106 protein-coding genes, 2 pseudogenes and 1 riboswitch (1 of these 109 only partly in view) are annotated in these 112,191 nt (G+C 64.2%); of the genes and pseudogenes, 61 read left to right on the forward strand and 47 right to left on the reverse strand.

Translation table 11 applies throughout. The features are described from left to right. Positions 1-287: 287 nt before the first annotated feature. Positions 288-953 carry a TIGR02117 family protein gene (locus tag FJ424_RS07265; protein WP_140656874.1) on the forward strand — a complete coding sequence of 222 codons (666 nt, stop codon included), beginning with the start codon at positions 288-290 and terminating at the stop codon, positions 951-953. Positions 954-1,111: 158 nt separating this feature from the next. Here the strand turns inward: FJ424_RS07265 and FJ424_RS07275 are convergent, their stop codons facing one another. Both FJ424_RS07275 and FJ424_RS07280 read right to left on the reverse strand, forming a co-directional pair. Continuing rightward, a complete protein-coding gene (locus FJ424_RS07275; RefSeq protein WP_140656876.1) occupies positions 1,112-2,344 on the reverse strand; it encodes an FAD-dependent monooxygenase in 1,233 nt (410 codons plus the stop codon). 29 nt (positions 2,345-2,373) lie between these two features. After that, positions 2,374-2,619, reverse strand: coding sequence for a zinc-finger domain-containing protein (locus tag FJ424_RS07280; RefSeq protein ID WP_140656878.1), 246 nt, complete (start codon positions 2,617-2,619; stop codon positions 2,374-2,376). 252 nt (positions 2,620-2,871) lie between these two features. Between FJ424_RS07280 and FJ424_RS07285 the strand changes: the two genes are divergently transcribed. After that, positions 2,872-5,067 carry an RNA degradosome polyphosphate kinase gene (locus FJ424_RS07285; RefSeq protein WP_140656880.1) on the forward strand — a complete coding sequence of 732 codons (2,196 nt, stop codon included), beginning with the start codon at positions 2,872-2,874 and terminating at the stop codon, positions 5,065-5,067. Then, positions 5,064-6,599: an exopolyphosphatase gene (ppx, locus tag FJ424_RS07290; protein WP_140656882.1), complete on the forward strand. Its 1,536-nt coding sequence runs from the start codon at positions 5,064-5,066 to the stop codon at positions 6,597-6,599. The genes FJ424_RS07285 and ppx overlap by 4 nt, the downstream gene beginning before the upstream one ends. Positions 6,600-6,603: 4 nt before the next feature. On the opposite strand, the gene FJ424_RS07295 is transcribed toward ppx, so the two are convergent. The 4 genes from FJ424_RS07295 to FJ424_RS07310 form a co-directional block, all read right to left on the reverse strand. Continuing rightward, positions 6,604-7,026, reverse strand: coding sequence for a DoxX family protein (locus FJ424_RS07295; protein WP_140656884.1), 423 nt, complete (start codon positions 7,024-7,026; stop codon positions 6,604-6,606). 173 nt (positions 7,027-7,199) lie between these two features. Next, positions 7,200-7,622: a DoxX family protein gene (locus FJ424_RS07300; RefSeq protein WP_140656886.1), complete on the reverse strand. Its 423-nt coding sequence runs from the start codon at positions 7,620-7,622 to the stop codon at positions 7,200-7,202. 385 nt (positions 7,623-8,007) lie between these two features. Beyond that, the gene (gene fumC, locus FJ424_RS07305; RefSeq protein WP_140656888.1) at positions 8,008-9,405 is read right to left on the reverse strand and encodes a class II fumarate hydratase; all 1,398 of its coding nucleotides are present in this window, start codon (positions 9,403-9,405) and stop codon (positions 8,008-8,010) included. 299 nt (positions 9,406-9,704) lie between these two features. Further along, positions 9,705-10,187, reverse strand: a complete 483-nt coding sequence (locus FJ424_RS07310) for a cupin domain-containing protein (RefSeq protein WP_140657019.1) — start codon at positions 10,185-10,187, stop codon at positions 9,705-9,707. 105 nt (positions 10,188-10,292) lie between these two features. Between FJ424_RS07310 and FJ424_RS07315 the strand changes: the two genes are divergently transcribed. After that, complete coding sequence (locus FJ424_RS07315) at positions 10,293-11,264, forward strand: LysR family transcriptional regulator (RefSeq protein WP_140656890.1); 972 nt, start codon at positions 10,293-10,295, stop codon at positions 11,262-11,264. 73 nt (positions 11,265-11,337) lie between these two features. Here the strand turns inward: FJ424_RS07315 and betI are convergent, their stop codons facing one another. Then, positions 11,338-11,988, reverse strand: a complete 651-nt coding sequence (gene betI / locus FJ424_RS07320; protein WP_140656892.1) for a transcriptional regulator BetI — start codon at positions 11,986-11,988, stop codon at positions 11,338-11,340. A gap of 84 nt (positions 11,989-12,072) precedes the next feature. On the opposite strand from betI, the gene choX reads away from it, so the two are divergent. After that, positions 12,073-13,011, forward strand: a complete 939-nt coding sequence (gene choX / locus FJ424_RS07325) for a choline ABC transporter substrate-binding protein (RefSeq protein WP_140656894.1) — start codon at positions 12,073-12,075, stop codon at positions 13,009-13,011. An 11-nt stretch (positions 13,012-13,022) separates the two neighbouring features. Then, positions 13,023-13,844, forward strand: a complete 822-nt coding sequence (locus tag FJ424_RS07330) for an alpha/beta hydrolase (RefSeq protein ID WP_246677170.1) — start codon at positions 13,023-13,025, stop codon at positions 13,842-13,844. Here FJ424_RS07330 and FJ424_RS07335 read toward each other — a convergent pair whose 3' ends face one another. After that, entirely contained in the window at positions 13,845-14,672 is an 828-nt protein-coding gene (locus FJ424_RS07335; RefSeq protein WP_348640107.1) for an NIPSNAP family protein, read from the reverse strand. Between the two features lie 177 nt (positions 14,673-14,849). Between FJ424_RS07335 and FJ424_RS07340 the strand changes: the two genes are divergently transcribed. Beyond that, positions 14,850-15,512, forward strand: a complete 663-nt coding sequence (locus FJ424_RS07340) for a TetR/AcrR family transcriptional regulator (RefSeq protein WP_140656898.1) — start codon at positions 14,850-14,852, stop codon at positions 15,510-15,512. A gap of 49 nt (positions 15,513-15,561) precedes the next feature. Here FJ424_RS07340 and FJ424_RS33950 read toward each other — a convergent pair whose 3' ends face one another. Together FJ424_RS33950 and FJ424_RS07345 are read right to left on the reverse strand one after the other, a co-directional pair. Then, positions 15,562-15,729: a hypothetical protein gene (locus FJ424_RS33950; protein ID WP_246677171.1), complete on the reverse strand. Its 168-nt coding sequence runs from the start codon at positions 15,727-15,729 to the stop codon at positions 15,562-15,564. Beyond that, the gene (locus FJ424_RS07345; protein WP_246677172.1) at positions 15,684-16,148 is read right to left on the reverse strand and encodes a hypothetical protein; all 465 of its coding nucleotides are present in this window, start codon (positions 16,146-16,148) and stop codon (positions 15,684-15,686) included. Before FJ424_RS07345 ends, FJ424_RS33950 begins: the two co-directional genes overlap by 46 nt. A gap of 154 nt (positions 16,149-16,302) precedes the next feature. On the opposite strand from FJ424_RS07345, the gene FJ424_RS07350 reads away from it, so the two are divergent. Next, positions 16,303-17,433 (forward strand): metallophosphoesterase, encoded by a 1,131-nt coding sequence (locus FJ424_RS07350; protein ID WP_140656900.1) that lies wholly within the window; start codon positions 16,303-16,305, stop codon positions 17,431-17,433. A gap of 57 nt (positions 17,434-17,490) precedes the next feature. Here the strand turns inward: FJ424_RS07350 and FJ424_RS07355 are convergent, their stop codons facing one another. Beyond that, positions 17,491-17,670, reverse strand: coding sequence for a CsbD family protein (locus FJ424_RS07355; RefSeq protein ID WP_140656902.1), 180 nt, complete (start codon positions 17,668-17,670; stop codon positions 17,491-17,493). A 161-nt stretch (positions 17,671-17,831) separates the two neighbouring features. Between FJ424_RS07355 and FJ424_RS07360 the strand changes: the two genes are divergently transcribed. The 6 genes from FJ424_RS07360 (at position 17,832) to FJ424_RS07380 (ending at position 21,580) form a co-directional block, all read left to right on the forward strand. Then, the gene (locus FJ424_RS07360; protein ID WP_181182112.1) at positions 17,832-18,491 is read left to right on the forward strand and encodes a glutathione S-transferase family protein; all 660 of its coding nucleotides are present in this window, start codon (positions 17,832-17,834) and stop codon (positions 18,489-18,491) included. A gap of 101 nt (positions 18,492-18,592) precedes the next feature. Further along, complete coding sequence (locus tag FJ424_RS07365; RefSeq protein ID WP_140656906.1) at positions 18,593-19,348, forward strand: SDR family NAD(P)-dependent oxidoreductase; 756 nt, start codon at positions 18,593-18,595, stop codon at positions 19,346-19,348. A 369-nt stretch (positions 19,349-19,717) separates the two neighbouring features. After that, on the forward strand, positions 19,718-20,125 hold the full coding sequence (locus FJ424_RS07370; RefSeq protein ID WP_095768506.1) for a hypothetical protein: 408 nt from the start codon (positions 19,718-19,720) through the stop codon (positions 20,123-20,125). Position 20,126: 1 nt separating this feature from the next. Then, a complete protein-coding gene (locus tag FJ424_RS33510) occupies positions 20,127-20,285 on the forward strand; it encodes a hypothetical protein (RefSeq protein WP_181166965.1) in 159 nt (52 codons plus the stop codon). A 62-nt stretch (positions 20,286-20,347) separates the two neighbouring features. Next, positions 20,348-20,704, forward strand: a complete 357-nt coding sequence (locus FJ424_RS07375; RefSeq protein ID WP_181166974.1) for a YkgJ family cysteine cluster protein — start codon at positions 20,348-20,350, stop codon at positions 20,702-20,704. Positions 20,705-20,968: 264 nt separating this feature from the next. After that, positions 20,969-21,580, forward strand: coding sequence for a LysE family translocator (locus FJ424_RS07380; protein ID WP_140656908.1), 612 nt, complete (start codon positions 20,969-20,971; stop codon positions 21,578-21,580). A 7-nt stretch (positions 21,581-21,587) separates the two neighbouring features. Here FJ424_RS07380 and FJ424_RS07385 read toward each other — a convergent pair whose 3' ends face one another. Then, positions 21,588-22,601 carry an AraC family transcriptional regulator gene (locus FJ424_RS07385; RefSeq protein ID WP_181166966.1) on the reverse strand — a complete coding sequence of 338 codons (1,014 nt, stop codon included), beginning with the start codon at positions 22,599-22,601 and terminating at the stop codon, positions 21,588-21,590. A gap of 195 nt (positions 22,602-22,796) precedes the next feature. On the opposite strand from FJ424_RS07385, the gene FJ424_RS07390 reads away from it, so the two are divergent. Further along, positions 22,797-23,222 (forward strand): GFA family protein, encoded by a 426-nt coding sequence (locus tag FJ424_RS07390; RefSeq protein WP_140656912.1) that lies wholly within the window; start codon positions 22,797-22,799, stop codon positions 23,220-23,222. 56 nt (positions 23,223-23,278) lie between these two features. Further along, positions 23,279-23,794 carry an OsmC family protein gene (locus tag FJ424_RS07395; RefSeq protein ID WP_140656914.1) on the forward strand — a complete coding sequence of 172 codons (516 nt, stop codon included), beginning with the start codon at positions 23,279-23,281 and terminating at the stop codon, positions 23,792-23,794. A gap of 80 nt (positions 23,795-23,874) precedes the next feature. Here FJ424_RS07395 and FJ424_RS07400 read toward each other — a convergent pair whose 3' ends face one another. From FJ424_RS07400 to FJ424_RS07410, 3 genes are read right to left on the reverse strand one after another with little or no spacing between them, the layout of a single operon-like run. Beyond that, on the reverse strand, positions 23,875-24,261 hold the full coding sequence (locus FJ424_RS07400) for a nuclear transport factor 2 family protein (protein WP_140656916.1): 387 nt from the start codon (positions 24,259-24,261) through the stop codon (positions 23,875-23,877). Between the two features lie 20 nt (positions 24,262-24,281). Continuing rightward, the gene (locus tag FJ424_RS07405; RefSeq protein ID WP_140656918.1) at positions 24,282-24,716 is read right to left on the reverse strand and encodes an OsmC family protein; all 435 of its coding nucleotides are present in this window, start codon (positions 24,714-24,716) and stop codon (positions 24,282-24,284) included. A gap of 37 nt (positions 24,717-24,753) precedes the next feature. Next, entirely contained in the window at positions 24,754-25,764 is a 1,011-nt protein-coding gene (locus tag FJ424_RS07410; protein WP_140656920.1) for an NAD(P)-dependent alcohol dehydrogenase, read from the reverse strand. 113 nt (positions 25,765-25,877) lie between these two features. Between FJ424_RS07410 and FJ424_RS07415 the strand changes: the two genes are divergently transcribed. Continuing rightward, entirely contained in the window at positions 25,878-26,492 is a 615-nt protein-coding gene (locus FJ424_RS07415) for a TetR/AcrR family transcriptional regulator (protein ID WP_140656922.1), read from the forward strand. A 697-nt stretch (positions 26,493-27,189) separates the two neighbouring features. On the opposite strand, the gene groL is transcribed toward FJ424_RS07415, so the two are convergent. The 3 genes from groL to FJ424_RS07430 form a co-directional block, all read right to left on the reverse strand. Then, positions 27,190-28,842, reverse strand: coding sequence for a chaperonin GroEL (gene groL / locus FJ424_RS07420; RefSeq protein WP_140641057.1), 1,653 nt, complete (start codon positions 28,840-28,842; stop codon positions 27,190-27,192). Positions 28,843-28,905: 63 nt separating this feature from the next. Further along, positions 28,906-29,202 carry a co-chaperone GroES gene (gene groES, locus FJ424_RS07425; protein ID WP_006203049.1) on the reverse strand — a complete coding sequence of 99 codons (297 nt, stop codon included), beginning with the start codon at positions 29,200-29,202 and terminating at the stop codon, positions 28,906-28,908. 226 nt (positions 29,203-29,428) lie between these two features. Next, entirely contained in the window at positions 29,429-30,229 is an 801-nt protein-coding gene (locus FJ424_RS07430) for a class I SAM-dependent methyltransferase (protein ID WP_140656924.1), read from the reverse strand. 76 nt (positions 30,230-30,305) lie between these two features. Between FJ424_RS07430 and FJ424_RS07435 the strand changes: the two genes are divergently transcribed. Further along, entirely contained in the window at positions 30,306-31,157 is an 852-nt protein-coding gene (locus FJ424_RS07435; protein ID WP_140656926.1) for a hypothetical protein, read from the forward strand. Here the strand turns inward: FJ424_RS07435 and FJ424_RS07440 are convergent. Next, complete coding sequence (locus FJ424_RS07440) at positions 31,154-31,915, reverse strand: SDR family oxidoreductase (protein ID WP_140656928.1); 762 nt, start codon at positions 31,913-31,915, stop codon at positions 31,154-31,156. The two genes, FJ424_RS07435 and FJ424_RS07440, sit on opposite strands and share 4 nt — an antisense overlap. Before the next feature lie 106 nt (positions 31,916-32,021). On the opposite strand from FJ424_RS07440, the gene FJ424_RS07445 reads away from it, so the two are divergent. Next, positions 32,022-32,921 (forward strand): LysR family transcriptional regulator, encoded by a 900-nt coding sequence (locus tag FJ424_RS07445; protein WP_140656930.1) that lies wholly within the window; start codon positions 32,022-32,024, stop codon positions 32,919-32,921. Positions 32,922-33,144: 223 nt separating this feature from the next. Here FJ424_RS07445 and FJ424_RS07455 read toward each other — a convergent pair whose 3' ends face one another. After that, complete coding sequence (locus tag FJ424_RS07455; RefSeq protein WP_140641069.1) at positions 33,145-33,771, reverse strand: TetR/AcrR family transcriptional regulator; 627 nt, start codon at positions 33,769-33,771, stop codon at positions 33,145-33,147. A 120-nt stretch (positions 33,772-33,891) separates the two neighbouring features. Between FJ424_RS07455 and FJ424_RS07460 the strand changes: the two genes are divergently transcribed. The 4 genes from FJ424_RS07460 (at position 33,892) to FJ424_RS07475 (ending at position 38,607) form a co-directional block, all read left to right on the forward strand. Further along, a complete protein-coding gene (locus tag FJ424_RS07460) occupies positions 33,892-35,076 on the forward strand; it encodes an MFS transporter (RefSeq protein ID WP_140656932.1) in 1,185 nt (394 codons plus the stop codon). 14 nt (positions 35,077-35,090) lie between these two features. Further along, positions 35,091-36,371 (forward strand): D-arabinono-1,4-lactone oxidase, encoded by a 1,281-nt coding sequence (locus FJ424_RS07465; RefSeq protein ID WP_140656934.1) that lies wholly within the window; start codon positions 35,091-35,093, stop codon positions 36,369-36,371. Further along, positions 36,368-37,504, forward strand: a complete 1,137-nt coding sequence (locus FJ424_RS07470) for an alanine racemase (RefSeq protein ID WP_140656936.1) — start codon at positions 36,368-36,370, stop codon at positions 37,502-37,504. The genes FJ424_RS07465 and FJ424_RS07470 overlap by 4 nt, the downstream gene beginning before the upstream one ends. 167 nt (positions 37,505-37,671) lie before the next feature. Next, positions 37,672-38,607, forward strand: coding sequence for a bifunctional helix-turn-helix transcriptional regulator/GNAT family N-acetyltransferase (locus tag FJ424_RS07475; protein ID WP_140656938.1), 936 nt, complete (start codon positions 37,672-37,674; stop codon positions 38,605-38,607). Positions 38,608-38,642: 35 nt separating this feature from the next. On the opposite strand, the gene FJ424_RS07480 is transcribed toward FJ424_RS07475, so the two are convergent. Beyond that, complete coding sequence (locus FJ424_RS07480) at positions 38,643-39,476, reverse strand: AraC family transcriptional regulator (RefSeq protein ID WP_140656940.1); 834 nt, start codon at positions 39,474-39,476, stop codon at positions 38,643-38,645. Positions 39,477-39,624: 148 nt separating this feature from the next. Here FJ424_RS07480 and FJ424_RS07485 point away from each other — a divergent pair, with 148 nt between their 5' ends. Further along, positions 39,625-41,118 carry a winged helix-turn-helix domain-containing protein gene (locus FJ424_RS07485; protein WP_140656942.1) on the forward strand — a complete coding sequence of 498 codons (1,494 nt, stop codon included), beginning with the start codon at positions 39,625-39,627 and terminating at the stop codon, positions 41,116-41,118. Between the two features lie 113 nt (positions 41,119-41,231). On the opposite strand, the gene FJ424_RS07490 is transcribed toward FJ424_RS07485, so the two are convergent. From FJ424_RS07490 to FJ424_RS07510, 5 genes are all read right to left on the reverse strand, one after another. Then, positions 41,232-41,564 (reverse strand): hypothetical protein, encoded by a 333-nt coding sequence (locus tag FJ424_RS07490; RefSeq protein WP_246672278.1) that lies wholly within the window; start codon positions 41,562-41,564, stop codon positions 41,232-41,234. A 28-nt stretch (positions 41,565-41,592) separates the two neighbouring features. Further along, positions 41,593-42,006: a hypothetical protein gene (locus FJ424_RS07495; RefSeq protein ID WP_140656944.1), complete on the reverse strand. Its 414-nt coding sequence runs from the start codon at positions 42,004-42,006 to the stop codon at positions 41,593-41,595. Between the two features lie 74 nt (positions 42,007-42,080). Next, a complete protein-coding gene (locus tag FJ424_RS07500; RefSeq protein ID WP_281405429.1) occupies positions 42,081-45,185 on the reverse strand; it encodes an efflux RND transporter permease subunit in 3,105 nt (1,034 codons plus the stop codon). A gap of 118 nt (positions 45,186-45,303) precedes the next feature. Then, entirely contained in the window at positions 45,304-46,878 is a 1,575-nt protein-coding gene (locus tag FJ424_RS07505; protein ID WP_140656946.1) for an FAD-dependent monooxygenase, read from the reverse strand. Continuing rightward, a complete protein-coding gene (locus tag FJ424_RS07510; RefSeq protein ID WP_140656948.1) occupies positions 46,875-48,032 on the reverse strand; it encodes an efflux RND transporter periplasmic adaptor subunit in 1,158 nt (385 codons plus the stop codon). The genes FJ424_RS07505 and FJ424_RS07510 overlap by 4 nt, the downstream gene beginning before the upstream one ends. A gap of 333 nt (positions 48,033-48,365) precedes the next feature. Beyond that, positions 48,366-48,572: riboswitch (cobalamin riboswitch) on the forward strand. Positions 48,573-48,766: 194 nt separating this feature from the next. Between FJ424_RS07510 and FJ424_RS07515 the strand changes: the two genes are divergently transcribed. The 4 genes from FJ424_RS07515 to FJ424_RS07530 all read left to right on the forward strand — a co-directional run bounded on the left by FJ424_RS07515 (position 48,767) and on the right by FJ424_RS07530 (position 52,251). Continuing rightward, the gene (locus FJ424_RS07515) at positions 48,767-49,150 is read left to right on the forward strand and encodes a DUF1636 family protein (RefSeq protein WP_246677173.1); all 384 of its coding nucleotides are present in this window, start codon (positions 48,767-48,769) and stop codon (positions 49,148-49,150) included. Further along, positions 49,147-49,935: an ABC transporter ATP-binding protein gene (locus tag FJ424_RS07520; RefSeq protein WP_140656952.1), complete on the forward strand. Its 789-nt coding sequence runs from the start codon at positions 49,147-49,149 to the stop codon at positions 49,933-49,935. The genes FJ424_RS07515 and FJ424_RS07520 overlap by 4 nt, the downstream gene beginning before the upstream one ends. Positions 49,936-49,967: 32 nt before the next feature. Further along, positions 49,968-50,912 carry an ABC transporter substrate-binding protein gene (locus FJ424_RS07525; RefSeq protein ID WP_140656954.1) on the forward strand — a complete coding sequence of 315 codons (945 nt, stop codon included), beginning with the start codon at positions 49,968-49,970 and terminating at the stop codon, positions 50,910-50,912. A 352-nt stretch (positions 50,913-51,264) separates the two neighbouring features. After that, positions 51,265-52,251, forward strand: coding sequence for an iron ABC transporter permease (locus FJ424_RS07530; protein WP_140657026.1), 987 nt, complete (start codon positions 51,265-51,267; stop codon positions 52,249-52,251). Positions 52,252-52,258: 7 nt separating this feature from the next. On the opposite strand, the pseudogene FJ424_RS07535 reads toward FJ424_RS07530, so the two are convergent. Beyond that, positions 52,259-52,436, reverse strand: a pseudogene (locus tag FJ424_RS07535) (phosphatidate cytidylyltransferase); the annotation flags it as partial. A 132-nt stretch (positions 52,437-52,568) separates the two neighbouring features. Here FJ424_RS07535 and FJ424_RS07540 point away from each other — a divergent pair. The 3 genes from FJ424_RS07540 to FJ424_RS07550 all read left to right on the forward strand — a co-directional run bounded on the left by FJ424_RS07540 (position 52,569) and on the right by FJ424_RS07550 (position 56,241). Then, positions 52,569-53,048, forward strand: a complete 480-nt coding sequence (locus FJ424_RS07540) for a MarR family transcriptional regulator (protein ID WP_140656956.1) — start codon at positions 52,569-52,571, stop codon at positions 53,046-53,048. Continuing rightward, positions 53,045-54,295: an HlyD family secretion protein gene (locus tag FJ424_RS07545; RefSeq protein ID WP_140656958.1), complete on the forward strand. Its 1,251-nt coding sequence runs from the start codon at positions 53,045-53,047 to the stop codon at positions 54,293-54,295. Before FJ424_RS07540 ends, FJ424_RS07545 begins: the two co-directional genes overlap by 4 nt. A 413-nt stretch (positions 54,296-54,708) precedes the next feature. Continuing rightward, positions 54,709-56,241: a DHA2 family efflux MFS transporter permease subunit gene (locus tag FJ424_RS07550; protein ID WP_140656960.1), complete on the forward strand. Its 1,533-nt coding sequence runs from the start codon at positions 54,709-54,711 to the stop codon at positions 56,239-56,241. A gap of 27 nt (positions 56,242-56,268) precedes the next feature. Here FJ424_RS07550 and FJ424_RS07555 read toward each other — a convergent pair whose 3' ends face one another. After that, on the reverse strand, positions 56,269-56,775 hold the full coding sequence (locus FJ424_RS07555; RefSeq protein ID WP_140656963.1) for a CAP domain-containing protein: 507 nt from the start codon (positions 56,773-56,775) through the stop codon (positions 56,269-56,271). Positions 56,776-56,998: 223 nt separating this feature from the next. Between FJ424_RS07555 and FJ424_RS07560 the strand changes: the two genes are divergently transcribed. Continuing rightward, entirely contained in the window at positions 56,999-57,823 is an 825-nt protein-coding gene (locus FJ424_RS07560) for a DUF2189 domain-containing protein (protein WP_140656965.1), read from the forward strand. 25 nt (positions 57,824-57,848) lie between these two features. Here FJ424_RS07560 and FJ424_RS07565 read toward each other — a convergent pair whose 3' ends face one another. The 3 genes from FJ424_RS07565 to FJ424_RS07575 form a co-directional block, all read right to left on the reverse strand. Continuing rightward, a complete protein-coding gene (locus FJ424_RS07565; protein WP_140656967.1) occupies positions 57,849-58,481 on the reverse strand; it encodes a LysE family translocator in 633 nt (210 codons plus the stop codon). Positions 58,482-58,569: 88 nt separating this feature from the next. Next, on the reverse strand, positions 58,570-60,543 hold the full coding sequence (locus FJ424_RS07570) for a pilus assembly protein (RefSeq protein ID WP_140656969.1): 1,974 nt from the start codon (positions 60,541-60,543) through the stop codon (positions 58,570-58,572). A gap of 201 nt (positions 60,544-60,744) precedes the next feature. After that, positions 60,745-62,715: a TadE/TadG family type IV pilus assembly protein gene (locus FJ424_RS07575; RefSeq protein WP_140657028.1), complete on the reverse strand. Its 1,971-nt coding sequence runs from the start codon at positions 62,713-62,715 to the stop codon at positions 60,745-60,747. 305 nt (positions 62,716-63,020) lie between these two features. On the opposite strand from FJ424_RS07575, the gene FJ424_RS07580 reads away from it, so the two are divergent. The 3 genes from FJ424_RS07580 to FJ424_RS07590 all read left to right on the forward strand — a co-directional run bounded on the left by FJ424_RS07580 (position 63,021) and on the right by FJ424_RS07590 (position 65,437). After that, positions 63,021-63,881 carry a TIGR01459 family HAD-type hydrolase gene (locus FJ424_RS07580; RefSeq protein WP_140656971.1) on the forward strand — a complete coding sequence of 287 codons (861 nt, stop codon included), beginning with the start codon at positions 63,021-63,023 and terminating at the stop codon, positions 63,879-63,881. Positions 63,882-63,913: 32 nt separating this feature from the next. Next, positions 63,914-64,897, forward strand: coding sequence for a bifunctional riboflavin kinase/FAD synthetase (locus FJ424_RS07585; protein ID WP_140656973.1), 984 nt, complete (start codon positions 63,914-63,916; stop codon positions 64,895-64,897). 213 nt (positions 64,898-65,110) lie between these two features. Beyond that, the gene (locus FJ424_RS07590; RefSeq protein WP_140641115.1) at positions 65,111-65,437 is read left to right on the forward strand and encodes a hypothetical protein; all 327 of its coding nucleotides are present in this window, start codon (positions 65,111-65,113) and stop codon (positions 65,435-65,437) included. A gap of 7 nt (positions 65,438-65,444) precedes the next feature. On the opposite strand, the gene FJ424_RS07595 is transcribed toward FJ424_RS07590, so the two are convergent. From FJ424_RS07595 to FJ424_RS07610, 4 genes are all read right to left on the reverse strand, one after another. Next, positions 65,445-65,999, reverse strand: coding sequence for an HdeD family acid-resistance protein (locus FJ424_RS07595; RefSeq protein ID WP_140641117.1), 555 nt, complete (start codon positions 65,997-65,999; stop codon positions 65,445-65,447). Between the two features lie 294 nt (positions 66,000-66,293). Further along, positions 66,294-67,724 (reverse strand): glycosyltransferase family 1 protein, encoded by a 1,431-nt coding sequence (locus FJ424_RS07600; RefSeq protein WP_140656975.1) that lies wholly within the window; start codon positions 67,722-67,724, stop codon positions 66,294-66,296. Positions 67,725-67,734: 10 nt separating this feature from the next. Further along, a complete protein-coding gene (locus FJ424_RS07605) occupies positions 67,735-68,691 on the reverse strand; it encodes a glycosyltransferase (protein WP_246677182.1) in 957 nt (318 codons plus the stop codon). A gap of 120 nt (positions 68,692-68,811) precedes the next feature. Further along, positions 68,812-69,303: a hypothetical protein gene (locus tag FJ424_RS07610; protein WP_140704289.1), complete on the reverse strand. Its 492-nt coding sequence runs from the start codon at positions 69,301-69,303 to the stop codon at positions 68,812-68,814. An 81-nt stretch (positions 69,304-69,384) separates the two neighbouring features. Here FJ424_RS07610 and FJ424_RS07615 point away from each other — a divergent pair, with 81 nt between their 5' ends. From FJ424_RS07615 to FJ424_RS07645, 7 genes are all read left to right on the forward strand, one after another. After that, positions 69,385-69,804 (forward strand): hypothetical protein, encoded by a 420-nt coding sequence (locus FJ424_RS07615; protein ID WP_140786349.1) that lies wholly within the window; start codon positions 69,385-69,387, stop codon positions 69,802-69,804. A gap of 177 nt (positions 69,805-69,981) precedes the next feature. Next, positions 69,982-71,097 carry a glycosyltransferase family 4 protein gene (locus FJ424_RS07620; RefSeq protein WP_140656981.1) on the forward strand — a complete coding sequence of 372 codons (1,116 nt, stop codon included), beginning with the start codon at positions 69,982-69,984 and terminating at the stop codon, positions 71,095-71,097. A gap of 262 nt (positions 71,098-71,359) precedes the next feature. Continuing rightward, a complete protein-coding gene (locus FJ424_RS07625) occupies positions 71,360-72,904 on the forward strand; it encodes an acid phosphatase (protein WP_140656983.1) in 1,545 nt (514 codons plus the stop codon). Positions 72,905-72,927: 23 nt separating this feature from the next. Then, positions 72,928-73,140, forward strand: coding sequence for a hypothetical protein (locus FJ424_RS07630; RefSeq protein WP_140656985.1), 213 nt, complete (start codon positions 72,928-72,930; stop codon positions 73,138-73,140). A gap of 129 nt (positions 73,141-73,269) precedes the next feature. Further along, positions 73,270-74,067 (forward strand): MipA/OmpV family protein, encoded by a 798-nt coding sequence (locus FJ424_RS07635; RefSeq protein WP_140656987.1) that lies wholly within the window; start codon positions 73,270-73,272, stop codon positions 74,065-74,067. 249 nt (positions 74,068-74,316) lie between these two features. Then, on the forward strand, positions 74,317-77,286 hold the full coding sequence (ileS, locus tag FJ424_RS07640; protein WP_140656989.1) for an isoleucine--tRNA ligase: 2,970 nt from the start codon (positions 74,317-74,319) through the stop codon (positions 77,284-77,286). A gap of 190 nt (positions 77,287-77,476) precedes the next feature. Then, complete coding sequence (locus FJ424_RS07645) at positions 77,477-78,151, forward strand: hypothetical protein (protein WP_140656991.1); 675 nt, start codon at positions 77,477-77,479, stop codon at positions 78,149-78,151. Positions 78,152-78,229: 78 nt separating this feature from the next. Here the strand turns inward: FJ424_RS07645 and FJ424_RS07650 are convergent, their stop codons facing one another. Further along, entirely contained in the window at positions 78,230-78,685 is a 456-nt protein-coding gene (locus tag FJ424_RS07650; protein ID WP_140656993.1) for a nucleoside deaminase, read from the reverse strand. 181 nt (positions 78,686-78,866) lie between these two features. Between FJ424_RS07650 and FJ424_RS07655 the strand changes: the two genes are divergently transcribed. The 8 genes from FJ424_RS07655 to FJ424_RS07690 all read left to right on the forward strand — a co-directional run bounded on the left by FJ424_RS07655 (position 78,867) and on the right by FJ424_RS07690 (position 87,378). Further along, positions 78,867-80,867, forward strand: a complete 2,001-nt coding sequence (locus FJ424_RS07655; RefSeq protein WP_140656995.1) for a pseudouridine synthase — start codon at positions 78,867-78,869, stop codon at positions 80,865-80,867. Continuing rightward, the gene (gene rsmD, locus FJ424_RS07660; protein ID WP_140656997.1) at positions 80,848-81,402 is read left to right on the forward strand and encodes a 16S rRNA (guanine(966)-N(2))-methyltransferase RsmD; all 555 of its coding nucleotides are present in this window, start codon (positions 80,848-80,850) and stop codon (positions 81,400-81,402) included. Before FJ424_RS07655 ends, rsmD begins: the two co-directional genes overlap by 20 nt. A gap of 83 nt (positions 81,403-81,485) precedes the next feature. Further along, positions 81,486-82,847 (forward strand): pitrilysin family protein, encoded by a 1,362-nt coding sequence (locus tag FJ424_RS07665; protein WP_140656999.1) that lies wholly within the window; start codon positions 81,486-81,488, stop codon positions 82,845-82,847. A 2-nt stretch (positions 82,848-82,849) separates the two neighbouring features. Beyond that, entirely contained in the window at positions 82,850-84,244 is a 1,395-nt protein-coding gene (locus tag FJ424_RS07670) for a pitrilysin family protein (RefSeq protein WP_246677175.1), read from the forward strand. After that, positions 84,241-85,098 (forward strand): patatin-like phospholipase family protein, encoded by an 858-nt coding sequence (locus FJ424_RS07675; RefSeq protein ID WP_140657001.1) that lies wholly within the window; start codon positions 84,241-84,243, stop codon positions 85,096-85,098. Before FJ424_RS07670 ends, FJ424_RS07675 begins: the two co-directional genes overlap by 4 nt. Before the next feature lie 142 nt (positions 85,099-85,240). After that, positions 85,241-85,672, forward strand: a complete 432-nt coding sequence (locus FJ424_RS07680) for a hypothetical protein (RefSeq protein ID WP_140657003.1) — start codon at positions 85,241-85,243, stop codon at positions 85,670-85,672. Further along, on the forward strand, positions 85,672-86,538 hold the full coding sequence (locus FJ424_RS07685) for an alpha/beta hydrolase (protein ID WP_140657005.1): 867 nt from the start codon (positions 85,672-85,674) through the stop codon (positions 86,536-86,538). The genes FJ424_RS07680 and FJ424_RS07685 overlap by 1 nt, the downstream gene beginning before the upstream one ends. A gap of 12 nt (positions 86,539-86,550) precedes the next feature. Beyond that, positions 86,551-87,378 carry a Stf0 family sulfotransferase gene (locus FJ424_RS07690; protein ID WP_140657007.1) on the forward strand — a complete coding sequence of 276 codons (828 nt, stop codon included), beginning with the start codon at positions 86,551-86,553 and terminating at the stop codon, positions 87,376-87,378. Here the strand turns inward: FJ424_RS07690 and FJ424_RS07695 are convergent. After that, positions 87,367-88,572 carry a cytochrome P450 gene (locus FJ424_RS07695; RefSeq protein WP_140657009.1) on the reverse strand — a complete coding sequence of 402 codons (1,206 nt, stop codon included), beginning with the start codon at positions 88,570-88,572 and terminating at the stop codon, positions 87,367-87,369. The two genes, FJ424_RS07690 and FJ424_RS07695, sit on opposite strands and share 12 nt — an antisense overlap. A 176-nt stretch (positions 88,573-88,748) precedes the next feature. On the opposite strand from FJ424_RS07695, the gene FJ424_RS07700 reads away from it, so the two are divergent. The 7 genes from FJ424_RS07700 to FJ424_RS07730 all read left to right on the forward strand — a co-directional run bounded on the left by FJ424_RS07700 (position 88,749) and on the right by FJ424_RS07730 (position 97,429). After that, complete coding sequence (locus FJ424_RS07700; RefSeq protein WP_140657011.1) at positions 88,749-89,672, forward strand: Lpg1974 family pore-forming outer membrane protein; 924 nt, start codon at positions 88,749-88,751, stop codon at positions 89,670-89,672. Between the two features lie 18 nt (positions 89,673-89,690). Continuing rightward, entirely contained in the window at positions 89,691-90,548 is an 858-nt protein-coding gene (locus tag FJ424_RS07705) for an alpha/beta hydrolase (protein WP_140657013.1), read from the forward strand. A 291-nt stretch (positions 90,549-90,839) separates the two neighbouring features. Beyond that, positions 90,840-91,883: a LacI family DNA-binding transcriptional regulator gene (locus tag FJ424_RS07710; protein ID WP_140657015.1), complete on the forward strand. Its 1,044-nt coding sequence runs from the start codon at positions 90,840-90,842 to the stop codon at positions 91,881-91,883. 75 nt (positions 91,884-91,958) lie between these two features. After that, entirely contained in the window at positions 91,959-93,206 is a 1,248-nt protein-coding gene (locus tag FJ424_RS07715) for a sugar ABC transporter substrate-binding protein (protein ID WP_140657017.1), read from the forward strand. A 462-nt stretch (positions 93,207-93,668) separates the two neighbouring features. Continuing rightward, on the forward strand, positions 93,669-94,589 hold the full coding sequence (locus FJ424_RS07720) for a sugar ABC transporter permease (RefSeq protein ID WP_140656515.1): 921 nt from the start codon (positions 93,669-93,671) through the stop codon (positions 94,587-94,589). Then, positions 94,589-95,446, forward strand: a complete 858-nt coding sequence (locus tag FJ424_RS07725) for a carbohydrate ABC transporter permease (RefSeq protein WP_140656513.1) — start codon at positions 94,589-94,591, stop codon at positions 95,444-95,446. Before FJ424_RS07720 ends, FJ424_RS07725 begins: the two co-directional genes overlap by 1 nt. 18 nt (positions 95,447-95,464) lie before the next feature. Beyond that, positions 95,465-97,429 (forward strand): glycoside hydrolase family 127 protein, encoded by a 1,965-nt coding sequence (locus FJ424_RS07730; RefSeq protein WP_140656510.1) that lies wholly within the window; start codon positions 95,465-95,467, stop codon positions 97,427-97,429. A gap of 66 nt (positions 97,430-97,495) precedes the next feature. Here FJ424_RS07730 and FJ424_RS07735 read toward each other — a convergent pair whose 3' ends face one another. Then, entirely contained in the window at positions 97,496-98,182 is a 687-nt protein-coding gene (locus FJ424_RS07735; protein WP_246677176.1) for a DUF1194 domain-containing protein, read from the reverse strand. 303 nt (positions 98,183-98,485) lie between these two features. Between FJ424_RS07735 and FJ424_RS07740 the strand changes: the two genes are divergently transcribed. Continuing rightward, entirely contained in the window at positions 98,486-100,456 is a 1,971-nt protein-coding gene (locus tag FJ424_RS07740) for a BTAD domain-containing putative transcriptional regulator (RefSeq protein ID WP_140656532.1), read from the forward strand. Positions 100,457-100,501: 45 nt separating this feature from the next. Here FJ424_RS07740 and FJ424_RS07745 read toward each other — a convergent pair whose 3' ends face one another. The 6 genes and pseudogenes from FJ424_RS07745 to FJ424_RS07770 all read right to left on the reverse strand — a co-directional run bounded on the left by FJ424_RS07745 (position 100,502) and on the right by FJ424_RS07770 (position 105,919). Next, positions 100,502-101,311, reverse strand: a complete 810-nt coding sequence (locus FJ424_RS07745; protein ID WP_181166970.1) for an endonuclease/exonuclease/phosphatase family protein — start codon at positions 101,309-101,311, stop codon at positions 100,502-100,504. Positions 101,312-101,335: 24 nt separating this feature from the next. Next, positions 101,336-102,796, reverse strand: a complete 1,461-nt coding sequence (locus FJ424_RS07750) for a phospholipase D-like domain-containing protein (RefSeq protein ID WP_140656504.1) — start codon at positions 102,794-102,796, stop codon at positions 101,336-101,338. A gap of 155 nt (positions 102,797-102,951) precedes the next feature. Beyond that, the gene (locus FJ424_RS07755; protein ID WP_140656502.1) at positions 102,952-103,599 is read right to left on the reverse strand and encodes a class I SAM-dependent methyltransferase; all 648 of its coding nucleotides are present in this window, start codon (positions 103,597-103,599) and stop codon (positions 102,952-102,954) included. A gap of 37 nt (positions 103,600-103,636) precedes the next feature. Next, positions 103,637-104,659 (reverse strand): aminopeptidase, encoded by a 1,023-nt coding sequence (locus FJ424_RS07760; protein ID WP_140656529.1) that lies wholly within the window; start codon positions 104,657-104,659, stop codon positions 103,637-103,639. Between the two features lie 171 nt (positions 104,660-104,830). Continuing rightward, a pseudogene (locus tag FJ424_RS07765) lies at positions 104,831-105,019 on the reverse strand (hypothetical protein); the annotation flags it as partial. Between the two features lie 150 nt (positions 105,020-105,169). Continuing rightward, positions 105,170-105,919: a DUF899 domain-containing protein gene (locus tag FJ424_RS07770; RefSeq protein WP_140656496.1), complete on the reverse strand. Its 750-nt coding sequence runs from the start codon at positions 105,917-105,919 to the stop codon at positions 105,170-105,172. Between the two features lie 112 nt (positions 105,920-106,031). Between FJ424_RS07770 and FJ424_RS07775 the strand changes: the two genes are divergently transcribed. From FJ424_RS07775 to FJ424_RS07785, 3 genes are all read left to right on the forward strand, one after another. After that, the gene (locus FJ424_RS07775; protein ID WP_140656493.1) at positions 106,032-107,252 is read left to right on the forward strand and encodes a helix-turn-helix domain-containing protein; all 1,221 of its coding nucleotides are present in this window, start codon (positions 106,032-106,034) and stop codon (positions 107,250-107,252) included. Between the two features lie 28 nt (positions 107,253-107,280). Next, positions 107,281-108,285: an NAD(P)-dependent alcohol dehydrogenase gene (locus FJ424_RS07780; protein WP_140656490.1), complete on the forward strand. Its 1,005-nt coding sequence runs from the start codon at positions 107,281-107,283 to the stop codon at positions 108,283-108,285. A 101-nt stretch (positions 108,286-108,386) separates the two neighbouring features. After that, on the forward strand, positions 108,387-109,028 hold the full coding sequence (locus FJ424_RS07785; protein ID WP_140656487.1) for a DUF5074 domain-containing protein: 642 nt from the start codon (positions 108,387-108,389) through the stop codon (positions 109,026-109,028). A 23-nt stretch (positions 109,029-109,051) separates the two neighbouring features. Here FJ424_RS07785 and FJ424_RS07790 read toward each other — a convergent pair whose 3' ends face one another. The 3 genes from FJ424_RS07790 to FJ424_RS07800 all read right to left on the reverse strand — a co-directional run. Then, the gene (locus FJ424_RS07790) at positions 109,052-110,140 is read right to left on the reverse strand and encodes an acyltransferase family protein (RefSeq protein ID WP_140656484.1); all 1,089 of its coding nucleotides are present in this window, start codon (positions 110,138-110,140) and stop codon (positions 109,052-109,054) included. A gap of 106 nt (positions 110,141-110,246) precedes the next feature. Continuing rightward, positions 110,247-111,509 (reverse strand): MFS transporter, encoded by a 1,263-nt coding sequence (locus FJ424_RS07795; RefSeq protein WP_246677177.1) that lies wholly within the window; start codon positions 111,507-111,509, stop codon positions 110,247-110,249. Further along, a protein-coding gene (locus tag FJ424_RS07800; protein ID WP_140656479.1) for an MBL fold metallo-hydrolase crosses the window boundary here: on the reverse strand, positions 111,506-112,191 show its 3' portion. 49 nt of this gene lie beyond the right edge of the window; the window shows 686 of its 735 coding nt (coding positions 50-735); the start codon falls outside the window, past its right edge; its stop codon occupies positions 111,506-111,508. Before FJ424_RS07800 ends, FJ424_RS07795 begins: the two co-directional genes overlap by 4 nt.

Raw genomic sequence — 112,191 nt, forward strand, 5'->3', positions numbered from 1 at the left:
TCAGCACGAATCGTTCCATCCGAAGCTTGAATCATGATCAAGCCCGATGTGGAATCCTGAATATCAACAGGTCTTAGGGCGAAGCAAGGAGCGAAGCGACGCGGCGCAGACCCTAGAATCCATGCTGTGACATCGAGGTGTTGCTGCGGTTCAGAATTCTGCACCGTCGCGCCCTACGGCAGAGGTCACGGCATGGACCCTCGGGTCAAGCCCGAGGATGACGAAGTCACGAACGGGTTCGGCCAATCTCGAGAGCTGCGACAAATGTGGCCGACTTACCGCGCCTGATGCGAAAATTCCTGCGATATCTGGCAATGTTCGTCGCAGCGGTGGTGCTTGCCGCCGCGCTCGGCACGCTGGTGCCGCGCCCGCTCTGGCCAGCCGCCGCCCGAGGCGAGGGGACGCGGCACATATTGGTGCTGAGGAACCCGATCCACACCGACATCGCCGTGCCCCTCGATGATGGCGTGCGCCGGCGCTTTGCCTTTCTCGCCGACGCCGGTCTGCCGATCGAGGCGCCAGGGGCGCGCTACATCGTCTTCGGCTGGGGCGGCCGCGCCTTCTATCTGGAAACCCCGACATCGTCGCAGCTGAAGGCCGCGCCGGTGTTGAAAGCGCTCACTATCGACGCTTCGGTGATGCATGTCGATGTCGCCGGCGCGATCAAGGAGCAGCATCCCGCCGTCGCCGGCTTCGACATCGACGAAGCGCATTTTGCGGCGCTGCTCGACCATATCGCGGCGAGTTTTCGGCAGGGGCCGGGTGGCCCGATGGCGATCGAGAATGCTGGGTATTCAACCTTCGACCGCTTCTACGAAGCCAACGGCCATTTCAACGCCCTGGTCGGCTGCAACACCTGGACGGCGGCTGCGCTGCGCACCGCCGGCCTGCGCACGGGATGGTGGAACCCGCTGCCGGTGACGCTGTGGTGGTCGTTGCGGTTGTATGATTAATGCATGTCGCGCAAAAGTGTGCAGCGGTTTTGCGATAGCGACATGCATGAAAACAAAGGCTAAAGCGCGTCGCCTGAATCCGCTTCAGCGCGACGCGCTTTAGTAGCAATTGGCGAGCGCCTCGTTCCTTCGCCCCGCCTATCCGGTCGTCTGCCGCTCTACCGCCTGACCACCTTCCGCTCCTCCCAGCCATAGAGCCAGTCCAAGTCCGCGACGAGCTTCTCCGCCGGCCGCGTCGCCAGCACCAAGTTGCGGACGATCGCCACCGGTCCCCTGGCATGCCAGGCCAAGCGATTGAGCGCGCCGCGTTTCAGCACTTTTTCGACGCGCGGCCGTCTGAGATTCTCCCAAACCGTCAGGCTCTGCCTTGGATCGCCCGGAAAATCGGCGACCAGATTGGCGAGCATCGAGGCGTCCTCGATCCCCATCGCCGCGCCTTGGGCCGCGAACGGCGTCATGGCATGCGCGGCGTCACCGATCAGCGCGATGCCGTCCGGCGTTGCCCAGCGGCGCTGCTCGACCGTGTGAATGGGGAACGCCGTCCAGGGGCCGGCGAGTGCCACCAGCCTCGACAGTGCCGCCGCCGTGCCTCGGATGGCGCCTGAGAGGATCGCAGGGTCCGCATGACCGGACCAGCCTTCGGCGATGCGCTCGCCCTTGGTGAAGGCCGCAAGGTTGAAGGCGCGGCCCTTGCTCACCGGATAGGCGACCATGTGGAAGCCGGGATGCAGGAAGGTGGTGACGCAGTTTGCGGCGCCGATTTGCGCAAAGGCCTGGCCGGCGGCACTTTCCGCAGGGACCGTCGCGCGCCAGGCGAGCTCACCCGAAAAGCGACTCGCCGCAAAGCCGGCCGTCCTGGCAAGCCCCGCGCGAAGCGAAGACCAGACACCGTCCGCTCCGATCAGCAGGCCGCCCGTGACACTCGTCGTTTTGCCGTCGATCTCGACCGTCGCGGTCACGCTTTGCGGGTCGAGGGCGATGCCGGTCACGCGCGCCCCGGTGACAAGCTCTATATCTGGCCGGTCCGCCGCCGTGGCCATCAGCGCTGCCTGCAGGTCGGCGCGGTGCGCCACCAGGTAGGGCGCGCCCCAGCGTTTTTCTCCGGCTTCCCCGAGCGGCACACGCGCCAGCTCGCGCAGGCTTCCCGCGTCCTTCAGCACCACCGCTTGCGGCCGGATCGCGTTGGGCAGCAGGCGGTCGAGCACGCCGAGCCGGCGCAGGATGCGGGTCGCGTTGGGGGAAAGCTGGAGGCCGGCGCCGGCCGCTTCGAGTTGCTTTGCCTGCTCGAACAATTTTACCGGGAAGCCGCGCTCGGCAAAGGCAAGCGCCGCCGTCAGCCCGGCGATGCCAGCCCCGGCGATGACGATTTGCCGGGACCGTGTTTCAGCCATGATCTAGCAGTCGTTCGTGATCTGCAGGGTCAGGCGGCCTGGTCGACATAGAGGCAGCCGGCCGGCTGCGTTTCCGTCGCCTTCAGCGACGCTGAATAGCGGTAGAGCGTCGAACAGTAGGGGCAGACCTTCTCATTGTCGTCGCCCATGTCGAGGAACACATGCGGATGGTCGAAAGGCGGATTGGCGCCGGTGCACATGAATTCCTTGACGCCGATCTCGATGACCGGGTGGCCCGCGTCGTTCTGGAAATGGGGGATGCTGCCGCCTGCCATCGTCGTCTCCAATTGGGTTCGGCCAGTGGGTGTGACCAGTCTGCATCTGGAGCATAACAGGTCCGTTTGCAAGATCGATGAAATCAAACTGTCGCAAAAGGCTGGCAGAGGATAAGTTGAGCCGGTTAAGCGCATGGGGCCGGTGTCGGAGCGATTCCGTGATGATCATGCGTCACAAAGACATGCTAGAGCGTCGTTGAACGGCAATATGCGGCGCCTCCTAGGGACGGCTGCGGGCAAGAGCGGGAAACCATGAACGAACTGAAGCCTGTGCAGAGCGAGTTCATCACCGTCGAGGCGGCAAGCCCGGACGGCGGCAATCCCGACCGTTTCGTCAACCGCGAATTTTCCTGGCTGCAATTCAACCGCCGCGTGCTGGAGGAATCGCTGAACGAGCATCATCCGCTGCTCGAACGCGTCCGCTTCCTGTCGATCTCGGCCGCCAATCTCGACGAGTTCTTCATGGTCCGCGTCGCCGGCCTTGCCGGCCAGGTGCGGGAGGGCATCGCGCTGAAAAGCCCGGACGGCCGCACGCCCGAGCAGCAGCTCGAGCAATTGCTGCGCGAAGTCGAGCGCCTGCAGGAGGACCAGCAGAAGAGCCTCTCGGCGCTGATGGTCCTGCTCAACAAGGAAGGCATCGAAAGCATCACCCGCGATGCGCTGACCAAGGACGAGAAGGCCTGGCTGGAGGAGCATTTCCAGGAACAGGTTTTCCCGGTGCTGACGCCGCTGTCGATCGACCCGGCGCATCCGTTTCCGTTCATTCCCAATCTCGGTTTTTCCATCGCCCTGCAGTTGCGCCATCGCAAGAATGGCGAGGAGATGAGTGCGCTGCTGCGCTTGCCGGTGGCGCTCAAGCGTTTCATCCGCCTGCCCGACCGCAAGAACCATGTCCGCTTCATTCCGCTGGAGGAAGTGGTCGGTATCTATATCGGCAAGCTTTTCCCCGGCTACGAGGTCAAGGGCTCCGGCACGTTCCGCATCATCCGCGACAGCGACATCGAGGTGGAGGAAGAGTCGGAAGACCTGGTGCGCCTGTTCGAAACGGCGCTGAAGCGCCGCCGCCGCGGCTCGGTGATCCGCATAGAGTTCGACACGCTGATGCCGGCCGCGTTGCGGGACTTCGTCGCCGGCGAGCTCGGCGTCTCGTCGAGCCGCATCAGCGTGCTCACCGGTCCGCTGGCGCTCAACCAGATCTCCGAGATCGTCGCCATTCCGCGCGACGACCTCAAATTCACGCCCTACAATCCGCGCTTTCCCGAGCGCATCCGCGAGCATGGCGGCGACTGCTTCGCCGCCATCCGCGAGAAGGACATCGTCGTCCATCACCCATACGAGTCCTTCGACGTGGTGGTGCAGTTCCTGCGCCAGGCCGCCGCCGACCCGGAAGTGGTGGCGATCAAGCAGACGCTCTACCGCACCTCCAACGACAGCCCGATCGTGCGCGCGCTGATCGACGCCGCCGAGGCCGGCAAGTCGGTCACGGCACTTGTCGAGCTCAAGGCGCGCTTCGACGAGGAAGCCAACATCCGCTGGGCGCGCGACCTCGAACGCGCCGGCGTGCAGGTCGTGTTCGGCTTCCTGGAGCTGAAGACCCACGCCAAGATGTCTTTGATCGTGCGCCGCGAGGATGGCCGGCTGCGCAACTACGTGCATCTCGGCACCGGCAACTACCACCCGGTTACCGCCCGCATCTACACCGACCTGTCCTTCTTCACCACCGACCCGACGATCGCGCGCGATGTCGCGCAGCTTTTCAATTTCATCACCGGCTATGCCGAGCCCGCCGAGAAGATGCGCCTTGCCGTATCGCCCTTCACGCTGCGCAACCGCATCCTGAAACACATCTCGGACGAGATCGTCCATGCCCGCGAAGGCCGACCGGCGCGCATTTGGATGAAGATGAACGCGCTGGTCGATCCGACCATCATCGACGCGCTTTACGACGCCAGCCGCGCCGGCGTCGAGGTCGACCTCGTCGTGCGCGGCATCTGTTGTCTGCGGCCGCAGGTGCCGGGTCTTTCCGAGAATATCAGGGTGAAATCGATCGTCGGCCGCTTCCTCGAGCACAGCCGCATCTTCTGCTTCGGCAACGGCCACGGCCTGCCGTCGGACGAGGCGGTCGTCTACATCTCGTCGGCCGACATGATGCCGCGCAATCTCGACCGCCGCGTCGAGACCCTGGTGCCCATCACCAATCCAACTGTGCATGAACAGGTGCTTGGCCAGATCATGCTGGGCAACATCATGGACAACCAGCAAAGTTTCGACGTATTGGCTGACGGCACCTCCCGGCGCGTTGTGCTGGAGGAAGGCGAAGAACCGTTCAACGCGCAGGAATATTTCATGACCAATCCGAGCCTCTCCGGACGGGGCGACGCGCTGAAATCGCATGCGCCCCAGCGCATCGCCCAGTTCAAGCGCCGCAAGAAGAACGGCGCCGCGTGATTGCAGTTTCCCAGGGCCGGCTTCAGGACCGGCGGCCGCTGTCGATCATCGACATCGGATCGAACTCGATCCGCCTCGTCGTCTATGAGGGGCTGGCACGCTCGCCCACGCTTCTGTTCAACGAAAAGATGCTGGCCGGCCTCGGCCGCGGCATCGTTTCGACGGGCAAGCTCGACCCCGAGGCGGTGACGCGGTCGATGGAGGAATTCCGCCGTTTTCGCGCGCTTTCCGATCAAGCCGGCGCCGAGCATATGTATGTGCTGGCCACCGCGGCGGCGCGCGAGGCAGGCAACGGCCCCGATTTCATCCATCGCGCCGAGGACGTTCTGAAAACCGAGATCCGCGTGCTCACCGGTCGTCAGGAAGCCTATTATTCGGCGCTCGGCGTCATTTCCGGCTTCCATCCGGCCAACGGCATCGCCGGCGACCTTGGCGGCGGCAGCCTCGAACTGATCGACATCAATCGCGAAACGATCGGCGAGGGCATCACGCTGCCGCTCGGCGGCCTGCGCCTGCAGGATATGGCGAAGAACTCGCTCGTCCAGGCGCAGAAGATCGCGCGCCAGGAACTGGCGCGGGCAAAGCTGCTCAAGGGCGGGCAGGGCAGGGTCTTCTACGCCGTCGGCGGCACCTGGCGAAACCTCGCCAGGCTGCACATGGAGATGACCAACTACCCGCTTGGCGTCATGCACAACTACGAGATTTCGGCCGACAGCGCGCAGGCTTTCCTGAAGCAAGTGGCCAAGGGCGAGGTCGAGAAGGTGAGGGGCATCGAGGGCGTCTCCAAGAACCGCCGCTCGCTGCTGCCCTACGGCGCGGTCGTGCTGCAGGAGATCATGACGGCGATGCAGCCCTCGAAGATCGTCGTCTCGGCGCAAGGCGTGCGCGAGGGGTTCCTCTATTCGCTGCTCGACGCCGAGGAGCAGAAATCCGATCCGCTGATCTCGGCCGCGGAGGAACTGGCACTCTTACGCTCGCGCTCGGTGCACCATGCGCATGACTTGGTCGAATGGACCGGCAAGGCGTTCAAGGCCTTCGGCATCGACGAGACGGAGGACGAGGCGCGCTACCGCCACGCCGCCTGCCTGCTCGCCGATATCGGCTGGCGCGCGCATCCCGAATATCGCGGCAGGCAGTCGCTCAACATCATCGCGCACGCTTCCTTCATCGGCGTCGACCATCCCGGCCGCGCCTATCTGGCCCTGGCCAACGCCTACCGCCATGACGGCATTTTCAACGACGGCATCGCGCCGGAGATCAAGGCGCTGGCGCCGCCCAGGCTGCTCGAGCGCGCCCGCGTCCTGGCGGCGATGATGCGCGTGGTCTATCTGCTCACCGCGGCGATGCCCGGCGTAATGCCGCGGCTGAAATGGGAAAGCCGCGGCAACGGCGCGCTGGCCCTGGTGCTGCCGGCCTCGCTTTCCGACCTCTATGGTGAGCGCCCAGCCGGCCGGCTGGCGCAACTGGCACGTATCACCAACCGCCGGCTCATGCTGGCGGTCGAGGGCGGGCCGAGCGTTTCGGTGAAGTAACGGATCAGGTGACGTCGGCGCCGATCCCGAACCCACGCCCGTCAGCCGACCATGCGCCGGCGCCGGCCATGGCGAGCGCCAGGAAGCCGCCGGAAATGGCGATGTCCTTCATCAGCATCTGCCGGTGAAGGAAGGCGAGGGTCGCATCTTCACCACCTTGGCCGTAATGGCCGATGAAACCTGCAACCACGCAGAAGGCCGCAAGCAAAAGCGCCACGATTCGCGTCTGGAAACCGACAAGGATCAAAAGCCCGGCAATCAGCTCGAACAGGCCTGTGCCCCAGGCGGCCAAGGTCGGAAGCGGCAGGCCGAGGCCCATGAAATAGTTGATCGTGCCGCCGATATTGGTGAGCGCCTGGAAGCCCGACGGCACAAAGAGCGCGGCCAACAGAAGCCGTGAGACCAGAAGCAACGCGTTGCGAAACATGGCCAACCTCCCTTGCCGGCGCATAACGCCGGCTGCCGCTGCAGTCTACGCCTGCAACGAAAAAGCGGCGCGTAAAATTCCGCGCCGCTCGCGTTTAAGGCTTGGGAGGGGGAGCAATTCCAGGAAAAGTGTGAAGCGGTTTTCCGTCTGGAATTGCGTCAAACAACAGTGCCTCAGGCGCGCTTGGCGTCGATCGAATAAGCGCCGGCGCCGGACGAGGCGAGCAGCAGGAAACCGCCGGTGATGGCGAGGTTCTTCATGAAATGGATCATCTGGTTCTGATCGGCCCAACCGGTGTGGGCGACAAGAGCGGTCGCAATGGTGAAGATCGCAAGCACCCAAGCGGCGATCCGGGTCTGGAAACCGAGCAGGACAGCGAGCCCGCCAAGCAATTCGATCAGGCCGACGACAACGGCCGTCGCGGTCGGAACCGGCAGACCCATCGCGCCGAAATAGCCGGCGGTGCCGGAAATGGCGGTGAGCTTGCCGAAGCCGGAAAGCAGGAAGATGGCCGCAAGCAGGATGCGGCCGAGCAGGATCGTCGTGGAACTGTTGGACTGGGCGCCGGTACCGGCGACGGAAGAGTTGATGGACATGGCGAGTTCTCCGAATGGGTTGAATGCCCAGTCAGATAGACGATGTGGACTGTTCACCAAAGCCGCCTATGCGACGACACATTGTTCACAGAAAGATGTTTCGATATCCGCCGGGCGGGCGCGAAAATCATGTCGGCGGATTGGTTTGAGGGAGTAAACTGTGCTGCCGCAAAATCCCTATCGCTTCGTCATCCACGGGCGAAGCAAGGAGCGAAGCGACGCGGCGCAGACCCGAGGATCCATTCCGTGACTTCAAGGCAGCCGCCGCGGTGGAGATTCTGCTCATGGATTCCAGGGTCTCCGCGACGGAGCCTTGCTTCTGCTTCGCCCTGGAATGACAACATCGGTTGCGGCAGCCTGCAACTGTCGAATGGGTGAGCTGTGCTTACCCCGGATGCGTCATGTCCTCTGGCCGCACCAGCCGATCGTAATCGGCTTCGCTGACCAAGCCGGTAGCCAAGGCCTCCTCACGCAAGGTCGTGCCGTTCTTGTGCGCGGTCTTGGCGATCTTGGCGGCGTTGTCGTAGCCAATGGTCGGCGCCAGCGCCGTCACCAGCATCAGCGAGCGCTCGAGCGCGGCCTTGATGTTGTCCTCGCGCGCCTCGATGCCGACCACGCAATTGTCGGTGAAGGAGACGGAAGCGTCGGCAAGCAGCTGCACCGACTGCAGGAAGTTGTAGGCCATCAGCGGATTGTAGACATTGAGCTCGAAATGGCCCTGGCTGCCGGCGAAGGTGAGCGCTGCATTGTTGCCGAACACCTGCACGCAGACCTGTGTCAGCGCCTCGCACTGGGTCGGGTTGACCTTGCCGGGCATGATCGAGGAACCCGGCTCGTTTTCCGGAAGCGACAGCTCGCCGAGGCCCGAGCGCGGGCCGGAGCCGAGCAGGCGGATGTCGTTGGCGATCTTGAACAGCGCCGCCGCCGCCGCGTTGATCGCGCCATGCGAGAATACCATGGAATCGTGTGCCGCGAGCGCCTCGAACTTGTTCGGTGCGGTCACGAAAGAAATGCCGGTGATCGAAGCGATGCGGTCCGCCACCTTTTCCGCGAAGCCGACCGGCGCGTTGAGGCCGGTGCCGACGGCGGTGCCGCCCTGCGCCAGTTCCTGCAGCCCGGGCAGCGTCTGCTCGATGCGCTTGATCGAGGAGGCAACCTGCGCGGCATAGCCGGAAAATTCCTGGCCAAGGGTCAGCGGCGTGGCATCCTGCGTGTGCGTGCGGCCGATCTTGATGATGTGGTTGAAGGCGCGGGCCTTGGCGTCGAGCGCCTTGTGCAGATGATGCAGCGCAGGGATCAGGTGATGCACGACCCGCTCGGCGCAGGCGATGTGCATGGCCGTCGGATAGGTGTCGTTCGACGACTGGCTCATGTTGACGTGGTCGTTCGGATGCACCGGCTTCTTCGAACCCATGATACCGCCGAGCATCTCGATCGCCCGGTTGGAGATCACCTCGTTGGCGTTCATGTTGGACTGCGTGCCCGAACCCGTCTGCCACACGACCAGCGGGAAATGCTCGTCGAGCTTGCCTTCGATGACTTCCTGCGCAGCGTCGACGATCGCCTTGCCGATGGCCGGATCGAGCCGCTTCATCTCCATGTTCACTTCCGCCGCGGCACGCTTGACGATGCCGAGCGCGCGCACGATCGAGGCCGGCTGCTTTTCCCAGCCGATCTTGAAATTGCCCAGCGAACGCTGCGCCTGCGCGCCCCAATAGCGGTCGGCCGCGACCTCAATGGGGCCGAACGTATCGGTTTCGGTTCTGGTCTTTTCAGCGCTCACGGCAAGTCTCCGTCTGTCGATTTGGGCAAGGGCGTATCGCGTTGCACAAACCGCATCAAGCGGAGATTGCGGGCGGGGAAGATGCAAATCGGTTGAAGGGCGCGCCTCTTCCTTCTCGCTCTGGGCGAGACGGCGGTGACGGCCAATCTCCCCCTCGTGGGAGATGCCCGGCAGGTCAGAGGGGGGCGCGAAGGATCACGGCGTTTGGAAATCCTTCGGGCTGTTTCGAACAGGAGCGAAGGGCTGGCGGGACAGCGCCCTCTCTGGCCTGCCGGCCATCTCCCCCACGAGGGGGGAGATCAGCACCCCAGCGGCGGCCCGACAATATCGATGCCGTTCTCGGCGCACAGGCTCGTCAACACCTCAATCATCTCCGGCGTCGGCGCTGCCGCCGGCGGCAGTTCGGCTCGCTCCGCAGGGCGGCTAGCCTTGCGCACCATCGTCTCGAAATCCGAACCGCGCGTGACGGTGAGCGTATGGGCGCCTTCGAGAGACTCGACCTTGTAAGTGTGCGGCAGGCCTTTCGGAGCGAGCACCGTTTCGCCGGCGCCGGCAAGCCGCTCGCGGCCGTCGACGACAAAACGTATCCGGCCTTCGAGGATATGAAACACCTCGTCCTCATTGCGGTGCACGTGCAGCGGCGCGGAATCGCCGTAGGGCTGGCGGTGCTCGATGATGCAGATGCCGTCCTCGCCGTCGGCCGACGAAACCTGGATGGCAACGAGCGTGTTGTTGAACCAGAGGAGTTCCTTGCCTGCGATCGTCGTGTTGATCATTGTCATCATTGCTCTCCCTTGTTGAGTGCCGACAAAGCGGCTTCGACGGCGACCTAAGCAAGGACGAGCCGGTGATGGAAATCGAATGATCGTATGGGGCGGATTGATGCGATGAATTTGAACGCGCTCGACCTCAATCTGGTGAGGGTGCTTGACGCGCTGCTGCGCGAGAAGAGCGTGACGCGCGCCGGCGAGCAGATCGGCCTCAGCCAGCCGGCTGTGAGCGCCGCGCTCAACCGCCTGCGCCATGCGCTCAACGACCAGCTCTTCGTGCGCCGCGGCAACGACATGGTGCCGACGCCTCGCGCCGAAAGCCTGGCGGAGCCGGTGCGCGCGGCGCTGCGCGAGATCGAGCGCGCCTTTCAGCCGGCGGCCGATTTCGATCCGGCAAGGCTGGAACGGACATTCACCTTCATGGGCGCGGATTTCTTCTCAATGCTGCTTATGCCGCCCTTCGCCGCGCGCATTGCGGCGGTGGCGCCCGGCGTATCGTTCCGTTTCCTCGACAGCGCCATCGGCGACGTCTCGAAGCTGTTGCAGGACGATCGGATCGACCTTGCGCTGGAGCGCCCGCTGGAGGTCGCGGAGTGGGTCTCAAGCGTGGCGCTGTTCGGCTCGCCCTTCGCCATTGTCGCGGCGAAGGACAATGCGGCGCTCGGCCAGGCCGGCATCGCCGAGGGCGAAGAGGTGCCACTCGACCTGTTCTGCGCGCTGCCGCATGCGCTGCGCTCCATCGATGGATCGATGTCGGGCTTCACCGATGATGCGCTGGGCAGGATGGGCCGGGCGCGTCGCGTCATGCTTGCTTTGCCGCACTTCCAGGCCGTCGCGCTGGCCGTGGCGAACGGGCCTTATCTGGCTGCGGTTCCCACGCAGTTCGCTGTAGCGGCGGCAAAATCCCTGCCGATCGGCATCTATCGGGCGCCGATCCCGATACCATCGCCGGCGGTCAGAATGTACTGGCACGCCCGCCGCGATGATGAGCCACCGCATCGCTGGATCCGCGAGCAGATACTCGATGAGGTGGGAACGCTCGGCTTCAAGGACTGGGACGGCACCGCAAGTGCTCTCCCGGCGGTATAGCTGCCGTTGGAGCGGGAGTGCAGCGCTGAGCAACGCGGACGGTCAAGCGCGGGAGCGATCGCTGGTATGAACCTTATCCGGCTGAGGCTAACCCGACCGGCGCGGGCTGGCGCACACTTAGCCGCCCCGCGACGAAATCCTTGACCTGGCGTACCGCCTGCTCGCGCGTGACGCTGCCCGGCTGCAGGCCGAGCCTGAGCCATAGCCCGTCGATCAAAGCGGTGACGCCAAGCACGATCTCCTCGGCCAGTTCCGGCGCAGCGAGGCCGCGCAGGCCGGATAAAAGGTTCGAACGCATGCGCGCGTGGATCACCTTCTGGATACGTGCCAATTTCTCGTCGCGCGGCACCTCGGCGCAGAGTGACAGCCAGGCATGGCAGAGCGGCGGCAGGAACAAATGCTCCTCGAAATTGCCTTCGATCACCGCATCCAGCCGTTCCATCGGCGTCCGCGCCCGCTGAAGCCTGGCGACCACCGCGTGACAGAGCACGGCGTTGGCCTCGCGCATGGCGTGCTCGAACAGCTCCTGCTTGTTGCGGAAATAATGCAGCACGATGCCCTTCGAGGCGCCGGCCTGGGCCGCGACCTTTTCCAGCGTCGCGCCGGCGATGCCTTCGCGCTCCAGCACCGCGAAGGCCGCCTGCCGCAGTTCCTTGCGGCGTATGTCGCTGAGGCGCGTGAGTTTCACCGGACCGATCCATGCATGGCGAATCCATGTTGACATTTTCGTCCGCTCAGATCAATGATTGACCAATGGGACAATAAAATGACCATTAGGTCAAAAATGATCGAAAAGAGGAGAACCGGAATGTTGCGCATGCTTGCGAGAGGCGTCTGTGTCGCGGCGCTAATGCTGGCTTCCCAAGCGGCCGGCGCCGCCGAGGCCGAAAGCTGCAAAGCGGTTCGCATGGCCGAACCCGGCTGGAACGATCTCGCCTTCACCACGGGTGTGGCCAAGGTGCTGCTCCAGGCGCTCGGCTACGAGCCGCAAAGCGAGGTGCTTGGCATCAACGTCATCTATGAAGGCATGAAGAACAAGGACCTCGACCTGTTCCTCGGCTACTGGGATCCGGCGATGGTCACCTATTATGAGCCCTACAAGAAAGACGGCTCGATCGAGAATGTGCGCGTCAACCTGGTCGGCGCCAAATACACCTTCGCCGTGCCGACCTATGTCTGGGACGCCGGCGTCAAGGACCTGTCCGACCTGCACAAATTCGCCGACAAGTTCGGCAAGAAGATGTATGGCATAGAGCCCGGATCCAATCAGCTCATGATGGACGCCATTGCCGATCCGCAATACGCTCTGGACGGCTGGCAGGTGGTGGAATCGAGCGAGGCCGGCATGCTCTCGGAGGTCGGCTACGAGATCAAGGAGAAGCAGTTCATCGTCTTCCAGGGCTGGGCGCCGCATCCGATGAACACGATGTACGACTTCAAGTATCTGACCGGCGGCGACAAGTTCTTCGGCCCAAATTTCGGCGCAGCAACCGTGACCACGCAAGTGCGCAAGGGTTTCCTGCAGGAATGCCCCAACGTCGCGCAGTTCCTGAAGAACCTTGCCTTCGACATCGACATGGAAAATGTCGGTATGGGCTATCTCATCAACGACGGCATGAAGCCGGAGGATGGGGCGCTGAAGTCGATCACCCTGCACAAGGATCGGCTCGATGCGTGGCTCGCCGGCGTCACCACCTTTGACGGCAAGCCCGGCCTTGCCGCGGTCAAGGAAAAGCTCGGACTGTGAGGCCGGCAGCCTTGGAACTGACGGATCAGGAGGCCGAGCAGGCGTCTTGGGCCGGGCGCAAGCGGACCGTCTATATCGGCGGTCTCGACCTTGCCTATGTCGAGATCCCCGGTTCGGAGCCGCCGCTTGTCCTCGTGCACGGCTTCACCGACACCAGTCGCAGCTTCTCGCTGCTGGCGCCGCATCTTCCCGGCCGCCGGCTGATCATGCCGGACTTGCGTGGCCACGGTGGCTCGCAGGCGGGTGAGGGTTTTGGCGTCGCTGGTTTCGCCGACGACATGGCGGGGCTGATCCGGCGCCTGCGGCTCGAGCGACCGGTCGTCGTCGGGCATTCGCTGGGTGGCATGGTGTCGATCGCGCTGGCCGCTCGGCATCCGGAACTGGTCGGTGGGCTGGTGATCGTGGCCAGCACGCTGAGGCCCGATTTCGGATCGCATCACCAACTGATCGATGGCGTGGCAGCGCTTCGTGATCCGATCTCGCCGTCCGATCCTTTCTATGACTGGTGGCATGCCTGCCGGCCAGATGTGCCGCGGGCCTTTCTCGCCGGCCTCGCGAAGGACGCATCCGCGATTCCCGCGGCGCGCTGGCGCGCCATTCTCGAAGAAGTCCGCCGCACCGATCTGACCGCCGCGGCGCGGGCCGTGCAGGTCCCGACACTGATCATCGCCGGCGGGCGCGACCCGCTCTTCGGCGCGGCGCACCAGCACACACTGACCGGGGCGCTGGCCGGATCGCGCCTGGTGTGGGCACAAGATTGCGGTCACAACCCGCATTGGGAAGACCCGGCCTTTGTCGCCGAGGCAATAGCGGGCATGCCGCCGGCCGCATGACTATCTCAGCAGCGAACGGGCCGTAGGCGTCAGACGCAACGTCTCTGCCGGCTTTGTGGAAGCGGCTTGCAAGGCTTCATGGATCGCCCAACATGCCGGCGAAGCGGCGAGGGCGGCCCGACGGCCGGCGTGGGCATCGCCATCGTCGAACCCTGCGACGATGACGAAGACGTTTTCAGCGGCACGCACGGGTAAACGCGGAAAGGTGTTTTCGGCATGCTCGCTGACGAAGGCGCCGAGCAGCCGGGTGCCATTTGCCGCGAGCAGCGGGACCGCCTCCGCCTCGAAACGCCCGGCAAAACCGGCCTCGGCGCCTCGCTGCAAATGATGAATCGAAATCTCAACAAAACCAGGCAAACGCCTTCCGCCGTTCATACTACTTTCAGCTTCGGCGGCTGTCGGCCGCTGTAAGTCTGAGAGGTCGAACTCCGCACCCCGCCATGCCGGTTTGAGCAACAACACGTTGTCGGAATCGATCATCGTCGCATTGGCGGCATCTCGATGCGCCGCCCAGACGGGGCCGCCATAGAAGGCGCTCAGCGCGTCCTTTCTCGTCTCCATATCCTCGAAACCGCGCAGCCAGACGAACATGTCGGGGCGGTCGAGATCGCGGAACTGGCCGATGACGGTCATGCCCGTCGCTTCCTGCGTTTCGACGAACTCCCAATCGAACAGCGCGATCAGCGTATCGCGCTGCCCTGGCTTCAGCGTGTATTGCCGAAGCTCGACGACGGGTGAGGCAAGGCGAGAAGGTCGGTTCATGGCCAGAAATCTCAAAACAGGGTGATCATCCTGTTTATAAACAGACCGGTTGTCCTGTTTTGTCAATCTGGTATCGTGGTTTTTCCCTTCTCCCGTTGCGGGAGAAGGTGGATCGGCGCGCAGCGCGAGACGGATGAAGGGTGTTCCAGTGGAGTGAGACGCTGGCTTTCCCCGGGAGCACCTCTTATCCGCCCTCACTTCGTTCAGGTACCTTCTCCAACAAGCGGAGATGGGGAGATCGCAATGGCGATACGCAAGAAACGCACAAACGACCCGGAAGGCATGCGCCGGCGCGTCCTCGACGTGGCGGAGGACTCCTTCCAGGCGCGCGGCTATCACGCCTCGAGCCTCGGTGATCTGATGGCCGCGGCCGGCGTCACCGGTGGCGCGCTGCATCACCATTTTCCGACCAAGAAGGCGCTGGCGCTGGCGGTGATCGAGGAACGGGTGGCAGCGGCGGTCCAGAAGACCTGGATCGACCCGGTGCTGGCGGCGTCCTCGGCCCGCGAAGGCGTGCGGGCCGTGTTCGAGGCGGTGGCTGCGGAGTTGGAGCAACAGGGCTATGTGCGCGGCTGCCCGCTCAACAACCTGGCGCACGAGCTGTCGCTGGCCGACGATGAATTCCGCCTGGCGCTCGCCAGGATCTTCGCCGGCTGGCGAAGGGCGATCGCCGATAAGATCCGGGCCGACCAGCTGGATAGCGGGCAGGGCAGGACCGATCCCGATCGCTTCGCCGCGCTTGCGGTGGCTGCTTATTCCGGCGCCATGTCGATGGCCAAGACGTCACAGGATGCAGGGGTGCTGCGGGAGTGTTTGAGGGCGCTGGAAGAAGGTTTCGAGCCATCGCAGAGCGGGTTGACGGCAAAGCGGCGGCGTCGCGTGTTGCCGCGGCGGATGATCGGTTGATGCCGGCGGGGCACAGGCGTGAAGGATCGCGTCGTTTGACAATTACACCTCACTCCCTCAACGGCTTGATCGTCTCGAATCCCACCTCGCTCTGCGCGCTCGTCCCCTCATCGTACCGCCGTGCCAGCACCGCCTGCAGGTCGGGCGAGTAGAGCGCCGTGAACGTGTCGATCACGTTGCCCGTATCGCCGGTGATCGTTTCGCCGACCACGAGCACGTTGTATTTGCAGTCGCCGAGCTTGTAGGTGTCCTTGCCCTTGACGGCCAAAGCCAGTGTCTCGGTGCCCTTCGGCGCCTTTTTTGAAGACAGTCGCAGAATTCGGTCTTGCTCTTGGCGCCCGCTTTCAGCGGGAACAGCTTCTTGAGGTCGCCGAGCGGGATCATCGACAGCCGTCCGGTGTCGCTGTCGCGGAACACTTCGATCAGCCCGGCATAGAGATACTGCGTCTGCGGCGAGTCCGATTCATACTTGTTGGCGACCGCGACCATGCCGCCGGACGCCGGCCGGAATTCGCTGCGGATGCCGGCCTTTTCGAGCGCGAAGCCGGCTTTGGCGGTTTTTGCGTCCACGCAGTCCGCGGCCTGCGCGGCGCCGGCGAGCATGGCGAACGCCATGCCGGTTGTCAGGGTTTTCATGCCTTCCTCCGCTGGATGCATGTGCCAAAGCAATGACAGACCCCCGCCGCGCTGTCGACCCAAGAGCCTGTCATGCCTTGGCATGAAAAGTCTCCAGGCGCTGGCCGGGCATTGAACTGGACGAGGCGGTTCAAGGGTGTTTAATCGGGTGACGATGAATCGCTCTTCGCCAACAACCGTTTCGCGCCGCATCTTCATGGCTCGGTTGGGCGGCCTCGCTGCCGCCGGGGTCTTTCCGCGCGTGGCCTTCGGCCAGACGGGCCGACGCATCCAGCCGGTCGACGCCACCTTCCTCTTCATCGCCGATATCCATGCCTGCCGCATGGCGAGCGGGCTCAGCCCCAACTGCCTGCAGGAAGGCAAGACCGATGCAGCGCTTCTGCGCAACGTCGCGGCCCTGAACGCCATTGCCGACAAGGAGTGGCCGGCCGAGATCAACGGCGTTTCCACCGGGCTGCATTCGGCCGGCACCCGCATCGGCACGCCGCTCGGCCTCGTCACCGGCGGCGACATCACCGATGATGGCGGCGGCCAGGTCACTGAGCCCAGCGAAGGCACGCAGCTTCTGCAGTTCTCCCAGCGCTATCAGGAAGGCGTCGGGCCGGACCGCGTTCACATCCCGGTCTATGTCGGGCTGGGCAACCACGATCTCGACCAGAACGGCTCGCCGCCGCATGTCGACTGGTATCGCCGCGAACTGCGCGACTATGTCGAGGTCAACCATCGCCCCGGCGTATTCTTCAAGCCGCCGGTGCCGGCGACCGAATATGACGTCGACACCGACTGCTATTCCTGGGACTGGGGCGGCCTGCATCTTATCCAGACGCACCGCTTCGCCGGCGACACCGGCCATGGCGCGCCGAGCAGCCTGCCTTGGCTGAAGCAGGACCTCGCCACCTATGCCGGCGACGGTCGTCCAGTGATCTTGTTCCAGCACTATGGCTGGGACACTTTCTCGATCGAGCGCTGGGATCCGGTGAAACGCACATACGATGACGACGGCTCCGGCCGCCCGCACTGGTGGGGCGAGGCGGACCGCCAGGCGCTGCTGGCCGCGATCAAGGGCTATAATGTGATTGCCGTCTTCCACGGCCACCAGCACGAAGTGCCGATGATCTACCAGCGCGACGGGCTCGATATCGTCAAGCCGAAGGCGGCCTATATGGGCGGCTTCGCGCTGGCGCGCGTGACGGCCGACAAGCTGGACGTGGTGCTGGGCGAAGCGGCCGGCGACCACGGCGAGATCGTCTTCACCAACGCCTTGGCCAAGCAATTCCAGACATGAAAAGGCCGCCTCGCGGCGACCTCCATAGTCCTGTCGTCAAGGCAAACTGCTGAGCGGTCAGAACGCCCTTTTGACCTTGTCCTTCACGTCGCCATAGGCCTTCTGCACCTTGCCGGCGAGCTTGTCGGCAGCGCCTTCGACCTGGGTCCGCCGGTTGCCGGTGGCCTTGCCGGCCGCCTGCTTGATCGAACCCTTCATTTGCTTGGCAAGACCGGCGACCTGATCCCTGTTCACCATGCGCGCATCTCCTGGGTGGAGCCTGGATGCGAGAACCGCATCTCGCGTCCAAACGGACGCGGAGTTTTTTGGTTCCGCAAACCGGCGGCGCGACAATGACTTTCGGCTCGAAGGTGAAGCGGTTAGGTTTGCGCCGCAACCAGCATCAAGAGAGGTCAATCTTGGCGGAATTCACGCTTTACATCGGCAACAAGTGCTTTTCCTCCTGGTCGCTCAGGCCATGGGTGGCGATGAAGCAGCTGGAGATACCTTTCGAGGAGGGCTTCGTGCGGCTGCGCACGCCGCAGACGGCAGCCAACCTCGCCAAGGTGTCGCCGACCGGCCTGGTGCCGGTTTTGAATCATAACGGCAGGATCGTCTGGGAAACGCTTGCCATCCTTGAATATCTTGCCGACCTCTACCCTGGGAAGAAGCTCTGGCCGGAAGACCTCGGCGCCCGTCAACTGGCGCGCTCGGTGGCGACCGAGATGCATTCCGGCTTCCGCGAGGTGCGCTACGGCTGGCCGATGAATCTGCGCCGGCCGAAATCCCATAAGCCGCTTGATGCCGAGGGCGAGGCGCAGCGGGCGAGGATCGAAGCGATCTGGCGTCGGTGCCGCGAACAATATGGTGACGGCGGCCCCTTCCTGTTTGGTCATTTCACCGCGGCCGATGCGATGTATGCGCCGGTGGTGACGCGCTTCGACACCTATGGCGGTGAGCTGGCGCCCGTCACCCGCGCCTATGTCGATGCGGTATTGGCGACGCCCGCGATGCGTCACTGGTATGCGGAAGCCGCCAGGGAGCCCTGGCCGGAGCCCGGGCCGCACGAACAGGATTGAGCGCGGCCGGGTCAGCAAATTGCGTCGACTGCGCTGATGGGGGACAAGCCCTGGCGGCGCGGCCTATGTGAAGAAGCGGGCCGGGCTCCTGGAGATTTCTCATGACCACCGCAAATTCAATACTCACGGGCAAGGTCGCCCTTGTCACCGGCGCTTCGTCCGGCATCGGCGAGGCCACCGCTGTGGCCCTTGCCGCGGCCGGCGCGAAAGTCGCGGTCGCCGCCCGTCGTGCCGATCGCCTCGAGGCACTGGTTGCGCGCATCGAACAGGCGGGCGGCAAGGCGCGCGCCATCGAAGCCGACATTGCCAAGGCCGGCGACATCACCGCGATGGTCGACAAGCTTATATCCGAATGGGGACGTCTCGACATCCTCGTCAACAATGCCGGCGTCATGCTGCTTGCCCCCGCGGCCGAAGCCGATCTCGACGATTGGCGGCAAATGATCGAGCTCAACCTGATCGGGCTGATGGCGACCACCAAGGCGGCGCTGCCGCACCTGAAGGCTTCGAAGGGCCATATCGTCAATGTCTCCTCGGTGGCCGGTCGTGTCGCCAACCCGGGCGCGGCCGGTTACGCGGCGACCAAGTTCGGGGTGGTGGCTTTTTCGGAATCGCTGCGCCGGGAGGTCTATGCCGACAAGGTGCGCGTCACCGTCATCGAGCCGGGGCTGGTGCGTACCGAACTCGGCGATCACATCACCAACGCGCAATCCAAGGCCGGCCTCGAACACCGTCTCGCCACGATGGAAGCGCTGACCGCCGAGGATATTGCGAACGCCATTTTCTATGCCGTCAGCCAGCCGCCAAGGGTCAACGTCAACGAGATACTTATCCGTCCGACCGACCAGGAACGGTGAGCAATAGAAAACGCCTCTCGCGCTTGTTATGGCGCGGGAGGCGCTTTTGCCGTCAACCGTTCTCGATTGCTCGTGAATTGCTGACGGCTTGAGTAGAAACGGCTTGCCATGACATTGGTTCCGCAGCCGACGAATTTTTTGTCCTTTTTGCGGATAGCCCCAAACGCCCGCCACGATGTGATAGGAATGCTGCAAGGCCAGGGATGCGGACGTCCGCAATTTAATCTGACGCCATGTTGCTTTGTGCGTGGTCATGGCCGAAAGACGCTCTGCCATTTCGGCATCAGCCTCCGGGCAGGAGAAGATTTTGACCGCTACCTCGAATGAATCATGTGGGCAGGCCTTGCCGAAACCGGCAGGCACACGCTGATGGCCGCCAAACGCGTGCCATCAACGCCGATCGCCGCCGATGCGACCATCGCCGACATGGTCGACACCCTTGACAAGCCGATCGAATATGTTCGCCGAGTGCTGGAAAGGCTCGAACGCTGCAAGCGCGCGCATGGCGATGCCCAGGTGCGCGTTGGCGTGCGCGGCCGCGCCGAAGCCCCGAACTATCTGATCGAGTATGTGCGGGAAGACGCCAAGACCCGTCAGCGCACCAGCTATCAGGATGCCGCCTACAGCGGCAGCACGCATCGTGAGCTGGCGCCGCACCACATCGAGGACGCCAGGAACTGGTCGCCCGAGGAAATGAACATCACGGCGGTCTCGGCGCTGATCGGCCGCTTGCGCAACCCCAATGCGCCATCATCGCGCTTTTCTGACGAGGACTGACATGGCCATAAAATTCTCCGCCAAGGACCAGCCGGCAGCTGCGCCCGCCACTGCCAAGCCAGCCAAGCCGGCGGCGAAGCCGGATGCGTCCGCAGAGGTTGCGACCGATCTGTTCAAGTCGTCTGCCGAAGCGCCGGCGCGCAAGACCAGGAAGAAGTAGCGCCCTTGCCGCAGGACGCCGGTCGCACAGCCAGGCCGCTCGGGCTGCCCGGTCAGTCCGTTGTGTCTGTCGACGAGGATGCCGGTGCGGTCGCCGTGTTCGATTGCCAGAGTTGCGGCGCCTGCTGCTCTTATTCGGCCGACTGGCCGCGTTTTTCGACCGAGGATGACGAACAGCTCGACCGCATTCCGGCCGAGCTGGTAGCCGCGGACCAGTCCGGCATGCGCTGCGAGGGCGGCCGATGTTCGGCGCTCACCGGCGAGGTGGGCAAGCACACGGCCTGCGGCATCTATGATCTCCGCCCCGATGTCTGCCGCGCTTGCATGCCGGGCGGTGACGACTGCCTGATGGCGAGGGCAGCGCATGGGCTCGAACTGCCAATCTCCCCGCTTGTGGGAGTTGAGGACTGGTCCGCCTAGCGGACGCGAAGCCAACTGCTTGGCTTTGCGAAGGACGAAAGCCCGGCAGGGCAGAGTGGGGCGCTGTCCCGCCGGCGTCTCAGCCGAGCTTCGATCGGACATCCGAATAGATTTCAAAGAAATGGGACTGAGAGGCCGCGTTCCTTCGCGCTCCCTCTGGCCTGCCGGCCATCTCCCCACAGGGGGGAGATCAAGCTCTCCGCCGCTTGCCGACACCCATTCCTCCCGGTACCTTCCCGTCGGGCAGGGCTGCGGAGGAAATCCATGAGCATCGAATTCCTGTTGACGTCGCTGATCATCGTGGCTTCGCCCGGCACCGGCGTCCTCTACACGCTGAGCGCCGGTCTTTCGCGCGGCGCGCGCGCTTCAATTATCGCCGCCTTCGCCTGCACGCTGGGCATCATCCCGCATATGGCGGCCGCGATCACCGGCCTCGCAGCGGTGCTGCACACAAGCGCCATCGCCTTCGAGACGCTGAAATATCTCGGCGTCGCCTATCTGCTCTACATGGCCTGGAACACGTTGAAGGAAAAAGGCGGGCTCAGCATCGACGAGGACGCCGCGCCGCGCTCGACCGCCAGGACCATCACCTCCGGCGTCCTGGTCAACATCCTCAACCCGAAACTGTCGATCTTCTTCTTCGCCTTCCTGCCGCAATTCGTCAGCACCAACGAGCCGCATGCGCTGCCCAAGATGCTCGAGCTCTCCGGCGTCTTCATGCTGATGACCTTCGTCGTCTTCGCCATCTACGGCGTGTTCGCGGCGTCGGTGCGCAGCCACATCGTGTCGCGGCCGAAAGTGCTGACCTGGATGCGCCGCAGTTTTGCCGCCGCCTTCGTCATGCTCGGCGCTAAGCTGGCGCTGGCCGATCGCTAACGGACGATCAGCCCTCGGTTTCGGAAGCCTCGTCGCTTCCGGAGCCGGCCGCAGCCCGAACCCCGAGCCGCCAGGCAGAAGGCGGGACGCCGATCATCTTCTTGAAGGCGCGGCTGAACGCCGCTTCGGATTCATAGCCGATGTCTGCAGCGATGCTGGCGACGTTGCTGTTGCCGGCGCTGAGCAGTTCCGAGGCGATCTGCATGCGCCATTTGGCGAGATAGTGCATCGGCGGCATGCCGACGATTCTGGTGAAGCGCTCCGCAAGCACGGTGCGCGACAATGCCGACTCCTTCGCCAGCGCATCCACCGTCCAATTGTGCGCCGGCCGGTCGTGGATCAGCGCCAGCGCCTTGCCCAGATGCGGATCGCGCAGGCCCGCCAGCCAACCGGTCTGTTGCGGCGGCAGCGATTCCACATAGCGGCGCAGCACGTCGACGAACATCAGCTCGCTGAGCTTGGTGAGCACTGTTTCGCTGCCGGCCCGCTTGTCAGCCACCTCCGAGACCGCCTGCCTGATGAACTGGCCGAGCCACCCGCCATCGCCCCTGGCATCGCCGGCCTTGATGGCGGGCGGCAGCGCTTCGAGCAGCGGATTGAAGGGCAGGGCATCGCAGGCGAGATAGCCGCAGATCAGCCTGACCGAGCGCGAGCCGCCGCCGGCGCAGTTGATGTAGAAAGGCATTCGGCCCGCAGTCGCTATGTCGAGCACGTCGGCCGTCGGCGGGTCGGTGCGCAAGTCGGGATGACTCGACATGATGTGCGGGTCGCTTCTGGTGAAGACCACGACTTCGCCGGCTTCCATCGGGATCGGCTCGTCGCCGATGATCCGCGCGAAGCAGTGGCCGGCCGTTACCACATGATAGGAAATCAGGTGATCCGCGCCGGGAAGTACCTTGGGCAATATCGACGACGGCGCGGGCGAATGGACGGCCCACGGGTCGTGGCCTTCGATGTCGAAAAACGTCGCGCCGGTGAGGCGCACCGTTTTCAAAAGGTCAGAAAGAGCATCCCCGGCCATTCCACCCATTTCCCGCAAGCCGCGCGGCAATCCGGCGCGACATCCCTTTCCAGTTCCGGACGAGCTGTCAAGTAAGGCGGACGCCGCGTCATTCCGTTCGTTGGCGGAAGCTTTAAACCCCGCCAGCACTGTGCGGTGCCGTCTCAACCGGCGCTGAGCACGGTCGAAACCAAACCTGGATAAGGATCGAAAGTCATGACGGTACATAAGGGCGGGTGCTTTTGCGGCGCCGTGGAAATCGAAGTCCACGGAACCGCCGAGGCAATGGGCTACTGCCATTGCGGTTCCTGCCGGTCGTGGTCGGCGTCTCCGGTGAATGCCTTCACGCTGTGGAAGCCACGGAACGTCAAGGTCACCAAGGGCGCGGAGTTTTTATCCGGCTTCAAGAAGTCCGAAATGAGCGACCGCCAGTTCTGCACCAAATGCGGCGGTCATCTGATGACGGATCATCCGCCGCTCGGGCTGGTCGACGTCTATGCCGCCACCATACCGATGGTGGAATTCAAGCCGGGGGTCCATGTCAATTACGCAGAGACGGTCCTGCCGATGAAGGACGGACTGCCGAAGCTGAAGGATTTTCCCGCCGAGCTCGGCGGCTCCGGCATCGCCGTCCCGGAATAGGTCCGGACGATGGCCGACGATTTCAGACAACCGCAATTCACGACAGGAGAACAGCAATGGATATCGCGACGTTTCGCGCCACGCAGGAGCCGATCAAGGATCTTTATCGCAAGGACGCGCGGGCGGCACTTCTTACCTTGAAGGCCAGGGGCAATCCCGACGACTCGAAGGTGACCTGCAAGGTCGAGACCGGACGCGGTCTTGCCTTGGCGGGCATCCATCCGAAGGCCGGCGGCAGCGGGCGGGAGCTTTGCTCCGGCGACATGCTGCTGGAGGCGCTGATCGCCTGCGCCGGCGTCTCGATGCGGGCGGCTGCGGCCGTGCTGGAGATTCCGATCAAGTCGGCGGAGATTTCCGCCGAGGGCGACGTCGATCTTCGCGGTACGCTCGGCGTCACCGAAGGTGTGCCGGTCGGCTTCAAGGAAATCCGCCTGCGCTTCGACATCGAGTCGGATGTCGAGCAAGGCCGGCTGACCCAGCTCATGGAACTCACCGATCGCTACTGCGTGGTCTTCCAGACCATCCAGCGCAGTCCCAAGACCTTCGTGAAACTCAATCGGGTCGTCTCGTAGGCCGCGGCTTGCCCGGGATCCAGATCCTGGCGGGGACGGATTCCGGACTGGGCCTGAGCGCGGCTCTTCCGCGCCAGGCCCTATCCTTTCACATAGCCCATCGCCTCGACGATTTGCCCATCCGCGACACGCATCAGGTTGACGCCGCGCAGCGACCTGCCATCGGCCATCCAGAAGCGCCAGCGGATCGTGGCGCGGTCGCCGGCGACGAACGTCTCTTCGACATCGAAGCGGGTGTCGGGTCCGGTGGCGATCGCCGACCACAATTCGACGCAGGCGGCCTTGCCGATGCGGCGGGCGCCGTCCGGCGCCGGCGTGGTGTTCTCGATCACGCAGTCCTGCGCCACCAGTTCGTCCAGGGCCGACGGATCGTGACGCTGGAAGACGTCGTTGTAGCGCCGCATGATTTCCGCCGTCTCGGCGGAGCGCTTGGCCGCGGCGATGTCGATGATCAATTCCTGGGTCATTGGATTTTCCTCCTTCCGTTTCAGTGGTCTGCAAGGTTCGCCTTGAGCGTGATTGAGGCGACGCCGGCCAGTGCCCGCGAGACGAGGCAGGCTGCCTTGGCCTTTTGCGCCAGCCGCTCGAAGTCCTCGGCCGAGATGCCGGCGATGCCCGCCTCGGTCTCGAGCTCGATGCGGGTAATCGTCGGCCCAGCCGTGGTCGCGCCGAGATGCACCTTGGCAATGGTGTGGATGTTCTTGGCCGTGTGGCCTTCGCCGCCGAGTATGGCGGTAAGCGCCATCGAGAAGCAGCCGGCATGCGCCGCCGCTATCAGCTCTTCCGGATTGGTGCCCGGGCCGTTCTCGAAGCGCGACGGGAAGGAATAAGCGCCTTCGAACACGCCGCTGCCCAGCCGCAGCCGGCCGGATCCTTCCTTGAGCGTGCCCTGCCACTGGGCCGAGGCTTCACGGATTGTCATGGCTGGTCTCCTCTCTGTTTGCAGGAAAGTGTGGTGGTCACGCGCCATCGATGACGACCTTGCCGAAGACGTCGCCCCGCTGGAAATGACGGTAGGCCTCGCGCGCCTCGGCGAAGGGGAAGACCTTGTCGAGGACGGGTTTCAGCCGGTGCGCGGCGACAGCGGCAAGCATCGCCTCCAGCCCGTTGCGGCTGCCGACGAACAGCCGGCCGATGGTGACGAGGCTGCGCTGGTAGACGGCGCCCGGGATCTCGACCGATTTGCCGTTGTGGTCCTGCACGGTGAGCAGCACGATGCGCCCGTAAAGCGCGCTGGCGATCAGCGATTGCGTAAAAGTCGCCGGGCCGCCGGTCTCGACGACGAGATCGATCCCGCCGGTCGCCTCGCGCAATTTCACGCCCCATTCCGGTGTTTCGGCCGCCGCAATGACGAGGTCGGCGCCGAGTGCCCGCAGCCTGTCGGCCTTCTCCGGGCGCGAGGTGACGGCGGCCACGCGGCAGCCCATGAGCTTGGCGAACTGCAGCGCAAACAGCGCGACGCCACCTGAGCCAATGGTGAGAACCCATTGTCCGGGCTTTGGAATCTCGGCGCCCGTCAGCGCGCTCCAGGCGGTCAGCCCGGCGCAGGTGAAGGTCGCCGCCTCTTGCCAGGAGAGGTGGTCGGGCAGCCGCACGGCCCATTGCTCGTCGAGCAGCGCGTATTCGCAGAGCATGCCGTCCAGCGTGCAGCCGAGTTGATCGACGATGCCCGGATGCATGCGGCCGTCGATCCAGCGCGCGAAATAGCTGCCGGTGACGCGGTCGCCGATGGCAAAGCGGGTCGCACCGTCGCCGACTGCGACGACTTCGCCGGCGCCGTCGCTCAGCGGCACGATGCCGGCGCGGGGTGCCAGAGGATAGGTGCCGTTGAGGATCATCGTGTCGCGGCGATTGAGCGAGGTGGCGCGCACCCGCACGACGATCTGACGCGGACCTGGCTGCGGCATCGCCTCCTCGCGCAACGCCAGTTTGTCGATGCTGCCTTGCCCCTCGAGCCGATAGGTTTGCATTGTTGTCTCTCAAATATGTAGACCGATTTACATATTATGTAGACCGATTGTCATATTAGGGGCAAGTCCTATAATGCAAGCTCCTGACAGAGGTTGACAGTCGAGAGGTCGACGTGGCGACGGACACACGCACCCGCATGATCGAGGCGACCGGGCTGCTCATTCGGCAGCGTGGCTATCACGGCACGTCGCTCAACGACATTTTGAGCGCCAGCGGCGCGCCCCGCGGGTCGCTCTATTTCCATTTCCCGGGCGGAAAGGACCAACTGGTCATCGAAGTGACGCGCGCCAGTGTCGCCGATGTGACCGAGCGGCTTGGCGCCGCGCTGTTGGAGGAAAGCGACCCAGCCGTTGCCGTGCACCACATCTACCAGTCGGTGGCCCGCATGCTGGAAGAGAACGAATTCTCGCTCGGCTGCCCGGTCGCGCCGTTGGTGCTCGATGCTCCGAACGATGTGCCGGACCTGGCTGAAATCTGCCGGTCGGCCTTCGAGCAGTGGATCGGACTGCTGCGCCAGGCTTTCGTCAGGGCAGGGGTGCCGGAGCGGCGCGCGCAGGCGCTGGCCCTGCTGGTCGAATCTTCGCTGGAGGGCCTTATGGTGATCGCCCGCGCCACCCGCGACCGCACGCCGGTCTTGACTGTCGCCGACGAAGTGGCCGCGCTGGTCGAGCAAGCGGTGCTTGCCGGCAAGGTAGCCCGGGAGGCGGACGCTACCGCCTTAGGATAAAGGGCTTTGCCGGCTCCGGAAATATCGGCTTAACTCCCCAGGTCTTGCCGCAACGGGGCGGCGGCGAAGCGGTTTCGGGCGCGGGCGTTGGGGCGCAGACAGTCGGATCAGGCGGTTCGCGGACCGCAATTTGCCAGGAATCTCGACTGAAACCGCGCATTTCAAGTACAACGCCTCCGCCGAGGTGGCGCTTTCCGGCTCGGGGGAGGTGCCTGCCGGCGGCGTTGACTGGACGCCGCTGCTTTCGCGCCGGCCGCTGCAACCGGACACGCGCCATGTTTCTCGCGTGGCAGAAACGAGCGGGCCGGTTTCCTGCTGGCCGAGCAAGGTATTTCGGTCGACCTCGCGGAAAGGCTGGTCGCTGCGCGGCCTCTAGCGGATGGGCCGTCGCTTCCTTCGTTGGTGTCGATCTGGAAGGCGTGAAGGCCATGCTGGACGGACCGGGCAATGAAGGCTGAGGGAAAGCTCGCGGCCGGCCTGAAGGCGTTGCGGCGACTTATCTTCACGGCGAAGCGATTTCGTTTCGGAATGCCGATCAAACGTTGATCGCCCCGATAATCCTCGCAAAACAAGAAAGGGCGCCTCTGGGCGCCCTTTCCGTATCAGCTTGGTAGCCTGGATTAGAAGTCCATGCCGCCACTCAAGCCCGTTTGCGGGCTTGAGCAATGTTAGTTGATGGGCGTGCTTTATGGACTTCTTAGAAGTCCATGCCGCCCATGCCACCCATGCCGCCGCCAGGCATACCGCCGGGCATGCCGCCAGCCGACTCCTTCTTCGGAGCCTCGGCGATCATGGCTTCGGTGGTGACCAGCAGGCCGGCGACCGAGGCCGCGTCCTGGAGAGCGGTGCGCACGACCTTGACCGGATCGACGATGCCCATGGCGATCATGTCGCCATATTCGCCGGTCTGGGCGTTGTAGCCGAAGGTCGCGCCCTTGTTCTCAAGGATCTTGCCGGCAACGATCGATGCTTCCGCACCGGCGTTGGACGCGATCTGACGGGCCGGAGCCTGCAGGGCGCGACGAACGATGTTGATGCCAGCGGTCTGGTCGGAGTTGGCGCCGGTTGCCTTGATGTTCAGCGAAGCGCGCAGAAGCGCGACGCCGCCGCCGGGAACGATGCCTTCTTCGACGGCCGCGCGGGTCGCGTTGAGGGCGTCATCGACGCGGTCCTTCTTTTCCTTGACTTCGATCTCGGTCGCACCGCCGACACGGATGACGGCAACGCCGCCGGCCAGCTTGGCGAGACGTTCCTGCAGCTTCTCCTTGTCGTAGTCCGAGGTGGTCTCCTCGATCTGCTGCTTGATCTGGGCAACGCGGCCCTGGATCTCGGCCTTCTTGCCGGCGCCGTCGACGATGGTGGTGTTCTCCTTGGAGATCGACACCTTCTTGGCGCGGCCGAGCATGTTGAGGCCGACATTCTCGAGCTTGATGCCGAGGTCTTCGGAAATGACCTGGCCGCCGGTGAGGATGGCGATGTCTTCCAGCATGGCCTTACGGCGGTCACCGAAGCCCGGCGCCTTGACGGCGGCGATCTTCAGGCCGCCACGCAGCTTGTTGACGACCAGCGTGGCCAGAGCCTCGCCTTCGACGTCTTCCGAGATGATGACCAGCGGCTTCGAGGTCTGCACGACAGCCTCGAGGATCGGCAGCATGGCCTGCAGGTTGGAGAGCTTCTTCTCGTGGAGAAGGATGTAGGCGTCTTCCAGGTCCGCAACCATCTTGTCGGCGTTGGTGACGAAGTAGGGCGACAGGTAGCCGCGGTCGAACTGCATGCCTTCGACGACTTCGAGCTCGGTCTCGGCGGTCTTGGCCTCCTCGACGGTGATGACGCCCTCATTGCCGACCTTTTGCATCGCTTCGGCGATCATCGAGCCGACCGAGGCATCGCCATTGCCGGCGATGGTGCCGACCTGGGCAACTTCTTCCGAGGTCTTGATCTTCTTGGCGTTCTTGATCAGCGTCGTGACGACGTCGCCAACGGCGAGGTCGATGCCGCGCTTCAGGTCCATCGGGTTCATGCCGGCGGCAACCGCCTTGTGGCCTTCCTGGACGATCGACTGCGCCAGAACCGTTGCGGTCGTGGTGCCGTCGCCGGCGATGTCGTTGGTCTTCGAAGCGACTTCGCGGACCATCTGTGCGCCCATGTTCTCGAACTTGTCCTCGAGCTCGATTTCCTTGGCGACGGTGACGCCGTCCTTGGTGATGCGCGGGGCGCCGAACGACTTGTCGATGACGACGTTGCGGCCCTTGGGGCCGAGGGTGACCTTCACCGCGTCGGCGAGGATGTTGACACCGCGCAGCATGCGCTCACGGGCATCGCGGGAGAATTTTACGTCTTTGGCAGCCATGTTTTAGCTCCTGGCAGGGGCTCGGGAAGAGCCCGAAGATGAAGATTCAGGTGAGGCCGATGATCAGCCGATGATACCCATGATGTCGGATTCCTTCATGATCAGAAGGTCTTCGCCATTGAGCTTGACTTCGGTGCCCGACCACTTGCCGAACAGGATGCGATCGCCGGCCTTGACATCCAGCGGCACGAGCTTGCCTGCTTCGTCGCGGGCGCCGGAACCGACGGCGATGATCTCGCCTTCCTGCGGCTTCTCCTTCGCCGTATCCGGGATGATGATCCCGCCGGCGGTCTTGGATTCGGATTCGACCCGGCGAACGACCACGCGGTCATGAAGCGGGCGGAACTTGGACTTTGCCATGTTTTCTTCCTCGAATGAGAACGGTGAGAACTGTTCCTCCATCCGGCGAGGCCGGATATGGGTTAGCACTCACCAAAGACGAGTGCTAACGTGGCGCTGAAATAGGCCGGCGCCTTGCCGGAGTCAAGGCGCGCGCAAGGGGGAGGCGACGCGAAATTTTTCTCACGCGGAACGCCAGCCCGAAAAGCACCGGGTGTCGCGAGGCGCCGACGAGCAATCTCGTCCGTCAGTCCCGGCGCTTCGGCGACCGCAGCACCAGCAGCGGGCAGCGTTCAGCGAGCCCGTATGTGCCGGTCGAGGCCAGCCGGACATCATCGAAGAAGGTCTGGGCTTCATCGATGAGTGCTGCCGCGGGGGCGAAACTGTAGATGACCGACGAGTTGCGGTAGACGTCGATGGTTCCGATGACCGGCAGCTCCCATCCTGTGCGAGCCGCCAACTCTTCGCGATCCGGAAACAGCGCTTCGAATTGTTCGAGGATGCCCCTAACCGGTATGGTGTAGTCCGGCGCGCCGCCTGTCGCGGTCATGGCCACGCGCCATTTGAGCTCGTGGAAGGTTGCGACGCCACCGCTCAGCGCCAGGGCGCGGACTTCCTGACGTTCGTCGCGGGTTTCGGGGGAAGCATAAAGCCTGATGCCGGCGCGCCCGTCTGCCTTCAGCGCGCGCGCGATCGAAGCAAACAGTGTGCGCCTGAGGTCCGCGGCGCCGATAACCGAGAGACATCCATCGCCGATCAGCGCATCGACGCTTGCGCCTGGAAACGGTAGGTCGAACCAGTCGCCTTGCACCGCCTTGCGCGTTTCTGTGTCGCCTGGCCAGATGCCGGCAATCATGTCGGCGGATTCGTCGACCGCCGTCATACTGGCACCCAGCCCGGCGAGCTCCGGCGTCACGCCGAACATCACGACGTGCGACCGGGCAAGGTCGAGCTCGCGGTCGTAAGTTTCGACCACCTCCGCCGGCGGCCGCAGAGGTGAGCCGAGCAACTGCCAGTGCTTGCGAATTGCATTCCAATGTTGCGTCATGCAAACCCCAGCCCAGCAGCGCGTTGTATTCGATCGAATAATCGACGACGCTCGATAAGCCAAGTGGGGGGCGGGCATGGCGCGCATCGCGGTGATCACGCACGAGTTCGACCGCTTCCAGAGCCGGCGCGGACTGCTGATGCGCCGCGATAGCCCATATATGCTCTTCGACCTGCTGGAAGAGCTGAAGCGCCGCGGCCATTCGGTCCAGATATTGAGAGGCACCTCGGCGAAGCCGGCCGCCGACATCGCGGTGTTGCATCTCGACGTGACCGTGACGCCGCCCGACTATGTCGATTATGCGCGGCGCTTTGCCTTCTGCCTCAACCTTGGGACGGCCGATATTTCGAAACGCCGCATCAGCGGCGCCGTGATTGGCCAAGGCGACGACTGGCAGGGACAGGTCATCGTCAAGAGCAGCCTCAACCATTGGGGAACGCCGGAACAGCAACTGAACCAGCGCGCGCGGCGCGCCGGCAGGCCGGAGCCGTTTCCCGGCGTCGAACCTTTCGACAAATATGAGATACATGCCTCGCTCGCCGACGTTCCGGCCGAGGCCTTCGAGCGCCAGGATCTGGTCGTCGAGAAATTCATTCCCGAACCGGAGCCGGACGGTTTTGCCGCCCGCTTCTGGCTGTTCTGCGGCGAGCGCGAGCGCTGCACCCGCCATGTCTCGCCGCAGAGCCTCGTCAAGGGCGACGACACCATCCGCCGCGAGGCGGTTCCGGTTCCGGACGAACTGCGCGCGCTAAGGCGCCGGCTCGGCTTTGACTACGGAAAATTCGACTTCGTCATGCACGAGGGCAGGGCGGTGCTGCTCGACGCCAACAAGACGCCCGGGCGAGCCAGGAACCTGTCGAGCTTCATCGCCGCCGGCAATGCCAACCTTGCCGACGGCTTCGAGGGACTGATCCGCCAGGTCACCTAGATGTTCATGCCGCCTGACACTTCGATGCGCTGGGCGTTGACCCAGCGATTGTCGTCCGACAGCAGCGAGGCGATCATCGGGCCGATGTCGTCGGCAACGCCCGCGCGGCCGAGCGCGGTGACGCCGGCCACCATGCGGTTGATCTCGGCGTTGTCGCGCACATGGCCGCCATTGAAGTCGGTCGCGATGGCGCCTGGCGCCACGGTGTTGGCGGTGATGCCGCGCGCGCCAAGCTCCTTGGCGAGGTAGCGCGTGAACACCTCGATGCCGCCCTTCATCATCGCGTAAGCCGACGATCCGGGCGCGGCGAAACGGGCCAGCCCGCTCGAGATGTTGATGATGCGGCCGCCATCGTCGATCAGCGGCAGCAGCGCCTGGGTGAGGAAGAATACGCCCTTGAGATGGGTGTTCATCAGTGTGTCGAATTCCTCTTCCGTCGTCTCGGCGATCATCTTGCGCAGGCCGGTGCCGGCATTGTTGACGAGATAGTCGAAGCGGTCGCGCTGCCAGGTTTCGTGAAGCGTCTTCTTCAACGCCGCGACGAAAGCCGGGAAGCTGGCGATGGCGCCGGTATCGAGCCCAAGCGCGGCGGCCCGGCCCCCGGCGGCCTCGATCTCGGCGATTGCCGTCTTCGCCTCATCGGCGCGAGAGCGATAGGTGACGATGACGTCGACACCCCGGCGGGCGAGGTTGAGCGCGGTGTTGCGGCCGAGGCCGCGGCTGCCGCCGGTGATGAGGGCAATGGGACGAGTGGTCATGGCGAAATCTCCTTCTTCTTGGATGGAGATGGATATACTCGCCTGATCGCTCGATATAATCGGGCATGGATTGCCAACACTATTCAGTTTATGCGAACAATCGGCGATGGATCGGTTTGACAGCATGCGGCTCTTCGCCCGCGTCGTGGAACGCCACAGCTTTACCGCGGCTGCCGCCGATCTCGGCCTGCCGCGCTCCAGCGCCACCGCCGCGATCAAGCAGCTTGAGGAGCGGCTCGGCGTGCAACTGCTCCGCCGCACCACGCGCCACGTCACCACGACGCTCGACGGCGAGGCCTATTACCAGCGCTGCCTCGGCATTCTCGCCGACATCGAGGACGCCGAGGGCACCTTTGGCGCGCATGAAGTGCGCGGGCGGCTCAGCATCGACATCAACGGCCATTTGGCCCGCACCCTGGTCATCCCGGAACTGCCGGCGCTGCTCGCGCGCCATCCCGGGCTCAGCGTGCATATCGGCGAAGGCGATCGCTTCGTCGACCTGGTGCGCGAGGGCGTCGACTGCGTGGTGCGTGCCGGAACGCTTCCCGACAGCGACATGATCGCGCGCCGCATCGGCATGGCGCGCGAAGCGACACTCGCCAGCGCCGCCTATATCGAGCGTCACGGCCTGCCGAGCACCCTGGACGAGCTCGCCGGGCATATGATGATCGGCTTCGTCTCGTCGCGCACCGGCCAGGTGATGCCGCTGGAGTTCACCGTCGACGGCAAGATCCGCGAGGTCGTGCTGCCATCGCGCGTCACGGTCTCCAATTCCGACACCGCCGCCACGCTGGTGCGCCAGGATTTTGGCCTCTACCAGGCGCCGCGCCGCCGCTTCGCCGCCGACATCGAGGCCGGCCGGTTGGTCGAGGTGCTGCCCGGCAACCCGCCGACGCCGACGCCGATCTCGGTGCTCTATCCGCGCAGCCGACAATTGTCGCCACGGGTGCGGGTGTTCGTGGACTGGCTGGTGGAGATCCTGGGGCCGAAGCTGGATGTGTCTTAGGAGATCTTCGCAATGCTGGCGGGACAGCGCCCCCCTCTGGCCTGCCGGCCATCTCCCCCACGAGGGGGGAGATCAGCTGGCGCCGGCTTTCGCCACTCTCCGACGTTGAAGAAAGGGCGCCGCCGGCGAAGCTGCCAATCCCCCCACCTGTGGGGGAGATGTCCGGCAGGACAGAGGGGGGCGCGAAGGAACTCCACGGTTCCATTCTTCAGCAAGCCGAGACCTATAGAAACAACCGCAACTGCGTGTGAATGATCGACCGATAGTCGTCGATCGTGCGCCGGCCTTCTTCCTTGTCCTGCGTCAGCGCCAGCCGCACGACGCCGCCGGCAAGCTGGAAGATCAGGAACACGACGCGCCCGAACGCCTCGCGCCGCTCCGGCTCGATCATCGGACCGACATGGTCGCAGAACATCTTCGCCTGATGCCTGGTCTCGGCGATGTCGAGATGCTGCAGCGCCTTGTCGGCCTGGATGGCGTTCTGCAGGTCCTGGATGGCCGGGTCGGCGGCGACGCGGGCATAATAATCGTCGAGCAGGCGGTCGGCCGCCGCGGTCACGTCGCCCAGCCCGCCTATCCCGGCGATGATGGCGCCGAATCGCGCCCGGCTTTCCTCGGAAAACCGCTCATAGAGCATCGCCAGGATCGCCGACTTCGACGGAAAATAGTGGTAGACGGTGGCGATCGGCCCGCCGGCCAGCGCGCCGACTTCCTTCATCGTCACCGCGTCGATGCCCTTTTCGCCGATCAGCCGCATGGTGGTGGCGAGGATCGCGTCGATGCGCTCGCGGCTGCGCTCCTGCTTCGGCCTGCGCCGCGGTTCCGTCGCCGTTCGCCTTGTCTGCGTCATGCGCCAAATCCCGTGGGAGCTCGCGAATTCTTGGTTGACAAGAAACATGATCAAGTATCAGTTTCGTGAAATACTGACAACTTGTCAGTTTTTCGATCGAGCTGCAAGGGAGGGGCACTCGTGACCGCATCGCAAGCCGCGCAGGCGGAAAATGACGAATGGCTTGTCGGCAATCCGACCGGACTGCAGCTCGCCTCGGCGCTGTGGATCGGCTCGGTCGGCCTGCTCATCCTTGGCCTGCAGCCGGTGCTGCTCGGTGCGCTCTACACTGAGGGCCATGTCACCGGCGACGAACTCGCGCTGGTGGCCACCGCCGAGATGATCGCCATCGCCATCGGCTCGGGCGTAGTGGCGATGCTGCTCCCTGCCAGGAACATGTGCCGGAAGAGCGCGGTGCTGCTCGTGCTGCTCGCGCTCGCCAATTTCTGGACGGCTTATGCCGGTACTCCCAATGCGCTGATCGGCGCGCGCACGCTGGCCGGCTTGGCGGAGGGCGGGCTGGTCGCGGTCGCCACCGAATTGATCGCCCGCTCGCGTCGCGCCGAGCGCATCGGCGGCTATTTCGTCACGCTGCAGACCTTGGCGCAATGCGCGCTGGCGCTGATCCTCGCGCTCTATGCCGTGCCGCGAGCCGGCTCGGCCGGCGGCTTCATCGCGCTCGGCATCGTCTGCCTGCTGTCGCTTGTCGTCGCCTGGACCGTGCCGGACGACTATGCCGACCTGCCAAAGGAAGAGCAGTTCGCCAATGTGGCGACCGTCCCGGCGCTCACCGCGCTCCTGTCGATCTTCTGCTATTTCATGTTCTTCGGCGCCGTCTGGGCTTTCCTCGAGCCCATCGGCGCGCAGTTCGGCATTGATGGCCGCACCGTCGGTCTGATGGTGTCGGCGAGCCTTGCCGCGCAGGTGCTCGGCGCCATGACCGCGACGATCTTCGAGGCGCGCATCGACTATCGTTTTGCCATCACCGCCATCGGGGTCATCGCGGCGATCAGCTCGGTGCTGCTTGCCGCCGGCCCGGGGCTTTCGACGTTCTGGGCCGTGGCGCTGGTGATGGGCTTCATCCTGCTCTTCATCGTGCCCTACCAGATCCGCCTCGCCATCACAGCCGACGAGACGCGCACCGCAGCACTCCTGGTGCCGGCCGCGCAACTCTTCGGCCTCGCCATCGGCCCGATCGCCGCCTCGCTTCTGATCGACGGCGAGAATTTCCGGCCCGTGCCCGAATTCGCCGCCGCCACCGCTCTGGCCAGCGTGCTTTTGCTCGGCGTCTTCGTGCTGGTCGCGCGCCGGCGCGGCCGGGCCTGAGCGGGAGGATTGGGATGGCAGCCGCCTGGAGAAACTGGTCGGGCTTCGTCACGGCTTCCCCGCAATTGATCGCGACCCCGGCCGATGCCGGGGAACTGGCCGAGCTGGTGCGCTCGGCGCCCGGACCGCTGCGCGTCGCAGGCGCCGGCCATTCCTTCACGCCGCTGGTGCAATCCGACGGCACCATCGTTTCGCTGGAGAAGATCGAGGGGCTGGTCTCGCATGACGCTGTCGCCAACCGGGCGCGGGTGAGGGCGGGAACCAGGCTCGGCGCCCTGATGCGCATCCTGCAGGACATCGGCCAGGGCCTGCCCAACATGGGCGACATCGACCGTCAGGCGATCGGCGGCGCGCTGGGCACGGCAACGCACGGCTCGGGCTCCGCGCTCGGCGCCTATCACACACAGCTCGAGGCGCTGCAGCTGGTGGATGGGCAAGGCAAGCTGCGCGACTACAGCCGGGCAGACGACCTGGACATGATCCACGCCACCGGCGTTGCGATGGGCAGCTTCGGCGTGGCGACCGAAGTGACGATGAACAACATGGCGACCTATCGGCTGCGCCGCCGCAAATGGGTTCTGCCGGTCGGCGACATGCTCAAAAACTTCGAGACGATGATGGCCGCGCATCGCTCGGCCGAATTCTACTACATTCCCTTCGCCGACTACGTGCAGTTCATTGCCAGCGATCTCAGTGGCGCAGCGCCGACGCCGCGGCCGACCGAGGACGACGAGGAAGGATTGGCGACGCTACGCAAGCTGCGCACCGCTTTGCGCTGGCTGCCGTCGCTGCGCCGCGCGCTGATCAGGGGCGCGGTGAAGAAAGTGCCCTCCGAGGACTATGTGCAGGACTGGCTCAACGTCTACGCCAGCGACCGTCGCACCAAATTCAACGAGATGGAGTACCACCTGCCTTACGAGGAAGGTCCCAAGGCGTTGGCCGAGATCATCGCGCTGACGGAGAAGCACTTCCCGGAAGTCTATTTCCCGATGGAGGTGCGTTCGGTGGCGCCCGACGAATTCTGGCTTTCGCCTTTCTACAAAAGGCTGACCTGCTCGATCGCCATCCACCAGGATGCGGCCAACGACCCGCTGCCCTTCATGCGCGCCGCCGAGCCGATCTTCCGCAAGTATGGCGGCAGGCCGCATTGGGGCAAGATGCACGGCCTGAAGGCAACGGATTTCAAGAAGCTTTATCCGCGCTGGGACGACGCGATGGCGGTGCGGCGCGACATCGATCCGCAAAACCGTTTCGTCTCGCCTTACATGGCCGGCCTGTTCGGGATCCAACAATGAGCGCCTATTTCACCGCTCTGTCCGACGCATTGCGGGCCGCCGAGATTTTCCGGCCCTGCCTTGTTCTCGACCGCGGCCGGCTGGACGGCAACATCGCGCTGGTGAAGGAGAGGCTGGCGCCGGGCCTGGCGGTGCGACTGGTCGACAAGTCGCTGCCTTGCATGCCGCTGCTCTTGCACATCGCGCGAGCACTCGAAACCAACCGCTTCATGACCTTCCATCCGCCGGTGACGCAGGCCGTGCTCGACGCGTTTCCCGAGGGCGACCTGCTCTATGGCAAGCCGATGCCGGTCGGCGCCGCCAGGGCCGCGCTGACGAGAGGCGGCGCCGGCTGGTGGTCGCGCGTCTGCTGGCTGATCGATACGCCGGAGCGGCTGGCCGACTATGGCGCCTTGGCCGCCGCGCTCGACACCGAATTGCGCTTCGCTTTCGAGGTGGACGTCGGCCTGCATCGCGGCGGCTTTTCCAGCCCCGCCGAGATCAAGGCGCTGCCGATACCGGATCGTCTGCACTGCGAAGGCATCATGGCCTATGAGGCCCATGCGCCGGAAATCCCCGGTTTATTCGGCGGGGCGGAGAAGGCGCTGAAGCAGGCCTCGACCAAGGCTGCCGGCTTCATCGATGCGCTGGAGCCGGAGGCGCGCCGCATCCTCAACATCGGCGGCTCGAAGACGGCGCTGCTGCATGGCTCGGGCGTCGCTAACGAAGTGTCGATCGGCTCGGCCTTCGTGCTGCCCAAGGATTTCGACACGCCCGGCCTCGGCGGTTTCCAGCCGGCGGCTTTCATCGCCACGCCGATCCTCAAGGCGCTCGATGCGATGCTGCCGGGGCCGCCGGCGGTTTCCAGGGCGTTGCAGTCGCTCGGTCTCTTCGCGCGCAAGGGCTGCTATCTCTATGGCGGCAAGTGGATGGCCGAGCCGGTGTTTCCCGAAGGCATGAAGCCGAACGGACTGATCGGCTTATCGTCCAACCAGCAGTTCATGAGCCTGCCCGCCAGGGCGACCGTGAAACCCGGCGACTATGCCTTCCTGCGGCCGACACAGAGCGAGGCGGTCCTGCAGCATTTCGGGGCGATTGCGGTGTTTTCGGCCGGGCGCATCGTGGAGTTCTGGCCGGTGCTGCCGATGGGGTGAGGGACGCTTCAGCGCTCGCTATTCGCACTGGTGACCGTGAGGTCGTCATTCCAGGGTCTGCGCGCGTCGCTGCGCTCCTTGCTCCGCCCTGGAATGACGAAGGCGTGGCCTATTCATTGACTGAGTCAACTAAATGGTTGATCCTGTCCAGGACAGGAGGATCTCCCATGACGATCCACGACCACCCCGGCAAGGAGCGCATCGATACGATCCGGTCCTTCAACCGCTTCTACACCCGCCAGATCGGCCTGCTCGACGAGGGCCTGTTGAAGAGCCCGTTCTCGCTGACCGAGGCGCGGGTGCTCTATGAGCTTGCCAACCGCGAGGGGCTGGTCGCCAGCGACCTGGTGCGCGAGCTTGGCCTCGACCCCGGCTATGTCAGCCGTCTTCTCAAGAAATTCGAGGAGCGCGGCCTGGTCGAGCGCGAAGCCACCGAGGCGGACGCGCGCCGCGCCTCGATCGCGCTGAAGCCCGCGGGCAGGCAGGCCTTCGCGCCGCTCAACCAGGATTCGCACGACCAGGTGCGGGCGCTGCTCGATCGCCTGGCGCCTGTCGACCAGGAGCGGCTGGTCAAGGCCATGCGTACCGTACAGGAGCTGCTCGGCGACAAACCCGAACCGAAGGAAGCCTACATCCTGCGGCCGCTGCAGGTTGGCGACATCGGTTGGATCACGAGCCGCCAGGGCATGCTCTATACGCAGGAGTATGGTTGGGACGGGACCTTCGAGGTGCTGGTCGCCGAGATCCTCGGCGAATTCGTCAGGAAGTTCGATCCGAAGTGGGAGCGTGCCTGGATCGCCGAGCGCGCGGGCGAGATTGTCGGTTCCGTCTTCGTCGTGCGCAAGTCGCCGGAGGTGGCGAAGCTCAGGCTGCTCTATGTCGAGCCATCGGCGCGTGGCCTTGGCATCGGCGCGCGCCTGGTCGACGAATGCATCGCCTTCGCGCGCGCCAAGGGCTACAAGACGCTGACCTTATGGACCAACGACATACTGGGCGCGGCCCGCCGCATCTACCAGGCCGTGGGTTTCAAGCTGGTCGACGAGGAGCGCCACCATTCCTTCGGCAGGGACTTGGTCGGGCAGACGTGGGATCTGGAGCTTTAGCTCTTTCCCTTCTCCCGCAAGCTGAAGGAAGGCGCTCACCCCTTCACCGGCAACCGGATCTCCAACCCGCCATTGCCGGTGCGCGCGTCGAATTGGGGTCCGTAGCGCTCGAATTCCGGTGCGTCGGCGATCTCGTGGCCGGAGGCCGGCAGCCAGCTGTTCCAGATCGTGTTGATGGTCCGGCGGATGGTCGAGATGTGCTCGCGATGCGAGAACACCGCATATTTCTGCGCCGGCACCCGCACACGGTAGAAATCCGTCGGCAAGTCGCAGAAATCCGTCACCTCGACGCCGGCGACATAGTCGAAATTGTCGGCATCGTCGCCATTCGTGCACACGCCGTAGAAGACGCCGGGCACTTCGCCTGGAATGTTGTCGATATAGGGGGCGAAGCGCTGCCATTGCATGGGAATGCCGGCGCTGGTCTCGCAGCTGTAGCGCTCGCCGAGACCGGCGATGAGGAAGGGGCGGCTGGTCTCGAAGCGCGGCGACTCGAGTGTGGCGAGAAGCGAACTGTCCATCAGAATGGGCTCCACGAGGTTGAGGTTTCGGGTCGAGCCTTGCGCGCGCACCAGCTCCGGCGTGGTGCCGAATTCATCGCGAAAGGCCCGTGTGAACGCCTCATGCGAGCCGTAGCCGGCATCGAGCGCGACCGAGAGGATGTCGCGTGCGCCGCCGGCCAGCTTGCGCGCCGCTTCGCTCAAGCGGCGCGCCCGCATATAACCCATGACCGACCGTCCCGTGGCGGCGCCGAAGGCGCGCGTCACATGGAAGCGCGACACGCCGCTGCTTTGCGCTATTTCGTCGAGACTGATCGCGTCCGGCAGATGGCTTTCGACAAACCACAGCGCTTTCTCGGTCGGGTTCATGGTTCCTCGCATTTGGCGCGGCGACATTAGCCCTCGCGCCGCCGGCCAGTTTGATCGAAATTGCGCGCTGGGCAATAATGCGCTTAGACCATGCCGCGTCGAGTGGAAGCGATGCGGCGCAAAGCATTGTCCGGGGAGAGGTGTCCCGATGGCGCCGGCGACAGCCGATCAGGCCTTTTGTTTTGGCGGGTTCACGCTCGACCTTGCCATGGGCACGCTGCGCGGCGTCAACGAGCCGCTGTTCTTGCGCCCGAAGGCTTTCGCGCTGCTGTCCCATCTTGCCCGCAACATGGGCCGCGTGGTGCCGAAATCGGAACTGATGGATGTCGTGTGGCCGGGCGTCTACGTCACCGAGGATTCGCTGACGCAGTCGGTGCGCGAGATCCGCAAGGTGCTGGGCGACGACATGGTGCGCACCGTCTCCAAGCGTGGCTACATGCTGGCAGCGGAAGCCGAAGCGGCGCCCGAGATAAGCACGCAGCCGATCGTCGCCGTGGTGCGCTTCCGCAATGAGAGCGGCGATCCGGCCGACGAGGCCATGGTCGATGGATTCGCGGAAGACCTGATCAATGGCGTCGCGCGCTTCGGCACCGTCACTGTGCTGGCGCGGAACTCCAGCTTCTCCTTTGCCTCCTTCGGCCGAGACGAGTGGCCGCAGATCCGCGCCCGCATCGGCGCCGACTATCTGGTCGAGGGCTCGCTGCGCCGTCAGGGCGAGCATGTCGTGGTCGCTGTCAGTCTGGTGGACATCGCCACCGCGAGCCAACTCTGGGGCGACCGCTACCAGTCGCATGGCGAAGGCCTGTTCGCCATCGAGCGCGAGATCGTCGAGCAGATCGTCAGCCGCCTGGTCACGCGGGTCGCCAATGCCGGGCTGCAGCAGGCGTCACGCAAGCCGGTCACCAGCCTTGCCGCCTACGAGCTCCTGATACGTGGCTTTGCGCTGCTGCGCGATCCGGCCCAGACCGACCAGCGCGGCGCCGAGGCCTTGTTCGAGGCGGCGATCGCCAAGGATCCGAATTACGGGCTGGCCTACACCTATCTCGGCTTGGCGCGCTCGCTCGACGGCGAATTCGGGCGTGCCAGCGATGCCGTGCTGGAAAACGCGCGCGACCTTGCCGACAAGGGCCTGGCGCTGTCGCCGGACCAGCCGACCGGTCATCGCGTGCAGTCGCTGATCCGCCTCTACATGCGTGATCACGAGGCGGCCGAGCACCACATGCGCATTGCGCTACAGCTCAACCCTTACGATGCCGACAGCATCGAGCAGATGGGCATGCTGCTGACCATGCGCGGCCGGCCGCTGGAAGCGCTGACCTGGCTGGCACGCGGCATCCGCATCGATCCTTTGCACCCGCATTGGTACCAGTTCGATCGCGCGCTGGCGCTCTACATGATGGGCGAGTACCGGCAGGCGGCCGACGCACTGGAACTGGCAACGCGTCCAGCGCCGTGGATCCGCACGCGGCTCGCGGCCTGTTATGCCCAGATGGGCGACATGGAGAAGGCGCGGCGGCAGATCGCACTCATCGAGGAGGGCGCCCCGTTCTCGCCGATCGACTATGCGCTGCGCGGCGTGCCGTTCGAGAACAAGGCTGATGCCGAGCATCTCGCCGAGGGTGTCAGGCTTGCCCTCGGCTAATGCATGTCGCCCGGTGTGCAGCGGATAGCGACATGCATCAAAAACAGAGACTTAAAAGCGCGTCGACTGAATCCGTTTCAGGGCGACGCGCTTTAGCTGATGCCCGAGGCCGATCAATCGGCCACGACCACGATGTAGCGGCCCTGATAGAGCCGGTAGTAAGTGCCGCCGCAGCGCCAGACGTCAAAACCGTTGACCTTGGTGCGGACGCAACCGGTGGGCAGCGTCGCGACCCAGGCCGTGGTGTGCCGCAGCACGCGCCAGGTGGTGGTGCGGCGGGCGACTCCGGCGGCGCTGCGCGGCGTCCACGGCGCCCCGATGCGGGCCTCGGCGGTGCTGACCGGCGACAAAGCGGGCACGGCGCTGCCGACGATTTCGACAGCGGTGATCGCAAGGGCGAGCAGAGCTGCGGCCGAGCGGTATTTCTTCAAGGATTTCATGGGCATGTTGGTTTCTCCAGATGTTGGTTGAAGTCTAGTGGGAGGATTGAGCGGCAAGCCGGGTCGAGCCCGTCAGCGCCGCCAGGTGAGCAACCACGAGCACCCAGTGCGCCGTGGTTGTGACGTAGCCGACGACGAGCACGTCCGCGGCGACGAAGAACTGCCAGAACAGAAGGTTCGCCGTTCCAAGCAGAATGTGCACGGCAGCCAGGACGGCATGCCAGTTGCGGGAATAGGCGATGCGCCAGAGCGTCACGCCGATGATCAGGGCAAGCCCGTGCGCCTCGATGAAGCCGATGCCGGTACCGGGCGCATCGCCGAGCAGGATTGCTTCCGGGCCGCGCCCGAAGAAGGAGCCGGCAATGTCGGTGAAGAGCCCGCCGGCCGACGCCAGCAACAGGAAGCCGGCGTTCAGGCGAACGAAGAGGTTTCCGTAGAAGGAGGACATGATCTTGCCTTTCTGTTTGTTGTTGGGATGCGGCCACGGCGGCGTCGCCGCCGTGGCTTGCCGTGCCTCGCCGCTCAGGCGGCGATGGCCTGCGGTTCGGCGGTGGCGGTGACCGGCTCGGTCCCTGCCGCGGCGTGTTCCGGCACCTTGATGCGGAACCAGGCGACGTAGAGCGTCGGCAGGAAAACCAGCGTCAGCACGGTCGCCACCATCAGGCCGCCCATCACCGCATAGGCCATCGGTCCCCAGAACACGGTCGGCGCGATCGGGATCATGCCGAGGATGGCTGCTGCCGCCGTCAGCAGGATCGGCCGCAGCCGGTGCGTGGTGGCGCTGATCACCGCCGCCCACGGCTCCTCGCCGGCGGCGATATGCTGGTCGATCTGCGCGATCAGGATGACCGAGTTGCGGATCACCATGCCGATCAGCGACATCACGCCGAGGATGGCGACAAAGCCCATCGGAGCCCCTGACAGAAGCAGCGCGCCGGCGACGCCGACGATGGCCAGCGGAGCGGTGAGCAGCACCAGCACCAAGCGCTGGAAGCTCATCAGCTGGATCATCAGCACCGTAGCCATGATAAACAGCATCAGCGGAAAGACCACGAAGATGCTGGCCTGCGCCTTGGCGCTGTCCTCGATGACGCCACCCTGCTCGACGCCGTAGCGCGCCGGCAGCTCGGCCTTAAACGTGGCGATCGCCTTCTCCAGCCGCTTCGACACGATGGTGGCGTTCTCGCCCGTCGCGACGTCGGCCTGCACGGTCACGGTCGGCAGGCGGCCTCGACGCCAGATCAGCGGCGGCTCGGTCTGGTAGCTGAGATTCGCCACCTGTTCGAGCGGCACGCGCCGTCCGCCGGAGGCGCTGATCGTCAGGCCGCGCAGCGTGTCGATGCTGGCGCGTTCCGAATCCACGGCGCGGGCGACGATGTCGACGAGATAGGTGTCGTCGCGCATTTCGGTGATCTTCGAGCCGGACAGGATCGCGTTGATCGTCTCCGACAGCTGCTGCGAGGAGATGCCCAGCGCACGCGCCCGGTCCTGGTCGACCTCGACCTTGATGACCTTGGCCGGCTCGTTCCAGTCGTAGTTGATGTTGCGGACCGCTGCGTCGCTGCCGAGCACCTGCGCGAACTGCTGCGCGAGACCGCGCGTCTTGTCCGGGTCTGGACCGCTGACACGGAACTTCAGCGGCCAGCCGACCGGCGGGCCAAGTTCCAGCGGCGTGACGCGGGCCATGACGTCGTCGAAGCCGGTCGACAGCTCCTTCTCCAGACGGTCGATGACCGCTTGGCGCACGGCATGACCCTTGGTCACCACCACCGCCTGGGCGAAAAAGTCGTTGGCCAGCTGCGCGTCGAGCGGCAGGTAGAAGCGCACCGCGCCCTGGCCGACATAGAAGCTCCAATGGTCGATGTCAGGATCGGAAGCGAGCAGCTTCTCGACGCGCTCGACGACCGCGTCCGTCGCCTGGATCGAGGCGGTGCGCGGCAGTGTGAGATCGAGCATGACTTCCGGCCGGTCCGACTTCGGGAAGAACTCCTGGCCGACGAAGCCCATGGCAACGACCGAGAGCGCGAACAGCCCGGCGGTCGCCGACAGCACCAGCCACTTCGCCCGCATCGCGGTTTCGAGCAGCACCTGGAAGCCACGGGCAATGCGCGACGGCTGGTGGCTGCCGCCATGTCCCTTGATGCGGTCCGGCAGAATGAAGACGCCGGTTAGCGGCGTGAACAGCACCGCGACGACCCAGGAGACGACGAGCGCGATGGCGACGACCGCAAACAGCGAGAAGCAGTATTCGCCGGCGCCGCTCTTGGCGAAGCCGACCGGCACGAAGCCGGCGATCGTCACCACCGTGCCGGTCAGCATCGGGAAGGCAGTCGAGGTATAGGCATAGGTGGCGGCCGAGATCTTATCGTAGCCTTCCTCCATGCGGGCGATCATCATCTCGACCGCGATCATCGCATCGTCGACCAGCAGGCCGAGCGCGATGATCAGCGCGCCGAGCGAGATACGCTGCAGCGATATGCCGAAATACTGCATGGTGACGAAGGTGATCGCCAGCACCAGCGGGATGGCAACCGCCACGACGACGCCGGGGCGCCAGCCAAGCGCCAGCAGTGACACGGCAAGCACGATGGCGATCGCTTCGCCGAGGCTCTTGGTGAATTCGCCGACGGATTCTTCCACGACATGCGACTGGTCCGCGACCATGCCGAGCTCGGCGCCGAGCGGCAGCTCGGCCTCCATCTCATGCATCTTCTCCTTGACGTTTTCGCCCAATGCCAGCGCGTCGCCGCCTGCCGTCATCGAGACGGCGATGCCGACCGCTGGCTTGCCGTTGAAGCGGAACATCGGCTGCGGCGGGTCGGAATCGGCGCGCTTGACCTCGGCGACGTCGCCCAACCGGAAGTAATGGCCGTTGGCGTAGAAGTTGATCGCCTTCAGGCTCTCTTCCGACGTGAAGGAACCGGACACGCGGATGGCGATGCGCTCGGGACCGGCGTCGACCGTGCCGCTCGGCGTCAGCGCGTTCTGCGCCTGCAACGCCTGCGTCAGCGTGCCGACGTCGAGGCCGAGCGCCGCCACCTTCTGGGTCGAGAATTCGAGATAGATCTTCTCGTCCTGCTGGCCGATCAGGTCGACCTTGGCGACGTCCTTCACCGTGAGCAGCCCGGCGCGCAGGCTGGTCGCCATATCCTTCAGCTCGCGATGGCTGAGGCTGTCGGAGGTGAGCGCGTAGATCAGCGAATAGGTGTCGCCGAACTCGTCGTTGAAGAACGGGCCTTGCACCCCTGACGGCAGCGTCGGCTTGATGTCGTCTAGCTTCTTGCGCACCTGGTACCAGAGCGGCTGCACCTCGTCGCCGGCAACAGTGTCCTTCAGGTTGACGAAGACGATGGATTCGCCCGGCTTGGTGTAGCTCTTGACGTAGTCGAGATCGGGCAGTTCCTCGAGCTTCTTCTCGATGCGGTCGGTGATCTGTTCGACCGTGTCGCTGGTGCTGGCGCCTGGCCACATCGTCTTCACCACCATGGTCTTGATGATGAAGGGCGGGTCCTCCTCGCGGCCGAGACCGCGATAGGCGTAGAGGCCGGCGAGTGCGGCCGCGATCATCAGGTAGACGATGAAGCTGCGGTGGCGCAGCGCCCATTCGGAAAGATTGAAGCTGGTCATGATGCAAAGCCCTTTCAGCGCGCGCGAAGGCGCGTTCCGCCGGCTTCTGCCGGCTGGCGAAAACAAGTGATGGTTTGGGTCCGGTCAGCGCCCGCCATTTGGCGGGCGCCGCGGCAAGTCAGGCCAGGCTGTGCATGGTGCCCGGTACACGGTATGGCGCCCGCTCGGCCGTCCTTGGTTTGATGGCGAGGCCGGCGAGGTAGCGCTGGAAGCTCGCCGCCTCCTGCACCGGCGAGGCGAGCGCGACATGCCCGTCCGGCCTCACCAGATAGGCGGCGTCGCGCTGCAAGGCGGCTTTCGCGGCGGTCTCCGACCAGGCGAAGCCGTGAACCGGAATGCCGGTCGATGCCAGCATGGCCCGGAATTCCGCATTGACCTCGCCATAGACATGCACCTGCCAGTCCAGCGAGCGCAGCGGCTCGAAATTGTCGCTGCTTGGCATCGGCACATAGGGCAGGCGGTCGCCGCCGCTGATCTTTCCCGCTGTGCCCGAGCTGATCGGGCCGGCGCGGTACTGGATCGCCGCCTGCGAGATGACGCCGAAGAAGGCGCGCGAGCCGTATGACGTGTGCAGCGCGATGTTCAGGATTTTCGGCATCAGATAGCGCCGGAACAGGCCGACGAGCCGCGAGCGGCTCGTGGCGATGCGGAACGCCTGGTCCGTGCTCTCGATCAGTCTGTGGGCGAAGGCGATGCGCTCCGGCTCATAGCTGTCGAGCAGGCGCGGATCGGCGCGGCCCTGGACGACGGCAGCGAGCTTCCAGGCAAGGTTCACCGCATCGCCCATGCCGGTGTTCATCCCCTGTCCGCCGGCCGGGCTGTGGATGTGGCCAGCGTCGCCGCAGAGGAACACACGGCCGACGCGAAAATTCTCGGCAACGCGATGATGGACCCGGTAGGTCGAGAACCAGTTGACCTCGTCGACCGTTACGCCGGTGTCGCGCTCGACGTCGGCGCGAATCGCCTCGAAGCTGATCGTCTCGTCCGCCTCATGCGCCTTCGGCACGATGCCGATCAGCCGGATCGAACCCGACTGCCGGACCGGCATGACGATGGCAAAACCGTAGGTGCTGATGGTCGTGTCCATGCCGTTGCGGGTGATGTCGCCACGGCCTTTCACGTCGACGACGTAGAAGGACTGTTCGTAGGCGCCGCCAGGAAAGCCGATATTCAGCCCGTGGCGCACTGTGCTGTGGGCGCCGTCGCAACCGGCGAGGTAGTCGGCGACGACGGTTTCCGTCTGGCCTTCCTTGCTCAGCGTCGCGATGACCGCGTGGCCCTTGTCCTGGAAAGCGATGAGCTCCGTGCCGCGCTCCACCTCGACGCCGGCGCGCTCCAGATGCGTGATCAGCACGCGCTCGTGGATGTCCTGCGGCAGCGCGAAGGCGAAGGAATAGGGGCTGATGCCGCGGCCGAAATCGGCGAGCGGGAGTCTCGCGGCGACGCCTGCCGGCGTGTGCACGGTGAGCTGTTCGATCTTCACGCCCGCTGCAAGCACGTCGTCGACGATGCCGATCTGACGGTGGAATTCCAGCGTGCGCGCCTGGACGGCCAGCGCGCGCGAGGTTTCGCCGGGAGCGGCAGCCTTGTCGAAGATGCGCACCGGAACGCCGAGCTTGGTCAACCAGAGCGCGAGCGTCAGCCCGGTCGGGCCGGCGCCGGCGATGAGGACCTTGGTCTTTGACATGGTCATTTTCCTTCTCCCTCAACGATACGGACTTTTTCGTGTTCCCGCAGCCGGTTTACGCCGGCAGTGACGACCCGGTCGCCCTTGGTGAGCCCGGCACTGACGACTACGCGGTCAGTCTCGTAGCGGGCGATGGTGACCGGCTTGAGCTCGACAGCCGACGAGGCCGACACCACCCAGACGGCGGGCTTGCCTTCCTTGTCGAACAGCGCGCTGCCCGGCAGCAGCACGACAGGAGCGCCGGCGATCTCGACGCGGCCGGCGACACTTGCGCCGAAGCGCATCTCGTCAGGCGCATTCTCGAGCGAAACCTTCACCTGGAAGGTGCGGGTGGCGGCGTCGGCCATCGGCGCTATCTCGCGCACAGTGCCGGCGGTCGAGACCGCCGGATTGCTGAGCAGCGAGACGGTGACGGTGGGTATCTTTCGACCGCGCCGGGCGCTGGTAAAGGCCGCTTCCGCGATAGAGAACACCGCGTCGCGGCTCTCCGGATCGGCGACGCGTACCACCATCTGCCCAACATTGACCGATTGGCCGGCCTCGGCGCCGGTGGCGGTGACGATGCCGTCGAATTCGGCCCGGAGCTCGGTGTAACCGAGCTGGTCCTTGGCCATCGCGAAGGCGATGTTCGCCGATTTCAGCTTGGCCTCGGCCGAGCGCAGATTCTTTAGCGTCGCGTCATGGTTGGCGCGTGTCGTGAAACCCTTGGCGAGCAGCGCGCTGATACGCGCTTCGGCGGCGCTGGCTTCCACCAGCACGGCCTCGGCCGCTGTCACATCGGCTTCCGCGCTGGCCAGCCGGTTTCGATAATCCTGGTCGTCGACCCGGGCGAGCACCTCGCCCTTCTTCACCGTGGCGCCGACCTCGGCGGTGCGCCGGATGAGCTTGCCGGAAACGCGAAAACCGAGATCGCTCTCCAGCCTCGGCTTGATCTCGCCGATAGCGACGCGGTTATCCGCGACGGGTTCCGGCGAGACCGAAACTGCCTTGACCAGCTTGGTTTCGGGCGTGCCCGGCGCGACGTTCGATGCTTCGCTTCTGGCGCCGTGCCAGACCATCACGGCACCGCAAGCGAGCGCGGCGATGGAGCCGGCGACAAGGCGGCGCCTGAGCGGCTTGTTGTGCCCAAGAGGACTGTTGTGAAAACGTGCGGCAATCATGTTGTCTCCATGCCCAAGGTTGCGGCCGCGCTTGGGAGGACGCGGCGGCCGGGAAACTGCGTTGGCTGGCAGGGGATCAAGGCGTTGCAACCTGTCTTTCGCCAGCCCGATCTTTTTGCGATTTCGGCTCCGGCAAATCCCGAACGGTTTCTGAAAATTTTCCGATGTTTGGGTGAGACGGCGCGAGGAGGGATTGACTGCTACGCAATCGTTGATATGTAACGTTATTACATATCTAAACGAGAATCGAACCACGAATGCATTTCTCCAGGCAGGTCGCTTCACGCGGTGATGAACGCGCGCAGAAACCGTTGCGACTCGCGCGCGGACAACCTACGATGGCTGCGTCATGGTCCCCGAGCCGCAAGGCGAGGGGTGAAAAGGGAACACGGTGAGATCCGGTCTGGATCGAACCCGTGGCTGCCCCCGCAACTGTGAGCGGCGAGCTCCATCCGAAACGCCACTGGCCGGCAAGGCTGGGAAGGCGGATGGCGCAACGACCCGCGAGCCAGGAGACCTGCCATCGACATGAGTTGACCGGACGGGGTGTGCCGGGAGGAGACGCGGGCACCGGTCTTGTCGGCCGGCTCGTCCAGCATCCTTCCGTCGCCATTTTGGAAAGTGACGGAATGTTGGACGCATCGAGAGCAATTCCAGGAAAAGTGTGTAGCGGTTTTCCGTCTGGTATTGCGTCAAAACAAAGAGATAGAGCGGTTCGCCGTTTCCGTGAAACGGTGAACCGCTCGAGCCATCACATCATCGTCTGTTCGCTGTGTCGCGATACCGTGACCGGGCTGAGGTCCGGCGAGGGTTTGTGCGTCGACCTGCGCTCCAGGCTTTCCTTGCAGCCGGCGCCTTCCTTTGTCATCGAGACCATCGACTGCATGGCGGGTTGCGCGCGGCCGCTCACCGTGGCCTTCATGGCGCAAGGCAAAGCCACCTATCTCTTCGGTTCCATCGACAGGGGCACCGACGCCGGAGCGCTGGTCGAATTTGCCAGGCTCTATGCCTCGCTGCCCGACGGCTGGTGCAATTCCGGCCAGCGCCCGGCAAGGCTCGCCGGCAAGATACTGGCGCGCATCCCCGCCGCGGGTAAGGCCAGGAAGCAAGTCCGGTGAGCGTGCCCCTGCTTGAAGCCCGCGATCTGGGCGCCATGGCAAACGGCCGGACGCTGGTCGAGGATGTCAGCCTGTCGCTGGCGGCGGGTGAGCGCCTCGCCATCATCGGCCCGAACGGCGCCGGCAAGACGACTCTGCTGCGCATGTTGTGCGGGGCGTTGTCGCCGAGCCACGGCGAGGTTCGCCTGGCCGGGCGCCGGCTGGACAGGATCACCGCCGCCGAGCGGGCGCTCAGCATCGCCGTCGTTGGCCAGACGGACCAGCCGGATCCACGGCTGGCGCTCATCGACTATGTCGAGCTTGGCCGCGTCCCGCATGCCGGCCTGAGGCGCCGGCACGACGACCGCGACATCGTCGTCGAAGCACTGCGCCGGACCGGGCTCTTGCCACTGCTCGCGCGCAGCATCGGCTCGCTCTCCGGCGGCGAGCGCCAGCGCGCGCAGCTCGCCCGTGCCATCGCGCAAGAGCCGAAGATCCTGTTCCTCGACGAGCCGACCAACCACCTTGACCCGCGCGCCCGCGCAGAACTGCTCGAACTGGTGGCCGAATTCAGCATGACCGTGGTCGCCGTGCTGCACGATCTCGCCTTGGTGGCGCCCTTCGCCACCAACGTCGCGGTGATGAGCAACGCCCGGCTGCACGCGCTGGCACCGCCGCGCGAGGCGCTGGCGCAGCCGCATATCCGCGAGGTTTTCGGCATCGACGTGCTGCGCCTGCGGCACCCGACCGAGGACCGCGAGCTCACCGTCTTCGAGCTGCCCACGCGCGCTTCCTCGCCATCCTGAACCTGTCCAACCCAAACAAGGAGCACCATCCCGTGAAACGCCCTTTGTCGTTTGCCTTCTCGCTTCTCGCCTCGGCCGCCTTCGCCTTCCCGGTCACCGTCGACAGCTGCGGCAAGCCGCTCACCTTCGATGCACCGCCAAAACGCGCCGTCATCCAGGACCTCAACATGGCCGAGATGGCCTTCGCGCTGAAGCTGCAGCCGTCGATCGTCGGGCTTACCGGCATCACCGGCTGGTACAAGGTCGGCCCCGAGTTCAAGGCGGAGCAAGGCTCCATCCCGGAGCTGGCGCCAAAATATCCGACGCTGGAAAACCTCGTCGCCGTGCAGCCGGATTTCTTCTTCGCCGGCTGGTATTACGGCATGAAGCCGGGCGGCGAGGTCACGCCCGACACGCTCGCCCCGCACGGCATCAAGACGCTGGTGCTGACCGAAAGCTGCGTCCATCTCGACAAGAACCGGCCCGTCGCCTCGATGGACTTGCTCTATGGCGACGTCGAGAAGCTCGGCAAGATCTTCGGCAAGGAGACGGAGGCCGAAAAGCTGGTCGCCGGCTGGAAGGCCGAGCTTGCCGATATCACCGCCAAGGTCGGCGACCGCAAGGGCACGCGCGTGTTCCTCTACGATTCCGGCGAGGACAAGCCCTTCACCGCCGGCAAGTTCGCCATTCCCAACGCCATGATCGCAGCCGCCGGCGGCGAAAACATCATGGCCGACATGGAGACGAGCTGGGGCAACACCGACTGGGAGACGGTCGCCTCGCGCAATCCGCAGTTCCTTATCCTGCTCGATTACCAGGATGGCGGCGGCTACAGGAAGCTGCTCGATTTCCTTAAAGTCCATCCGGCCATGAAGGAGACCGACGCTGTCAGGAACGAGCGCTTCGTCGCGCTGCGCTACGCCGAGCTGACGCCCGGACCCGCAAATATCGAGGCGATCGGCAAGATCGCCAGGGCCATGCATCCGGAAGCGTTTTAGGTTTGACGCACGGATGAGCCGGAGTGTTGCCGTTGATGGATAGCCTGCCTAGGAGAATGGCGAAAACGCTCCTCACTTCGTCATCCACGGGCGAAGCAAGGAGCGAAGCGACGCGGCGCAGACCCGAGGATCCATTCCGTGACTTTCGAGCGTTGCAACGGCGTAGAATTCTGCGCCGCCGCATTTCGCGAGCAAGCTCACGGCATGGATTCCAGGGTCTCCGTGACGGAGCTTCGCTCCTGCTTCGCCACGGAATGACGAAGTCGCGGATACCTCGGCTGATCCCGAACGCCAGTATCGCTGCGGCAGGTCCCGGACGGTGAACCTGCGCCATACCCCATTCTTCCTGGCCATGATGCTTGGCGCGGCGCTGCTGGTCGCGCTCGGGCTGCTTTCGATCGCCTATGGCTCGACGCTGATACCTCTGCGCCAGGTCGTCGGCGCGCTGGCGCATGCGGCCGGACTGGGCAGCCAGAGCCCATCCGGCCCGGTCGGCAGCATCGTCGTCGACCTGAGGCTGCCGCGCACGTTGCTGGCGATCGCCGTCGGCGCCGGCCTTGGCGTGGTCGGCGCGCTGCTACAGACGGTCACTCGCAACGACCTCGCCGATCCGTTCCTGTTTGGCCTCTCCTCGGGCGCGGCGGCCGGCGCGGTCTCCGTCATCACCGTATTCGGCGACACGTTCGGCGTCTGGACACTGCCGCTTGCCGCCTTCACCGGCGGCGTGCTGGCGGCGGGGATCGTGCTTCTGCTGGTGTCGCGGGTGAAGGGGCAGGGGCCTGAGCGACTGATCCTGGCCGGCCTCGCCGTCTCATTTCTGTTCACTGCCTTGACCAACTATCTCGTGTTCGCCGGCGACCAGCGCGCCGCCCATTCGGTGTTGTTCTGGACCATGGGCGGGCTCGGTCTTGCCCGCTGGGACAATATCGGCCTGGCGGCGCTTGGCGCCGGCATCATCCTCGCCTATGGCCTGCGGAACCACCGCCGCTTTGATGCTTTCCTCGCCGGCGAAAGCGCCGCCGAGAGCCTTGGCGTGCCGGTGGCGAGGATGCGCCGCGCGACATTCCTCGTCGCCGCCCTGGCGACCGCCATTCTCGTTGCCGTGGCCGGCGTCATCGGCTTCGTCGGCCTGATGATCCCGCATCTCAGCCGGCCGCTCTCCGGCCCCTTGCATCGCAACCTGGTCATCGCCTGCGCGCTGTTCGGCGCCATCCTGCTGTTGGCCAGCGATCTGCTGGCCCGCACGCTTTTGCCGCCGCAGGAACTGCCGATCGGCATCATCACCAGTTCGCTCGGCGCGTTCTTCGTCGTCACGTTGCTGATGCGTAACCGGCTCTGACCGGTAATTAGACCGTCCAGAAATAGCGCACGATGTGGAACAAGACCGGCGCAGCGAAGACCAGGCTGTCGGTGCGGTCGAGCATGCCGCCATGAACCTTCGATCAGGTAGCCCCGGTCCTTGACGCCCTGGTCGCGCTTGATCGCCGAGGCGACGAGTCCGCCGAGAAATCCCATCGTGCAGGCGACGAAGGCATCGGAGCTATCTTCACCGGACACTAACCATCGACGCATCGGGTGCCTGATATCTCGATTTGCCGGCTATCTGGCGCAAAGCATCCACTTGAATAGTAAGCACGCTTATTATATGTATCGCTCATGGTTTCAGATGGTATCGACAGATTGGGATTTTTGATCCACGACGTGCAGCGCCTGATGCGCAAGCGTTTCGAGGTGCGTGCCAGTGGGTTGGGTCTTTCCTCGGCGCAATGGCGGCTGATGGTGCGCGTTGCCAAGGAAGAAGGCATCACCCAGGCGCGGCTGGCTGAGCTGCTCGAAATCGAGCCGATCAGCGTCTCGCGCCTCGTCGATCGCATGGAGGAGGGCGGCTGGATCGAGCGCCGCCAGGATGCCACCGACCGGCGCGTGCGCATGATCTTCCCGACCGAGAAGGCGAGCGCCGCTTACGCCGATGTCAAAAGCCTTGCCGGCGAGGTCTATGAGGAGTCGTTGACCGGTGTTTCGCCTCAAGAGCGGCGCATCCTGGTCCGGGTATTGGACACGATCGTGCAGAACCTGACGGATGGCGAGGCATCGTCCCTCGAAAAGATAAAGAGCAGGGAAGGGGCGGCGGCATGAGCGCGGTAGCCAAGCGGGAAGACGACAACGTCACGAAACTGAGTGCGCCAGCACAGCCGGTCGCCAATGCGCCGGCACAGCCGGTCGCCAATGCGTCGGCGCAGCCGGTCGCCGAGGCCCCCGTACAGCCGGCTGCCGCTCCGGTCGCGGTCGCGCCTGCGCCGCAGCCGGCTCCGGCCGCGCCGAAGAAGAAGCGCCGTCTCGGCCGCTTCCTGTTGATGGTCGCCTTGCCGCTGGCCCTGCTCGTCGGCGGCGCGTATGTCTGGGTAACGGGCGGCCGCTATCAGGAAACCGAGAACGCCAATCTGCAGCAGGCCAGGATTTCGGTCGCCTCCGACACGGCCGGCCGCATCGTTCGGGTTGGTATCGCCGATAACCAACTGGTCAAGCAGGGCGACCTTCTCTTCGTCATCGATCCCGAGCCTTACAGGATCGCGCTCGCCCAGGCCAATGCGGCGGTCGCCGCCGCGCGCCTCAATGTCGAGCAGTTGCGCGCCGCTTACAGCCAGGCGACGGCGCAGGAAAGGTCCGCCTCCAGCGAAGTCGACTATGCGCAGTCGCAATATGGCCGCGCCGCCGATCTCGCGCAGAAGGGCATCAACGCCAAGTCCTCGCTCGACCAGGCCCGCAACGACCTCGACAAGGCCAAGCAGCAGTTGGCTGTCGCGCAACAGGGCATCGTCAGCGCCAAGGCGGCTCTCGGCGGCAATCCGGATATCGAGACCGACAAGCATCCGACCGTGATGGCGGCCTTGGCCGCGCGCGACAAGGCCGCCTACGATCTGGCGCAGACAACCGTGAAGGCGCCGGCCGACGGCGTCATCTACCAGGCCGCCTCCTTCAAGGTCGGCCAGTATGTCTCCGTCGGCACGCCGCTGTTCGCGCTGGTCGAGACCGGCGACACCTGGATCGACGCCAATTTCAAGGAGACCCAGCTCACCAACATGAAGCCGGGCCAGAAGGCCGAGATCGTCGTCGACACTTATCCGGGCCGCACCTTCGAGGCGATCGTCAAGGCGATCGGCGCCGGCACGGGCGCGGAGTTCTCGCTGCTGCCCGCGCAAAACGCCACCGGCAACTGGGTCAAGGTCACGCAGCGCATTCCCGTACGTCTGGAGTTGACCGATCCCGATGCCAAGATGGCGCTGCGCACCGGCATGAGCGCCACCGTTACCGTCGACACCGGCGTGGCGCGCGGCCTGCCGTCGATCTTCGGCCACGCCACGGCAGGGGAGCACGCGCAGTAACGACAGCGAGGTCCGTCGCGACGCGGCGCGGGCATTGAGGGGATTGGCCTGATGGGAGGAGTGACAAGGATCAGCGAGGCAAGCCGCATGGCGGCTGGTCCGAAAGCTGGGGCCTCGTCGCGGACCCGTCGGTCCTCAGGTTTCCGGGCGGCAGGCATCCGCTCCAACAGAGACTTTCGATCGATGTAACCCCCACATCGATAGTCGCGTCCCACCGCGATGAAGGTCTCTCAACGGAAGGCTTTGCCGCCCGGAAACCTAGAGCCGGATGATTTCAGGTCTGTTCGGCCTGAAATCTGAATCCGCCTCTAAATCAAAGAGATAGAGCATGATGTCGTCCGAAAACCGCTTCACACTTTTCGGCATCATGCTCTAGTGTACACGTTTTTGTTACCTGCTGGAAGTTCAGCATCATGAGCACGCCCGAAGCCTTCAAGGAAGTGCCGCATCGCGGACTGATCACGGTCGCGCTGATGCTGGCGACGATCATGCAGGCGCTCGACACCACGATCGCCAATGTCGCGCTGCCGACCATGACCGGCGACCTCGGCGCGTCGCCCGACAACATCAACTGGGTGCTGACCTCCTATATCGTGGCCGCGGCGATCATGACGCCGGTCACCGGCTGGCTTGCCGACCGGCTTGGCCGCAAGGAGCTGTTCCTCGCCTCCGTTGTCGGCTTCACCATCTTCTCCATGCTCTGCGGCCTTGCCTGGAGCCTCGAAACGATGGTGCTCTTCCGGCTGCTGCAGGGCGTGTTCGGCGCGGCCATCGTGCCGCTGTCGCAGACCTTCCTGCTCGACATCAACCCGAAGGAGCGCCATGGCCAGGCGATGGCGATCTGGGGCGCCGGCATCATGCTTGGGCCGATCCTGGGGCCGACGCTCGGCGGCTGGTTGACGGAAAACTTCAATTGGCGCTGGGTGTTCTTCATCAACCTGCCGGTCGGCATCCTCGCCTTCCTCGGCATGGCCGCCTATCTGCCCGTCGTCGCCAAGCGCATGCGCGGCTTCGACTTCTTCGGCTTCGCCATGCTGTCGATCGGCGTCGGCGCGCTGCAGCTTCTGCTCGACCGCGGCGGCGAGGTCGATTGGTTCAACTCCGCCGAGATCTGGATCGAGCTCGCTCTGTCGCTCACCGGCTTCTGGGTGTTCATCATCCACACGGTGACTTCAGAGCATCCCTTCATCGATCCAAAAATCTTCCTCGACCGCAATTTCGTGACCGGGCTGGGCTTCATCTTCGTCATGGGCGTGCTGATCCTGGCCTCGATGTCGCTGTTGCCGCCGATGCTTGCCAATATCTTCGGCTACCCGACCGTGACCATCGGCGTCGTGCTGGGTCCGCGCGGCATCGGCACGATGATTTCGATGCTGGTCGTCGGCCGCATCATGCACAGGATCGATGCCAGGGTCCTCGTCGCCATCGGCTTCCTGCTCACCGCGCAGTCGCTCTATACGATGGCGAGCTTCACGCCGCAGATGGACAATTGGCTGATCATCTCTTCGGGCGTCGTCCAGGGTCTCGGCATGGGCATGGTGTTCGTGCCGCTGTCGACGGTCGCCTTCGCCACGCTCGATGCGCGCTACCGCACCGACGCCACCTCGCTGTTCAGCCTGGTGCGCAATCTGGGCTCGTCCATCGGCGTATCGGTGGTCGCGGCGCTGATGGTGCGCAACACCCAGATCAACCACACCGAGCTTTCGGCCTTCATCAACCCGTACAACCCAAACCTGTGGGCCGCATCTCCGGCGGCGGCCGCCGGCGATCCCGCAGCGCTTTCGCAGGTCGACCGTGCCGTGAATGCCCAGGCGATGATGATCTCCTACATCAACGACTTCAAGATCCTGATGGTGATGACGTTGGCCGCCATTCCATTCGTCGTTCTGCTGCGCAAGCCCAGGGCCGCGCCCGTAGGCGGGGCGCCAGCGGCGCATATGGATTGATAAAGTCGCTGATCTAAGCCGGCCGCTTCAACGGCCCAGCACCAACGCCCAATAGCGCAGCGCCGGATCTCGGCCGTCGCGCACGTAAGCCAGCCCGAAACGGCTGAAGTCCGTATCGAGCATGTTGCGGCGGTGTCCGGCCGAATGTATCCAGATGTCGAACAGCTTCTCAAGGTCGAAACGGCCCTCGGCGATGTTTTCGGCTGCGGCGCCACGCACGCCATTGTCCTTCATGCGCGAGGCGAAATCCTTGCCCCAGCCGGTGGTGTGGCTCATGCGCTCGCGCGAGGCCATGTAGCCGGCCTGCTCCAGCGCCGCCTGCTCGAGTTGCGCGTCCGGCGTCAGCGCTGGCAGCCCGGCCGAGCTGCGGATACCGGCCAGTGTCGCCGTGGCGGACGAAGAGACGCCGGCGCCTTCGCCGGTCGGCACCGTGACGGTGCTGCAGGCGGCGATGCCGGCAAGCGCCGCCAGGCCGGCGGCTGCGAGCAGCGTGCGGCGGTTGAGATTGGGGAAGGCTGTGATCGAGGTGCTCATCCGGCCTCTGATACCGGCGATCATGGCTTTTGCCGGGCAGGCGATGAAAATCGCATGAGGCGGCGACTTTTCCCGGAAGATCGATTATGATGCGGTCGTTCTTGAAGTGGCAGCCACGGGCGGCCACCGCAGGCGGTGACCGACCCGCGCTGATCTGGCGCATGATTGCTTGGCGAGAACCTCCCGGTTTTCGGGCTCATGCTCTGACAAACGGAGGACGGTTATGGCCGGTTTTCATGTCATGACGGACGCGCGCGGGATGCATGTGCAGCCCACGGTGCGCCACATCTCCACCTCGGACCTCTGGGATGCGCTGAAGCTCGGCGCCGAGGATTTCTGGGCCAAGCCGTCGCACTATGTGTTCCTGTGCCTGATCTATCCGATCGTCGGCCTGATCCTGACGCGGTGGAGCTCCGGCTCCAACGCCATTCAGCTCGTCTATCCGCTGATGTCGGGCTTCGCGCTGATCGGGCCCTTCGCGGCCATTGGCCTCTATGAGATCAGCCGCCGGCGCGAGCTTGGCATGAGCAGCCGCTGGCATCATGCGCTCGACGTGCGCCATTCGCCGGCGCTGCCCTCGATCGCGGTCATCGGTATCCTGCTCTTCGCGCTGTTCCTTTTGTGGCTGTTCGCCGCGCAGTCGCTCTATACCGGCCTGTTCGGCGCCGAGCCGCCCGCCTCGGTCGGCGCCTTTGTGCGCGACGTGCTGACGACCGGCAAGGGCTGGACGCTGATCCTCGTCGGCAACGCCGTCGGTTTCGTTTTCGCCGTCGTCGTTTTGGCCACCACCGTCATTGCCTTTCCGCTGTTGCTCGACCGCGATGTCGGCGCCGTCTCGGCGATCGAAACCTCGGCCCGCGCCGTCATGGCCAATCCTCTGACGATGGCGCTTTGGGGGCTTACGGTCGCCGTGCTGCTGGTGGTCGGCTCGATCCCGCTGTTTGCCGGGCTTGCCGTCGTCATGCCGATCCTCGGCCACGCGACCTGGCATCTCTACCGCAAGGTGGTCGAGCCGGAGCAGATCCGGCCTGTACGCCGGCCGATGTAGACGGCTGCGTTCTTGGCGGTGACGGCTATCTTTGCGCCTCGGTCGCCATCTTCAGGGCCAGCGCCGTCAGCACCGTGCCCATCATCCAGCGCTGGACGACCAGCCAGAACGGCCGTCCGGCGAGGAAATTCGCGATGGAGCCGGCCGTCACGGCGATGATGGCGTTGACGGTGAGGCTGATCGAAATCTGCGTCACGCCGAGCACCAGAAGCTGCGACAGGACATGGCCCTTGGCCGGATTGATGAACTGCGGCAGCAACGACAGATAGAGCACCGCCACCTTCGGATTGAGCAGGTTGGTCATCAGCCCCATCACGAAAAGCTTGCGCGGCCTGTCCCTCGGCAACTCGCGGACCTGGAACGGCGAGCGCCCGCCGGGCTTCAGCGCCTGCCAGGCGAGCCACAACAGATAGAGCGCGCCGGCGAAGCGAAGCGCGTCGTAGGCATAAGGCACGGCGAAGATGAGCGCGGTGATGCCGAAGGCCGCCGACACCACGTAGAACAGGAAGCCCAGCGCCACGCCGCCGAGCGAGATCAGCCCGGCTTTCGGCCCTTGCGACAGCGAGCGCGAGATCAGGTAGATCATGTTCGGCCCAGGCGTGAGCACCATGCCGAGGCAGATCAGCGCGAAAGTGAGATGGTTGGCGGCGTCGGGCATCGATGGCTCCGGAAGGTGCCCGAGATGTGCGCCGCTTCGCGGGAACTCGCAAGGGGTTGGCGGCTGGTACCCGTTGCGCCAGTGCGTCTTATCCGACCACGCGCAGGTTCGACAACTCGTTGGCAATCTCCTTGAAGTTGTCGGAGAGCGTTGCGCCGGTCGCGTTCCAGAACAGCTTGGCCGGTTTGCTGGGGTCGGTCGGATCCTTGCGGAAGCGGGAATCGGAAGAGCAGGCCTTCAGCGCGGCCATCGCCTTCTGGTCGCTTGAACTGGTCGACGACATGTCGAGCGCCACCGTCATCACCATGATCTTGGCCGCCTTGGCGTTGTCGCACAGCTTCGCCATCTGCCCGTTCATCGCCGCGGTGTAGTTGCTCGACGAGTAGTTGAACTGGCCGATAGCGCTCGACGTGCCGCCGAACAGGCGGGTGACCGAGGTGCCGTTATAGCCGACGCCGGTATAGCCGTAGGCGGCATAGGTCGACTTGTTGCCGGCCGGGTCGGAATTGACCGTCGAATAGGTGTTCTCGCCGTCGGTGAGAACGATGACGACCTTGTCGTTGCCGCGCTCGGATTCCGGACGGCCTTCGGTAAAGGGTTCGGCGCTCGATACGGTGCGCCAGCCCCAGGCCGTGCCTTCGGGCACATTGGTGTTGCCGTTGGGTTGCATCAGGTCGATCGCCGCCTTGATGGCCGCAAGCCCGTCCGCATTGGTGACGTCGGTGAGCGGCGTGATCGGCGTGGTGGTGCAGCTGTAATTCGGGCCGGCGCCTTTCGACAGCACCGGCGCATCGATCGGCCGGGGCATGAAATACTTGGCCATGTTGGATTGGCGCGTCTTGCCGGTGGTGCTCGACGGATCGTCGTTCCACCAGCTGTTGGCGGCGCCGTAGGTGACCGGGTTCGGCTCGTCCGGATCCTGGGTCACCTTCCACTGGTTGCCTGGCTCGTCGGGCGCGAACATCGGCACGAACATCGTCGCCGGATCGCCGACGCCGATGCCGGTGTTGTTGGGCCCGCCCGAGGCGGGCGTGTCGTCGACATTGTAGGGATAGGGGCGCACTTCCACGCAACCCTGCCAACTGGCGAACGGGCCATAAGTGTCGTTGTAGTCGTATTCGTTGTGGCTGCGCTTGCAGGTGTTGTCGGAGCGGTACTGGTCGCACACGACGCGTTTGCTGCCGACGATGCGCTCGTGGCTGGTCACCACCTGCATGTCGCGATAGAGCGAGAATCGGCTCAGCACCTGGTCTTCGGTTTCCCCCCAGCCGGTGCCTTTCTTGTACCATATGCCGCTGATCTTCTGGGCGTATTTGTCGGGCGCGTTCAGCGTCGACCAGTCGAAATTCTCATTCGCTATCGGTGACAGCCCATAGACGTCCATCCACGGGGCGTTGTCGTTGTCGGGCCCAACATTGACCGATGCCGCGAACGGCACGAGGCTGAACTGGACCGGCTTGTCGATCTGCTTGATCTGCGATGCCTGCTGCGCCAGCGTGTCGACAAGCTGCTTGGCGGCCTGCTTGAGCAGGTCGATGCGCTTCTGTCCCGTGCCCGTGCCGGGCGTTGTCATGGAGCCCGAATTGTCGAGCACCATCGCCACTTCCAGCGTGTTCTTCAGCCGCACCTGGGAGCACATCTCGAGCTGGATCGGCTTATGCGCGTCGCCGTCGGATGCGCCATTGAGCAAGGCCGCGGCCGGATAGAAATACGGATGATAGGTGAGCGTCGCGCAAAGCTTCATCAGGCCGCCGCCGGTCTGGTTATTTGGCAGGGTGACATCGAGCGAAAGGTTGCCGGGCTCGATACCATTGAGGTTGGAATTGAAGAAGCCGGCCGCGTAGGCCCTGATCTGATCGTCGGTGGCTCCTTGCGAAAGCCGCACCGCGGCGGCGAAATTGGCAGCGTCGAGCGCATTCAGCACCATCTGCTTTTCGCGGTTGAGCTCGCCGAAATCGACACCCATGGCTACTGCGCCCATCAATGGCACCATGGCGATCGCTGTCATGAGCGCATAGTTGCCGCGGCGGTCACGGCAGAATTGATGCCAGAATTTGCGCATTTTTTCTTGAGCGGCCCCCCGCCGGCGGATTCTCTGTCGGGCCACACTTCCACAAAACGCTGAAGGACCGGTTTGGCAAACCGCTCGATTGCTTAACGGCGACTTCACTTACCGCTAACCAAACCAGTTGCCATGTATAGCCCCACGATGAAACGCCCGCCTAGTCTCGCGGCGGGCGTCCTCGATCGTTTGCGGTGCGGCTCAGCTGACGATGCGCAGGTTCGACAGCTCGTTGCCGATCGCCTTGAAGTCGTCCGACAGCGTGGCGCCGGTCGAGTTCCAGAACAGCTTCGCCGGCTTGGTCGGGTCGGTCGGATCCTTGCGGAAGCGCGAATCCGATGCGCAGGCCTTGAGGGCAGCCATGGCCTTCTTTTCGTCGGTCTTGGTGTCAACCAGATCGAGCGAGACGGTCATCACGATGACCCCGGCAGCTTTGGCATTGGAGCAAAGCGTCTGCATGTTCTCGTCGAGCGCGGCGGTATAGTTGCTGTCGGTGTAGGTGGTCTTCGGCACCGCGCTACTCGTGTTCATGAACATGCGTGTCACGCTGCCTGAACCGGGGTAGGTCAGCCCGGTATATCCGTAAGCTGCGTAGGTGGATCGATTGTTGGCATAACTGGCGTCGCCGATGGCGCTGTAGGTGTTGGCGCCGTCGGTCAGAACAATGACCACCTTGTCGTTGCCTTTCTCGCTGTTCAACCGGCCTTCGGTGAACGGCTCGTTGCTGGACACGGTGCGCCAGCCCCAGGCCATGCCTTCGGGCACGTTGGTGTTGCCGGTCGGCGCCATATCGTCGATGGCGTCATCAAGTTCCTGTTTCTCAGCCGCCACGCTGACATCCTTGAGCGGCGTAATCGGGCTGGTGGTGCAAGCCGCATTCGGACCGTCGCCAGCGCTCGCGGAGGCCGAACCATATGGCTTGACCAGGAAGTACTTGCGCATGTCGGACTGACGTTGCGACGCTGTCGGGTTGGATGAATAGGGCCAGTCCGCCCACCAGTTGTTGCTGTAGCCGTAGCTGACGCTGCTTACGTCGTTGTTGCCGTCGCGATTGAAATCGCGCCAAAGCGTGCCGGCCTCGTCGGGGGCGAACATCGGCACGAATAGCGTGGCCGGATTAGCGCTGTCCGGCGTCGTATCGTCGTCGTTGTATGGGTATGGCCTGGCCTCCACGCAGCCCTGCCAGCTCGCATAGCGGCTGGTGGTGTAGACGTATGTCGGGGACGGCGTGACCCAATGGCCTTTACTGCAGGTGCCGTCTTTCTTGGTGACATCGCAGACATACTGCTTCGGAGGCTGCACCGTTTCGCGGTCAGACTCGACGGTCATGTCGGAATAGAGGCTGAAGCGGGTGAGTGGCTGATCCTTGGTGTCTCCCCAGCCGTCGCCGCGTTTGTACCATATGCCGCCGACCTTCTGCGCGTACTTGTTGGCGTCGTTGGCGGACGTCATTGTAGACCAGTCGAAATTTTCATGGTGGATCGGCGAGACGCCGTTCAGATCCATCCACGTATCCTGGTCATGCGTCGGGCCGACATTGACGGAGGCCGAGAACGGGACCAGCGAGAACTGCACCGGCTTCGAGATCTGTTTCATCTGCTGCGCCTGCTGCGCCAGCGTGCTGACCAACTGTTTCGCTGCCTGCTTTAGGAGGTCGATGCGTTTCTGGCCAGTGCCTGAACCGTTCGTGCTCATCGAGCCGGAATTGTCGAGCACCAACGCTACTTCGAGCGTGTTCTTGAGACGGACTTCCGATCTGGCCGTCACATTTATGTTGGTTTCTCCAGCGGTGCCGCCATTGAGCATCATAATGGCCGCTGGCAGGAAATAAGGCTTGTACTTGAGTGAAGCCTGGAGGATCAGCGTGCCGCCGCCGGAATTGTTGTTGGGCAAGGTAACCGTCAACGCCGTGTTCGCCGCAGTGACATGCGCAAGATTGGCTTCGAAGAATTGCTTGGCAAAGGCCTTTACTGCGTCGTCGCTGGCCCCCGTGACGATCTGCTGTGCCGTCGCGATGCCCGCGGCGTCGAGCGCGTTCAATGTTTCCTGCTTCTGCCTGACCAGTTCGGTATAGTCGATGGCAACCGCGACGCCGCCCATCAGTGGTATCATCGTGATGGCCGTCATCAAGGCGTAGTTTCCCCGCCTGTCGTGAAAAAAATCGCGGATCATTGTGCTTACCCCCGCCAAAGATCCATGTTTGAGTACGACCATGGTCGCAGTTGGTTTGGTACTATGGTCATAAATCGTTAAATTTCAGCTTTCGCGAAACTGTCAAGAACGCGGCGCCTCTTTGACTGCGCGTTAACCCTGTGCAACCGGCGGTCCGCCCATGGCGGATACCTGTTGCCCCGTCCGCGCTTGACGGAAGGGCAGGTCGGGAAAGCTGGTGACAGGATGAGGCGCTTCGGCTATGCGGGGCGGACCGCGGCGGCCTTCAGCGCGACGTGGTTCATGATCGAAATCAGGGACACGGCATGGCGGATTCGCCTGACATCATCGCTTCGCTCGACGATCTGGCGGGGCGCTACGCCGCCATACTGTGCGACGTATGGGGCGTCGTGCACAACGGCGAATGGCATTTTCCGGCCGCTGCCGCCGCACTTGCAAGGGCGCGCGCGGCCGATGTGCCTGTCGTGCTCATCACCAATTCGCCGCGTCGCAGCGCCGACGTCGTCGCCCAGATGAAGGTGATCGGCGTCCCTGGCGATGCCTGCGACCGGGTCGTCACGTCCGGCGACGTGACCCGCGACCTGATCGCCGATGGCCCGAGGAAGATCTTTCATATCGGCCCCGAGCGCGATTTCACGCTCTATGACGGGCTCGATGTCGATCTGGTCGAGGAATTCGAGGCCTCGGGTATTGTCTGCACGGGCCTCTATGACGACGAGGTCGAGAAGCCCGCCGACTATGCCGAACTGCTGCAGCGGCTGCGTGCCCGCAATCTGCCGTTCATTTGCGCCAATCCGGATATCCTGGTGGAGCGCGGCGAGCGCACCATCTGGTGCGCCGGCGCGCTCGCGCGGGATTACGCGCAATTGGGCGGACGCACGCTGATCGCCGGCAAGCCCTTCGCGCCGATCTACGATGTCGCCATGAAGGAGGTCGCCGGCCTTCTTGGCCGCGCCGTCGAGCGCAGCGAGGTTCTCGCCATCGGCGACGGCATGATGACGGATGTCAAGGGCGCGGCCGACAACGGCTTCGACGTGCTCTATGTCTCGGGCGGCATCCACGCTCGCGACTATGGCGATCCGCTCCGCCCCGACCCCGAAAGGCTGGCGGGCTTCCTTGAAAAGCACGGCTACCGGCCGGTCGCCGTCATTCCGCGTCTGCAATAGGTTGGTGGTCTGGCCATGACGGACGCCTCGATATGAAGCAAGCTTTCGAACGTCTTTCCGCGGTCGCGCCACTGCCCGCGCATCTGCGCGGCGGCGTCGTGGCGATCGGTAATTTCGACGGTGTCCACCGCGGCCATCAGTCCGTCCTGGAGCGCGCGCTGACCGAAGCCCGCCGCAGCGGCGTGCCCGCCTTGGTGCTCACTTTCGAGCCGCATCCGCGCAAGATCTTCCGGCCACAGGTGCCGCTCTTCGTGCTGACGCCGCCACCGATGAAGGCGCGGCTGCTTGCCGGGCTTGGCTTTGCCGCCTTGGTCGAGCAGCCGTTCACGCGCGAGTTCGCCTCGCTGTCGCCCGAGGCTTTCGTGACCGACGTGCTGGAGAAGAACCTCGGCATCCGCCATGCCATCACCGGTTTCGACTTTCATTTCGGCAAGGACCGCCAGGGTGGCCCGGCCTTTCTGATGGCTGCCGGAGAACGGCATGGCTTCGGCGTGACGCTGGTCGATGCCTTCCGCGATGAGGGCGCGGAGGTGGTTTCATCGAGTCGCATCCGGGGACTGCTCGCCGAAGGCAAGGTGGAGGAGGCCGCCGGCCTGCTCGGCTACCGTTTCACCGTCGAAGCCGAGGTGATCGGCGGCCAGCAGCTTGGCCGCACCCTCGGCTTCCCGACCGCCAATATGCGGCTTTCGCCGGAAGCGGCCTTGAAGGAAGGGATTTATGCCGTCCGCTTCCGTCGCGCCGACGGCATGCTCCATGATGGCGTCGCCAGCTTCGGCCGGCGTCCCACCGTCGACGACAATGGCGCGCCGCTGCTCGAAACCTACGTCTTCGATTTTTCCGGCGATCTCTACGGCCAGACCTGCCAGGTGTCGTTCTTCGGCTTCCTGCGGCCGGAGCTCAAATTCGACGGCCTCGACGCGCTGGTGGCGCAGATGAAAAAGGACGAGGCCGAGGCGAGGGCGCTGCTGGCGGGCGTGCGCCCGCTCTCGCAACTGGACGCCGAGATCGCGTTCTAATTAGTGCGTTTCACGGAAGCGGCGAACCGCCCTATCTCCTTGTTTTGACGCAATTCCGGACGGAAGGCCACGGCGAAGTCGCCGAGCCCAACCGCTACACACTTTTCCTGGAATTGCTCGGATCGTCTTCAGTCTGCCGCTCGATCAAAGGCTGACTCGCATGGGTGAAGCATTTCACCGACCGCGGGGCGCTTGATTGTGCAGAAAGCGCTAATGAAGATAGACCTAATGGTGTGGGCCGTTGTCCTGCCCTGCGCGGCGCTGTTCATCCTCTGCGACGGACTTAGCGCTCATTGGGGCAAGACCGGCAGCGGCCGCAGCCTGGCCATCGTCATGCTGCTGTCGCCGGTATCCTACTTCATGTTTGCCTTCATCAACACGCGACTGAATCTTGCCGTTACCGGCGCGCTGGTCAATACGATTGTGGTGGCCGGCGCAGTCCTGGTCGGCGCGGTCGTCTTCAAGGAGGACGTTTCGAAAGCCCAATATCTCGGTATTGCGCTGGCACTTGCCGCAGTCACGCTTCTCAACGCCGACTGACGGAAGCCTACCGCTTCAGCGCCAGGCCGATGGCGATGAAGCTCCATCCCTGGAAGACCAGGTCGATCGCCAGGAAGATGCCAAGCACCCAAAGGCTGTTCACCGGCCAGCCCATGGCGATCATCAGGCCGAGCAGAATGGTGATGATGCCGGCCGCGAGCAGCCATCCCCAGCCTTGCTGCGGCCGGTGATTGAAGGCCACCCAGGACCGCAGAAGCCCCGAAGCGACGAGCGCGATGGCCAACAGCAGCGTCAGCACCGCCGAGGCCAGCAACGGGTTGTCGAAGGCGAAGAAGCCGGCGACGGCGTAGAGCAGGCCGCTCAGCAGCCAGTAGAAGAAACGTCCCCAGGTCTTGACCCCGAAGGCGTGGATGATCTCGATGACACCTGCCATCAGCATCAGCCAGCCGACGACATAGACCGAGGCGACGGTGGCGATGAACAGATTGCCGAAGGCGATGCCGCCGAAGATCAGCAGCAGCACGCCGAGCGCCACGAACCATCCCCATTTGTCCCGCGTCTGGCCGATCGCGTCCTTGAGAGCGTCGCTTGGCAGAGTCATGGCTTCATCTCCCTCGAAATTCACCACCGGTCGTGCGGCGAAAGGAAGCTAAACCCAACGGCATTGTCCGTCCAGCAACACGGGCCCAGCCGACGGGGCGGCCGGCTGTTCCATGACCTTCCTACCACGATCGAGAATCGCGACGATTTGATAGCCACCGGGCGGGCGGCGCGAGAGCATGCGCTTTCCTTCAAGCCCGGGGGTGAGCTCGGCCGCTACATCGTCGACGAAACCCTGAGCCGGTTCCGGAATACCGGACAGGCAAGCCGCGTATCCCGGCAACCATAAAGGCGGCTATTGTCGCGACGGCCGGACTTCGTCCGGGAACGGCGCAAGCGTCGCCTCCAGTGTCTCCCGGCCGGCCTGCTCCCAGCCTCGCGCCACGAATTCTCTGGCCTTCGCTTCGTATGGAGCACGGGCCGCGGGCGAGGTGATCCACTCCCGCATGGCGCTTTCCCATCCTTCGACGTCGAGCGGATCAAGGCAGAGTCCCGACGAGCCGACAACTTCGGCGATGGCTCCGCCCGTGGAGGCGATCAGCGCCTTCCCATAGGCCAGCGCCTCGACGGGCGGCAGCCCATATCCTTCATAGAGCGACGGATACACGCAGAACGCACTGTTGCGGTAAAGGCGGGACAACGTTGCGTCGTCGACGTTGTCGAGATGGACAAGACTCTTGCCGTAGTCGGGATGGCTGTGAAGCTTCGCCAGGATCCCGTCGACCATCCAGCCGCTGCGGCCGACGAAAACCAGCTTCATGCCGCTGCGCGCGACCGTTCCGTCCAGGACGATGCGCCTCCAGACATCCATGAGCAGCGAATGGTTCTTGCGTGGCTCGATGGTGGAAACGAACAGGATATAGCGATCCGTCTCGATCCCGTCCGGCATGCGGCCGTCCGCCTTCGATTCGCGGACGCTGTCGCAGCCGAGCGGGACTTGTTTCAGCTCCGGCAGATGGACGCCGAGCTTGGCGGCGTAGTCCTCGACGTCAGTGGTGACGCGCCTCGACGTCAGGATGAAGCGGTCTGCCAGCCCGACCGCCAGGTTCACGTAGTCGGTGAATCTCTTGACGTCGTGCGGCTTGTACCATTCGGGAAACTGGATCGGAATGATGTCGTTCAAGAGCACGATCAGCTTTGCGCCGGCCAAGCGCGCCTCGCGCGAAATGACCTCGATATCGGTATGCGCCCAGTCGTTGTTCATCAGCAGCAGATGGTCGCCGGGCGAAAGATCGTATTTGTCGCCGGCCACGGTCCTGAGCGGGACGATACGAGCGCGTGAACCGTCCTCGCGAGCGACCTGCCGCTGCTCGTTTTCCTTCATCAGCCGGTCTTCGATCCGCTCGAGGAAACGAAGAAAAGGGCTGCCGGGATGGCGCCGGCCGAACGCGCCAATTTCCGTTATCAGGATCCGGCGCGGTCTTATGGTCGTCATCAGCAACCGCCGCGCCCATTTCGGCCAGCGATCGTAAAACCTTATCTTGATGCGGGCCGGGTCCGGGTAAAAGCTCATGTCGCATGAAATGTCGCCGGCGATGATTTCCGCCGCCATGCCAGGCGAAACTTGTCTAAGGACCCGCTCGATCGGGTCGAACACGGTGAACGCCACATCGGAAGCCTTGAATGCGGCCGCCGCGGCCGCGTAGTGGCGTTGCACGCGGACCAGGCCGACCGGAGGGCCGAGCCAACGCACCATGCTCGAGAGATCGACGACGAGACGCATCATGCGGGCCGCATCAGTTGAGCCGCATTCTTGCGGGACGCGCGATCATCCTGCGCCAGGCCAGTCGAGGTCCCAGCGCGAGCGTCCTGAAGGAGGGCGCGCCGACAGCCGCGAGGAACAGCAGCTTTAGAGTGAGGGTGAGGGGTATGTCCGCGGTTCGCAGCAGCAACTCGATGTCGCGTCTCTCCGGGCTGGAGATGCCGACCCCCGTGGCGGCGCGCGACGCCAGAAAGCTTGCGATGGCCTGCGCGGCTTGGCCGTTCGCGTCGAACGGCTCGGCGCGATGGCGACGCAGCAGCGCCGACTGCCTGGCCAATGCCGCGGCAGCCCTTTGCTGATCTTCCTTCATGCGCGATACCTGTCCCGGATGCGATCTCAGCTTCACGAGCCGCGCATCCATGTTGGCCAGTTTTCCCGTTTCGGAAAGCCGCAGCCATAGATCGTAGTCTTCCGCATGGGTGAATGCGCGGCGGTAGCCTCCCGCGCGCCGGACGGCCTCGGTCCGAAACATCACTGTCGGATGAAGCATGGGATTGTATCTGGCAAGCGCTTCGCGCAACGGGTCGCCGCCGGCGGGGACGTCAAGCGGCCTCAACGGATTTCCGTCCCGGTCGATCTGCAACCCCGCCGTACCGAGCAGCTGCAGGTCGGCATCCGCGTCGAAACACGCCACTTGCAGGCGCAACCTGCCGGGCAGCGAGACATCGTCACAATCCATGCGCGCCACAAGAGGGGCCTGCGCGAGCGAAAGCCCCATGTTCAGCGCATCGACGATCCCCTTGCCGCGGTTGGCGACAAGCCTGACGCGGCTGTCGCGGTCGCTGATCGACGTCGCGATCGCGGCGCTGTCGTCGCGAGATCCATCGTCGACGACGATGACTTCGATATCCGCCAGATCCTGGTCCAGGATGCTTTGCAGGGCCTCGCCGACATATTGCGCGCCGTCTCGCACCGGAATGATCACACTCACTGTCGGCAATGGAACTGTCCTTGCGAATAATCGGTCGTGACCGAAAGGCCGTTGAATTGTCGAATGTCGGCGGCCTGGTTTCAAAATTCCAATTCCAAAGTTTCGTCGGTCTGTCGACTGTCAATCTCTTTGTCCGGCCGATCCGAGTGCGATCTCAAGCGCGGGAGCGAGCAGTCGCAGGACCGCCTCGCGCTTTTTCGCCTTCAAAGAAAGGTCGCCGTCGAGGCCGACTTCATGAAGCCAGCTTCCCCGCCATTCGCAATAGGCCTGTCTGAGCTCAATTCCCGGCAAGGCGGCGAATGCGGTTATCGGCCGTTGCGGCACCGCGTTGGGATCCGCATTCCGATAGAGCACTTCCCAATTGGCTCCGCCGGTGTCGAGGCCGGCGAACCAGTCGAGCCCGAAATCGAGAGGCTCGCGGCCGACGGCGTCGAACCGAAAGAAGCAATAGCCGGCCCACAAATACCATCGCGCGCCTGCCCAGCGCAGATCGCCGTAAAACGCCGCGTCTTCAAGAGGTTCGAAGGGGTCGCATGGCTTCGTCGGGAAAAGGTCCTGGTCGAGGAATCCGAACGCGGCCGGCGCGCCAGGCTTCAGGATGTTGCGCCACATCCAATTGAGCGCCGCGCCGTGGGACCGGCTCGGGTTCCTTACGGTCCATGGATTGGCCGGCAGCCTGACATAGGCGGCGCCGTGAGCCGCGCATACCTGCCTGTTCTTGCCCGCGGAAGCTTCTCCGACGCTGTTGTCGGCCACGATGTGGAGATCGTGGCGAACAAGTCCGCTCGTCAGCCGCAACTGGAGATCCAGGCATTGAGCATCGCCGAAGGCAACGGTCAGCAGGACATGGCGACCCCGGGCGGCCTCGCGGATGCCCTGGATGTCGCCATCCTTGGCCGGCTGGCGCAGAAACCTCCGGTCGATTCTCCGGTAACGGGCAGTTTTGACGGCGTGCAGCAGCGGCTGCAGCCTCAGCCATTGCCGCCAGTCATATTCGCGCAGGGCCCTTGGCACGGCTGTGGCGGCTTTCAGTCGAACCCGGCTTCGCAGGCGCGATCGCCCCGTGGAACTTTCATGAGCGCGCTCCGGTTGGTCTTGGCGGGAGAAAGCTAGAACGCGACAGCATCCAAGTCTCTTGATAACCGGCTATATACAGCATATTCGTGGTTTCAACACGGCCAACATTTAGGCGCCCGGCCGTGTTTGTTTGATTGGGGAAGTCTGGGGCGCACCCGGAGTCTCTCTCCGTCGATCCGACTTGGGGGATAAGGCGGCGCTCCGGAAAATGAGATGAAAATCTGCTGCGCAATCTCTGCCCTCTTCATGAATGGGGGGCTGCAAAGGGATTGCCTCAACATCAGCGACCGACTGGTCCGGCGCGGCCATAGCGTGACGATCCTGACGACCCGCCAGGTCGGTCATGTCGAGAGTTCGGCTGCGATAAAAATCCAGCCGGCACGGGTTCTCTCGAACCCTGGCACCGAATATGCGCTGGGTAGGACCGTGCTGACGGCCAGGCGGGACTTCGACTGCGTGGTCGGTTTCAACAAGATGGCGGGCCTGGATATCTACTATGCCGGCGACCCGCCCTATTTTGTGTCGAAGCTCGGGTGGTGGCGGCCGTTTTCGCCCCGCTTCATGCGCCAGCAGAAGCTCGAATCGATGATCTTTGCCCCTGGCAACGCCGTGCAGATCATCGCACTCAGCGAACACCAGGCAACGCTTTACCGCAACTTCTGGCGGACGGAGGAATCGCGCATTCACGTCGTCGGACCGACGCTCGATCCGAAACGCCGCAGACCGGAGCTGCTGGCTGTCGACCGCAATGAAATCCGCGATCGTTTTGGGCTTCCGCGCGAAACGGTCATCGCCTTGACCATCGCCAACAGGTTGAAGGTGAAGGGTCTCGACCGGGCGATAAAAGCGCTTCAGCCGTTCCCGGAGATCCATTGGCTGGTCGCCGGCCTTCGAAAAAACAGCGAGGAGGAAACGCGGCTTCTCGGCCTGATTGCCAAATCCGGCATATCGAAAAGGGTCACTCTGCTGGGCATCCAGGAGGACATCCCGGCGGTCGTGGTCGCGAGCGACTTCATGCTGCACCCGGCTCGCCTGGAAAATACGGGCACGGTTATTCTCGAGGCGCTTGCAAACGGCCTGCCGGTCATCGCATCGGACGCCTGCGGATATGCAAAATATGTCCGAGCCAGCGGGGCGGGACTGGTTGTGGCCAGTCGCGACGACCCCGAAATCTGGCGGCAGGCAATCCTGAAAGCCGGCAACCCGGCGGTCCGGGACCAATGGCGCGAGGCGGCTCTTGGCTACGGCGCGTCGAACCCGCTTACCGGCGGACTGGAAGCAGCCTGCGATTTGATAGAGACGCTGCGCCACAACCGGCGCTCCGCTTAGCGCAGCGACACCGGCGATTACAAATCGTCAAGGGCGATGCCGCTTACCGGCGGCATTGGGTGAAAAGCGACCCCCACCGGCCACGGCCGGCCGATCGCGTCCTTCATGGCATCGCTTTGGTCGACTTTCCTCCAGATGTGGCCGGCGCATCCTGTCGTGAGGGAAGGTAGTCCCAATGGCACTGCCGTCCAGAGTCGCCGCTATTGCAAAGATGTGCCGAAGCTGGTGTCATCCCGTTTTGCACCACTGGTGAGGCACGGTGATGAAGCGCTCCTTTGGGCTTACCCTGTTTTCCTCAACTCTCGCTCTGTGCGCTGCCGCTTCGGCTTCCGCGGCCCAGCCTGGCGATCCGCCGGCCGGCATTGCCAAGATAGAGACGGTGGTCGTCATCTTCGCGGAGAACCGCGCTTTCGACAATCTCTATGGCCATTTTCCTGGCGCGGAGGGCATCGACAAGGCGAGCCAGGAAAGCCTGCAGCAGCGTGACCGTGACGGCTCCGTGCTGTCCGAACTGCCGCCGGTGTGGGACGGGCTGACCGCCAAGGGCGTCACGCCGCCGGTGACACAGGCGATGACCGAACACCTTGCGAACGCGCCGTTCACGGTGAACGACGCGAAGGGTTTCAACGTCCCGCTTACGGTCGTGACGCACGATCTCTGGCATCGCTACTACCAGAACCAGATGCAAATCGACGGCGGCAAGAACGACATGTTCGTCGCCTGGGCCGATTCGGGCGCCATGCCGATGAGCAACTGGGACGCCTCCAAGACCGACATGTGGGCGGTCGCGCAGAAATACGTGCTGGCCGACCACTTCTTTATGGGCGGGTTCGGCGGCTCATTCTTCAACCACCAATGGCTGATCTGCGCCTGCGCGCCCTACTACGCCGATGCCGACAAGAACCCTGCCAAGCCGTCGATCTCGGTGACGGACGACAGTGGCACGGCGCTGAAGGTCGCCGACAATTCACCGAAATCGGCGCGCGACGGCATCCCGAAATTCGTCTCCGACGGCAACCTGACGCCGGATTTCTACGCGGTAAACACGATGCAACCGCCTTTCCAGCCGAGCGGCAACGATCCGGCGCCTGGCGGCGATCCGCGCCTAGCGGATCCGGCCAAGCCGACGACCCTCCCACCGCAGACCGAGCCGACCATCGGCGACATGCTCAGCCTCAAGCACATAAGCTGGGCATGGTATTCAGGCGCCTGGCAGTACACCCTCGACCACGGCAACCACACGCCGATCCCGAATTTCCAGTATCACCACCAGCCGTTCAACTATTACGCCAACTTCGCGCCTGGCACCGAGGCCAGGCGCGAACATTTGCGCGACGCGGGGCTGGGAGGCGTGAGCTTCACCCAGGCGATCGACGATGGCGCCCTGCCGCAGGTTTCCTTCTATAAGCCGCAGGGCAATCTCAACGAGCATTCCGGCTATGCCGACATCCAGGCGGGCGACCGCCATATCGCCGATGTCATCGCGCATCTGGAGAAGAGCCCGCAATGGCCGCATATGCTGGTCGTCGTCACCTATGACGAGAATGGCGGCATCTGGGATCATGCCGCGCCGCCCAAGGGCGATCGCTGGGGGCCCGGCACGCGCATCCCCGCAATCATCGTTTCGCCCTTCGCCAAACACGGCTATGTCGATCACGCGCCCTATGACACCACCTCGATCCTTCGCCTCATCACGGAGCGTTTCGAACTGCCTGTGCTGCACGGCATCGTGGTTCGCGACCGGGCCGTTGCCGCGCATGGCGAGCCACCGCTCGGTGACCTTACCGGCGGGCTCGACCTGAATTGATGGCCCGTATCCGGAGAACGAGGATGGACACTGACAGAATTGTCGCGCTGGTCACCGCTGGCGGCATCGAGCTCACCGACCGCCGGCGTAACGCTACGGATGACGGTTGGTCGCTCAGCTTCGCCAACGGTGCCACGGTGGAAGTGGGTGACGACGGCTCTGCGCGCATTGGCGGAAAAGGCACCAAGGCCGTGGCTAGGTTGCTGGACCAGCCGGTCGCGCCGCGCGACACCTGATCTGGTGGCCGTCCTCATCCGGATGCTGCCGACCATGTTACCGATTTTAAGTCAAATTTTACCGAACGCACGGCATGGCTTGAGCGCTGGCAGGTGGTGCCGCCGGCGCGTTTCGCGTAAGGGGTGACGATGCGTATTGTCGGGACGATTCCGCTGGCCGTCGCCATGGGCCTGCTCAGTGCACCTGTCGCCCAGGCGGGCGAGGGCAGCTGGATATCCGGCAACTGGTACCTGACGCTCGGCGCCACCGCGCTGGTCGCGCCGAATTTCGAGGGCGGCAAGAAATACATGCTCAGCGCCCAACCGATCGTCTCGCTCGGCAAGGTCGGTCCGGAGGCGCGCTTCACCTCGCGCAACGACAACATCTCGCTGGCGCTGATCGATGACGGTTCCGTCCGCGCCGGCTTGACCGGCAAGTTCATATTCTCGCGCGAGAGCAAGGACGAGCTCAAGGGCCTCGATCCCGTGCGCTGGGGCGGTGAGGTGGGCGGCTTCTTCGAATTCTATCCGCTGGATTGGCTAAGGGCGCGCGCCGAGCTCAGGCACGGCATCCGCTCCCATAACGGCTTCGTCGCGGACATCGCCGCGGACGCCTTCTATGACATCACGCCGACCGTGCGCATTTCCGGTGGTCCGCGCGTTTCCTTCGCATCGTCCGACTATTTCGACGCCTATTACGGCGTCAACGCCAAGGAAGCTGTCGCTTCGGGCCTGAGCGAGTACCATCCCGGCGGCGGGCTGAAATCGACGGGGCTCGGCGGCGCGATCACCTGGAAAGTGACCGAGCCGATGACGGCGAGCGTCTTTACCGAATATTCGCGCCTGATGGGGCCGGCGGCCGATTCCAGCTTGGTCAAGGAACGCGGCGACCGCAATCAGTGGACCTTCGGGGTCTCGACCACTTACCGCTTCAATTTCACCATGTAGGCCGTGAAAGCGGCTCCATGCCTTGAAATCCGCGCTTTATTCCTGCCGCGCCATCCGCTAAAAGCCACGCCATGACGAGCTTTTCGCGCCTTTTCGCGATCGCGATACGAATTACGGGCCCGGTGTTCCGGGCGGCCTGAGCGCCGCTGGAGCCGCCGGGATTTTTCGCGCGCGCCCCTCGCGCTTTTCAAGAAAATGCTGGTTCAACGCCCGGGCTTCCCGCCGCCGGGCAACGCAGATGGCAGATCAATGACCGACACCGTTGAAACGATCGACTATTCCAAAACGCTCTATTTGCCGCAGACGGACTTCCCGATGCGTGCCGGCCTGCCCGAGAAGGAGCCTGGCCTGGTCAAGCGCTGGCAGGACATGGACCTTTACAGGAAGCTGCGCGAGGAGGCCGCCGGCCGCGAGAAATTCGTGCTGCATGACGGGCCGCCCTACGCCAACGGCAACATCCATATCGGCCATGCGCTGAACAAGATCCTCAAGGACGTCATCAACCGCTCCTTCCAGATGCGCGGCTATGACGCCAACTACGTGCCGGGTTGGGACTGCCACGGCCTGCCGATCGAATGGAAGATCGAGGAGCAGTATCGCGCCAAGGGCAAGAACAAGGACGAAGTGCCGGTCAACGAGTTCCGCAGGGAATGCCGTGAGTTCGCCGCCCACTGGATCAAGGTGCAGGGCGGCGAGTTCCAGCGTCTTGGCGTCGTCGGCGATTTCGACAATCCCTATACCACCATGGCGTACCATGCCGAGTCGCGCATCGCCGGCGAACTGTTGAAATTCGCCTTGTCCGGCCAGCTCTACCGCGGCTCGAAGCCGGTGATGTGGAGCGTGGTCGAGCGCACCGCGCTCGCCGAGGCCGAGGTCGAGTATCAGGACTACGAGAGCGACACGATCTGGGTGAAGTTCCCGGTCGCGAGCCTCGCCCAGCCGGTCGCCGGCGCCGCGCTGGACGAGGCAGCGCTCGACCTCGTCGAGGCGCATGTCGTCATCTGGACGACCACGCCCTGGACCATCCCCGGCAACCGCGCCGTGAGCTATTCGCCGCGCATCGCCTATGGCCTCTATGAGGTCACGGCGGCCGAGAACGCCTTCGGCCCGCAGCCCGGCGAGAAGCTGATCTTTGCCGACGCGCTGGCGCAAGAGTGCGCCGTCAAGGCCAAGGTCGCACTGAACAGGCTTCACAGCGTCTCGGCCGAACAGCTTGGGAAGCTTACGCTTTCTCATCCTTTCAAGGGCCTCGGCGGCGGCTATGAGTTCCCGGTGCCGATGGTTGCGGGCGAGCATGTCACCGACGATGCCGGCACCGGCTTCGTGCACACCGCGCCCGGCCATGGCCGCGAGGACTTCGACGCCTGGATGGAGGCCGCGGGCGAGTTGCGGGCGCGAGGCGTCGACACCGTGATCCCCTTCACGGTCGACGATGCCGGCTTCTTCACCAAGGATGCGCCGGGCTTCGGCCCGGGGCGCGAAGGTGGCGCGGCGCGCGTCATCGACGACAATGGCAAGAAGGGCAACGCCAATCAGGCCGTCATCGACGAACTGATCGAGCGCAACGCGCTGTTCGCGCGCGGCCGGCTGAAACACAGCTATCCGCACTCCTGGCGCTCCAAGAAGCCGGTCATCTTCCGCAATACGCCGCAATGGTTCGTCTATATGGACAAGGACCTCGGCGACGGCACGACGCTGCGCAACCGCGCGCTGAAGGCGATCGACGACACCCGTTTCGTTCCGGCGGCGGGCCAGAACCGCATCCGCGCCATGATCGAGGAGCGCCCCGACTGGGTGCTGTCGCGCCAGCGCGCCTGGGGTGTGCCGATCGCGGTCTTCGCCGACGAGGACGGCAATGTGCTGAAGGACGAGGCCGTCAACGAGCGCATCATGGACGCTTTCGAGAAGGAAGGCGCCGACGCCTGGTTCGCCGAGGGCGCGAAGGCACGCTTCCTCGGCAATCACGACGCCTCGAAATGGCACCAGGTGATGGACATCCTCGACGTCTGGTTTGATTCCGGTTCGACGCATGTCTTCACGCTGGAGGACCGTCCGGACCTCAAATGGCCGGCCGACGTCTATCTCGAAGGCTCGGACCAGCATCGCGGCTGGTTCCATTCCTCGCTGCTCGAAAGCTGCGGCACCAGGGGCAGGGCGCCTTACGACACGGTCATCACCCATGGCTTCACCATGGACGAGGAAGGCCGCAAGATGTCGAAGTCGCTCGGCAACACCGTCGTGCCGCAGGACGTCATCAAACAGTCCGGCGCCGATATCCTGCGGCTCTGGGTGGTCACGACCGATTATTGGGAAGACCAGCGGCTCGGCAAGAACGTGCTGCAGACCAATATCGACGCCTACCGCAAGCTCAGGAACACCATCCGCTGGATGCTGGGCACGCTTGCGCATGACGACGGCCAGGACGTGCCGGTCGAGACGATGCCGGAACTGGAGCGGCTGATGCTGCACCGGTTGTCCGAGTTGGACGAAATGGTGCGCCAGGGCTACGACGCCTTCGAGTTCAAGCGCATCACCCGCACGCTGCTCGACTTCATGGTGGTGGAGCTTTCGGCCTTCTATTTCGACATCCGCAAGGACGCGCTTTACTGCGACGGGCCGTCGAGTCTGCGCCGCAGGGCGGCCGTGCAGGTGGTGCGCCACCTCTTCGAATGCCTGGTGAAGTGGCTGGCGCCGATGCTGCCCTTCACCACGGAAGAAGCCTGGCTCGACCGCCATCCGCAAGCCGTGTCGGTGCATCTCGACCAGTTCCCCGCGGTCCCGCAGGACTGGCGCAACGAGGCGCTGGCCGAGAAATGGCGCAAGGTGAGGCAGGTGCGCCGCGTCGTCACCGGCGCGCTGGAGATCGCGCGCGCCGACAAGCTGATTGGTTCGTCGCTCGAGGCGGTGCCGGTGGTGACGCTCGACGACCCGGCGCTGGAGGCCGCGATCGCCGATGTCGATATGGCCGAGATGGCGATCACCAGCGATCTCGTCGTCAAACACGGCAAGGCCCCGGAAGGCGCCTTCACGCTCGACGACGTCAAGGGGGTGGCGGTGGTGGTGGAGAAAGCCGAGGATCGCGGTCTGGTCAAATGCGCGCGCTCCTGGCGCTACACCGCCGATGTCGGGCAGGATCCGGAATTTCCGGATGTCTCGGCCCGCGATGCCGCCGTGTTGCATGAGCTGAAGGCCCTTGGGCGGCTGCAGTCCTGTCGATAAGTCGGTGCACAAATGCCACGCCGGGCGGCCTGAAACCGCCCGCGCGTTGCCCTTAACAAGTGGTTGAGGTAAACACGCGACACTCCGGCAGACAAATTGTCGCCGGATTTCCATCGCAAATGCGGGGAAGAAGGGGACCGTGCCCTTGGCCGGTGGCGACTGAAAGGCTGTTAGAGTGGGACTTTTTGGCATGACCGACAGAACGTTCGCGCGCGCCGCGCTGATGGCGCCGCTTGTGGTATCGGCCATCGCCCTGTCAGGCTGCGTGGGTTCGCCGACCTATGGAACCGACAAGACGGCAGCCGCGCAGCTGTTCGACGATGTCTCCGCGGCTGCCTCGATCACCCCGAAGCGCAAAGATCCGATCGACTACAAGCCGCGTCCTGATCTGGTGAAGCCCGCTCCCGGGCAGAAGGAAAGCCTGCCGCCGCCGCAGCAGAGCATCGAGACGGCGAGCGCCGACTGGCCCGAATCGCCTGAGGCGCGCCGCGCCCGCATCCGCGCCGACGCCACCGCGCACCAGAACGATCCGAATTACCAGCCGGAAGCCGTCGAGGATATCCAGACCAATCCCGAGGCGGTGAAGAAGGCATTGGCCGAATCGGGCTCCAGCCACCCGCCGGCCTGGTCGCCGGATGACAACTCGGCCGCCCGCAGGGCTCAGATCCAGCGCAGCCTTGCCGAACAGAAGCAGGGCGACCCGACCACTCGCAAATATCTGAGCGAGCCGCCGCTTGCCTATCGCCAGCCCTCCGCCGCCGCGCCGCAGAACGAGCTCGGCGAGGACGAGTACAAGAAGGAGCGCCGTCTCAAGGCGCAGGCCGAAGGCAAGAAGGGCGGCTGGTTCGACTGGCTAGGGCTGTGAACAGTCAGTAGTCAGTAGTCAGTAGTCAGTAGTCAGTAGTGACCTACTCACTACTCACTAACCACTACTCACTTCACCTCACCCGCCATTCCGTCTCTCGCGAAAAAAGTCCTTGAGGATGAGGGCGGCGTCGCTCTCGCCGATCCCCGGATAGACGTCCGGCGTGTGGTGGCAGGTGGGTGAGGCGAAGAAGCGCACGCCGTTGACCACCGCGCCGCCTTTCACATCGGCGGCGCCGAAATAGAGCCGCCGCAGCCGGGCGAAGGAGATCGCGCCGGCGCACATCGCGCAGGGCTCCAGCGTCACGTAGAGATCGTGGCCGGTGAGACGTTCGCTGGCGAGCTTCAGGCAGGCCTCGCGGATCGCCAGCATCTCGGCATGCGCGGTCGGGTCCGCCAGCTCGCGCGTGCGGTTGCCGGCTTTCGCGACCACCGTGCCGCCATTGGCGATCACGGCGCCGACCGGCACTTCGCCGCGGCTGGCGGCCGCTTCGGCCTCTTCAAGCGCCAGGGCCATGAAATCCGGTCGTTTCAAGCGGTCTCCATTCCGATTACTCCTCGCCACCCGACAGCGATCCTGTTATCTAGCGCGAGACCTTGAAAACCGGAATCGGTTTTTGCCGCGCTGGCATATGCGCAATAATCAAGATGACACCGCCTGCGCTGGGCGTCCGAAAGGGCGTGCTGCGCTGTAGCAGGTGAAGACGAGCGAAGTAATGAACGACGACAAGAAATCTTCACGCGGGCCGCGCAAAGGCGGCTCGAAACCGGCGGGCCGGCGGGACGGCAAGCCGGCCTACGGCGCCAAGAAGCCATTCGCCAAGCGTGAACGACCGATGGCTGCCGAAGGCGAGCGCCGCGATATCGAAGGCGAGCGCCGCGACTTCAAGCGCAGCTATAAGCCACGCGAGACGGGCGAGGGCGCCGGGCGCGCCGAAAAGCCGTTCCGCAAAGGTCCGCGCCCCGAAGGCAAGCCCTTCGAGAAGCGCGAGGGCCGCAAGCCTTACACACCGCGCGGCGACCGGCCGATGGCCGCGGAGGGTGAGCGCCCTGCGCGCGATTTCAAGCGCAGCTACAAGCCGCGTGAGATGGGGCCGCGTGAAATGGGTGAAGGCGGGGAGCGTGGCGACAGGCCGTTCCGCAAAGGTCCGCCGCGCGATGGCAAGCCTTTCGAGAAGCGTGAGGACCGCAAGCCTTACGCACCGCGTGGCGACCGACCGGCGGCTGCCGAAGGCGATCGGGGCGAACGACGATTCGACCGCCCCAAGCGGGCATTCGACGACCGTCCCAAACGCGATTTCGCCGACCGGCCGAAGCGAGACTTCAGCGATCGTCCACGCGGAGCTGGCGGAAAGCCGGAAGGCGGCTTCAAGCCACGGCCGCAGCCCTCGGAAGCTGCGCCCGAAAGCGGCGAGCGCATCGCCAAGCGGCTGGCGCGCGCCGGCATCGCCTCGCGCCGCGACGCCGAGGAACTGATCGCGGCCGGTCGCGTCAAGGTCAACGGCAAGGTGCTGGACTCGCCGGCCTTCAATGTCGGCGCCAACGACATCATCCATCTCGACGGCACCGAGATCCCGCCGATCGAGCGCACGCGTCTCTTCCTGTTCCACAAGCCGGCGGGCGTCGTCACCACCAACCGCGATCCGGAAGGCCGCAAGACCGTCTTCGACGTGCTGCCGTCCGACCTGCCGCGGCTGATGACGATCGGCCGGCTCGACATCAACACCGAGGGCCTGCTGCTTTTGACCAATGACGGCGGGCTGTCGCGCGTGCTCGAATTGCCGGCCACTGGCTGGCTGCGGCGCTACCGCGCGCGCGTCCACGGCAAGGTCGAGGAGAGCGCGCTCGCCGGCCTGCGCGAAGGCATCGCCGTCGATGGCGTCTTCTACGGCTCGATCGAAGCCTCGCTCGACCGCGAGCAGGGCACCAATGCGTGGCTGACCCTGGGCCTGCGCGAAGGCAAGAACCGCGAGGTGAAGAACATCCTCGGCGCGCTTGGCCTCGACGTGACGCGGCTGATCCGCATCTCCTACGGACCGTTCCAGCTCGAGGATCTTCCCGAGGGCCATGTACTGGAGATCAAGGGCCGCGTGCTGCGCGAACAGCTCGGCGAACGGCTGATCGAGGAATCCGGCGCCAATTTCGATGCCGAGATCCAAAAGCCGTTTTCCAATAAGCCGGTGCGCGGCGGCGGGCCTCGCCGCGAAACGGCCGACCGGCCGAAATTCACGCGCGACGGCGACCACCGGCCGATCGGCGAGGGCGGTCTGATCAAGGCGCGCAAGCGCCGCGAAGGCAGCCGCGACGAGGCGCTGAGCAAGCTCTCGACAAAGCCGGACAGGGCGTTTGGACCGGACCGGGCGTTCGGCGAGCGCGGCCCTAAATCCGACCGCGGCGGTTTCGGCGAAAAGCCGCGTGGTGGCTTCGGCGACAAGCACCGTTTCGGCGGCAAGAAATCCGAGCGCGAGCAGCGGCCGATCGAACCGCCGGGCCAGCGCAAGGCCAATGTCTGGATGGCGCCGGGCGCCCGGCCGATCGGCAAGGGTAGGGCGGAAGCCGATGCCGCCAGGGCCGCCGAGGCGAAGGCGCGCAAGGCATCCTACAAGCCGGGCGGCAAGGGCAAGCCGTTTGGCAAGCCCCGCGCGCGCCCCGAAGGCGATGGCGGCGACAGGCCGCGCGGTCCGAAGAGGGGCGGCAATGCGGATCGTCGGCGGTGAGTTCCGCGGGCGTCCGCTGGCGACGCCGAGAAGCAATGCCATCCGCCCGACCACCGATCGCACCCGCGAGGCGGTGTTCAACGTGCTCGCGCATCGCTATGCCGAAAAGCTCGAAGGCGGCCGCGTGCTCGACCTCTTCGCCGGCACCGGCGCGCTTGGACTTGAGGCGCTGTCGCGCGGCGCCGCCTACTGCGTCTTCATCGAGGAATCGACGGAGGGGCGAGGCCTGATCCGCGAGAACGTCGAGGCCTATGGGCTCACCGGCCGCACCAAGATTTTTCGTCGCGACGCCGCTCATTTGGGTGAGGCTGGCACGCTCTCGCCCTTCGGCCTGATCTTCGCCGACCCGCCCTATGGCAAGGGGCTTGGCGAACGCGCGCTGCGCTCGGCCAAGGCCGGCGGCTGGCTGTTGCCCGGCGCATTGTTCGTGGTCGAGGAGGCGGCCTCGGCGCCGTTCGAGGCAGGCCCGGGTTTTTCCGTTGTGGACGAGCGGGGCTATGGCGAAACGGTCATTCGCTTCATCGAGGTTGGCTAGCGCCGCCTCGAAAATGACTCACAATTCACTTTGCCTTGCCAACAACCTTGCCTATCGTCGCGCAACCGCGACCGGAGAACTTGATGAGACGAACAGGAATTGGGCTGCGCGCAGCGCTTCTGACCAGCGCGCTGGCGCTTGCGGCGGCGGCTCCGGCCCGCGCGGCCGATGACGGCGAGGTCAAGGATTTCCTGCTCGACAACGGCATGGAAGTGGTGGTCATCCCGGACCACCGCGCCCCGATCGTCACCCACATGGTCTGGTACAAGATCGGCAGCGCCGACGAGCCTCTCGGCAAATCCGGCATCGCGCATTTCTTCGAGCACCTGATGTTCAAGGCCACGACCAACCACGCCGCCGGCGAGTTCGACCGCGCCGTGTCCGAGATCGGCGGCTCCAACAATGCCTTCACCTCTTACGACTACACCGCCTTCCACGAGACGGTGCCGCCTTCCGCCCTCGAACAGATGATGGGCTTCGAGGCCGATCGCATGCGCAACCTCATCCTGACAGACGATGTCATCAAGACCGAGCGCGACGTGATCCTGGAGGAGCGCCGTTCGCGCATCGACAGCAATCCGCAGGCGGTGCTCGACGAGGAGGTCGACGCGACGCTCTGGCAGAACCAGCGATACCGCATTCCGGTGATCGGCTGGATGCAGGAAATGGAGCAGTTGAACCGTCCGGACGCGAAAGCCTTCTACGACGCCTACTACCGGCCGAACAACGCCGTGCTGGTGGTGGCCGGCGACGTCGATCCTGACGCGGTGAAGGCGATGGCCGGGCGCACCTACGGCAAGGTCGCCCGCGGCCCGGACCTGCGGCCGCGCATCCGCCCCGTGGAACCGGAGCAGAACACGAAGCGCACGGTGACGCTCACCGACGCGCGCGTCTCGGTGCCGAGCTTTTCGACGCAATGGGTCGTGCCGTCCTATCACACGGCCAAGCCCGGCGAAGCCGAGGCGCTCGACCTGCTTGCCGAGATCCTCGGCGGCGACAACCGCAGCAGGTTGTACCAGCAGCTCGTCGTCAAGCAGGGTATCGCCTCAGAGGCCGGCGCCTACTTCCAGGGCACCATGCTCGACGCCACCAACTTCACCGTCTATGGCGCCCCGCGCGGCGACGCCAGGCTTGCCGATGTCGAGGCGGCTGTCGATGCCGAGATCGCCCGCATCGTCAAGGACGGCGTGAGCGACGATGAGCTGGAGCGGGCCAAGACCCGCTATGTGCGCTCCATGATCTTTGCGCGCGACAAGCAGGACGACATGGCCAACATGTATGGCTCGACGCTTGCCACGGGCGGCAATGTCAAGGACGTCCAGGAATGGCCGGACCGCATCCGCAAGGTGACCGCCGATGAAGTCAAGGCGGCAGCCGCCCGCTACCTCGTGCTCGATCGTTCCACCACCGGCTATCTCTTGCCGCAGCAGCAGGCGGGGAATTGATAATGAGCATGGTTCTTGGCCATACGATCGCTTCTCCTTCTCCGGCGAGCGAGGAAGGCAAGCTCTATCGCGCCGTCGCCACCCTTTGCTTCGCCCTGTTCTTCCTGCTTTTGCCGGTGCTTGCCGCGCGCGCCGAAATGAACATCCAGGAGGTGAAGTCGAACAAGGGCGTCACCGCCTGGCTGGTGGAAGACCATTCGATCCCGCTGGTTGCGATCCGTTTCGTCTTCGACGGCGGCACGGCGCAGGACCCCGCCGGCAAGGAAGGCCTGGTCAACCTGATGACCGGCCTGTTCGACGAGGGCGCCGGCGACCTCGACAGCGAGGCCTTCCAGTTGAAGCTCGACGATGCCGGCGCGGAGATGAGTTTTCAGGCGGCGCGCGATGGCACCTATGGCTCGATGCGCATGCTGTCCGACCAGAAGGACGAGGCTTTTGGCCTGCTGAAGCTGGCGGTGAACAGCCCGCGCTTCGATCAGGCGCCGATCGACCGCATCCGCGCCCAGACACTCTCCGGCATCCTCGCCAATGAGCGGGACCCCAATACGATCGCCCAGCAGCGCTGGCTGCGCGCGATCTATGGCCAGCATCCCTACGCGCGGCCGGACGAGGGCAACAAAGACAGCCTCGAAACCATCACTGCCGACGACCTCAAGGCCTTCCACAAGGCGAACTTCGCCCGCGGCGGCCTGCATGTGGCGGTGGTGGGCGATATCGACGCCGCCACGTTGAGCGGCAGGCTTGACGAGGTGTTCGGCGACCTGCCGGACAAGCAGACGCTGGCGCCGGTTGCCGACATCACGCCCAAGCTCGGCCAGCAGCTCGAAGTGAATTACGATCTGCCGCAGACCTCCCTGCAGCTTGCCTGGCCGGGCGTGAAGCGGAGCGATCCCGATTTCTACGCCGCCGTGCTGATGAACGAGATTCTCGGCGGCTCGACTTTCACGTCGCGCTTGTATGAGCAGGTGCGCGAGAAACGCGGCCTTGCCTATAGCGTCAGCTCCGATCTCGTCGATCACGAGCATTCCAACGCGCTGCTGGTGACGACGGCGACGCGTTCCGACCGCGCCGCCGAAACGCTTTCGATCGTGCGCCAGGTGGTGAAGGATATGGCCGAGAACGGCCCCACCGAGGAGGAGCTCGCGGCCATCAAGAAATACATGGTGGGCGCCTACGCCATCAGCAATCTGGATTCGTCCAGCTCCATCGCCGCGACGCTGGTGGAGCTGCAGGTCGATGATCTCGGCATCGATTATGTCAAGCGGCGCGCGGCTCTCATCAACGCGGTGACGCTGGCCGACGTGAAGGCGGCGGCGAAGAAGCTCCTGTCGGCCGACCCCGCGGTGATGGTCATCGGGCCGCCGCTGGTGCAGGTGGCGGGAGGCGGCAAGGGATGAGCCCGACCTTCGGGGTGGCCTTTGGCGGCGGCGGCGCGCGCGGTCTCGCGCATATCCACATCATCGAGGCTCTCGACGATCTCGGCATCAAGCCGGTGGCGATTGCCGGCTCGTCGATCGGCGCCATCATGGGCGCCGGCATGGCGTCGGGCATGAAGGGTGCCGAGATTCACGATTATGCCCGATCGATCCTCGGCAGCCGGGCTGAAGTGGCCGCGCGCATGTGGCGCTCGCGGCCGGGCACGATCGCTGAGGCCATGCAGGGCGGCATCCGCGTCAGCCAGTTCAACATCGAGCGCATTCTGAAGGCTTTCCTACCCGAGGCGATCCCGCAGACATTCGAGGCGCTGAAGGTTCCGCTCAAGGTTACGGCGACCGACTATTTCGGCCACAGCCTTGCGGTATTCGCCGAAGGCGACCTGCATTCGGCGCTTGCCGCATCGGCGGCTATCCCGGCGGTCTTCCGCCCGGTGACGCGCGAGGGCCGCGTGCTGATCGATGGCGGTATCTACAACCCCGTGCCTTTCGACCTCATCGAGAAGGACGCCGACATCATCATCGCCGTCGATGTCGTCGGCGCGCCGAGCGAGGCCGAGCGCAGGCATCCGACCACAGTCGACCTGATGTATGGCGCCACCCAGCTGATGATGCAGTCGATCATCGCCAACAAGCTTAGGCAGCACCCGCCGGACATTCTGATCCGGCCGAATGTCTCGAAATACCGCGTGCTCGAATTCCTCAAGATCGAGACGCTGATGGCCGAGACGGTCGAGATCAAGGACGAATTGAAGCGCGCCGTCGAGAAGGCCGTGGAAGCGCATGGCGGCAGGCGGGGAGAAGGGCGGTTTAGGTAGATCCGTGGAAGGCTCAGGCCTCGGCCAGGCTGGATCGCCGGTGTAAGCCGCCTCTCGACCTGTCGCGGCGCGCATTTTACCACTAGCGGCGAACAGACCGCACATCATAATGTCGCGCCCATTCGAAGTGCCTTGAGGCCGCATGACCAAGCTCCTTTTCACCCGCGTTCCTTTCAACCCGGTCTCTCTCGGGCTCGTCTGCAATTTCATTGCGCACTATCCGCCCTTCGACGGATACGAGTTTGGACAGATGGTGAAGTCCTTGCGCTACCAGATCGAGCAGCAGACGCACCTCATCGGTTCCATCGACGATGCGATCGTCGCTTACGTCGGCTGGATCGTGACCAGCCGCGAAATTGCCGAGACGTGGGTTGCAAACAGAGGGCCACTCAACCCCGATCCCGGCGGCAACGCGATTGCCGCGACGATTATGGCTACGCGCTCGTCCTCGCACATCCTGCCGATGATCAAGGAAGCGAAACTGCTCAACCTCGACAAGTCGGTCTACTGGAAGCGCGATTTCATCGACGCCCGCGGTGCCATGAAACGCGCCGTTCGCAAGCGGGACGCGTGATGGAACAGGCTACCCCAGGCGAGGCGCTGACCCAGGAAATCCTGATCCGCCTCGGCGACCGTTACGCCTCGATGTTCGTGCGCATCTGGCAACCGGCCGGCCAACCGCGCGGCACCGTGTTCTGCCTGCACGGCTTTGCCGGCAATGGCTGCGATTTCGATTACCTCGCGTCCTTCCTCTGCCGCAACGGCTATCTGGTGATCTGCCCCGACCTGCTCGGACGGGGGCGCAGCGCCTATCTCGGCGCGGGCTACGATATGGATCTCTATTCCAGGTGCCTGCGCGCGCTCAGCCAGTTTGCCGGCAAGGAGAACCATTTCGTCGGCACGTCATGGGGCGGGCTGATCCTGCTTCTCTTTCTCTACGCGAACCGCGGCAGCGTCGACAGGATCATCCTCAACGATGTCCCCCTGATTGGCGGGCCGAAGGTCGATGCTTTGCGAAACGAAGCCATCCGCGAAGCCGCGCTTGTATTCCAGACGCGCGCCCAGGCAGGGGAATATCTGCGTGCCTCAAATCCAGGCATGGGGCGGGTGGAGAGGCCGGTCCTCGACCGCTTCATCGATAACAGAATTGCCGCGAGGGCTGGCGAGTTTCGTTTGGCCTACGATCCGGCCACGACCGGGAATTTCGAGGCCATGACCGGCCGCGAATACGACCTGTTTCCCATGGTCGCTAAGCTCGACGCCCAAATCATGCTATTGTACGGTCGCGAGAGCGTATTTATCGACAGGCAGGCCTTTGAGCGGACCCGTTGCGTCCGACCCGGTCTTTGCATCGTCGACAATATCGATGTCGGCCATCCGCCGTCGCTGATGACGCCCGATCAGGCTCTCCTGATCTTCGGGTTTCTGTCCGCCATGTGAGCAGTATCCGTCATGGCGGCATCGCACTTCGATGAAACATATACCCGATTGCTCTCAGCTGATCTCGATCGCGACGACGCGGCCGAAAATCCGTATAGAATCCTGATTTGCACCACGCCGAGAACCGCCGGCCATACCTATTGCCAGGTCATGCGGCATTTTGGACTTGGCCTGCCCACCGAATACTTCCAGTGGCAATTCGCGGTACCGCTCATGCGGCGCTGGACGGGAGACGACACATTCGACGTCCCGGCGCTCGATCGCGGTGCGTCGTCATATGGAAAGCATCTTCTGATGCGGCGCTCAGTCGAAGGCGTATTCGCGGCCAAGCTGTTTTTCGGCAATCTGGACTTCGCCCGCCTCTCGATCGGCGAGGATGATGCAAGCTCGTTCTATGTATTCCTATCCCGCCGGAACAAAGTCGATCAGACGGTCAGCCTGCTTTCGATGCTGCATACTGGTCAGCCATTCGATGGCGGGGAAACGCTGCCCGGTGTCCCTATGTTGAGAACGATAAGTCAGAAGGCGGTTATTGACACCGTGCGACACATCGCGGACTCCGAGGCAAAGTGGCGGAGCTACCTTTCGACCATTGACGTGACGAGGGTTGCTCATGTGGCCTATGAGGATTTCGTCGTCAATCCCCACGACAATGTGAAGGCGACGATGCGGAACTGGTTTCCAGCCCGCAATCTGCGCAATGATGCCCTCGCTGCAAATGGTCGCTACAGCAACGACGCCTCCGTAAAGTCGATTATCGCAAGACAGTTCGGAGGCTTGATCCGTCAACTTTGGCGCGACATGCCTGTCGAGGCGGAGCAGAGCCGATCAGCGCCTTGACATCTGGACGGACATGCCGCTCGCCGGGCGCAGCGCCAGCGCATAGTCGAAGCGGATAACGTCGTCGGCGCGAGTAAAGGCGAACTGGCGCACGACCGCGCGAACCGCCTGCTCCACCTCGAGTCGGCCCAGGCGTGCGCCCCCGCACATACGCGGTCCGGTTAGGAAGGGAATAAAGGCGCGGCGGTCGAAACTGTTGTTGATGAACTCCTTGCGGCTGGCATTGAAAGTCCTCGGATTTTCCCAGAATTCAGGATGCTGGTGCACACCGACGACGGACAGCATGATAAGTTGCCCGGCCCGTAGCGACGTGCCATCCAGAACCGCATCGGTGCTTACTTCGCGGGTGAGGAACGGTATAGGTGGGAAATAGCGCATCGTCTCGTTGATGAAGCAGTCAGTAAACGGTGTCTGTGCCTTGCCGTCAGCAATCTCACTATAGATACGCTCCTGCACCTGCTGGTTGGCGCCGAGCCTATCGATCACCCACTGCACTGTCGTGACGGTGGTTTCGACGCCAGCGAACAGATTCATCACGAATTCTTCGATCGGGGAAAAGCCGTCGATCCCGGCTGCTCTTTCCGAGAAACGGTCCATTTCCGCGGCCGCCCGTGGATCCGCCATCAGTTGCGAACCGAAATCCGCGATGACCGCGCGGGCATCTTGGATGGCGCTGTCTCTTTCGGCATTGGTTGGCGTGACCCAGGAATAATACTGCAGGCGGCGCAATGTCTCACGGACTCGGTCGAAAAGCACAGCGGTTGGTCGCGCTTCCGCGACAAGTCCGAAGGCCTGATAGAAAATGGTCATGGCGCCGGTGAAAAGCGCCTGGTGGATTCCTGCGAGGGAGGTCTCGCAATCGGCAAGGTCGCCGCTGAATATATCCGACACGCTTTGCCCATGGGGGGGTTTGGCCGCCGCGAGATAGCGATCCTGGGTGATGGCGCGTCTTGTCGCCCATTCCTCGTCATTGGTGTTGAAGCGGCTGAAGCCGAGGGCCGAGATCAGCGAGAAGTTCTTCCGGAACAGGGCAGGCGACTTGACGATCTCGTCGACGCTCTCCGGATGGTCGAATACGATGAGGTTGCCGATTTCCTTAGCGCCGGTTGCTCGTCCATCATCCTGCCCGCTCCGCGCGAATAGGTTGTAGACGAGATTGTTGAGCATGCCTTCGATTTGCGCTGGATCGCTCACCCTACCTCCATGTCTGAACGCACGACCACCTCGGTATTCGTTCAGCTAACGATGTCCCTTATTGTTGCAAAAATGCGACAGTCGCGCCGCAAAGTCGCTGGTATTCCGCAGCGGCAATAGGCGGTTATAAACTTGTCTGCAATAACAACCCGGCTGGAATCTGGGTGGGGACTTAAATGCATTCGCAGGGCACGGGTAAATTTTTAGCTACGGTGGCGGCTTCGGCTGCCTCCCTAACGGCAACAGGCGTGGCCACGGCTAACGCAACCGAGGCGCAGCCCTCGGATCAGACGGTCATCGATTCGCGCATCAAGATGTCGTTCGAAGGCTCGTACTTCTGGAACAATCTCCATAACGACGACAAGCTGAGCAGCGACAAGCTGGGTAAAGGCAACGGTGATATTTCCGGGGCAGTTTCGCTGACCAAGCAGATCTCTCCGGACTGGGATTGGCGTCTTGCCGCCGCTGTCCAACTCGGCAAGGACCGCTCTGCCCTCCTCTTCGAGCAGCCTGAGACGAACCCTGACGGCCTTGTTACAGGGACTTACAGCGACGGCTACAGCTTCCAGACTTTCGATTTTGACGTCGGCAAGCACGTCAAGGTGCAACAGGCCGATATCCGTTTCTTCGGCGGCCTGCGGCTGGTGCATTCCGATGAAACATTGGGCGAGATTTCTGAAAAGTTCACCCCCACCAATCCTGCCGACAAGGGCATCGCCGCTGACAAGATCGGTACGGCCGAGTACTGGGGCATCGGCCCGCGCGTTGGTGCGGAAGCTTACTATCCGGTTGGCGAGAACTGGGGCCTGACAGGCTCGGCTTCGGGCGCAGTCATGTGGGGCCGCCGCACCGCGCGTGTCGGTGTCAATATCTCGTCCACAAACCCAGACGAACACTTTTCCGAAACTCTGGCCAGTCAGGGCTCGAATGAAACGGTCTCGAACCTCGACGCATCGCTTGGCCTGAGCTGGACGCCGATAACGAACGCTACCTTCACTGCTGGTTACAAGATCGAGGCGTGGCACAATCTGCTTGTGAACGCAGATCACAAGAATCAGGTTTTCCAAGGCCCGTTCCTGCGCCTCGAAGTAAAGATGTGATCGCGGCGGCCGGTCAGGGTGACTTCGGAGACAGGTTTCGAGTCCAGGTTCGCATCTAACAGGAACGTCAAACTGCATTACGTCGCGGCGGGCTCCGGCCCGCCGATCCTTTTCCTGCACGGCCTTCCTGACCATGGCCTTGGTTGGCGCAGGCAGATCGAGGCTCTACGCGGCAGTTTCAGGGTGCTGGCACCGGATTTGCGCGGATTCGGGCGAAGCGACGCGCCGCGGGGACATGCCCACTACACGCTGCTGCCGCATCTGGTCGAGGACGTGCTTTCGGTGCTCGTGGCCGAACAACTCTCCCAGGCCTCGATCGTCGGTCATGACTGGGGCGGGACCATTGCCTGGTGGCTGGCCATGCGGATCCCGCAGGTGGTTCGCCATCTGGTTGTCCTTTCCTCCCCTCATCCGCGCAACTATCTGCGCGCCATCGCCGATCCAGCCAACGCCCGGTATTTCGCCTATGTGCGCCGCTTCCAGGAGGCAGGCGCGTCCGCCATGCCGGCGCCGGAGGAGCTTGCCGGATGGGTCGCCGACGAGGCCGACCGACAGGCTCTCGCAGCGTCGCTCCGGCATTCCGATCCGGAGGCGATGCTGGGTTACTACAGGGCCAACATTCCGCTCGGCAGGGTGCCGGACATCGGTCAATTGCCTCTGGTCAAAGCACCGACGCTGGTGATGTTCGGCGCCCACGATCCCTATGTTCCGGCCAGTGCTTTCGAAGGCACATTCCGCGAAGTCGACAACATCAGCTCCGTGGTGGCGCTGCCCGACGCCGGCCATTTCATCCATCATGAGGCCGCCACCTTCGTCACGCGTGAGATCGAGGGTTGGGTGTCGCGGCCGCTGTCGAGCTTTCGGGTCGCGGGATAGAGACGCGATCGGCAATCGGCAGCGCGAACCGTCGCAGTGCAGATGCGAGCTGATGAGTGGGAGCCGGGCAGCGTCAGCACGGTTGCCACTTTGAGCCCTCGTTGCTGTAAGGTTTCCGGACAAGGCGTTGGGCCTTCTTCATGCCCCCTTGCGTTCACCCTTGTTTTCGGATTAGATTTCGCTTGAGAAAACCTTTTCCCAAATCGCCCTGCGCTTGCTGACCTCATCCGTCATCACCACGCAGGCCGATAAGAGAAAACCTTTTCCCAACTCAGGGAATGGTTGCACGATATGTCTTCGGATGCCTCACCTGTCTCCGCCAAGCCGCCGGTCACGCTGCGCGAGGTCGCTGCCGCGGCCGGCGTCAGCGTCGCCACGGCGTCGAAGGCGCTGAACGGGCAGGGGCGGATGACGGCGGAGACGCGCGAGCGCATCCGCGAGACGGCGCGGCTGCTCGGCTTCCGGCCGAACAACCTGGCCCAGAGCCTGTTGCGAAAACGCTCCTTCACCGTCGGGCTGCTCACCAACGATACTTATGGCCGCTTCTCGCTGCCGCTGATGGCCGGCGTTTCGGATGCGCTGGTCGACAAGGGCGTCTCGGTGTTCCTGTGCAATGTCGAGGACGACCAGCGGCTCGGCCAGCTGCATGTCGAGGCCATGCTCGACAAGCGCGTCGACGGCATCGTCGCCACGGGAAAACGCATCGACCGCCATCTGCCGGTGGATCTCTCCAACCTGCGCATTCCGGTCGTCTACGCCTTCACCCAGCCCGATGCCGGCGCGGTCGGCCTCGTCTCCGACGATGCCGGCGGCGCGCGGCTGGCGGTAGAGCAGTTTGTGCGGTTCGGGCGCCGCCGCATCGCCCATGTCACCGGACCGGCGAGCTTCGCGGTAGTGCATACGCGGGCCGAGGCTTACCGCGACGTCCTGACGGAGAACGGCCTGGCCTTGAGCGAGCCTCTGCTGGGCGCATGGTCGGAAGCCTGGGGCCACGATGCCGTGGCAAGACTGTTCGGCAAGGCGGGCAGGGAAGGCTGGCCGGACGCCGTCTTCTGCGGCAACGACCAGATCGCCCGCGGCGTCATCGATGCGCTGCGCGAGCGTGGTATCCGCGTGCCCGAGGATGTTGGCGTCATCGGCTTCGACAATTGGGAGATCGTGGCCGAGGCGACGCGTCCGCCGCTGACTTCCATCGACATGAACCTGGCGAGCCTCGGGCGCGAGGCCGGGCTTGCCCTGCTTTCGCTCGTCGACGGCCAGCCGGCCGTGCCGGGCATCAGGAAACTGCCGTGCCGGCTGGTGGTGCGTCAGTCATGCGGCAGTCCGCCGCAATGAAGCAACAAGGCTACGCGCCCGAACAAGCAGGGCGGCGTGGCCAGAACAGGGAGGAGAACCATGAGGAGGAGTAAGATGAAGACCATTTTTGCCAGGCTGGCGCTTGCGGCAGCCGTCATTGGTGGCGGCCTGCAGGCGGCGTCCGCCGAGACCGCCAACATCTGGGTGCGCGCCGACGGCTCGAACTTCATGCCGCGCATCGTCGACGCCTTCAACAAGGCGAACAAGGACCAGGTCAAGCTCGACATCATCCCCAACGCCGAGATCATCCCGAAATATGGCGCGGCCGCCGCCGGCGGCACGGCGCCCGACGCGCTCTCGCTCGACCTGATCTACACGCCGTCCTTCGCCGCCGCCGGCCAGTTGGAAGACATCACCGACTGGGCGAAATCCTTGCCCTATTTTTCGAGCCTGTCGCCGGCGCATGTGAAGACCGGCACCTATAAGGACCGGATCTACGGCCTGCCGTTCTCGGCCGACGCCTCGGTGCTGATCTGGAACAAGAAGCTGTTCAAGCAGGCGGGGCTCGACCCTGAGAAGGGCCCGACCAATTGGGCCGAGATCGAGGCCGACGCCGAGAAGGTCAACGCGCTTGGCGGCGACATCAAGGGCTTCTACTTCTCGGGCAATTGCGGCGGCTGCAACATCTTCACCTTCACGCCGCTGATCTGGGCCTCGGGCGGCGACATCCTGTCCGAGGACGGCTCGAAGGCGACGCTCGACAGCCCGCAGTTGCGCGGCGCGATCGACCTCTACCGCTCGATGGTCAAGAAAGGGCTGGTGCCCGAGGGCGCGCAGACCGATACCGGCGCCAATTTCTTCGCCGCCTTTGCCGGCGGCAAGATCGGCATCTCGCCGTCCGGCGCCTTCGCCATCGGCGCGCTCAACACGCAGTATCCGGACGTCGACTACGGCATCACCTTCCTGCCGGGCAAGGATGGCGGCTGGTCGTCCTTCGCCGGCGGCGACAATTTCGTCGTCACCAAGGGCACCAAGAAGATCGCCGTGGTGAAGGAGTTTTTGGACTTCGCCTATTCGCTCGAGGGCCAGACCATCCTTGCCAAATATGGCAGCCTGCCGGTGCGCAACGACATCGCCAAGGATGCGCTCAAGGATCTCGACCCGCGCTACCAGGTGGCGGCCGAGGCGATGGCCAAGGGCAGGACGCCCTATTCGGTGGTGTTCAACGACCTGATCAACTCTGCCAACGGTCCGTGGACGCAGATGGTCAACGAGGTGTTCTTCGGCGACGACGTCGACGGCGCCATCAAGAACGCGCAGGATACCATGCAGTCGATCATCGACCAGGCGCCGAACAAGTAACACAGGGCCAGCCGGCGGCGAGGATCGCGCAACGCCTCGCCGCCAAGGCTCTGACCGGCCGCCCGCTCCGTCTCCCTGGCCGGGCGGCCGGATGATCCATCGCTGAATGGCAGGGACTGACGCGTTGAGAAAAGACCCCTTCATCCGGCCGCTTCGCGGCCACCTTCTCTCTGGTGGGGAGAAGAGTTTGGCGCCGACGCTTGCGATCTCCTCTCCCCTTGGGGAGAGGTCGGATTGCCCCGGATTGCCCTTCGCAATCCGGTCGGCAATCCGGGTGAGGGGGCGCAGGCGGGCTGGCTCCACCTTCTCCCCTTGTGAGAGAAGGTGGCCGAGCGAAGCTCGGTCGGATGAGGGGCGCTCCAGAGAACGCCGACGCCTCACTCCGCTGGAACACCCCTCATCCGTCTCGGCGCTGCGCGCCGATCCACCTTCTCCCGCGAGGGGAGAAGGGGAGGCCCAACCATGACCGCCATCGCCACCACCTCCGCGCCGGCCCGAGCCCGCGCACGCACCAGCCTGCGGCAATGGGTGGGCCTGCTCTATGTCCTGCCGGCCGTCGCCCTGGTCACCGTCTTCTTCGTCATCCCGCTCGGCATGACGGCGTGGATGTCGCTGCACAACTGGCCGCTGATGGGCGAGCATTCCTTCATCGGCCTCGACAACTACTTTGCCATCCTGCGCGACACGCGCTTCTGGAATGCGCTGAAATTCACCTTCTATTACACGGTGATCGTCACCATCGCGATCTTCGCCGTCGCCTTCCCGCTGGCGATCTTCATCGAAAGGCCGCGTCCGCTCACCAATCTCTACCGCACCGCCTTCTTCATGCCGGCGGTGGTGGGTTTTGCTTCGGCAAGCCTGCTCTGGTCGTGGCTCTTGAATGTCGATTCCGGCCTGTTCAGCCCGGCCGCCTTCGACCTCGGCCTGACCGGCAAGAAGGTCAATCTTCTCGCCACCTTCCAGCCGGCCTTCTGGTCGATCATCGCCATGGTGGTCTGGAAGGTCGCCGGCTTCACCATGATCATCCTGATGACCGGTCTGCAATCGATCCCGCAGGATTTGCAGGAGGCCGCCGTCATCGATGGTGCCGGCCCGTTCGCCAGGTTCAGGGCGATCACCTTGCCGCTGATGCGCCGCACGCTGGCGCTGGCGCTGATCCTGTCGGTCGCCGGCTCGATCCTGGCCTTCGACCAGTTCTACATCATCCTGCGCGGCGGCCCGCGCAACCAGACACTGACGGCCGTCTACTGGATCTTCAACCAGTCCTTCGTCTCGTTCAAGCTTGGCTACGGCGCGGCGCTCTCCATGGTGCTGCTGGTCATCCTGGTTGCGCTCAGCCTCATCCAGCTCTGGCTGCTGCGCAAGCCCGAGGGGCTCGACTGATGGCTGAGGCGATGTCGCAAAACCGCAAAGCGGCCTTCAGCCTCGCCAGGCACTCGACCGGCATCGTCGCCTCGGTGCTGTTTTTGGCGCCGATCGTGTGGACGGTGCTGTCGACCTTCAAGCCGGCGCAGGAAGCGCGCCAGCCGCCGCTGCCACCCTGGCCGACCACCGGCTTCTCGATCGAGAATTATCAGACGCTGAACTCCTTCGGCGACGGGCTCTGGGTCTCGGCGCAGAACAGCATCTATGTCTCGGTGATGACGGTGCTGCTCTCGGTGCTGGTCAGCGTGCTCGCCGGCTACGGTTTTTCGCGCTTCCGCTTTCCGTTCCGGGATTTCTTCTTCGTCCTCATCCTGTCGACGATCATGATCCCGTTCCAGTCGATCCTGACGCCGATCTTCCTGGTGCTGACGAAACTCGGCCTGCACAACACGCTGACCGGGCTGGTCTGCGTCTATGTCACGCTGCAGCTGCCGTTCTCGATCTTCATGATGCGCAACGCCTTCGACGCCGTGCCGCGCGAGATTGAGGAGGCCGCGCGCATGGACGGCGCCAACAACGTCACCATGCTGGTGAAGGTGATGCTGCCGCTGGTCTGGCCCGGCATCGTCACCATCGCGCTGTTCGCCTTCCTCGGCGCCTGGAACGAGTTCTTGGCAGCACTCGTGCTGATGACCGACCAGTCCAAATTCACCTTGCCGGTGATGATGACCGCGCTTCAGTCCGGCCGCTTCGGCGCCATCGACTGGGGCGCCGTGCAGGCCGGCGTCACGGTGATGATGGTGCCCTGCCTGATCCTCTTCCTGGCGCTGCAGCGTTTCTACATCCGCGGCCTCATGGCCGGGGCCGTCAAGTAATTCGAATGGAGTGAAATCATGACCGCATCGCAGCCCGCCGCGCAGACCGGCACCTCCGCCAGGCCGAAGCTTGCCTTCCGGCCGCTTCCCGTGCCGCAGGTCGATGTCCGCGGCTTCTGGGGCGACCGTGTCGATGCCGTGGCCGCCAAGACCGCCGGCATCCTCTACGACCGTTGTGTCGAGGCGCGCATGCTGGAGCAGATCGATCCGGACGTGCCGTCGCCGGGTGTCGTCATCCCCTTCCATGTCAGCGACGGTTTTACCGCGCGCACCGTGACCACCCAGATGTTCTGGGATTCCGACTGGGGCAAGACGATCGAGACCGCGGCCTATTCGCTCTACCGCCGCCGAAATCCCGATCTGGAAAAGAAGATCGACGCCGTCATCGACATGTACGGCAAGCTGCAGCAGGAGGACGGCTATCTGTCGAGCTGGTACCAGCGCATCCAGCCCGGCCTGCGCTGGACCAATCTGCGCGACTGCCACGAGCTCTACTGCGCCGGCCACCTGATCGAGGGCGCCGTCGCTTACTTTCAGGCGACGGGAAAACGCAAGCTGCTCGACATCATGAGCCGCTATGCCGACCATATCGCCGACACCTTCGGTCCGGAGCCCGGCAAGCGGAAAGGCTATTGTGGCCATGAGGAGATCGAGCTGGCGCTGGTCAGGCTCGCCCGCGTCACCGGCAACGACAAATATATGAAGCTGGCCAAATACTTCATCGACCAGCGCGGCCAGCAGCCGCATTACTTCGACGAGGAGGCGCTGGCGCGCGGCGCCGACCCGAAGGATTTCCACTTCAAGACCTACGAATACAACCAGTCGCACAAGCCGGTGCGCGAGCAGGACAAGGTCGTAGGCCATGCGGTGAGAGCCATGTACCTCTATTCCGGCATGGCCGACATCGCGACCGAATATGGCGACGACACGCTCAAGGTGGCGCTCGAGCGGCTCTGGGACGATCTCACGACGAAAAGCCTCTACGTTACCGGCGGTCTGGGTCCGTCGGCCGACAATGAAGGCTTCACCAACGACTACGACCTGCCCAACGAGACCGCCTATGCCGAGACCTGCGCCTCGGTCGGCCTGGTGTTCTGGGCGAGCCGCATGCTGGGCATGGGTCCGAACGCGCGCTACGCCGACATGATGGAGCGGGCTTTATACAACGGCTCGATCTCGGGCCTGTCGCTCGACGGCTCGCTGTTCTTCTACGAGAACCCGCTGGAGAGCCGCGGCGGCCACCATCGCTGGAAATGGCACCGCTGCCCGTGCTGCCCGCCCAATATCGGCCGCATGGTGGCCTCGATCGGCAGCTATTTCTACGGCCTCGCCGACGATGCGCTGGCGGTCCACCTCTATGGCGACTCGACCGCGCGCTTCGAGATCGCCGGCCGGCAGGTTACCCTGGTCCAGACCTGCAACTATCCCTGGGATGGCGCGGTCGCGATCGAGGTCGGGCCGGAGGCGCCGATTGCGTTCACGCTTCATCTGCGCGTGCCTGCCTGGTGCCGCAAGGCAGCGCTTCGGATCAACGGCAAGCTGGTCGATCTCGAAGCGGCGACGGTCGACGGCTATGCCGCGATCCGCCGCGAATGGCGCCAGGGCGATAAGGTCGAGCTCGATCTCGAAATGTCGATGGCGCGCCTCTTCGCCAACCCGCAGGTGCGGCAGGACATCGGCCGGGTGGCGCTGGCGCGGGGTCCGCTGATCTACTGCGTCGAGGAAACCGACAATGGCGGCGGGCTGCATCGCATAGCGCTATCGCGCACGGCCAGGCTCGAGGCGCACAAGGAGCCGAACCTGCTCGGCGGCGTGGTCACGCTTTCGGCCATCGGCAGCCGGGCCGAAACGAAGAACTGGGGCCACGATCTCTATCGCCCCGAACCGCCGGCGACGAAGGAGACGAAGCTCAAGGCCATTCCCTATTTCGCCTGGGACAATCGCGACCCCGGCGAGATGCTGGTCTGGCTGAGGGAGGGGTAGGGCACCTGCGTCGTCTCGGCGGGACGAACTTCCGCCAGCAAGTCCTTCACGAATGGGCGTGCAAGCCTACTGGATATTTGCAGCGGAGGCGGATAGTGCCGACGCTCGATCGGGCGTTTCGGCATTCATGCTCACTTCCGTCACCAGCTTGCGGCGCAGGGCCGTGACGTAATCGCGCGGCGCCTTCGGTGACATCACGAAGGCCTGTGAGCCGCCGATAACCGACTGCTCAAAGTAGGAAGCCAGCGGTTGGCGAGGGTCTTCGTCGTCGGCCGGAATGGCGATCGCGTTGATCGTGTAACCCTTGGCGATGGCGTTTTCCCGGCTTGGCTGCACAGGCAGCCCGTCATTGTTCTCGCCATTCGAAGAGATGTCGATCACCTTCTTCATGGCATTTCCTGGAAACTCGTCGAGCAGGAGGCTTCCGACGTCGATTGCCGTCGACACCGAAGTTCCGCCCCGGCCTCGACGGATATGGCCGGTGTCGCCCGTCTTGCTGATCACCGACGCGGCCGCCTTGGCATCGTCCAGTCCGCAGATGCGTGTCCAGGGCAGCACGGTGCGCGAGCGACCCGGGCTCGACCATTCGAAATAGGCCACGCCGATGCAACCGAGATAGTTCTGGGAGATGGCGCGGATGATCTCGGGCGAGGTGAGCGCTTCGGCATGGCCTTCACGCTGCATGTCGGCGATCTTGGGATCGATCGAGGAGGAGAAATCCACGGCGAAGACCACGGCTACGTCGACACGCATCGACGCCAGACCGACGTTGTTTGCATCCGCGACAGGTCCCCAAAGTATTGAGGTCGCGAATGTCGCCAGTCTCAGCAATGAATTGATATGCCTGATCGGCCCCGCATCAGAGCCAAAAGTCCCATGAATACATTCGACCATCTTATTTCCCCCTCTGACAAGAAACTTGTCGAGAAATCAGCTATTCCTCTTTCAGGGGATGCTAAATGAAGTGCGTCACGATAACGCTTGGAATGGCGGGCTTGGCGTTTGCGAGGCGTTAGTTTTGAGTTAGAATTTCGTCAGGCTGGGGGTCCGTTGGCAATGCAGGGTGGGAAAGGCTTCATTGCTGGCAGGATTTCTCTCTTCGGTGGTTTTCGAATTGAGAGGGAAGCTGGCAGTGAGCTCTTGCTGACCGGAAAGCGCGGTGCCGCTATCCTCGCCTATCTTGCCCTTTGTCCCGGTATGGCGGCGCCACGCGAGCGGCTGGCCGACCTGCTTTGGAGCGACAGCGACAGCGAACACTCACGCAACAGCCTGCGGCAAACGCTCAGTGTCCTGCGCCGGGATTTGTCGCGCGCGGGTATGGATATCATCCAGTCCCACAAGGAGCTGATTGGGATAAAGGCAAACGCGGTGCGGGTTGACGTGGAGGACTTCGAAGCCGGCCTGTCCGGCCGGTCCGCTTCGGAGCTCGAAACCACCCTGGCGCTTTATACGGGGCCGTTTCTCGACGGGTTTCATGTCGGCACCAATGTTTTCGACGATTGGGCGGCGCAGGAACGCGAAAGGCTGCTGAGCCGCGCGCTTCCGTCGCTGGAGAAGCTCGCCCGTCTCGTGGATGCCGAAAGCGGGCTTGCCGTGGCCGATCGAATTCTGGCCATGGAACCGACGCGGGAGGAAGCCTACCGGCTGAAGATGGAACTGCTCGTTGCGGGCGGTCAGCGAGACCAGGCGTTGCGAACCTTCGAGGCTTGCAGAAGCGTCTTGAGGAAGGAGTTCGGTGTCGATGTCAGCGCCGAGACACGAACGCTCTGGCAATCGCTGCTTTCCTCCACAGAGTCACCGTCAAATCCGCAGACGGCCAACGGAGCCATCGCCGGTCAGCGCTCGGGACGCCCATCCATCGCCATGGCCGACTTCGTCAATCTGACGGGACAGCGCGGCGACGACTTCTTCGCTAAGGGTCTGGTCCACGATATCACCACGGCGCTCTCCGAGGTGGCCGACTATATCGTTATCTCGGCCCTCGAGAAAAACGGCGAGGAGCCGAGGGCGCAGGACAGCTTGCGGGCGCGTTACACGCTGAAGGGCAGCGTCCAGCGGTCGGGAGACGGGCTGAGGGTGAACATCCAGCTTGTCGATGCCGCGGGTGGCCACAATGTCTGGGCTCAGAAGTTCGACGGCCAATCGGAAAGCGCGCTTCAATTCCAGGACAGGATCGCGCAGTCGGTCGTGCTGGCGGTGAGCCTTGAGCTTCAGTTGACCAACTGGAAGGTTCGCGACAAGAGCCCGCCCGGTCCTCCTGAAGTGCGCCGGCTGGTGAACGAAGCCCTGATGAAATATTTCGAGATGACCCGGGACTCGTTGCTGGTCTCGAAGGATCTCGCCGAAAAAGCTCTGGCGATTGCGCCCGACAACGTCCGCGCGAAACGGACGCTGTCAATCGCGACGACCATGGGGGGTGCGTTCGGCGCCTTGCCTCGCAAGCAAGAGTCTGTCGACCGTGCGATCGAGCTTGCCGAGGACTCGGTAAGGGCCGTGCCCGACGATGAAATTGCCCGCTGCATCCTGTCATTCGCCTACGAATGCGATGGCCGGATCGACGAGGCGATCGTGCAATGCCAGCACGCAATCAGCCTCAATCCGAGCTATCCCAGCGGCCACGGCGATATTGCGATGCTCTTCGCGCTGCGCGGACAGGTCAGCGAGGCGGTGCGCGCGGCCAACGAAGCGATCCGGCTTGGAACGCATGACGTCATCGACTTCTGGCGCCACCACGGCCTGGTTTTGGCGCTGTTTGCCGGTCAGGACGATCGGCGGGCACTCGAAGTCGCCCGCAAGGTGGTCAGGACAAAGCCGGGATTCGTGCGCGGCGCCCTTTATTGGGCGGCAACCGCTTCGGCGACAGGGAACAATGAAGAAGCCTCGCGGGCCATCCATCACTGTCTGTCACAGCTTCCACATCTCAACCTGGGCAATGTCGCTCCTGGGTTCATGCCCCGCTATGTGAGGGACGACCATCACGGCAGGTTCCTCGAGATGCTGTCGAGAGCCGGCCTTCCTAGCTCCTGATCCGCGAACCTTCGACGGACCGAAGGCCACTCTTGCATGGCACCGCTACAAATGCACGAACGCCGTCAGCGGCAGGTGGTCGGAGGCGACGCGCGACAGCGGCGTGTCATGCGCCTCGACGCCTGAAACCAGATCGTGCCGGTTGCCCATGATGCGATCGAGCGCCAGCACCGGCAGGCCGGATGGGAAAGTCGGCACCGCCGGCGGCGTCGGGCCGAATGTCGTGTGCAGCGTGTTCAGCGCCGAGCGGTTGCCGAGCCGCCATTCGTTGAGGTCGCCGAGCAGCAGCGTCGGCCTTTCGTCGGCGCTGCTCATGATGTCGAGCACGACGCGTGCCTGTTCCGAGCGCGAGCGGCGCAGCAGGCCGAGATGCGCGGCAATGACTCGTAGCGACCGTTTCTCGTCGAGATCGATCTCGGCGACCAGCGCGCCGCGCGGCTCCAGCCCCGGCAGCTTGATCTGGTGGACGTCGCGCACGCTGCCGCGCTTGAACAACAGCACATTGCCGCGCCAGCCATGTCCCTTGCCGTTGCCGATGACCGGCACCGGCACCAGCCCGGTATCGTGTTCGAGGCGGGCGAGATCGAGCAGACCGGCGCGGTCGCCGAAGCGGTTGTCGGCCTCCTGCAGGGCGATCACGTCGGGGCTTATTTCGCGGATGACGCGCCCCGTCCGATCAGGATCGAACCTGCGGTCGGTGCCGATGCATTTGTGGACATTGTAGGAGGCGACGACGATCTCGGCGCCGTTGACGCGCTTGCGCGGCGTCGCCCGCGCCTTGCGCGCGCTTCTGCCGCGGATCGAGAGCAGCACCGTCTCGGGCAGACTGCGTCCTTTGATATCGTCTATCTCCATGATCCCGATGCTCGATTTCCTGCTCTAAAGATAGGGCGATCCCAGCCACAGCAAACGGTCGAAGACGCGGATTATGAACGGTCTTTCCTTCAGCGTCTGCAGCGTCACCGGCTGGGCCGTGGAGATGGCCGCCGCGATGCGGGCGTCGATCTCGGCGGCGAAGTTTTCATCCAGGACTTCCATGTCGATCTCGAAATTCAGCCTCAGCGAGCGGGCGTCCAGATTGGAGGAGCCGACATAGGCCCACACGCCGTCGATCGCCATCAGCTTCGAATGGTCGAACGAGCCTTCGTGGCGCCAGACGCGGCAATAATGTTTCAAAACCTGGTCGAACTGCGCCGTCATCGCATGGTCGACGAGGAAAAGGTTGTTCACCGCCGGCACGACGATGTCGATTTCGACGCCGCGCCGGCCGGCCGTGGTCAGCGCGCTGATGAATTCGCGGTCCGGAAGGAAATAGGGCGACATGATGCGTATCGATTTGCGGGCCACCGAAAACGCGCCCATCAGCAGCTTGAGATTGGTTTCGTTGGATGCGTCCGGCCCGGTCGCCACCGCGCGTACCAGCATCGGCTGTCCGGGCGGCGGCACCGCGCGCTCGACCTGCCAGGGCCCGTCCTTCAGGGCCTCGTTGCCGGCAAAGCGCCAGTCCTCGGCGGCAACCGAGAACAGATCGGCCACCACCGGCCCAGTGACTTCGAAATGCGTGTCGCGCGAACTGTCGGAACCGGCGAATTCGGTCGAGAATCCCTTGCGGATGTTCATGCCTCCCGTGAACGCCACCGTGCCGTCGACGATCAGGATCTTCCTGTGGGTCCTGAGGTTCGCATAAGGAAGTCTCAGGCCCATGACGATGTTGCCGTTGAAGAGATCGACGGTGACGTCGGCTTCCCTGAACTGCTTCAGGATGCTGGGCACCGAGTAGCGCACGCCGACGGCGTCGATCAGCACCCGCACGGTGACGCCGCGCTTGACGGCATTGCCGAGCGACTGCACGAAAAGCGCGCCCACCGCGTCATTGTCGAAGATATAGGTTTCGAGCAGCACGCTTCTTTGCGCCGAGTCGATCGCCCGGCACATCGCCGCATAGGCCTCATCGCCGGTCTTGAGCACGGCGATGGTGTTTCCCGATGTGAGCGGACGCCGCGCCACCCTGTCGCCAAGCGTCTTCAGCCCGGTGAAGCGCTGGCCGAATTCGGCGCTGATCAGGGCTTCGAGCGCGACGTCGCGGTCGTGCCTGGCGGCAGCCGCCTCGCTGGAAACGGGACGCATGGCGCTGATCGTCGCGCGGCGGATGCGGTTGATGCCGGCGATGGCGTAGATGATCGCGCCGAGAAAGGGTGACAAGAGCATCACGCCCACCCAGCCGGTGGCGGCGCGCACGTCTTCCTTGGTCATGATGGCGTGGACGATGCCCACCGCCGCCATCGCCAGCGACAGGATCAGGATAAGCGTGGACCAGTGACTCGCAATCGCCTCGAACATCGGCTCGACTATTGTGCGAGCCGGCGCGGAAGGCAATGCGGGTGAGTTGTTCCCGCGCTCCTTCGGATACCTGAGACCAGGTGGCAAGAACCGCGGTCATGCACTCGGCGAGTTCCGGGACTGCGATCGAGCGATACATCGGCGAGGCCGCCGGCCTAAAGCTTCCTGAAGAAGCCCGACAGAATGTTCGGACCCGCTTCGCCGGGCCGCAACCTGATTCCGTCCTCGAAGCAGTTCAGCGTCACGCACTCGAAGCCGCTGGCCGCGAGGAGCGCTACCAGCGAGTCGCGGTCGAAATGGTGCAGGTGCTCGTTGGGCAGCCGCATGCGCCACTTGGCGAACCATGTATCGCCGTCGGCGCCGAGCTCGCGCCAGCGGCAATAGGGGACGGCGACGGCCAGGTGACGGGTCTGAAGGCGCGAGAGGAAACTGAGATCCGGGATGTGCTCGAGCACGTCGAACATGGCGACGAGGTCCCAGGTGCCGGCGAGCGCCTGATCCCAATCGACGAAGCGAACCCCCTTGGGCAAGGGGAATTCAGCGATCTCGCAGCCGGCGCAATCGGCGACGCCGGTTATCTTGGCGGCTTCGATGAATGTGCCGGTGCCATATCCGATTTCCAGCACCGAGCGAGGAATCTCGCCGGTAATGCCGAGCACCCAGCCAAGCCGCTGATAGCCGAGCTTGATGGTCCGGTCGCTCAGGTCCTCGTAGTAGGAAATGTATTTCTTGTCGTATTTGATCGGCGTGAAGTCGATCTGGTGGATCACGCCGAACCTGTCCACCTCATAGTTGTCCAACATGTCCGCGCGGCCTCCGGATGCCGAGTTCCTTACATGGTCAATGACACGCAGCCACGGTTCTAAGCGCCTCGGCACGTGAAGGCGCGGGCAAAGCCCCGATCCGCCGAACAGAGGCGTAGAACCTTGGATAGTCGCCGGAGCACAAGTCGAGCAAGCGAAGAAACGCCGGAACCTCTTCGCTGTAGACGGCGGTCGCGGCAAGCTTTGCGTTGTTGATCGGGCTATCGAACCAGGCGTCGTATCCGCGGTATCCGGCCCATCGCTTGCCGCGCATTTGCCGGTAGCGTATCCGCAACCTGTCGATCGTGGCGGCTTTGGCGGCCGCCATCCGCTCCGGGCTGCGCGGGCTTCCATAGACCTGGCTCAACTCGTCCCGGGTCTTCGATATCAGTCCGAGAAAATCCGCCTTGCGCTTGCGATCGACTTCGTAACTGCGCAATCCGGCGCGATTGCCGGTGGCGCGCAGCCATTTCCTCGTACCAGTGGTTTCGACGGCAACCGCGAAAGCCTCGTTGAACGCGGAGTCGCCGTTCACATAGACTTTCTGATGCGCCAGCTCATGGAAGACAAGGCTTGCCAGATAGGTGTCGTTCTGACGCAGCATGGTGCTGAGCAGCGGGTCGCTGAACCAGCCCAGCGTGGAATAGGCCGTGATGCCCGTCACATAGACGTCCAGCCCCTGTCGCTGCAGTTCAGCGGCATTTTCGAGCGCGTCCTTGCGCGAAAAATAACCCTTGTAGGGAACGCAGCCGAACACCGGAAAGCACCATGTTACCGGCGCGAGAGAGAATTGCGGCGCGGCAAAGACCGCCAAGGTCACGTCGTTCCGACCGACGTCGACATAACTGCGATAGCTGCTGTTATCGGGCAGCGCCAGTGCTTCCGTGGCAAAGCGACGTATGGCGCTGGCCGAGGTCAACTTGGCGCGCAACGCCTCTGGCGTCGAAGGATCATGGATCAGCTTCGCAACATTCTTGCGGGCAGCCATGATCCCGACATGGCCTTCCAGTGATTGCGCATAGTAGGAAATGCTGGTGCACCCGGTCATGCCGGACGCCATGATCGCAGCGGCAAGCAATCGAAAAACGCGCTTCACAGCTTGCCCACCGCCTGCTCATCTCCCATGGAGCAAATGTCTCCATTTGCTCCCCTGTCTCAGGCGCGTCTATTTTCGTCAAGACCTGGAGGGTAGCGGTTCGGATTTTCGATTTTCTCAGCGCTCAATGAAAATCTAAACCCGCCGCGCAACCAGCCGCAGCCACGGCGCGAGATGGAACGCTGCCATCAACAGATACATCGGCACCATGCCACTGAGCGCCGAGGCGCCAGACATGCACATCATGTCGTGGCCGCCATAACCAGCCGTCAGCAACGCCATTGCTGCGAAGGTGGGCGCCGCGGCGAGACAGAGCCAGTCGGCGAGGCCGAAGCCGCTCAGGCCGGCCGGGCGAGGGGAGTCGATGCTCATGATATCCACCTTCTGAAGCGGGCAGGTTTCAAGCCCATAGGAACAAGGGCGAAGCGATCGGCTACGGCGGCGCAACTCCACGCCGCCGGTTCCGCTTCATGCTCAGGCGTTCTTGTTGCGGAACGCCGCTTCGCCGGCATCCGACACCTCGACCCATCTCTGGTCGGGCGCGGCACCTGCTTCGTAACTGTCGTGCCAGTTCCACCATTTGTAGGTCTGGGTCTGCGGATAGCCCTCGGGCGAATCCTCCCACACCTCCTGACGGCCGAGTGGCGTGACGTCGAGATAGCTCCACACGGTGCCGAAGGCTTCGTCGCCGCGGTTGTTGACGAAATAGGTGCGGAAGATGCGCTTGCCGTCATGGATGAAGACGTTGTGGCCGTGCCATTCGTCGACGCCGAAATCCTTATCCCAGCTGTCGGTGATCGTGTACCAGGGCATCTTCCAGTCCATGCGCTCCTTCAGCCGCTGGATGTCGGCCTGCGGCGCGCGCGAGGCATAGGCAAGCGTGGTGTCGCGGGCGTTGAGGTGCGCGAGGTTGCCGACCTGGTCGGCGCCGAGCGAGCAGCCGCGGCAGGCATGTTCGGGCCAGCCAAAGACGCCGGGCTCGAAGAAGGCGCGGTAGACGACAAGCTGCCGGCGGCCTTCGAACAGGTCGAGCAGGCTCGCCTTGCCGTTCGGGCCTTCGAATACATAGTCCTTCTTGACTTCCATCCACGGCATGCGGCGGCGTTCGGCGGCCAGAGCGTCGCGGGCGCGGGTGACGGCCTTTTCCTTCACCAGCATCTCTTCATAGGCGCCTTCCCACGCTTCCTGCGAAACGACCGGCGGTGTCTTCATGTGTTGGGTCATTGCTCTTGTCCCGTTCTTGGGTTTGGTTGGGGGTGACGAGGACAGACATAAGGCCGCATCCGGCGATGGTGAGAGTTACAAGTGTGGCGCGATTTGCTGCAGCGGCGGCGGCATGGACTCGCTGATCAACGCCGCCGGCCGCGCGCTTGCCGCGGGCGATCCGCTCGGCGCCTTGAAGCGCGTCGCGCTGCGCGACGATGCGCCGGCGCTGGCGCTGCGCGGCATCGCCATGGCGCAGCTCGGCGATTTTGCCAAGGCCAAAGCCTTGCTGAAGGACGCCGCCCGCGCCTTCAGCCCGAGGGAAGCGGTAGCGCGTGCGCGTTGCGTCGTCGCCGAGGCCGAGATCGCGCTGGTCTCGCGCGACCTTGGCTGGCCGGAGAAGGCTCTGCGATCCGCCCGTGCGACGCTCGCCGCGCGGGGCGACCGGCTGAACGCTGCCTATGCCGGCAGTCTTGAGGCGCGCCGCCTCATCCTGATCGGCCGCCTCGACGAGGCCGAGCGCCTGCTGGCGGACTTCGATCCGGCGCCGCTGCCGCCGGTGGCGCGCGTCGCGCATGAACTGGCGGCCGCCGGCATAGCCGTCCGCCGCCTCAGGACCAAGGCGGCGCGCTCGGCCTTCGGCCGGGCATCGCTTGCCGCTTATGAAGCCAACATCCCGGCATTGCAGGCCGAAGTCGAAGCGGCGTCCCTGGTGCTGAACACGCCGGTCGGCCGGCTGATCGCGCGCGGCACCGAGAAAGAACTGCTGCTCGACGAGGTCGAAGCGCTGCTGACCTCGGGCGCGCTGGTCGTCGATGCCTGCCGCAACGTCGTGCGCCAGGCCGACGCGGTCGTTTCGCTTGCGACCCGGCCTGTATTGTTCGCGCTGGCGCGCACGCTTGCCGAGGCATGGCCGGCGGATGCCTCGCGCGAAGTGCTGCTGAGGCGCGCCTTTCGCGCCAGGAACGCCGATGAATCGCATCGCGCGCGGCTCAGGGTCGAGATGGGACGGCTGCGCGCCGAGCTCGCCGGGCTGGCAGAAATCAACGCGACGGGCGCCGGTTTCACGCTCACGCCGGTCAGCGCCGCGGAGGTCGTCGTGCTGGCGCCGCCGGTCGAGGAGGAGCACGGTGCGGTGATGGCCTTCCTGACCGATGGCGAGGCCTGGTCGAGCTCGGCTCTGGCGATCGCGCTTGGCGCCAGCGCGCGCACCGTCCAGCGTGCGCTGGAGCAGCTTTCGGCCGAACACAAGGTGCAGGCCGTCGGCCGCGGCCGGGCGCGCCGTTGGATGATGCCGCCGGTGACCGGATTCCCGACTGTGTTGTTACTCCCGGGTCCGCTGCCCAGCGACTAGTTTCCCGATACTGGATCGAGGAGACGTCATGAAACTGATCAGATTGCGGGCGCCAGGCGGCCTGGAAAAACTGGAACTGGTTGAGGAGGATCGGCCCGAAGCCGGACCGGGAGAGTTGCTGGTCCGGATCCGGGCGTGCTCGCTGAATTTCCACGACAGCATGGTTGTCACGGGCAAGAAGCCCTGCGCCGACGGTCGTATTCCGCTATCCGATGGCGCGGGCGAGGTGGTTGCTGTCGGGGACGGTGTCGAAGCATTCAAGGCTGGCGATGCCGTCGTCAGTTGCTATTGGCCCGATTGGCTGGGCGGCGAGGCTTCGCGCGCGAACAAGCGGGGCGAATTGGGCGACGATCTCGATGGCTATGCGCGGGAGTATGCGTGCATGCCCTGGCAGGCTTTCACGAAGGCGCCGGCGGGTTACACCCACGTGGAGGCGGCTACACTCACTTGCGCCGGGGTCACTGCCTGGAGAGGCCTGGTGGTGTGCGGTCAGGTGAAGCCCGGCGATACGGTGCTGATCCTCGGCGCAGGCAGCGTGTCGCTGTTCGCGCTGCAGTTCGCCAAGATGGCCGGTGCCCGTGTTGTAGCTACATCCTCCTCCGACGCGAAACTCGAAAAGCTACGGCGACTCGGCGCCGATGCTCTCATCAACTACAAGGCCGTGCCGGACTGGGGGAGCAAGGCGAGGGACCTGACCGATGGGCGCGGTGTCGATCATGTAGTCGAGGTCGGCGGTCCAGGCACGCTGGCCCAGTCGATAACGGCTTGCAGGATAGGCGGCCACATCGCTCTGATCGGGGTGTTGACCGGCTTCGCCGGAGAAGTGTCGATCCCGGCGCTGTTTTCCAATCAGATCCGCGTTAGTGGAATTTCCATCGGGAACAGGGCTGACCAGGAAGACATGGTCCGGGCGATAACGGTCAATGGCCTCAGGCCCGTGATCGGTCGCAGTTTTCCGCTGCACGAAATTGCTTCGGCCTTCAGGTCGTATGAGAGCCAAAAGCATTTCGGCAAGGTCTGCGTCGAACTTTAAGGCGCCGGCTTCGGTAAATTCGCGACTGTGTTGTTACTCTCAGGTCTGTAGCCGGGCGGCTAGAGTCGAAGCTGACACAAGAGATCGATGGAGATTGGAAAATGAAACGAGCCGCTGCCGAGATCCTGCGTGAATTCGGACCGTTCCCCGGCGTCGAGCGCATCAACGGCGTTACCTATGACGGCGAAAATGTCTGGTTCGCCAGTGGCGACAAGCTGAACGCACTCGATCCCGACAGCGGCATGATCGTGCGTACGATCGATGTCGCCTCACATGCCGGTACTGCCTTCGACGGCGAATATCTCTACCAGATTGCCGAGGATCGTATCCACAAGGTCGACCCGAAGATCGGCAAGGTCGTCGCAACCATTCCTGCCCCCGGCAACGGCGGTGACTCAGGCATGGCCTGGGCCGAGGGTTCGCTCTGGGTCGGCGAATACCGGGCACACAAGATCCATCAGATCGATCCTGAAACCGGCAAGGTGATCCGCACGATCGAATCGAAGCGCGTCGTCACCGGCGTCACCTGGGTCGATGGCGAGCTCTGGCATGCCACCTGGGAGGGCGAGGAGGGCGATCTGGTGCGCGTCGATCCCGACACAGGCGACGTGCTGCAGGAACTGGCGATGCCCTCCGGCGTGTCGGGGCTGGAATCCGACGGCGGCGGCTGTTTCTTCTGCGGCGGCGGGAGCAGCGGCAAGATCAAGGCCGCGCGGCGCCCGGGACACGGCAGTGGCAAGTAACGCTAATGGATGGGGCGGCCTGATCAGGCCGCCTCGCGTGCCGGCCGCGGCATGGGCTTGCTGGAGGCCTTGGCGGCGTTCGGCGCGTCGACATGCGCCCAGGCCGGCCGCTCGAACAGGAAGGTGCCGAAGCCGATGCGCTTGACGATGAAGTAGAGCACCACCGGGCTGACGACCGAGACGAGCAATACGGCGAGGCTCAGCATGCCGGTGTCGGTCAGAAGGCCGCTTGCCAGCATGACACCGCGGAAGATCGACATCGGGATGGTGAAGGCGACATAGACGACCAGTGAATGCTCGCCGAGCCAGCGCAGCCATTCCATCGAGGCGAATTTCGACAGGAAGCCGCCGGCGACGCAGAGCGCCACCGCGCCGGCGACGGCAAGCGACAGATGCAGCGGCGGCCATGCCGCCAGGCCCATCTGCATGCCGACCGGCTGCACGGCGTAGCCCGGCGAATAGACGAGCAGGCCGTTGACGAGCGCCCAGGCAAGCAGGCCCGCAACGGCGATCGCCGAGCGAGCCTGTGTCCATTCGACCAGCCGGAATATCAGCGGCGCCAGGACGAAGCCGAGATAGAAGAACACGAAATAGGCCGCGAACTGCTCGAGCGCGTAGCTGTCCGGCTTCGGCGCCCACATCTGCAGCGCGGCGGCAGCCAAGATGACGATCCAGTGCGGCACGCGAAGCTCCCGCAGCGCGCGTATGACGATCCCGAAAACCGCCAGCATGTAGATGAACCACAGGACGCCGTAGGGCTGGACGGCGGCCATCGCCAGATCGTGCAGCATGCCGGCGGGGTCGCGGCTGAAGATGCCGATCTTCAGCCCGATCGAGATGATCGCCCAAAGCACATAGAAATAGAGGTAATGGACGACGCGGCGGTCGACATAGCGCCGCCATGGCCGGTCGATCACCTGCGACAGGAACAGGCCCGAGATCAGAAAGAATTCCGGCATGCGGAACGGCGTCGCGAAGCCGATGACATAATGCAGGAAGCCGACACCGCCGGTGTATTCACCGGTGTTGTAGGCGGCATACATCATCACCACCAGGAGGATGGAAAGACCTTTTGCCGTATCCACCCACGGCATGCGGTTTGGATTGCTCATGAACGATCTCGAGGAAATTCAACTGCCGCAATTGTAGCGGACGGGCGCGTGCCCCGCAGCAACAAGCTTACGATATCGTAAACGGAAGCCTTGCCCGGGGCCGATGTTAACCATCGTCCGACGCTGAAACCAGGGCGGCGACGCGCGTCTCGCGCATCGCTATCGCGACGATCGCACCCGACAGGAAGGTCAGCGCCGCGATTGCCCCGATCGCCGCGGAGAAGCCGAAGAAGTCGGCGATCAGCCCTGCCGACAGCGCCCCGATCGCATAGCCAAGATCGCGCCAGAAGCGATAGACACTGAGCGAGCGCGCCCGCCAGGAGGGATGCGATGCGTCCGACACCGCCGCGATCAGGCACGGATAGACCATCGCCGTGCCGAGGCCCAGCAGCAGGCTCGCCAGCAGCCACCAGCCGAAATCGCGCGTCATGGCGGTCAGCAGAAGCCCGGCCGCCTGCACCCACATGCCGGCGACGATCAGCCCCTTGCGGCCCCAGCGGTCGCTCAGCGGCCCGGTCGCGACCTGGAGGATGCCCCACACCGCCGGATAGACCGCCTTGAGAATGCCGATGCGCTCGATGCCGAGCCCGTTGGCAACGAAGAAGAGCGGAAACAGCCCCCAGCTCATGCCGTCGTTCAGATTGTTGACCAGGCCCGCCTGCGAGGCCGCGAACAGGTTGCGATCGCCAAACGAGGTCCGCATGAAGATCTCGCGGAAGCCGAGCGGCGAAGCTGCTTTCGGATGGTTCGCCAGCTCCAGCCGCACATGCTCGCGCGTGTCGCGCACAAGCAGGATCGATAGCGCGGCACCCAGGATCGCATAGCCGACGCCGAGATAGATCGGCACGGGACGAAAGCCGTAACGGCTCGCGAGGTAGCCAGTCAGGAATGCGGTGACGCCGACGGCGAGGTAGCCGGCGAACTCGTTGAGGCCGACGGCGAGCCCCCGCGATTTCGGCCCGACCAGGTCGACCTTCATGATCACCGTCATCGACCAGGCGAAGCCCTGGTTGATGCCGAGCAGCGCGTTGGCGGCGACAATCCAGCCCCAGCTCGGTGCTGAGATGATGATGAAGGGCACAGGCAGGCCGAACAGCCAGCCCAGGATCAGCACGCGCTTGCGGCCCCATCTGTCGGCGAGCTGGCCGGAGACGAGGTTGGCGCAGGCCTTGACCACACCGAAACTGACGATGAAGGAGACGACCAGCGTGGTGGAAGCGACGCCAAATTCCTCCGCGCCGATCAGCGGCACCACGGTCCGCTCGATACCGACCATGCCGCCGACGAAGGCGTTGATCAGCACCAGCAGCGCGAACTGCTTCCAGTTGGCCTTGAGGCCAAGCGCGACGGCGGGCGCCGCTGTGCTCAAGATTTCGCCCCGGCGTTGATGGCCCGGATCCGCGCTGCCTCCGGCGGCGGGGGAGGGATGTCGGCAGTCATCGCGGCCACGAACTCATCCTCGTCCTCGATGCGGAAGGCCTTGTTGAAGCGCCGTTCGAAGCCGATGGTCGATGTCGGCTTGCCGCTCAGCGAGCGGCCGCAGACAGAACCGGAATAGGCGCCGGGCAGCACCTCGATGTGATCGGGCAATTCCTTCAGGCGACGCACGCTGGCGTAGAGCGCGCGGGCGCCGTCCTCGGCGTTTGAAGCAAGCTCGGTGCGGCCGAGATCGCCGACCATCAGCGTGTGCCCGGTGAGCACGAACCAGGGTTCGGTCGATCGCGTCCGGTCGGTGACCAAAAGGCTCAAATGTTCCGGCGTGTGGCCCGGCGTATGCATGACGGTCGCCGTCACATTGCCAAGCTCCAGCACCTCGCCGTCCTTGACGCGCCGGAACGGGAAGTCGGCCGCAGCGCCTTCGAAAAGCACGTATTCGGCGCCGGTCGCCTCGGCAAGCGTACGCCCCACCGAGATATGGTCGGCGTGGATATGCGTGTCGACGACATAGAGGATGCGCATGCCGGTCGCGCGCGCCGCCTCGACATAGGGCGCGATGTCGCCGAGCGGATCGACCACGGCCGCGGAAGCCTTGCCGCCGCAGCCGAACAGGT

It is taken from the genome of Mesorhizobium sp. B3-1-8 (assembly GCF_006439495.1).
GTDB lineage: Bacteria > Pseudomonadota > Alphaproteobacteria > Rhizobiales > Rhizobiaceae > Mesorhizobium.

Excerpts from the sequence above, each read along its gene's own strand:
- FJ424_RS07265 (WP_140656874.1), top strand. The coding sequence starts at position 288 with ATGCGAAAATTCCTGCGATATCTGGCAATGTTCGTCGCAGCGGTGGTG.
- FJ424_RS07275 (WP_140656876.1), bottom strand. The coding sequence starts at position 2,344 with ATGGCTGAAACACGGTCCCGGCAAATCGTCATCGCCGGGGCTGGCATC.
- FJ424_RS07280 (WP_140656878.1), bottom strand. The coding sequence starts at position 2,619 with ATGGCAGGCGGCAGCATCCCCCATTTCCAGAACGACGCGGGCCACCCG.
- FJ424_RS07285 (WP_140656880.1), top strand. The coding sequence starts at position 2,872 with ATGAACGAACTGAAGCCTGTGCAGAGCGAGTTCATCACCGTCGAGGCG.
- FJ424_RS07295 (WP_140656884.1), bottom strand. The coding sequence starts at position 7,026 with ATGTTTCGCAACGCGTTGCTTCTGGTCTCACGGCTTCTGTTGGCCGCG.
- FJ424_RS07300 (WP_140656886.1), bottom strand. The coding sequence starts at position 7,622 with ATGTCCATCAACTCTTCCGTCGCCGGTACCGGCGCCCAGTCCAACAGT.
- FJ424_RS07310 (WP_140657019.1), bottom strand. The coding sequence starts at position 10,187 with ATGACAATGATCAACACGACGATCGCAGGCAAGGAACTCCTCTGGTTC.
- FJ424_RS07315 (WP_140656890.1), top strand. The coding sequence starts at position 10,293 with ATGAATTTGAACGCGCTCGACCTCAATCTGGTGAGGGTGCTTGACGCG.
- betI (WP_140656892.1), bottom strand. The coding sequence starts at position 11,988 with ATGTCAACATGGATTCGCCATGCATGGATCGGTCCGGTGAAACTCACG.
- choX (WP_140656894.1), top strand. The coding sequence starts at position 12,073 with ATGTTGCGCATGCTTGCGAGAGGCGTCTGTGTCGCGGCGCTAATGCTG.
- FJ424_RS07340 (WP_140656898.1), top strand. The coding sequence starts at position 14,850 with ATGGCGATACGCAAGAAACGCACAAACGACCCGGAAGGCATGCGCCGG.
- FJ424_RS07345 (WP_246677172.1), bottom strand. The coding sequence starts at position 16,148 with ATGAAAACCCTGACAACCGGCATGGCGTTCGCCATGCTCGCCGGCGCC.
- FJ424_RS07350 (WP_140656900.1), top strand. The coding sequence starts at position 16,303 with ATGAATCGCTCTTCGCCAACAACCGTTTCGCGCCGCATCTTCATGGCT.
- FJ424_RS07355 (WP_140656902.1), bottom strand. The coding sequence starts at position 17,670 with ATGGTGAACAGGGATCAGGTCGCCGGTCTTGCCAAGCAAATGAAGGGT.
- FJ424_RS07365 (WP_140656906.1), top strand. The coding sequence starts at position 18,593 with ATGACCACCGCAAATTCAATACTCACGGGCAAGGTCGCCCTTGTCACC.
- FJ424_RS07370 (WP_095768506.1), top strand. The coding sequence starts at position 19,718 with ATGGCCGCCAAACGCGTGCCATCAACGCCGATCGCCGCCGATGCGACC.
- FJ424_RS33510 (WP_181166965.1), top strand. The coding sequence starts at position 20,127 with ATGGCCATAAAATTCTCCGCCAAGGACCAGCCGGCAGCTGCGCCCGCC.
- FJ424_RS07380 (WP_140656908.1), top strand. The coding sequence starts at position 20,969 with ATGAGCATCGAATTCCTGTTGACGTCGCTGATCATCGTGGCTTCGCCC.
- FJ424_RS07385 (WP_181166966.1), bottom strand. The coding sequence starts at position 22,601 with ATGGCCGGGGATGCTCTTTCTGACCTTTTGAAAACGGTGCGCCTCACC.
- FJ424_RS07390 (WP_140656912.1), top strand. The coding sequence starts at position 22,797 with ATGACGGTACATAAGGGCGGGTGCTTTTGCGGCGCCGTGGAAATCGAA.
- FJ424_RS07395 (WP_140656914.1), top strand. The coding sequence starts at position 23,279 with ATGGATATCGCGACGTTTCGCGCCACGCAGGAGCCGATCAAGGATCTT.
- FJ424_RS07400 (WP_140656916.1), bottom strand. The coding sequence starts at position 24,261 with ATGACCCAGGAATTGATCATCGACATCGCCGCGGCCAAGCGCTCCGCC.
- FJ424_RS07405 (WP_140656918.1), bottom strand. The coding sequence starts at position 24,716 with ATGACAATCCGTGAAGCCTCGGCCCAGTGGCAGGGCACGCTCAAGGAA.
- FJ424_RS07410 (WP_140656920.1), bottom strand. The coding sequence starts at position 25,764 with ATGCAAACCTATCGGCTCGAGGGGCAAGGCAGCATCGACAAACTGGCG.
- groL (WP_140641057.1), bottom strand. The coding sequence starts at position 28,842 with ATGGCTGCCAAAGACGTAAAATTCTCCCGCGATGCCCGTGAGCGCATG.
- groES (WP_006203049.1), bottom strand. The coding sequence starts at position 29,202 with ATGGCAAAGTCCAAGTTCCGCCCGCTTCATGACCGCGTGGTCGTTCGC.
- FJ424_RS07430 (WP_140656924.1), bottom strand. The coding sequence starts at position 30,229 with ATGACGCAACATTGGAATGCAATTCGCAAGCACTGGCAGTTGCTCGGC.
- FJ424_RS07435 (WP_140656926.1), top strand. The coding sequence starts at position 30,306 with ATGGCGCGCATCGCGGTGATCACGCACGAGTTCGACCGCTTCCAGAGC.
- FJ424_RS07440 (WP_140656928.1), bottom strand. The coding sequence starts at position 31,915 with ATGACCACTCGTCCCATTGCCCTCATCACCGGCGGCAGCCGCGGCCTC.
- FJ424_RS07445 (WP_140656930.1), top strand. The coding sequence starts at position 32,022 with ATGGATCGGTTTGACAGCATGCGGCTCTTCGCCCGCGTCGTGGAACGC.
- FJ424_RS07455 (WP_140641069.1), bottom strand. The coding sequence starts at position 33,771 with ATGACGCAGACAAGGCGAACGGCGACGGAACCGCGGCGCAGGCCGAAG.
- FJ424_RS07465 (WP_140656934.1), top strand. The coding sequence starts at position 35,091 with ATGGCAGCCGCCTGGAGAAACTGGTCGGGCTTCGTCACGGCTTCCCCG.
- FJ424_RS07470 (WP_140656936.1), top strand. The coding sequence starts at position 36,368 with ATGAGCGCCTATTTCACCGCTCTGTCCGACGCATTGCGGGCCGCCGAG.
- FJ424_RS07475 (WP_140656938.1), top strand. The coding sequence starts at position 37,672 with ATGACGATCCACGACCACCCCGGCAAGGAGCGCATCGATACGATCCGG.
- FJ424_RS07480 (WP_140656940.1), bottom strand. The coding sequence starts at position 39,476 with ATGAACCCGACCGAGAAAGCGCTGTGGTTTGTCGAAAGCCATCTGCCG.
- FJ424_RS07485 (WP_140656942.1), top strand. The coding sequence starts at position 39,625 with ATGGCGCCGGCGACAGCCGATCAGGCCTTTTGTTTTGGCGGGTTCACG.
- FJ424_RS07490 (WP_246672278.1), bottom strand. The coding sequence starts at position 41,564 with ATGCCCATGAAATCCTTGAAGAAATACCGCTCGGCCGCAGCTCTGCTC.
- FJ424_RS07495 (WP_140656944.1), bottom strand. The coding sequence starts at position 42,006 with ATGTCCTCCTTCTACGGAAACCTCTTCGTTCGCCTGAACGCCGGCTTC.
- FJ424_RS07500 (WP_281405429.1), bottom strand. The coding sequence starts at position 45,185 with ATGACCAGCTTCAATCTTTCCGAATGGGCGCTGCGCCACCGCAGCTTC.
- FJ424_RS07505 (WP_140656946.1), bottom strand. The coding sequence starts at position 46,878 with ATGACCATGTCAAAGACCAAGGTCCTCATCGCCGGCGCCGGCCCGACC.
- FJ424_RS07510 (WP_140656948.1), bottom strand. The coding sequence starts at position 48,032 with ATGATTGCCGCACGTTTTCACAACAGTCCTCTTGGGCACAACAAGCCG.
- FJ424_RS07530 (WP_140657026.1), top strand. The coding sequence starts at position 51,265 with ATGATGCTTGGCGCGGCGCTGCTGGTCGCGCTCGGGCTGCTTTCGATC.
- FJ424_RS07540 (WP_140656956.1), top strand. The coding sequence starts at position 52,569 with ATGGTTTCAGATGGTATCGACAGATTGGGATTTTTGATCCACGACGTG.
- FJ424_RS07545 (WP_140656958.1), top strand. The coding sequence starts at position 53,045 with ATGAGCGCGGTAGCCAAGCGGGAAGACGACAACGTCACGAAACTGAGT.
- FJ424_RS07550 (WP_140656960.1), top strand. The coding sequence starts at position 54,709 with ATGAGCACGCCCGAAGCCTTCAAGGAAGTGCCGCATCGCGGACTGATC.
- FJ424_RS07555 (WP_140656963.1), bottom strand. The coding sequence starts at position 56,775 with ATGAGCACCTCGATCACAGCCTTCCCCAATCTCAACCGCCGCACGCTG.
- FJ424_RS07560 (WP_140656965.1), top strand. The coding sequence starts at position 56,999 with ATGGCCGGTTTTCATGTCATGACGGACGCGCGCGGGATGCATGTGCAG.
- FJ424_RS07565 (WP_140656967.1), bottom strand. The coding sequence starts at position 58,481 with ATGCCCGACGCCGCCAACCATCTCACTTTCGCGCTGATCTGCCTCGGC.
- FJ424_RS07570 (WP_140656969.1), bottom strand. The coding sequence starts at position 60,543 with ATGCGCAAATTCTGGCATCAATTCTGCCGTGACCGCCGCGGCAACTAT.
- FJ424_RS07575 (WP_140657028.1), bottom strand. The coding sequence starts at position 62,715 with ATGATCCGCGATTTTTTTCACGACAGGCGGGGAAACTACGCCTTGATG.
- FJ424_RS07580 (WP_140656971.1), top strand. The coding sequence starts at position 63,021 with ATGGCGGATTCGCCTGACATCATCGCTTCGCTCGACGATCTGGCGGGG.
- FJ424_RS07585 (WP_140656973.1), top strand. The coding sequence starts at position 63,914 with ATGAAGCAAGCTTTCGAACGTCTTTCCGCGGTCGCGCCACTGCCCGCG.
- FJ424_RS07590 (WP_140641115.1), top strand. The coding sequence starts at position 65,111 with ATGAAGATAGACCTAATGGTGTGGGCCGTTGTCCTGCCCTGCGCGGCG.
- FJ424_RS07595 (WP_140641117.1), bottom strand. The coding sequence starts at position 65,999 with ATGACTCTGCCAAGCGACGCTCTCAAGGACGCGATCGGCCAGACGCGG.
- FJ424_RS07600 (WP_140656975.1), bottom strand. The coding sequence starts at position 67,724 with ATGATGCGTCTCGTCGTCGATCTCTCGAGCATGGTGCGTTGGCTCGGC.
- FJ424_RS07610 (WP_140704289.1), bottom strand. The coding sequence starts at position 69,303 with ATGTGGCGCAACATCCTGAAGCCTGGCGCGCCGGCCGCGTTCGGATTC.
- FJ424_RS07620 (WP_140656981.1), top strand. The coding sequence starts at position 69,982 with ATGAAAATCTGCTGCGCAATCTCTGCCCTCTTCATGAATGGGGGGCTG.
- FJ424_RS07625 (WP_140656983.1), top strand. The coding sequence starts at position 71,360 with ATGAAGCGCTCCTTTGGGCTTACCCTGTTTTCCTCAACTCTCGCTCTG.
- FJ424_RS07630 (WP_140656985.1), top strand. The coding sequence starts at position 72,928 with ATGGACACTGACAGAATTGTCGCGCTGGTCACCGCTGGCGGCATCGAG.
- FJ424_RS07635 (WP_140656987.1), top strand. The coding sequence starts at position 73,270 with ATGCGTATTGTCGGGACGATTCCGCTGGCCGTCGCCATGGGCCTGCTC.
- ileS (WP_140656989.1), top strand. The coding sequence starts at position 74,317 with ATGACCGACACCGTTGAAACGATCGACTATTCCAAAACGCTCTATTTG.
- FJ424_RS07645 (WP_140656991.1), top strand. The coding sequence starts at position 77,477 with ATGACCGACAGAACGTTCGCGCGCGCCGCGCTGATGGCGCCGCTTGTG.
- FJ424_RS07655 (WP_140656995.1), top strand. The coding sequence starts at position 78,867 with ATGAACGACGACAAGAAATCTTCACGCGGGCCGCGCAAAGGCGGCTCG.
- rsmD (WP_140656997.1), top strand. The coding sequence starts at position 80,848 with ATGCGGATCGTCGGCGGTGAGTTCCGCGGGCGTCCGCTGGCGACGCCG.
- FJ424_RS07665 (WP_140656999.1), top strand. The coding sequence starts at position 81,486 with ATGAGACGAACAGGAATTGGGCTGCGCGCAGCGCTTCTGACCAGCGCG.
- FJ424_RS07670 (WP_246677175.1), top strand. The coding sequence starts at position 82,850 with ATGAGCATGGTTCTTGGCCATACGATCGCTTCTCCTTCTCCGGCGAGC.
- FJ424_RS07675 (WP_140657001.1), top strand. The coding sequence starts at position 84,241 with ATGAGCCCGACCTTCGGGGTGGCCTTTGGCGGCGGCGGCGCGCGCGGT.
- FJ424_RS07680 (WP_140657003.1), top strand. The coding sequence starts at position 85,241 with ATGACCAAGCTCCTTTTCACCCGCGTTCCTTTCAACCCGGTCTCTCTC.
- FJ424_RS07685 (WP_140657005.1), top strand. The coding sequence starts at position 85,672 with ATGGAACAGGCTACCCCAGGCGAGGCGCTGACCCAGGAAATCCTGATC.
- FJ424_RS07690 (WP_140657007.1), top strand. The coding sequence starts at position 86,551 with ATGGCGGCATCGCACTTCGATGAAACATATACCCGATTGCTCTCAGCT.
- FJ424_RS07700 (WP_140657011.1), top strand. The coding sequence starts at position 88,749 with ATGCATTCGCAGGGCACGGGTAAATTTTTAGCTACGGTGGCGGCTTCG.
- FJ424_RS07710 (WP_140657015.1), top strand. The coding sequence starts at position 90,840 with ATGTCTTCGGATGCCTCACCTGTCTCCGCCAAGCCGCCGGTCACGCTG.
- FJ424_RS07715 (WP_140657017.1), top strand. The coding sequence starts at position 91,959 with ATGAAGACCATTTTTGCCAGGCTGGCGCTTGCGGCAGCCGTCATTGGT.
- FJ424_RS07720 (WP_140656515.1), top strand. The coding sequence starts at position 93,669 with ATGACCGCCATCGCCACCACCTCCGCGCCGGCCCGAGCCCGCGCACGC.
- FJ424_RS07725 (WP_140656513.1), top strand. The coding sequence starts at position 94,589 with ATGGCTGAGGCGATGTCGCAAAACCGCAAAGCGGCCTTCAGCCTCGCC.
- FJ424_RS07730 (WP_140656510.1), top strand. The coding sequence starts at position 95,465 with ATGACCGCATCGCAGCCCGCCGCGCAGACCGGCACCTCCGCCAGGCCG.
- FJ424_RS07735 (WP_246677176.1), bottom strand. The coding sequence starts at position 98,182 with ATGCGTGTCGACGTAGCCGTGGTCTTCGCCGTGGATTTCTCCTCCTCG.
- FJ424_RS07740 (WP_140656532.1), top strand. The coding sequence starts at position 98,486 with ATGCAGGGTGGGAAAGGCTTCATTGCTGGCAGGATTTCTCTCTTCGGT.
- FJ424_RS07745 (WP_181166970.1), bottom strand. The coding sequence starts at position 101,311 with ATGGAGATAGACGATATCAAAGGACGCAGTCTGCCCGAGACGGTGCTG.
- FJ424_RS07750 (WP_140656504.1), bottom strand. The coding sequence starts at position 102,796 with ATGTTCGAGGCGATTGCGAGTCACTGGTCCACGCTTATCCTGATCCTG.
- FJ424_RS07755 (WP_140656502.1), bottom strand. The coding sequence starts at position 103,599 with ATGTTGGACAACTATGAGGTGGACAGGTTCGGCGTGATCCACCAGATC.
- FJ424_RS07760 (WP_140656529.1), bottom strand. The coding sequence starts at position 104,659 with ATGGCGTCCGGCATGACCGGGTGCACCAGCATTTCCTACTATGCGCAA.
- FJ424_RS07770 (WP_140656496.1), bottom strand. The coding sequence starts at position 105,919 with ATGACCCAACACATGAAGACACCGCCGGTCGTTTCGCAGGAAGCGTGG.
- FJ424_RS07775 (WP_140656493.1), top strand. The coding sequence starts at position 106,032 with ATGGACTCGCTGATCAACGCCGCCGGCCGCGCGCTTGCCGCGGGCGAT.
- FJ424_RS07780 (WP_140656490.1), top strand. The coding sequence starts at position 107,281 with ATGAAACTGATCAGATTGCGGGCGCCAGGCGGCCTGGAAAAACTGGAA.
- FJ424_RS07785 (WP_140656487.1), top strand. The coding sequence starts at position 108,387 with ATGAAACGAGCCGCTGCCGAGATCCTGCGTGAATTCGGACCGTTCCCC.
- FJ424_RS07790 (WP_140656484.1), bottom strand. The coding sequence starts at position 110,140 with ATGAGCAATCCAAACCGCATGCCGTGGGTGGATACGGCAAAAGGTCTT.